Origin of the sequence: Mesorhizobium sp. M7A.F.Ce.TU.012.03.2.1 (assembly GCF_004006095.1) — a bacterium.
GTDB lineage: Bacteria > Pseudomonadota > Alphaproteobacteria > Rhizobiales > Rhizobiaceae > Mesorhizobium.
Genome location: NZ_CP034779.1, coordinates 4989706 through 5102683 on the forward strand (window position 1 = coordinate 4989706; position 112978 = coordinate 5102683).

Sequence of the window (112978 nt, forward strand, 5' to 3'; positions counted from 1 at the left end):
GCGCCAACCCAACCGCTTGGCGCTGCCGCGAACCCATCATAAGGGGGAAAACTGTTACCTATCTATCCGGTTCAAACTGTTACCCATCTATCGGCTGGACACCCGGCAGGGCGATGAGGGGCAGCGCCGGCTTCCACAATTGGTGGTCCCGCCACACGTTGAAACTGTCACCGGTCTGAAGCGATTGCCAAGCCGGCTTGCCCCCAGTCAGCTTGCCATGACGCGCCGCAGCCGCTATCGCCTGCCCATTGCACACCTGCCCAGGACAGATCATGACCCGACCGATCATCGTGTTCGACCTCGACGGTACGCTGATCGACACAGCGCCGGACCTGCTCGACAGCCTGAACCACAGCCTTGCCGCCAGCGAGATCGCCGCGGTCGACGAAGCCGGCTTCAGGCGTTTTGTCGGTCACGGCGGCCGGGTGATGATCGAGCGGGCGCACGCCGCCCATCAGCGATCGCTTGCCGTCGAGGAGCACGACCGCCTGCTGAAACTTTTCCTCGACCACTACACGCTCAACATCCCCGGCAAGTCGCGCCCCTACCCCGGTGTCGTCGAGGCGATCGCGCGCTTTGAGGAGGCCGGCTATATCCTCGCCATCTGCACCAACAAATACGAAGCCAACTCGCTGGCGCTGATCGAGGCACTCGGCCTGACCAAACATTTCGCGGCGATCGCCGGACAGGACACGTTCGCCTTCCGCAAGCCCGACCCGCGCCATCTGATCGAGACCATCAAGCTGGCCGGCGGCGACCCGCACCGCGCGCTGATGGTCGGCGATTCGCAAACCGACATCGACACGGCAAAAGCCGCCGGCATCCCCGTGGTGGCGGTCGATTTCGGCTACACCGACCGCCATGTGCGCGAATTCGAACCCTCGGCGGTGATTTCGCATTTCGACGCCCTGACGCTCGATCTGGCGCAAAGGCTGATCGCCGCGGCTGGAAACTGATTGGAAAGCGGCCGGCCAGGGCAATCACATACGGGCAATGACTGCGCCCTACGGATACCCCTACCCCTAACCCTCCCCACAAGGGGGAGGGAGATTCCGTCGGCGCCATCTCAGCAAATTTCCAACGTTCTCGACGCAAAAGGCGAGAGCGCGGCAGCTTCCCTCCCCCTTGTGGGGAGGGCTAGGGTGGGGGTCCTTCTTCGCAAGAATCCATATGCGATTCCCTTGGCGAAGCGGCCGGCGTCTTGTCGAAGACAGGGTGGGCGGGCGACAATCCGATCCTTATCGGAACGCCCGACACCGCCTTGACTTCCCGCACCTGCCTCCCTTATATCGCGGCTCGCTTGGCCTTCGGGCAACGAGCGGGCGATTAGCTCAGCGGGAGAGCACACCCTTCACACGGGTGGGGTCGCAGGTTCAATCCCTGCATCGCCCACCAATTTTTTTATAAAATCAGTAACTTACTAACTAACTGCTTAAATGCGCCGGTGGTGCCCTTCACGTACCGCCACTATGTCGCCACCTGTTTTCAGCATTGGTATCGCGCCCGCCGAAAAACTCTATCGTCGCTCCTGCCTCTGATCGCGCTTTTTGAGTGAAGGAAAAACATGGCACGTCGGCCGGAACCAACTCCACGTTCAGCTGCGATGTCGGATGCCCAAGTCCGCGCGGCTCTTCCAAAGCTGAAGCGACGCCTTAACGAACTATCTGCTCTCGACGTTTTCAGCTTGCCGGAAAAGGACGGAGGGAACATCCTCGATGGGCACTCAACCAAGATAAATTCAACTCTTCGAGACGTGTTTGGGGCTGATACACTCGAATATTCTGAATATCACGTTCAGACCTTCCGGCCGGAGTTTTCTGTTTGGTTTGAGGGGTTGGATGACTCCCTACGGGGCAACATCGACGAAGTCGACGATAAGGTGAAGAAGTCTATCACCACGCTGAAGTCGATCATCGAAATCTTTGAAGAGCGGGCCGGCGATGAAGGCGAAAATGGCATCCAGAGCACCATACGCGCGTATGGTGGGCTCGATCTTCATCGGGAAATCGCGCGCGCAGCAAACAAACTCTACCAGGACGGCCACTATGCCAATGCTGTCGAGGCGGCCGTAAAGGCCCTCAACGGCTTGGTGCGCCTCCGAAGCGGACTTGAGTTCGATGGGACGACGCTAATGGAACGGGCGTTCAACCCGTCGAATCCCGTATTGAAGTTCAACGCACTCCAAGACCAGAGCGACAAGGACGAACAGAAGGGCTTCATGCAGCTCTTCAGTGGCGCGGTCTCGGGCCTACGAAATCCGCGGGCACACGGTTTCATCAACGATGACGCTGAACGCGCCTTGGAGTTTATCGCCTTCGTGAGCCTGCTTGCTAAGCTTCTAGACGAGGCTACCAGCCTAACATGACCTCTGCGGTCGCCATCCTTCGAAGCTGGTCAACGATCGAGCTCAAACGGGATCTACAGACACCAAAGGATTCACGCACGAGGCTGGTATGAAGCAGGGCAGGACGAAACCTCAAGGAGCCAGTGGGCCGATCAAAACGGGCCAGGATGGAGCGGAATGGGCGGTAATCCCTTTCCCTGAAGACAAGGCTGAACGTGAAGAAATGATTGCGAGGCTCTTCGTCAAGGGTTTCGAGATCTACGTTCAGATGCAAAGCGAACCGTCTTGGGCGCCGTTCGGCAAGCCTAAGCAAAACCTTGAAAATGACATCGATTTCACGGTCATGACATCTCAGGGCGAGAAGCTAATGGAACTCGCCGAATTTGCGCCGCTGAAATCACACGGTGGCACGTTTGCCAATGCACCGAAAAAGATCGACCCGAAGGAAAAAACCGAACTGGCGCTCAGCCTCATTCAGGAAAAATCTGCTCACCAAGGTGGGAAAGACCGCTTTCTCGTGATCTATGCCACTGAGCAGGGATTTAGGATCGACCCGATGACGGTCGAGCGTCTCCGCCGAATTTTGGCGATCTATCCGCCAAATTTCGAGCGAATCTATAGTGCCAGCCCGATAGATCTTGAATACGCTGCAGTCTCCGAAATCTATCCGGGCAAGCCCCATCATTTCTGGGGAAGTGAACCGATCGATGTCCTCGATCAGTGGAACACGTATCAACCCCACCCAACCGAGTTTACCGTTGGTTTTTCTAGGACGTGGTCTTGGCCGGTGACAATTGTCTACGGGCAACACCGCATCGTAGTTGAGGCGACCGTGTCCATCTCAGGATCAGGCCTATTCGGAGTAACCCGCACTGTCTTCGGCGGATCCTGAGCACTATCGGCCATTGACCGACCTCAAAGCGTCGCAGGTTCAGTCCTCATCCATCGATCTTCCTGAACGCCCCACTCCAAGCCAGACATTTAACAACTACACCCCGCCCCTCCCCGCCAAAATTCTTCTGGGCGAAATTCAGGGCACAGCTGTAGCTCGTATAGCTCTGGAACTGACAGACGTCGGAGTCGCGCCACACCTTCATCTGCTCGAGATCCCAGAACGAAACCTCGATGCGGTCGTTGGCGCAATAGACCGTGTACTTTTCCGGTTCCAGCGCTCGGGCTTTCTGTACGAGACGGGGCTTCATCGAGCTTCACCTGCCATTTGCCCGACAGGTCGCTGACCGCTTCGTTCGTCAGCCGCTGATGCGTAGTCGCAGCAATGGAAGGTGGCGAGACAGTCGCCACGCATGAACTCCTGTTGATGCGTCTAAACTATGCACTGCTCCGGAGCCGCGATCAGCGCTTCATCGAGTGCAGGATGGCCTGCATGTGCTCTTCCAGGTCGAGTTCACCCCGAGCCTCAGCGGTCAACAGGTAATCGGCCTTGGCCCGGCGGTCGCCTCGGCTGATCGCCGGGTAGGAGCAGATGGCCAGCAAGGCTTCCTGTTCAATCCGGTCTGCCCTCTTGCGTTCGTGGCTGCTGCTGCCCACTCGATGAACAGCCCTGTGAAGCCCGACATAGCTGGCTTCATGGGCTCCGATCAGCGCCCGCAATTCGGGTGAGGCCCCTTCCGCTTCGGCAAATTTCGGTTCAATGACCGAGGCCACGGCGGTGAACGCAAGAAGTGTACGGCGGGTGACTTCGGGCATGGCTCATATCCCTGCTGTCTGATCATGCAGGCACACCATAGCACCGGCGCAACGGTTCGAAGAGATGCTCCGGGACGCGACCACACTGTCTGCTGACAAAATGTATTCGCTTCCGTAGCCCGCCCGCCCAGCAGCCGGTGTGGCCTTAAGTCGCAATGATTGGCTTGCGAAAGCAGGGTTTCGGGGCTTCATTGGCACTGCAACCAACACCATATGGTGATCCACAGCCCTCCAAAACGAGAGAAGCTCGCTTTGACGCGGTCGCCTTGCGGCCGTCAGCCGGCAATGGCTATGAACCAGGAACTTGAAAAACCATGCCTGAAAATGTCAGACCAATTTCGAAAGACGTCCCCCTCATTCAGCTAGGCGTCTATCAGTGCCGCTTCCCGGTAAGCGAAGACCGGTCGGTACCCGGCGGTTATCGTTTCTGTGCCGGGCCAACTTCGGCGGATCGCGTTTATTGCGATCACCACCACAGCATCGTGACCGCCGTCGACCCTCGTCGAGCCCGTTCAGGTCTCCACCCCGCTCAACGACGCGCTGCGTAAGTCAAGCGGGCGGCGGCCCCTCATTCGGGCAGCTGCAAATCGGTGGACTGAATCGGCACGCATTCCGGCCGCGGAACAAACCGGCACGCCAGCGAGTTTCTCTCCGGCGGAAACTTGAGGGAAAGCCATGTCCAGATTTCTGCTGGCGACAAGCGTCGCCGTTCTTCTCGCCGGCGCGCCGGCCCTGGCCGCGGACGACAAGCCGCTGCCGCCGCCCAATGCCAAGAAGCTGTCGGAGATCATCGCCAAGGTCGAGCAGCGCGACGGCTTTCGCTATGTGGACGAGGTCGACTGGGACAGCGGCGCCTACACCGTCACCTATTACACGGCGGACAAGGCAAAGGTTGAAATCACCTACGATCCTGTGACGGCGGAGCCGAAATAGGGTTCGCCGCATCAAATTAGCCAGCCTTTCCCGGCGCCGGCGCCGCCCCTCACCTGCCTGCCGGCATCCTCTCCCCGTATAGTGACGGGGAGAGGGACGCTGTCATCGCCCATTTCGCCAATCACCGGCGTTGCAAGGATGGCGCCGGCGTTGCGGCCAGCCCCTTTCTCCCCGTCACTATACGGGGAGAAATGTCCGGCAGGACAATGAGGGGCAGCACTGACTTTGGCGATTGGCGTTCTCCGCTGCAAGTCGGACTTGTCGTTGGCCTAAAGCGATTGCCCTTGCCAACCGTCGCCTCCCCTTGCGTCTGTCTCGCTTTGATGGCTGACTGTCGCGACGCGGGCCGCATTGGGGGATGGGGATGGCGACGGCAAAGCACGTGATGAAGCGCATATTGATGATGTTGGCCGGCTACTTCGTGTCGGTGCTGGTCGGCCTGATCGCCATCGCGGTGATCTATGGCGTGCTCAGTTCCTTGCCCAACGCGCCCAGCTATTTCGACGCCATGGGCGTTTCGCCGATCGCGGTGCTGCTGGTGCCGCCGCTCGGCATGTTCGTCTATTTCCTGACCATCGTGGTGACCGCGCTGCAGACGCTGATCTTCGCGCTGATCGCCGAGTTCTTCTCGCTGCGCAATGTCCTGCTGCACATGGTTTTCGGCGCCGGCGCCGCGGTCGGCGGCTTCGCCTTGATCTGGCCGAGCGCGCCGGAGGATATGGACCCGGAGCGTTGGGTCGACATCGGCATCATTGCCGCTGCCGGCCTTGTCGCCGGCTTGCTCTACTGGCTGATCGCCGGGCGCGACGCCGGCTTCCGGCGGCCACTGTTCGAGCGCTACTAGCTTGCAGACTCATAATCGCGGAGCCACGCCGATCGGCTCATGCGGAGCCTTGAAACAGATTCCGCCGCAATATGAAAGCAGTAGAAACGACCTCAAAATCGGTCGCTTCTTGCTGCGCCCGAGAGCAGGCATGGCTCGTCATCGTCATGGCGCTGCTGTTCCGAGCGCAGCGGCCAGTACGTCGGCCAAGCCGCGTCCGGCGCTGCCGTCCTCATCAAGGCGCGGATTGTAGATGGTGATCTCGAGGCCGACTGCCTTGCCGCTCGCCAAGGCAAGCCGGAGCGCGGCCGTTAACTCGTCCCACGACAACCCGCCTGGCACGCGAAAATCGACAGCCGGCATGATGACGTCGTCGAGACAGTCGGCGTCGAGATGGATGAAGAAGCCGTCCAATTCCGCTCTCGTCAGGTGATCGACCGCTTCGCGTGCGGCGGCCTCGATGCCCGTGGCGCGCACAGCGGGAAGGTCAAGCACCTTGAGCTCTTCGGGGAGCGGCTGGCTTCCGTACTCCTCCTGATCCTTGTGATCGCGATACGCGAAGGCGACAACGTCTTCAGGGCGGACCAGAGGACCGCGACCTTCGATGTCGGTCAGGAGCGACGGACCGTAGCCGGTGACGAAGGCGAGGTCCATCGAGGCACCCTCACCATTGGGTTCCGCCTCTGGCTGGAAGAAATCGGCGTTGCCGTCAATGAAGAGCAAGCCGTAGCGGCCGCGCCGTCGAAACGCGAGCGCCGAGCCCAGCACGATCGTGCAATCGCCGCCCAGCACCACTGGAAACCCGCCTGCGTCAAGCACCGCTTCCACGGCGTCGGCGAGCTTGGGCGACCACTGCGCAATAGCCCTGCGTTCAGGGTGCCGGTCGCGGGATCGGGCGTCGGGTCCTTCGGAGGCACAGCCAGCCGCCCGGCGCGGCGCGCCTGGATGCGCTCCGCAAGGCCAAGGTCCAGGAGCCGGCCAGGCAAGCGCTCCACACCATCGGTCGCCAGGCCCAGCGTGGAGGGGGCTTCGAGAATCGCATAGTGGCTCGACACAGGCGCCTCCGCTTCGAGCGCTAAACATCGTTCGTCCCTGCCGAAACAGGATCACAGTTGCGTTTTGAGCTTGTTCGATAACGGTAGCCGCCGCTCCTCGTTCCCTCTCGGCCGCCTTTCCGCTTTCGGTCATGCCGTATTTATGAGTTAACGGCCTACCGAAAGCCCTGGATCAACTCGAAGGCGAGCGAACCGCCTCCGTGGCGTCCAGAGCCTGCTTCAGGCGCGAGTCGCGGTCGTAGACGTCGCCGAAATATTCGACCTTGCCGGACAGATCAGGCCAGGCGGTGAAATAGGCGACATAAACCGGGATCGTGCGTGTCACATTCTCGGTCGAGTGGCCGTGCTTCAGCTTCTCGGCGATATAGTCCACGGAGGTGCCAAGCACCGCCGCCGCCATGCCGCGCGGGTCCTGCAGCCGCACGCAGCCATGGCTGAGCGCGCGCATATCACGCTGGAAGAATGATTTCTGCGGCGTGTCGTGCATGTAGATCGCGTGCTTGTTGGGGAACAGGATCTTCAACTCGCCCAGCGCGTTGGCCTCGCTCGGCTGCTGGCGCACGCTGTAGGGGATGTTCGCGCCATAGGCGCCCCAGTTGACCGCCGACGAAGGAATGCGCTTGCCGCGCGAATCCGTCACCTCATAGCCGGACCGGTCGAGATAGCCCGGATCGTTGCGCAATCTCGGCAGCATCTCGTTGACGATGATCGATTGCGGCACGCCCCAATAGGGATGGAAATCGACCTGCTTGATCTGGTCGTAGAAGAAGGAGGTCTGGTTGGTGGTCCGGCCAACGACGACACGCGTCTTGAGCTTTTCCTCGCCATTGTCGATGTAGCTTGCGGTGAAGGCCGGCTGGTTGATGAAGACGCGCGGGCTGCCAAGATCGGAGGGCAGCCAGCGCAGTTCCTCGAGCGCCACTTCCACCTTCAGCAGCTTGTCGGCCTTGGATGTTCCCGCCAGCGTCGCGACGGTGCGCGGGCCGATGACGCCGTCGCCCTTCATGCCTGCCTTTTGCTGCACGGCCTTGATGACCGGGACCAGTTCCGGATCATAGACTTCGCTGGTGGCCAGCCTGGACATGATCTCGCCATAGGCGCCGCCCATCTCGTCATCGAGATTGCGCGCGATCAAGGTCAGCAGCTTCGGCAGTTCGGGGCTGGTTTCGCCCGGCTTCAGCAACAGTTTGGGGTCGACGACGATTTCGTTTTCCGCACTGGCCTGCAGAGATTCGAGTTCGACGCGCAGCGCCTGGTATTCCGCATTCTGCGGATGCCGCGATTCGAGATAGGTGCGCACTTGCTGGGTATGCGCCAGCGTCCTCAGCACGCCTTGCAAGTCGAGCGGCTTGGCCGGGAAATCATAGTAGCCGGTCATGCGGTTGGGATCGACGCGGCCGTTCTGGGCGTCATGGGCATAGCGCAGCACACGCGCGGAAAGCGCCATCTCGAAACGGACGAGTTCTTTCAGTTGCGCATTGGCGTCAGTCGTCGATGCGCCGGCAGCGGGCACTTCGACCGTATAGTCGGCGGGCGTGAGACCATAGCTTGAAGCCTCGCCAAGCACCCGAACCGCATCCTGCGCACGGCTGTTGAGGCTGGTTCCGCTTATCCAGATGAAATCCGGATTGGCCGAGTAATACGCGATCAGCGCCTTGGCGATGTCGGGCTCGGCTAAGAGTTCGTAGTCAGCCAAGCTGGCAACCGCTTCACGAAACGCAGCGCCCGTTGCCGACGGCACGAAAGCCGCATCCTGTGGCGTCGCCGGCTCTGGCGTCGGGGCCAGCGCCGAGAAGTCGACGCGAACCAGCCGGTCCGCCTTGTAGGTGTAATAGGATGGGCTGCTGATTCTCGCGCCGCCACCGCCACCGCTGGCCGGAGCCTTCGGCTTTGGTTTGTGCTTCGGTGGCGGGGGCGGAAACTCGCCTTTCGGCGCATGCTTTACGCCGCCGCCGAAAAGCATGTCGAACAGCCCCTGCGCGCCTGCCTGGGGTACACCGAAAGCCAGCGTTGCCGCGATCGCCACCAGCGGCATCACGGTTGCTTTGTTTCCGAGGAATTTCATGAATCACCCGCTCCGGCCGCAACCGGTTCCCGTTCCGCACGCTAGATCGTCCCGCTCACCGCATGGCGGATGTAAGGCGCGACTATACTGATTCATACCGATTTCGTTAAGCTTTCATAAATTTTGGAAAGCCTGTTGCAGAACGGTTTCACAAGATCGTGACGGCTGGAGCGGAGGGTTGTTCCGCCCCAGCCGGAAATCTCTCGGGATCAGGCGTTGGCGCCGCCATCGATGGTCAGGGCAGCGCCGGTGACGAAGCGGCCTTCAGGGCCTGCAAGCCAGGCGACCATACCGGCAATGTCATCGGCCTTGCCGAAACGCGGTGTTGCCATTTTCCGGCGCTGATGCTCGGCATGCGGGCCGTCGGCCGGGTTCATGTCGGTGTCGGTCGAACCGGGATGGACGACGTTGGCGGTGATGCCGCGCGGGCCGAGGTCACGCGCCAGCGCCTTGGTCAGGCCGACCAGCGCCGCCTTGCTGGCCGAATAGGCCGTGAGGCTGCCGTCGGTCGCCCTCTCGGCAAGGTTGCTGCCGATCGAGATGATGCTGCCGCCCTCACCCATATGCACGGCCGCCGCCTTCGAGGCGATGAATGGAGCCCGGAGATTGACCTCCATGGTCTCGTCGAAATCTGCGAGCGACAGCGTGTCGATGGGGGCGGCCCGCCAGATGCCGGCGCTGTTGACCAGGATGTCGAGCCGGCCGAAGGCGGTCACTGCGTCATCGACGGCCTTGTCTATGGCCACCGCATCGCGGTTGTCGGCCTTGATCGCGATGGCGCGGCCGCCCTTGGCCTCGATTTCGGCGACAACCGAGCGGGCCTGCTCCTCGCCATGCACATAAGTCAGCGCGACACTGGCGCCGTCGGCCGCGAGCCGTCGCGCAATCGCCGCACCGATGCCGCGACTGCCGCCGGTGACGAGCGCGGCCTTGCCGCCCAGTTGGTTGGATGACATCGATTTCTCCTTTTGTAACGATCGATACATAAATACCTGTCAGCCTTGCCCGTCGGCGTCAACTTAATTATGTATCGATCAACACAGAAAAGAGCATCATGTCGGAACGAGGCCGCCCCCGCACTTTCGATCGAACCGCAGCCCTGCGCCGCGCGATGGAGGTGTTCTGGGCCCGTGGTTACGAAGGCGCATCGATGAGCGAGCTGACCGCCGCCATGGGCATCAACTCGCCCAGCCTCTACGCTGCCTTCGGCAGCAAGGAGGCGCTGTTCCTGGAGGCGACGGATTTTTACTCGCACACCGAGGGTGCCGACATCTGGCTGGCGCTGGAGGAAGCTCCGACCGCGCGGCAGGCGATCGAACAATTCCTGAGCCTGACGGCGAGGGCCTATGCGCAGAGCGATCGTCCGCAAGGCTGCCTGATCACGCTGGGCGCACTGCAACAGGATTCGAGCCGCGGCGCCATCTGCGACGACCTGCGCCGTCGTCGCGCCGAAAACCACACCGCACTGCAGAAGCGTCTGGAGCGCGGCGTTGCCGAAGGCGAATTGCCGACGGATTTCGATGCGAGCGCCGCCGCGACCTTCTTCGCCACGGTCCAGCACGGCATGTCGATCCAGGCGCGCGACGGCGCCTCGCATAATGCCCTGCTGGCGACGGTAGCCGGGGCCATGGCGGCCTGGAGGACGCTGGCCGGCGGCAGCGCGGCGTGACAAACGCCGGCTGGTGTGCTCGAAATCCGCCAGCAAGGCGGGAGGGATGAGAGCGTGAAAAAGGGTTATCGCGAGCTGCTGGACGAGGCGAACGCCGTGATCGAGGTGGTTTCGCCGGAGGAGGCGGCCGGGCTGATCGACGATGAAGACACCATCTTCGTCGATCTGCGCGATCCACGCGAAGTGGAACGCGACGGCAAGATTCCCGGCGCCAAGCATGTCACGCGCGGCATGCTGGAGTTCTGGATCGACCCCGAAAGCCCTTACCACAAGCCCTTCTTCGCCTCGGGCAAGAACTTCGTGTTCTTCTGCGCCGGCGGCTGGCGCTCGGCGCTGGCCACAAAGACGGCGCAGGACATGGGGCTTTCGCCGGTCAAGCACATCCTTGGCGGCTACACCGCCTGGAAGGCCGCCGGACTGCCGGTCGAACCCGGCGAGAAGAAGAAATAATCTCGACCGCCGCTCAGTGCAGCAGCAATGGCTCGCGATTCGCCACGAAGCCAACCGCGCGTTCGACCACGCCCTTGTCGGCGAGAATGCGGCGGTGGCCGAGCCCGTCGGCCCAGTAGAGCCGCACATGGCCGCCGGCGCCGGCATAGCGCCTTGCATGATCGGCCGAGACTTCGCGGTCGTCCTGCGCATGGATGACCAGGGTCGGCACCGGCGCCTGGGCGAGCTGACGGTCGCCGGTGAATTCGTGCAGGGGGCGGCCGGAAAGATGCTCGACCCGGTCCGCCATGGCGGCTTGCGAGCGCGGGCCGACATTGAGCATGCGGCTGAAGTCGGCAAAGATCGCCGGCAGGGAACTTGGCGCCGCGATCAGCACCAGGCGTCCGGCCGCCAGTGGCGGGATGTTCTTGACCGAACCGGCGATGGCGTTGGCGGCGACGGCGCCGCCGAAGGAATGGCCGACCGCCGCCACGAAGGGGCCGAACCATTCGCCGGCAACCCGCACCGCATCCACCGCATTGACCATGTTCAGGCGCCGGCCCTGCGACTGGCCGTGGCCGGGCAGGTCAAGCGAAACGACCCGGTGGCCGGCGGCGCGATAACCTTCTATCAAGGCGCGCATATATTCGGTGCGCGAGCGCCAGCCATGGACGACGAGCACCGTGCCGGCGGCCGCCCTGCCCGGCTCCGGGCGGAACTCGTGCACCATGACGCAGCCGGTCGCGGTCTTCAGCCGGTGATGACGCGCCTCGGTCATGAACCCGGCCGCACGGTCGACAGCACGGCGCTCGCCATCGCTGAGCGCCTTGACATTCGGGGTGCGGCAGAACAATTCGAACGCCGCGCGTCCGCTAAGCCGCGGCGCGACACGCTCTGCCGCACCGAACACGCCCCGGATGACCTTCAGCCCGAATGATGCCATAGTGAAAATCCATCCATACGTTCAAGCATGAACATAATAGTTCAAAGATGAACAATAAACAAGAGCTGCCTTGGGATAACCCGCGTTTCCGCAACTGGGTCGCGGTGGCGCGCGCCTGCCATGTGCTGGAGCGCACGCTGGCGGTAAAGCTTGCGCCGCTCGATTTGAAACCGGCGCAGCTCGACGTGCTGATGAACCTCTATCGCCACCCCGGCATGTCGCAGCACGATCTTGCCCGCAAGCTGCTCGTCGGCCGTTCCAACATCACCATGCTTTTGCCGCAGCTGGAAGCGCGTGGCCTGCTGCGCCGCGAAGGCGACGAGAAGGACAAGCGCATCCTGCGGCTTGCCCTCACCGAGGCTGGCGAGGCGCTGTTGATGCAGGCGCTGAAAGTGCATATGGCGCTGATCGAGAAGGCGATGAGCCAGTCGACGCCGGAGCAATGCGACATGATCGGCGAGCAGATGCGCAAGATCTATGATGTGCTGAAAGAGGCGTGACGGCCTTTCAGCCCGGACCTACCACATCGTCTTCTTCGCCCGTTCCGGCCATTCCTTGTCGTAGGTCTCGCCGTCGATGTTCCTGCGGCTGGTGATTTCCAGGATCTGTCCGGGCGTCGGCAGCGACTTCGGGTCGACGTGCCTTGCCGCGTTCCAGAGCTCGGAGCGGACGATGGCCCGGGCGCATTGGAAATAGACCGAGTCGATGTCGATGACGGTCACCGATCGCGCCGCCTTGCCATCCACCGTGAATGATGCGCACAGCGCTGTATCCGTGGTGATATGAGCGCGGCCATTGACACGCAGCGTCGTGCCGGAGCCCGGCACCAGGAACAGCAGGCCGACGCGTGGGTCGCGGATGATGTTTTTCAGCGAATCGGCGCGGTTGTTGCCGCGACGATCCGGCATCATCAGGGTTTTCGGATCATGGATGCGCACAAAGCCGGCGAGATCGCCGCGCGGCGAACAGTCCAGTCCCTCCGGGCCACTGGTGGCCAGCGCGACAAAGGGTGAGGCTTCGATAAAGGCGGCATATTCGGGAATGATTTGGTCGAGTTCCTTGACCAGCGAGGCCTCGCCTGGAACCCCATAGAGCGCCTCGAGCTGCTCGACCGTGGTGATGACGGACATGTTTTCGCCTCCGAACCTTTGACGGCGCTACGCCATCTCGATGACGTTTTGACGACAGCGAGGGGAATCAATTTTAGCGGTCCCGGCTCAGGCCCTTTTCCGCAAGCTCCGCGAGATAGGCTTCCCAGCGCGCATCCTTCTCGTGGCCGAGCGCATGCAGGTAATTCCAGGTGAAGATGCCGGTGTCGTGGAAATCGTCGAAGGTGATGCGCACGGCGTAGTTGCCGACTGGCTCGATCTTGAGGATTGCCACATTGCGCTTGCCGGGGACCGTCACCCGCTGATCCGGCGAATGGCCTTGCACTTCGGCCGATGGCGAGGCGACGCGCAGCAGTTCCGCCGGTAATTCGAATGGATGGTGGTCGGGAAAGGTGACGGACAGAAGTTTGCGGTCCTTGGAGACCCTGAGCTCTTTCGGTGCGGTCATGCTGTTCGATCCCGTCTCATCCGCCCTTCCCTACGCCGCTTCGCCAAACGGGAAAAGGCCTGATGAGACCGACCGACATGCGATGTCGGCTGAGAGATGTTACCAAAGATCGAGAGGCGCTATCTTGAATGGCAGGCCGGATCGTATCACATAGCGGTATATAACGAAGCCGTTCACGGCCACAGGAAGCGCTTGAAGCATGGACATGATTGATCCTTTCGGCCGCACGATCAGCTATCTCCGCGTGTCGGTCACCGACCGCTGCGATTTCCGCTGCACCTATTGCATGGCCGAGGACATGGCCTTCCTGCCGAAGAAGGACCTGCTGTCGCTGGAAGAGCTCGACCGGCTGTGCACGGTTTTCATCGAAAAGGGCGTCAGGCGATTGCGCCTGACCGGCGGTGAGCCGCTGGTGCGCAAGAACATCATGCATCTGGTGCGCCAGCTCTCGCGGCATCTCGCCAGCGGCGCGCTGGAAGAGCTGACGCTGACCACCAACGGCTCGCAGCTGTCGCGCTTTGCCGCCGAACTCGCCGATTGCGGCGTCAAGCGCATCAACGTGTCGCTCGATACGCTCGATGCCGACAAGTTCCACAAGATCACCCGCTGGGGCCATCTCGACAAGGTCATGCAAGGCATCGATGCCGCGCAGGCCGCGGGGCTGAAGGTCAAGCTCAACGCGGTGGCATTGAAGGATTTCAACGACGCCGAGCTGCCCGAGATGATGCGCTGGGCGCATGGCCGCGGCATGGACCTGACGGTCATCGAAACCATGCCGATGGGCGAGATCGATGCCGACCGCACCGACCAGTATCTGCCGCTGTCGCTGCTGCGCGCGTCGCTGGAACGCCAGTTCACGCTGACCGACATTCCCTTCAAGACCGGCGGCCCGGCCCGCTATGTCCAGGTCGCAGAGACTGGCGGACGGCTCGGCTTCATCACGCCGATGACGCATAATTTCTGCGAAAGCTGCAACCGCGTCCGGCTGACCTGCACCGGCACCCTCTATATGTGCCTGGGCCAGGAAGATGCCGCCGACCTGCGCGCGCCCTTGCGCGCCTCCGAAGGCAACGAGCTGGTCGCCGATGCAATAGACGAAGCCATCGGCCGCAAGCCCAAGGGCCACGACTTCATCATCGACCGCCGCACCAGCCGCCCATCGGTGTCACGCCATATGAGCGTCACCGGCGGCTGATCTTTTCGTGAAATTCATGCAAGATCGCTTCGGATCATGACTCGAGGCGAGCATGCGGCTGCACTCTTCATTCCTGGCGATTGCGACAATGGCAGCAAGCAGTGCGGTCGCCGCGCCGTTCACTTATGTGAACGAGCGCTTCGGCACCGTCTGCACCTTTCCCGACGAGATCTTCACCGATCGCCAGCCGGAGCCCGATAATGGCGACGGACAGCAATGGCTGAGCGCCGATGGCGCCAGCCTGATCTGCTCCGGCATCCTCAACATAGACAACGATACGCCGAAGGGCTTTGTGGCGGCCGAGAAGGCCAGCGATGAAGCCGGCTACAAGGTGACCTATGGCAAGGCCGGCAGCGATTGGGCGGTGCTGTCGGGCGTTAAGGATGGAAAGATGTTTTACGAGCGACGTCTGTTTGGGAGAGACGGTATCATCCGCACGGTCTGGGTCGACTACCCTCCGGCCCTGAAGTCGAAATACGACCCGCTGGTCGGCGCCATTGCCGGCAGTCTCAAGGGGCCATGAAAGTTTCGGACCCCAGAAAAAGTCTTGTTCGCGAACCGCAGCCGGATTTACGGCTAGCTTGTTCCAGCCTAGCCTTCCCTGGAAGCGGATCTTTGCTCACAGGGGGAATACACCATGCGCAGACTCGTTCTTTCTCTCGCCTTGCTTGGTCTCGCGGCCGTGCCCGCTGCGGCGCAGTCGATCGGCGGCACTTATACGGTCGCCGGCACCAACTTCGACGGCTCTGCCTATGGCGGCGAGGCAACCATCACGCTGACCAGCGGGACGACCTGCGCGATCCATTGGGAAACCGGTGGCTCATCTTCCGACGGCATCTGCATGCGCAACGATGATGCCTTCTCGGCCGGCTATGTCATGGGCAAGGATATCGGCCTCGTCGTCTACAAGATGACGGACGACGGCTCGTTGCATGGTCTGTGGACCATCGCCGGCAAGGAAGGCAATGGCACCGAGGTGCTGACGCCGAAGAAGTAAGTTCTGCCGCCATTGCAGGTGATCTTCTGAGCCACAAACAAGGCTGTGGCCCAGCCCTTTGCTGTTGCTGTTTCACGCCCGGCTGTTACAGGCTTGCTGCCTAAAGCGCGTCGCGTTTGAACGGATTCAGGCGACGCGCTTTAGGTCTTTGTTTCTTATGCGTGTCGTTTCCCCAAAACCGAGGTCACTTTTGGGCGACATGCATTAGCAGAACCGGTAGCCGTCTTGCCCCTGTCACCAAATATTCGCGGCGCGTTGTTCATGATGGTGGCGATGGCCGGCTTCTGCCTCAACGATGCCATCACCAAATACTCGTCACAATCGATGAACATGGCGCAGGTCATGTTGATCCGTGGGGCTTTCGCTTCGCTTTTCGTCGGCTTGCTCGCCTGGCAGCGCGGCGCACTCGCCCGCCCGGGCTCGATGCTGCAGCCTCTGGTGGCCCTGCGCGTGATCAGCGAGGCCGGTGCCACGGTGAGTTTCCTCGTCGCCCTCGCCCATTTGCCGATCGCCGATGTTTCGGCGGTGCTGCAGGCGCTGCCACTGGCGGTGACGATGGGGGCCGCACTCGTCTTTGGCGAAGCTGTCGGCTGGCGGCGCTGGCTGGCCATCGCCATCGGATTTGCCGGCGTGCTGATTATCGTGCGGCCTGGCTTCGAAGGGTTCAGCATCTACTCGCTGGCGGCGCTGGCCAGCGTCGCCTGTTGTGCGGTGCGTGATCTCGCCACCAAGCGGATCCCCAAGGCCATTCCGACATTGCTGGTGTCGACGGCAACCGCGCTTGCCATGACCATCGTCGGTGCGGCGCTGTTGCCGGCAATGGGCGGCTGGACGACGATGACGAGGGACAGCACAGCCCTGCTGGCCTTGGCCGCGGTGCTGGTGGTGATCGGCTACCAGTTCATCATCATGGCGATGCGGGCGGGCGACATCTCCTTCATCGCGCCGTTCCGCTATACGGCCCTGATCTGGTCGATCCTGCTTGGCCTGTTCATCTTTGCCGATATCCCCGATCCGCCGATGATCGTCGGCGCCACCATCATCATCGGCTCCGGCCTCTATGCGCTCTACCGCGAGCGTGTGGTCGGCCGGCGAAAGATCGTCGCCGAAAGCACGGGGCCGACAATGGTGCCTGACGGAATCTAGCCAGATCATTGAAGGTTCTTGTGATTTCCGACGGCTGGCGTACAGGCTTCGTGGCATGAAGCGAGACATTGCGGGGATCATCCTGGCCGGTGGCCAGTCGAGACGGATGGGCGGTGGCGACAAGAGCCTGTTGCCGCTTGGCGATGGCTGCCTGCTTGACCAGGTCGTGTCGCGCTTCACCCCGCAAATAGAATCGCTGGCGCTCAGCGCCAATGGCGCCCCTGCGCGATTCCTGCGCTTTGGACTGCCGGTGCTTGCCGACAGCGTGCCCGGCTTTGCCGGGCCGCTCGCTGGAATCCTGACCGGCCTCGAATGGGCCGCGGCCAATACGTCTTGCAAGGCGATCGTCAGCGCTGCCGGCGACACGCCTTTCCTGCCGTTGGACCTTGTCGAGCGTCTGGCAGCGGCCGCCGATCGAAGTCCCGATTCGATTGCCGTTGCCCGCTCGGCCGGCAAGCGGCACCCGACCTTCGCGCTCTGGCCGATCGGCTGCCGCGACGCCTTGCGGCACTTTCTGGTCGACGAGGATAACAGGCGGGTTTCGGCTTTCATCGACCGGCACGGTTTTGTCGAGGTGGAATTCCCGGTTCTGCAATCGGCGGGGGTCGACCCTTTCTTCAACATCAACGAACCGGACGATCTTGTGTCTGCCGAGCGTCTGTTGCAGAGCATCAAGCCATGAACAGACGCGTCTTCGGCATCACCGGCTGGAAGAATTCCGGCAAGACGACTTTGACCGAAAGGCTGGTCACCGAACTTGTCCGGCGCGGCTGGAAGGTGTCGACGGTGAAACACGCCCATCATGATTTCGACATCGACAAACCGGGTGCCGACAGTTTTCGCCACCGGCAGGCCGGCGCCACCGAAGTCGCGATCGTCTCCGGCGTTCGCTGGGCACTGATGCACGAGCTGCGCGGCGAGGATGAGCCGACATTGGAGACTGTCCTGTCGCGGCTTGCCCCTTGCGACCTGGTGCTGGTCGAGGGCTACAAGCGCGAAGCCCACGACAAGATCGAAACCCGCCGGCTGGATGCGAAGGACCGCACGCCGCTTTCAGCGGAGGATCCCAACATCGTCGCTGTCGCCGCCGATTTTGCGATTGAAGGCGCGCAGCTGCCGGTATTCGATCTCGACGATGCAAAATCGATAGCCGACTTCATCGAGCGTACCACCGGGCTCGTTGCTTGAGCGCTGACGCAACGGCAGAATAGCCTTGCCCATTTTTACGGTTTTGCAGTTGCTTTTTTCTTGGAAAGAGTGGGAGTATCGCGCCAGCGGGCGGTCAAAAGCACCGCCCCACAGAGCCGTTCGGAACGACGGCCGGGACCATAAAGAGAGGACCATCATGCGTATTTCACTGCGTATCGCGCTTGCCGCATCGGCCGCGCTGCTGACGCTCGGCGTCGCCCAGGCCCAGGAAAAGACCCTGAGGATCGGCACCGAAGGCGCCTACCCACCCTTCAACAACCTTACCGCCGATGGCCAGCTCGTAGGCTTCGACATCGACATCGCCAAGGCGCTTTGTGATGAGATGAAGGTCAAGTGCACCTTCGTCGCCCAGGATTGGGACGGCATCATTCCCGCCCTTCAGGCCGGCAAGTTCGACGCCATCGTCGCCTCGATGTCGATCACGCCGGAGCGGATGGAAAAGGTCGATTTCTCGCACAAATACTACAACACGCCGTCGGCGCTCGCCGTGCCGAAGGACAGCACGCTGAAAGGCGTGACCAAGGAAGACCTCGCCGGCAAGACCATCGGCGTCGCCACCACCACGACGCATTTCAACTATGCCTCGAAGACCTACACCGACAGCACCGTGAAGGGCTATCCGAGCAGCCCCGAGGAGCAGGCAGATCTTGCCAATGGTCGTCTCGACGCCATCGAGGACGATATCGTCGTGCTGCAGCAGTTTCTGGATTCGCCTGATGGCGCCTGCTGCAAGATCCTCGGCCAGCCGTCGCCGCAGCCGGTCGAGATCTTCGGGCCTGGCGCCGGCATTGCCGTGCGCAAGGGCGAAACCGACCTGGTCAACAAGCTCAACTCGGCCATCGACGCCATTCGCGCCAATGGAAAATACAAGGAAATCAACGACAAGTACTTCAAGTTCGACGTCTACGGCGCCGAGTCCTGATAAAGGTCAAGACGGCGGGAATTTCCCCGCCGTCTTTCTATTCATCTCAGGAATGCCGTGGAGATAAGACCGGTCGATGCCAGCCCAGAGCATATGGACACTTCTCAGTTGGGGACCCGAAGGCTGGCTTGACGATATTGCCTATGGCGCACTGATCACCATTGCGCTTGCGCTTGCCACGCTGCCCATCGGATTGACGATCGGCTTTTTCATCGCCCTCGCCAAGCAGTCCGAAGAACCCTCGCTGCGCCTTGCCGCCAACATCTACACCACGGTCTTTCGCGGCCTGCCGGAACTGGTGACGCTTTTCCTGTTCTTCTTCGGCATGCCGATCCTGCTGCAGCATCTCGTCAGGTATTTCCGGCCGGACACCACCATCGACGTCAACAGCTTCGTCGCCGGCATGATCGTGCTTGCGCTGATCTTCTCGTCCTATGCCAGCGAGGTTTTTCTTTCCGCCTTCCGCGCCATTCCCAAAGGCCAGTATGAAGGCGGCTATGCCATTGGTCTTTCGAACTGGCTGACCATGCGCAAGGTGATCGTGCCGCAGCTGCTGCGCATCGCGTTCCCCGGCCTGGAGAACTGCTGGCTCAGCCTGCTCAAGGACACATCGCTGGTGTCGGTCGTCGGCCTGGCCGAGACGCTGCGTAACGCCAGCATTGCCGCCCGCGTCACCAAGCATGCTTTCCTGTTCTTCGGTGTCGCCTCGCTGGTGTTTCTTGGCCTGGCCGTCCTGTCGTCCTTCGCCACCAGCGCTATTCTGCGCTCGCTTGGCCGGCAGGAGGCGCAGCGATGAGCGCCACGGCCACAATGGTCGAACGTCCGCCGCCACGGGCGCGCGGCTGGCCGCGCAGGCGTATCGCCGGTTACGCGCTGGTCTGCCTATGGATTTTGTTCGGCATTGGCATCGTCAGCTATCTCTTCCTTGCCTGGAATCCCGCTTTCTTCGCCAAATATGCGCCCGCCTATTTGAGCGGGCTTGGGGTTACGCTCGCGCTGGTTTCCATATCGATGGTGCTCGGCGCGATTCTGTCGGTGCCCGTCGCTTATGGGCGCATGTCCAAGAACCGGATCCTGTCCGGCCTCGCCTATTGCTACGTCTATTTCTTCCGCGGCACGCCGCTGCTGGTGCAGACTTATCTCGTCTATTACGGATTGGGCTCGTTCAGGGTCGAGCTCCAGTCGATCGGCCTCTGGGACTTTTTCAAGGACGCGTTCAATTGCGGCGTCTTTGCCTTTGCGCTCAACACCGCCGCCTATCAGGCCGAGATTCTGCGCGGCGCCATCGAGAGCGTGCCAAGAGGGCAATGGGAAGGGGCGGCATCGCTTGGCCTGCACAAACTGCAGACCTTGCGCAAGATCATCCTGCCGCAAGCCTTGATCGTCGCCTTGCGGCCCTATGGCAACGAACTGATCCTGATGGTCAAGGCTTCCGCCATCGTCGCCATCATCACGGTCTATGATCTGATGGGCAATGCCAAGCTCGCCTTCGCCAACTCGTTCGACATCCAGGCCTATATCTGGGTCGCGCTCGTCTATCTGGTGATGGTCGAGATATTGCGTCATGGAGTCGAATGGATCGAGCGCCGGATCACCGTTCACCTGAAACGCTGACTATTTTCAAATTCAGCTGCACCAGTCGATCCTGCCCTGCGCATCTTGACGAATTGCGCGCAGAGCCTAGACGTCTCGCAGCAAATTCCGTTTCTGAAGGGCAAGCTCATGGCATCTGTTGCATTTCTCGGTCTTGGCGTGATGGGCTATCCGATGGCCGGGCACTTGAAGAACAAGGGCGGCCATGACGTCACCGTCTACAACCGCACCAAGGCCAAGGCCGAGCAATGGGTTGGCCGGCATGGCGGTAGCCTTGCGGCGACGCCAGCACAGGCCGCCGAAGGCAAGGATTTTGTCTTCTCCTGTGTCGGCAATGACGACGATTTGCGTTCGGTGACGACCGGTCCGGAAGGCGCCTTCAAATCGATGACGAAGGGTTCGGTCTTCATCGACAACACCACGGCCTCGGCCGAGGTCGCTCGCGAGCTGGCGGCGGCGGCGCAAGTCGGTGGTTTTTCGTTTCTCGACGCGCCGGTCTCGGGCGGCCAGGCCGGCGCCGAGAACGGCGTGCTGACCGTCATGGTCGGCGGCGAGCAGGACGCTTTCGACAGAGCGAAGCCTGTCATCGACGCTTTTGCCCGCATGGTCGGCTTGATGGGGTCGGCCGGTGCCGGCCAGCTCACCAAGATGATCAACCAGATCACCATCGCCGGTCTCGTCCAGGGCCTGGCCGAAGGCATCCATTTTGGCAAGAAGGCCGGGCTCGACATCGAGAAGGTGATCGAGGTGATTTCCAAGGGCGCCGCGGGCTCCTGGCAGATGGAGAACCGCCACAAGACGATGAACGCCGGCAAATATGATTTCGGCTTCGCCGTCGACTGGATGCGCAAGGATCTCGGCATCTGCCTGGCCGAGGCCGATCGCAATGGCGCCAGACTGCCGGTCACCGCACTCGTCGACCAGTTCTACAAGGATGTGCAGGCGATGGGTGGCAAGCGCTGGGACACGTCCTCGCTGCTCGCCCGTCTCGAGAAATAGGTTTCTGCGGTGGCAGAGCTTTCGCCTCAGTCAAGTGTCGCGGAAATCGTCGCCCATCTGCGCGCTATCGGATCGGAGGAGAACCGCCTCGGCATGTTGCGCTACGGCATCAAGATCGACCGTGCACTTGGTATCACGCACGGCATGCAGCGGCAGATCGCCAGGAAGATCAAACGCAACCACGAGCGCGCCTTCGAGCTATGGGACACCGGCATCATGGAGGCGCAGTTCATCGCTTCCGTCACGGCTGACCCGAAACGGTTTTCTGCTGAAGATGCAAGACGATGGGCGGCTAGTTTCGACTCCTGGGATATCGTCGACGGCGTCTCCGACCTCTTTGTCGACACGGACGCCTGGAAAGAACTGATCCCCGAGTTCGCGGCCGACAAGCGGGAGTTCGTTCGGCGCACGGCCTTCGCCATGATGGCCTGGTCCGTCGTCCACCGGAAGAAGGAGCCAGGGGCGACCTTCCTCTCCTTCCTGCCGATCATCGAAACGCATGCGAACGACAGCCGCAATTTCGTGAAGAAGGCCGTGAACTGGGCGCTTCGGTCGATCGGCAAACGATCGATGGACATGCACGGCGCTGCCCTTGCTGCCGCCGAACGGCTGGCGCAGTCGGCTGACAAGACGGCGCGCTGGATCGGCAAGGACGCCCTAAGGGAGTTGACCAATGCAAAGACGCTCGCGCGGATCGCCGCCAGGAAAGGCTGACGGCGCGGGATTCCGCTTTCCGGCATGTCTGGATCTCGTCGCCTTATGGTGCGGCTGCCGACATGTGATGCGGCGGGAGCGTTGACGTCATTGGCAGCGGCGTCTTTACTCCAGATTCAAAGGAAGCGGCCAATGAGCAATCCTCTAAAGTCAACCCTGGCGCTCGCTGCCTCTTTGTTTGTGTCCGCGGCCACCGATGCCTCGGCCGAGACCGCGCACATATTCTGGAAGGATCTGCGTCCGGCTACGCAATCCGCCGCCGAAAACGTCGGGCTGCCGATGATCGCGGAAAAATTGCCCGACCATGGCGAGACGCTGTCCCTCAACCTGCAGGACAAAAGCATTCAGCTAGCCGGCTACGCATTGCCGGTCGATCGCGATGGCGATCTCGTCTATCAGTTCCTGCTGGTGCCCTGGACGGGTGCGTGCAGCCACATGCCGACGCCCCCGCCCAACCAGATTGTCTTGGTCACGCCGGCCCGTCCCTACAAAATGTCCGAGGCGTATCAGCCTGTCGCGGTCACCGGCGCGCTGAAGCCGGACATGGAGAAGAGCCAGCTGTTCATCCTCGACGGCGTCAGCGTCATCCAGTCTGGCTACAGCGTCCGCAAGGCAGATGTGGTCGCTGTCGGCAGCGTGCCGGACACCGTCACCCTGCCGGTCAATTCTCCCTGGAGTTTCCTCAACAAAAAGAAGAACTAAGCAGGACAACCTGCTGCAGTTCAGGCGGCGTTGGCACCCGATTCCTTGTCCAGCACCATGTAGTCGAGCGGGATTTCGGTCGTGTACTTGATCTGCTCCATGGCGAAGGATGATGAAACGTCACGGATTTCGATCTTGGCGATCAGCCGCTTGTAGAAGGCGTCATAGGCCGCGATGTCGGGCACCACGACGCGCAGGAGATAGTCGACGTCGCCGCTCATGCGGTAGAACTCGACCACCTCGGGAAACTCCTGGATGACTTCCGAGAAACGCCGCAGCCATTCATGGCTATGCGAATTGGTGCGGATCGACACGAAGACGGTGACGCGCACATTGACCTTTTCATGGTCGAGAATGGCAACGCGCCGCTTGATGACGCCCTCCTCCTCGAGCTTCTGGATGCGCCTCCAGCAAGGCGTCGTCGACAGCCCGACTTTCTTGGCGACGTCGGCGACCGCGAGTGTCGCGTCCTCCTGCAAGAGGCGGAGGATTTTTCTATCGAGGCGATCCATATTTTGCTCCCCAGGGGAATAGATTGGCTATACTCCCCCTTATTTCGACCTTTCACAAGAAAGAAATTCTGCCAATTGACGGAAAAGCGAGTGATTTCTTGCTGAAAGATCATCTGAGGCGATAGCGGATTTCCGAACGCAGAAAAGGCAGCAAATCCATTTCAAACCATGGATTCTTCTTCAGCCAGCCGGTGTTGCGCCACGAGGGATGCGGCAGCGGCAGCACTTTGGGACCGACGGAATTCTCCCAGATGGAGCGCCAGTCCATGACCGTTTCCGTCAGTGAGGGCCGGCGCGCCGCACCCATGTGCCAGGACTGCGCATAGATGCCGATCGTCAGCACGAGATCGATCCGTGGCATCGAGGCCATCAATGGCGCGCGCCAGGCCGGCGCGCATTCGCGCCTCGGCGGCAGGTCTCCCCCCTTGGCATCCTGGCCGGGAAAGCAGAAACCCATCGGCACGATGGCGAATTTTTCGATGTCGTAGAATTCGTCGCTCGTCACGCCAAGCCAACTGCGCAAGCGATCGCCGGAGGCGTCGGTGAACGGCATGCCCGACAGATGCACCTTGGTCCCCGGCGCCTGGCTGGCGATCAGGATACGGGCGCTGGACGATGGGCGCAGCACAGGTCGCGGCTCATGCGGCAACGGCTTACCGGCCGGATTTTCCACGCAGATGCGACAGGCGCGGACCTTGGCGACGAGGTTTTCGAGTTCGGCAGTCATTCTCAGGCTGATGCGCTCGGCCGGCTGGAGACGGCCTGATGCCAGCGCAACACATTCGCGCAATCATCCGGCACCTTGATGCGTGCCGGCTTCATGAAGTCCACAGCGATCAGGCCGGTGATGTCGGCGATCGAATAGCTGTCACCGGCGATGAACTCCCGGCTGCCCAGTTCTCCATCCAGCAGCCTAAGGAACGCCACGGCCTTCGGCTTGTTGGCCTCGCCCCATTCCGAGACCTGCGGGATTTCCCATTCCTTCATGGCCGGATGGGTGTGCCGGAAGGCCTGCGTGACGCAGCTGAGCAAATTGAATTCCATCCGCCTCTGCCACATCTCGACCTGCGCCCTGCCGAGTGCGCCACGCCCGAACAGGGCCGGTTCGGGATGCAGTTCCTCGAAATAACGGCAGATGGCGACGGATTCCGTGATGACGGTGCCGTCGTCGAGTTCCAGCACCGGCAGGCGCTGCAAGGGATTGCGCGAGCTGACCGCCTGTTGCCTGTGTTCCAGCGCCCCCATGTCGATGGGCACCTGTGGAACTTCGATGCCTTTCTCGGCCAGGAAAACGCGGACCCGCCTTGGGTTGGGCGCCCGGCCACCGTCGAAGAGTTTCATTCCATCCTCCTGTTCGTTCTCGGTTCGGCTTTCAGGACGCGCATCACCAGAAGCGAAAAATCTCGCGCACGGCATCGCCGATCGACGCCAGTGTGCCGTGCTTCTTCTCGACGACTTCGCCGTGATGGCTGTCTCGCCAATCCTGCGGCTGATCGAACGTTCCCGCCCAGATGCCGGCCTTTCCCGCCCGGGCGACGGCCTCCTCGCTCTCGAAGTCGCCATAGGCAACCGCCCAGCCCGCCTCGACCTGCGCGCGGTTGAGATCCTTGCCGCCGGCGGTGCAGTCGCCGAGCAGCCGGCCATAACGATCACGCTGCCAGCCGGTACAGGAGACGGGCTTGCCGGCGATCAGGCGAACCAGCGACTGGCGCGCAAGCGTGCCGCAGGAATAGTCAGTACCGTTCTTGCGGCAGGTCTGCGTATATTCCGGAGCATCGATGCCGCGCATGCGGATACGCTCAGTGCCTAGCGTGATCGAATCGCCGTCGTTGATGATTGCCAGGCCCTGTGTCTTGCGTGTCTCCACCCGGTCGAGGCGGGCCGCCAGCAGGATCAGCAGTCCGAGGATGATGACGGCAAGCCCGTAATCCACCAGCCGGCGCCACAGGCTTCTGGGGCGCGCAACGTATCTCCGGCGCGGTCTTGGCGACCATGAGCGGCTCATATGGCAAACGGTTGGTTAATCATTCGAACGTAGCTTAACACTTGGAAACCGCTGCTCGCATAAATTGAAGTTTTGATGCCCTTGCAACGCTCGAACACAGCGGACAAGTTCATTGTGGACCGCAGGAAACCTCATCGCAACAGCGATGTGGCGCGCGCGGTGCGCAAGACGCGTGACCGTCTTGCGCAGCAGGCCGGCAATCCCGATTTCGATCGTGAACTGCTGAAGCTCCATGCCCGCGCGATAACCAGCGGCGCCATCGCCATCCCGCTTCTTGTTCTGGCGATCGCGGCGGCCGGCCGGCTGGCCGGAATCGGCAACGAGATCGGGCTCTGGGCGCTGTTCACCCTGACCTGCTACACTATCGTTGCCTTCATGGCGCGGCGCATCGAGCGCACCGAAGCTTCGGAGCTCAACCCTTCGCAAGCAGGACGGGAATTCCTGATCGGCCATTTCCTGTGCGGTCTCGGCTGGGCATGGTTCGTGTGGCTTGGCTGCAGCGTCTGCGAGGTCGATCCGTTCCACATCGTCAAGGCCGTGGTGCTGTTGTTCGCCATGGCGGCGACCGCGGTGATGACCTCGTCTCTGCGCGGGGCGCTGTTGGCGACCTTTGCCGTTCCCGTGGCGCTCTACGCTTATGCCGGCGCCAAGCTATGGATGCCGGTCGAGGCGATCATGGCCGCGCTGCTGGTCGTTTCGCTGCCGTTCTTCGCCTATGTGGCCCGTCATCTCAACCACTCGTCCCTGATGATGTTGTCGTTCCGCTCCGAAAAGGATGCGCTGATCGCTGAGCTGGAGACGGCGAAATCGATGTCGGACGAGGCGCGGCGGCGGGCCGAGGACGCCAATCTGGCAAAATCGAGGTTCCTCGCTTCGATGAGCCACGAATTGCGCACGCCGCTCAACGCCATTCTCGGTTTTTCCGAGGTGATGTCGAACGAGGTGCTGGGACCGATGAGCAATCCCACCTATCGCGACTACGCCCATGACGTGCACGAATCCGGTCAGCATCTGCTCGATCTGATCAACGAGATCCTCGACCTGTCGCGCATCGAGGCCGGCCGGTACCAGCTCAACGAAGAACCGGTGATGCTGCTTGGTATCGTTGAGGACTGCTGTCACATGATGGAGTTGAGGGCGCGCAACAAGGATATCCGGGTCGTCCAGGATTTCGAGCACGAACTGCCGCGCCTTTTCGCTGATGAGCGTGCGGTGCGACAGATCACGCTCAACCTTCTGTCGAATGCGATAAAATTCACCGCTACCGGCGGTGAAATCCGTGTCCGCGTTGGTTGGACGGCGGGCGGCGGACAATACATTTCAATCAAGGACAACGGACCGGGCATACCGGAAGACGAGATCCCGATCGTGCTTTCCGCCTTCGGCCAGGGCTCCATTGCCATCAAGAGCGCCGAGCAAGGCACCGGGCTTGGCCTGCCGATCGTGCAAGGGCTGCTCGCCATGCATGGCGGCGAGTTCGAACTTCATTCCAAGCTGCGCGAAGGGACCGAGGCGATCGCGATCTTCCCGCTCAGCCGGGTGATGGAGGAACTGCCGGCACTGCCGACTGCGGCGGTGGCGGCTCGACGACGGTAATCCGGCAAGACTCTAGCCACGTACCGCAGCTGCCATGCCCGAACTGGTCAGCGCGGCGGCCTTGACCAGCCCCGCAGCAAGGGCGGCCCCTGCCCCTTCGCCATGGCTGATACCCAAATCAAGCAACGGGCGCAGCCCTAGCCGTTGGGCGGCGCGTGCATGCGCGGGTTCCGGCGACAGGCTGGCCAGAAGGCAATGCTCGAGCGCTGTGGGATTGACGCCATGCAGTACCGCTGCGGCTGCCGTCGCCGCCAATCCGTCGAGCAGCACCGGGATCTTCTGCATCCGCGCGGCAAGGATGGCGCCGGCGATCGCCGCGAATTCACGGCCACCGACCCGGCGCAGCGCCTCGAGCGGGTCGCCGAGATGGCCGCCATGAAAAGCCAGCGCCGCATCGACCACGTCGGCTTTGCGTGCCTGCATCGCCGCATCGGCGCCCGACCCCGGGCCGACCCAATCGGCGCCCCTGCCCCCGAACAGTGCCGCAAACAGGGCGGCGGCGACGGTCGAGTTGCCGACGCCGAGATCGCCGAGACACAAAAGGTCAGTGCCGCCGGCGATCGCTTCCATGCCGAAGGCCATGGTGGCGGCACAGCCACGCTCGTCCAGCGCGGCCTCTTCGGTGATGTCGGCGGTCGGGATGTGCAGGGCAAGATCGAAAACCTTCAGCCCGAGATCGTAGGCAATGCAGATCTGGTTGATCGCGGCACCTCCCGCGGCGCAAAGTTCGACCGCGTTGGCGGTCGCCGCGACCGGCCGTGGCGAAATGCCATGGCGCGTGACGCCGTGATTGCCGGCAAAGACCGCCATCAGCGGTCTTGTCACCGCGGGCGGAGCCCGTCCGCTCCAGCCGGCCAACCAGGCGGCGATGTCCTCGATGCGGCCAAGCGAATTGCCTGGTTTATCGGCCTTGGCAAACAGCGTGCGCACGCGGGTCTCGGCTGCCGTGTCGGCCGCCGGCAGGTTGGCCAACAGGTTGCGAAAATCGTCGAAAGGCAGTGCGCTGGTCATCTTGTTATCGATCATTCCCTGGAGTTGGTGAGCGGCATAGCCGCCTTGCGGGGTTGGCACAACCTCCGGGATGATGGGCCTGCATTTGCCGCAAAGCCGGCCCCGAAGGGCGCAATCGCGAGGGCTTGCATTGGCTTTGCCATTGCACCATGTGGAGGTGGAACAAGGGATTCCGGATGGAAGCCCAAGAGAAAGTCATGACGGCCATCGAATCCCCGTGCATCCTGGTCTGTTCGATCGACATGAAAACCGGCTTCTGTTTCGGTTGCGGTCGCACGCGCGAGGAAATCGGCGCCTGGATCGGGATGACGACGGAAACGCGCCGCAGCGTCATGGCGCAATTGCCGGCCCGGCTGGAGACGGTCGAACGCCGGCCGCGCCGGGAAACTCGCCGCACCCGTATGGCGCGCGAACGCGACGCGCTATCGTGAGGTGCGGATGAGCCGGTTGTTCTGGATTTTGATGGCCGCGATCGGGGTGGGAGCAGTCCTGCTCATGCTCAATGATTCCGCCGGCAGCACGCTCGGCGTCGAGAACAACGATTTCAGCCGGCTGATCTGGCTCGGTGCCTTTGGCGCCCTTATCGGCGCCGGCCTGCTTCGCTCGGGCCGACCCCTGGGCGCCATGGCCCGCAATCTCGGCGCCTGGGCGGCGATCGCACTCGCGCTGATCGCCGGCTACCAGTATCGCTATGAGTTGCAGGATGTCGCCAGCCGGGTGACCGCGGGCCTTGTTCCCGGCAGCCCGCTTGCGCTTGGCGTCGAGGACGGCCACGCCACGGTGACGCTCGACAAGGCGGACAACGGCCATTTCGAAGCGCGCATCCTGATCAATGGGAACCCGGTCCGGGCCGTGGTGGATACCGGCGCAACCAGCACCGTGCTGACGTCGCAGGATGCGCAGGCCGCCGGATTCAATCCAGCGGCGCTCAACTACACCATACCGGTTTCGACCGCCAACGGCATGGCACGCGCCGCGGCCGTGAAAACCGATCAGATTGCGATCGGCGGCATCATGCGCAGGGATATGTCGGTGATGATCGCCGCACCCGGCATGCTCAGCCAGAGCCTGCTCGGCATGAACTTCATCGGTTCATTGTCGGGTTTTGACGTGCGCGGCGACCGCATGATCCTCAGGGATTGATCCCCGAAGCTCAAGCCGCTTCGGCTGCTGCGCCACCGAACTCGACGGCCGCGTAAGCCGTCTTCAGCACGTCCGGGCCGGCCCCGGGTTTTGTCGCGTCCGTGGACAGGATCTGCCGGTAGCGGCGCGCACCGGGCAGGCCATGGAACAGTCCGACCATATGGCGGGTGACATGGCCAAGCCGCCCACCCTGCTCGATATGGCGTGCCGCATAGTCCGCCATCGCATCGATCAGCGCGGCGAAATCGAACGGCTCGGACTGGACGCCGTAGAAAGCGGCATCGACGCCGGCCAGAATGCCGGGCGTGTGGTAGGCGGCGCGGCCAAGCATCGCGCCATCGACATGACCGAGATGCTTCTGCGCCTCTTCAATCGACTGAATTCCACCATTTAGACCTATGAATTTGTTATTCTTTTTTGCCTTCAGTCGATAGACTCTGCTGTAATCGAGCGGCGGGATGTCTCGGTTTTCCTTGGGACTCAGCCCTTCCAGCCACGCCTTGCGTGCATGCACCCACAACGCGTCGGCGCCGGCATCGAAAACCCCATCCGCCAGCGCATCCAGGGCCGGCTCCGGATCCTGCTCGTCGACGCCGATACGGCATTTAACGGTCACGGGGATCTTCACCGCCGCTTTCATCGCCGCGATGCAGCCGGCGACGAGGTCCGGCACTTTCATCAGGCAGGCACCGAACGTGCCCGACTGGACGCGGTCTGACGGACAGCCGACATTGAGGTTGATCTCGTCATAGCCAAAGGCCTCGCCAATGCGGGCAGCCTCGGCGAGCTTTTCACGATCCGAGCCGCCGAGCTGCAGCGCGACCGGATGTTCCACCGCATCGAAGCCGATCAGCCGCTCGCGCGCGCCATGGATGACCGCGTCGGCCACCACCATCTCGGTGTAAAGCAGCGCATGGCTTGTCAGCTGGCGGTGGAAGAACCGGCAATGCCGGTCCGTCCAGTCCATCATCGGGGCCACGGCCACTTTATGATCTTGATTTTTCAGCATTTTTTCTTTAACATCAAATCGTTCGAACCTGCCGAGTGCACACGATTTTACGCCAGCATACGACCCTTTTTCGCCACGCTCTCAGTGCACACGGAGCGCACACGAAAAAAAGGCCACCTACACAAAGCTCTCGTCCGGGTCCTGGCGTGTCCAGGTCCGTCGCAAAGGTCGCTACGTCAGCGAGACTTTTCTGCGCCGAGACGACGCCAGGCGCTGGGCAACCGAAACCTAGCGCCAAGTCGATCGCGGTGAGACACCGGCAAAGTCTCGAACAGCGCGCCTGAAAACCTTCGGCGAACTCATCGACCTTCATATCGACGACATGTGCGATGTAGGCAAGTCCCCTCGCCGCTCCAAGGCCGCGGCCCTCGCTTTGCTCCAAAGACATCTCGGCAAGTGCAACATCGCGGCTCTCGATCGCGAGCGGCTCATTCGTTTCGGCCGTGACCGGGCTGCCCAAGGTGCTGGACCGATGACGCTAGGCATCGATATCGGTTTTGTAAAACTCATTCTGGCTCATGCCGCTGCGGTGCACGGCCTGCCCGTCAAGGTCGAACCGGTTGATCTCGCGCGGATGGCCTGAAGAGGCTTGGCCTCGTTGGCAAAGGCAACCAGCGGGATAGGCGGCCGACAAATTGCAGAGCGCTGAAGGCGAGCATGCACGAGATCTATGGGCCGCGAAGGCTCGGCAGGCGTTCGATGCTGAACGGCGTGAAGAGTGGATGGGACGGCGAACTTAGCCACGGTTGGCGCGAGCAACGGCCAGCACGAAGCCCGAACAGCAGACTTCCGCCGGTGCGCCAGCGCCGCAGTCAAGCTTGCGCAATAAGTTTTCGCGCTCTTCGTCACTACCGGCGACAATCTTCTCTCGGAAGGCCGCAAGACTTGCGTTGGCGAAGCTCGTCAAAGCAGGCGCTGCCCTAGGAGCAAACTTCAAATGCCAGATCGTGTTCTCCTCGAAACCTCCCGCGCCCCACAGATGCGATCATGCACACTGCGCGTTGATAGAAGCTCTATAGCCAAGGTGCGAGCCAGCGGCACTGCTCTGCACAGCAGGAACGGGCGTAAAAGCGAGGGAAGCTCCTCGCCTTGGATGAGGTCGGCGAGCTGACAGTCGCCAGTGTCTCGCGCTGAAGCCAATCGACCAGCACTGCCACGTCCCATTCGTCAGGCTGGATCCTGCGGTTCAATCGACATCTGGTCGCCCGGCGAGGCCATGATCCTGCCGGCGTCCGAATTGATGTAGGCATCGGGGGCGACGTAGTCGACGGCAGGCATTTAGCACACGCTCGGATCGCAGCCGCGCAGCAAACGTCCAGGCCGCCCGCCTCGCTCGGTTTTCTTCCTAAAAACGGGAGGCACAGGCGGAGCGGCCATTCATACCAGCGGCTTACTCGATGACGCGGGCGTCACCGACATCTGCGGCTGACGGATCCAGCCCGTAAGCCTTGAGCGCTTCCGCGATCGCGCCATCCTTGCGGTAAGCTTCTAGGGACGTGTCAACGGCCTTCGCAAGATCCTCGTTGCTCTTGTCCAGCAGGAAGGCGGTCTGCGACGGGTTCTTGGTCGCATCGATGCGCGGATCTTGTTTCAGCACATTTACCTTATAATTCTGTCCTTCGTTCTGAATGACAGCGGAGCCGAAGCCGTCGAGCGCCGCCTCAATACGACCGGCATGAAGGTCCTGCGCGAGGTTCAGCGACGACGGGTAGGTCTTGGAGCCTTCGTATAGCTTCTCCATGTCCTGGACCCACAAGTATCCTTCAACGGTGCCGACCTTCTTGCCCAGCAGACCATCGACAGTATCAATGCCGTTGGTCGAGGTGACGGACAGTTGGTCGAGATAGACCGGCGTAGACAGAGCGACGACCTTGGCGCGGGCGGCGGTACGATAGAAGCCGCCAAGCGCGATGTCCGCGCGCCGCGACTGAACTGCGGAAACCGCGCCTGGATATGTGAAGATCTCATAAGCGATCTCCAGGCAGTTCTCCTTGGCAAAACGCTTCACGAGATCGCCGTCGATACCCGCGATGCCGCTGTCTTTTTCGAGCGAATACGGAGCGGTGTTGGTAAGCGCGACTGTGAGTTTGCCCGCTGACACGGTTTCGAAAACGTGCTGCGGCTTGCAATCCTGTGCGGACGCGACGCTGGCACCCAAGGCCGTAGCAATGGCCGCGGCCGAGATAATCTTACTCCAATTTTTCACTGTGCTCTCCTCTGACATTGATGGTTTTTGATTGCAGGTCAGCCGAGATGGCTGCCCAGCCTACGTTCGGTGTACGAGACCAGCCACCCGAATGGGACGGTGATGGCGAGATAGAACAGGCCCGCCAAGATCAGGACATCGAGGTAGAGGTAGGTGGCCGCACCCACGCGATAGGCGCGCGCCAGAAGTTCGGGGATGGCGATCGTGTATGTAAGGGCCGTCGCCTGGAAGATGAGAATGGCAAAGCCCATCAGTGCGGGTATTGCGAACAGGATTCCTTGGGGGATCACTACGAAGCGCAGGATGTCCCGGCGGGTCATGCCGAGCGCCCAGCCCGCCTCGATCTCACAATGCGGAACCGCGTTCAGACCGGCGCGAAGGATCTCGCTGGTGTAGGCGCCTGTCGTTAGCGCCAACGCAATCACGCCAGAGGTGAAGGCACTTACGGTCATCCCGGAAGCAGGCAATCCATAGTAGACCATCTGCAGGACGACGAGTGCAGGCGCACCACGCCCGATCTCGACCAATACCACCGCGAAATAGCGGACGAGCCTGTTTCCAGAGGAAGAGGCAAGCGCAAGAACGAGGCCGGTAGGCAATCCGAACAGCAGCGCCAGGCCCGCCAACTGAAGACTGACAATAGCTCCTTGGAAAAGCTGGGGCGACCAGTCCAGCCAGTTAGCCAGCATCTCGCTCATTTCGCTTGCCCTCTTGAGCGCAGCCGCCCGTCCACGGCGCGTGCCAACACGACAACGGGTATGGACAGCACGATGTAGAGAAGCGCCGCGAAAATGAACGGCGCGAAGCTGCCGCCGCCGCCTTGAGCCTGCTGCGATGCATACATCATCACGTCGCGGACACCGATCGTGGAGGCCACGGTCGTGTCTTTGAGCAGGCTAACAAGGAAGGTCGCCATGGGTGGAACCGAGACGCGCAGGACCTGCGGCGCCAGGATATAGCGCAGCGTATCCAGGCGCGACATACCGAGCGCCGTGGACGCCTCCCGCTGGCCCTTCGAGAGGGCCAGGAAGCCACCCCTATAGATTTCGGCGAGATAGGCCGTTGATACCAACCCCATGCCCAGGATGGCAGCCTGATATGAACTGAGAACGATCACTCCGCTGCCCAATCCGAAGAAAATAATGAACAGCCAGACGATCGGCGGGATTCCTCGGACAACGTCGATGTATAGGCGCGCCGGCGCGCTTAGCAGAAGCAACCGGGAACGTCGCATCAGCACCAGCGGCATGGCTGCGATGGCCCCGACTCCGAAAGCGCCGAAGGTCACCAGCAGCGTGGCCGGAACGCCTCTGAGCAGTGAAACCAGCAGGTCGATCATCTGCGATCGACCACGGCACGGAAGAACTGCCGCGTGCGGGGCGAGGACGGATTGCGGATCACGGCATCAGGCGGACCCTGCTCGATGATCTCTCCATTAGCCATGACGATTACGCGGTCGGCGACGTCTGCGGCAAAGGCGATCTCGTGCGTGACGATGATCATTGTCATGCCTTCCTGGGCGAGCTCGCGCATCACGGCCAACACCTCAAGCCCGAGTTCGGGATCCAGGGCGCTCGTGGCTTCGTCGAAGAGCATCACCTTGGGGTCAAGAGCCAGGGCGCGTGCGATCGCGATACGCTGCTGCTGGCCACCCGACAGGCGCGCCGGATAGGCTTGCGCCTTGTCCGTAAGGTGTACGCGTTCGAGCAATTGGGCGGTGCGCGCGTCCGCCTGCTCCTTGGTGCGCCCCAGAACCCGCATCTGCGGCAGCGAAATGTTGCGCTGCACGGTCATGTGCGGAAACAGGTTGAAGGACTGGAAAACCATCCCGGTGGAACGTCGGAGACTCAGCAGCTCTCCGGCGGACAGATTGCGGTCGACCGAAAACCGGATGGCACCCACTTCAAGGGTGCCGGATGACGGCTGTTCGAGCATGTTGATCGCACGCAGCAGCGTGCTCTTTCCCGCGCCGCTGGGTCCGACGATCGCCACGACCTCGCCGCGCGTGATGTCGAGCGAGACGTTCTTCACGGCGTGATGGCCGCCATAGATCACGTTGATGTTCTTGATGCGTACGATATTTTCTGCCTCGGGCATGGCTTCTTTGTCCTTGCGCTAACGCCGGTGTCCCACTGGTCAAGCCGCCGCAGTATGTGTGCCCGGAACGTTTCTTTCCGGAGTTGGAGCGAGACTTTCGGTGCCTGGGATCGATGCGGGAGAGCCCTTGAGCACCCAGTCTGCGACGATCAGCCCAATCACCGGCGCAAGCTGAATCCCGTAGCCGCCCGCACCGGCCGCGGTGATCAGACCGGGCTCCGACTGATCGACTGGTCCGACATAGGGACGGTGGTCGGCGGTGACAGGGTAGAGGCCTGCCCAACCCCGGCCGAGCCGGGCGCCCGGCAGATCAGGCAGGCGTTCGATCAGCATCTCGGCCAGCATGACCTTGGACCCTTCCTCGCACTGCTCGTTGTAGTTGTCCGGATCTTCGGGCGACGGCGAACTTACCTTGTGTATCTCGGCGATGAGCTCGCTCGCTTTCTCGTGCCGAAAGTTGAGTCCGGTGCCCTGCCCGTTCACCAGATCCATGACCATCGGCATTGTGTACGGGAGCGGCGCGTCCAAGTGGATTGTCAGCGCCTCGTGGCGCTCGGGGTGGATGTGTAGCGTCTGTCCGAGCATCTCGGCAACGCGTGGCGCCCAGGCGCCTGCCGCATTCACGACGAAGTCGCAGCCGATCGGCCCTTTGCTGGTGTCCAACCGATAGCCACCGGATGTCCGCGCGGCACCAAGCAGCTTGCGGAACTGGAAAACCTCGGAGCCGAGCTTCTTCACCTGTTGCGCCAGCAGCGTGCACATTTCGTGGGGATCGAGGAAGCCGTCGTCCGGCCCGAAGATGCCGCCTTCGAGCCCATCTGAACTCAAGTGCGGCACGAGTTGCTGAAGCTCGTTCGCCTGGTAGACCCTGGATCTGAAGCCGGCATCGCGCTGGATCTCCACCGAGCGCGCGAACAGTTCCATCTGCTCGGAGGTGCGCGCCAGACGCAGGTAGCCGATAGGGCTGAAGCCGAGACCGAGGCGCTCTTGCCACCGGCGGACGCGCTGCACCGATTGCATGCGCAGCTGTATCTCGAACGGATCCGTGAGCTGTGTCCCAACGACCCCGACCGAGCGGCCGCTGGATCCTGACGCAATGGATCGTGCGTCGATGACGGTGACGCGAGCGCCCTGTTCCGCGAGCGCGTGCGCAGAACACATACCGAGGGTACCCGCACCGATGACGACGACGTGAGGAGAAGCTGTCATGTGACTTCCATCTGTTGCTGCTCGTCCCGTGCCGGATGGATCCGGCGCTGGACGCGCTACGTCATTGCTTCGGAGCGATTGCTGCGAGGGCGCCGTCGATTGCGGAAAGGATCTCGCGTGCGTCTTCCTCGGTCATGGAGGTGGAAAGCGCGAAGAGTCCGTAACTCGCCGAAAGCACGCCGCGGTCGAGCAGACCCTTGTGGAACAGGTCGAGCTTCATGCGTTCGGACGCACCCGGATAGACTGACCGGTAATCCGTGATCGGCAACGCCGTGAAATGAACTTTGAAGAGCGAGCCGAGACCGACGCACTGCCCGTTGAGACCATGGCGAGCAAGCGAGGCCGTGATGCCCTCGCGAAGCAGGCTGCCGATAGCGTCCAGATGCGCGAAGCTAGCCGGGGTCAACGCGCGCATCGCCGCCAGACCGGCTCGCATCGTCACCGGGTTCGCGGTGAAGGTGCCGCCATGCGGCAATGCAGGCTTGCCTCGTGTTGGATCGAACACCGCCATCACGTCGGCGCGGCCGCCGACGGCGCCGACCGGGAATCCTCCGCCGATGATCTTGCCGAGAGCCGTCAGATCGGGCGTGATGCTCCACAGGCCCTGCGCCCCCGAATAGCCAAGGCGGAGCGAGATCACCTCGTCGAGGATCACCAGCGAGCCGGCGGCATGAGCGATCTCGACCATCGCGTCGAGATAATCCTTTCGCGCGGGAATAAGTCCGGCGCGGTTCGGCATCGGGTCGATCAGAACACCCGCTATCGTGTCGCCATGCGCGTCGAAGACGGCACGCAGCGCCTCCGTATCGTTGAACGGCACCGCGATGACATCATCGAGAACTCCCTTCGGCGTGCCTTTCGCGTATGCAGTTGAGGCAGGCATGTCGCCCCAGTTGGCGGGCGAACTGTCCAGGCTGACTTCCGCGAAGTCGTAGGAGCCATGGTAGGCACCTTCGATCTTGACGATCTTCGACCGCTCGGTGAACGCCCGAGCCGCCTTGATCGCCATCATGACGCCTTCCGTGCCGGAGTTGGCGAAGCGAACCTGCTCGACTGACGGAAGGCGCTCCACCAACAGTTCAGCAAGATCAAGTTCGCTCTCGGTGGGCGCTCCGAAAGCCGATCCGCGGGGCATCTGGTCCACCACCGCGGCCGTGACGGCGGGATGGCCGTAGCCATGGATCATGGCCGTGAAATTGTTGATGCAGTCGTAGTAGACGTTTCCATCGACGTCCCAGACGCGGCAGCCCTCGCCGCGCTGGGCATAGATCGGAAACGGGTCGATGAAGACCGTTGTCCGGGTGTTTCCTCCCGGCATGACCTTGCGGGCCCGTTCGAACATCTCGCGGGACTTCGGCATTGAATCTGGATAGTGGCGCATAATCTTGTAAACCGATGAAGGAGACAGCCTTGGATGGCCGCGACGAAGGGCGCGACCTCTTTCGATCACTTGGTCATGATCGTGTGGCTCTGCTCGCGCAGGTACTGTGGCAGGAACCAGGAGCCGAGACCGCCCTTGCCGCTGACCCCGGTGCCCTTCCAGCCGCAGAATGGCTGCGCGCCTGGCCATGCACCCGTCGTTGCGCCGCTCGCACGGTTGGCATAGAGAACCCCCGCTTCGGCGGTGTCGAGGAAGTGACGCAACTCTTTTTGGTCGTTGGTAAAGATGCCGGCCGACAATCCGTAGGCGATGTCGTTGCCCTCTTCGATCGCGGCATCGAGACTATCAAAACCGCGGACGACCACGAAAGGCATGAAGAGTTCGTCGCGGGTCAGCCGGCCCGGACCATCAAGTTCGACGACCGTCGGCAGGACGTAGTTGTTCGCAAATCCCTGGCCCAGGGCGGCGCCCCCAAAATGCACCTTGCCTTTGCCCTCGACTTCCGACAGCGCTGCCTGGAAACCGCCGACTGTGGCGTCGCCATAGACAGGGCCCATAAAGGTCTCGGCCTTACGAGGATCTCCGACCACCAGCTTTCCAGCGAACGCTACCAGTTTCTCGATGAATTCCGCCTTGACCTTCTCGTCGACATACACGACCGAGCATGCGGAGCACTTCTGGCCTTGCAGGCCAAAAGCGGAGCGCGCCACCCCCTGCGCCGCGCGGTCGAGGTCGGCCTTGCTCGTCACGTAGGCGGGGTTCTTGCCACCCATTTCGGCGATGACGGGCTTCATGTGGGGCAGCGTTGCCATATGACGGAAGATGCTCATGCCGGTCTTATGGGAGCCGGTGAATGCAACGCCGTCGATGCCGTTGTCGGTGGCAAGAAGGCGCCCCACCTCTCCATCGCCAAGCACGATGTTGAAAACACCTTCGGGCAAGCCCGCTTTGCGAAGCGTTTCGGCAATCAGCAGTCCGGTCAGCGCGCAACCCGGCGACGGCTTGTAGACCACCGCATTGCCTGTCAACAGCGCACCCGTGACCATGCCGATCGACAAGGCGAGCGGAAAGTTGAAAGGAGCGATGACCGCGAAGACGCCATAGGGCTTCATGACGCTCGTAGCAGTCTCGTTTTCGACCAACACGTTCATGGGCCGGACGAACCCGTTGTTCGCCTTCATCTCCGATGCGTAGTACTCGACCATGTCGAGGCATTCCTCGGCTTCGCCGACTGCCTCGATGCGGGACTTTCCGATCTCGTAGAGCGCCGCCAAACCGAGGTCATATTTCCGCTCCGCCAGTGCCTCTCGCCAGCGGGCGCCGAATGCAAGGCGATCGTCCAGAGTCGAACGGTTCCAGGTCTTCGCGCCGGCCCGGGCTGCCTGGATCGCGGACTTGACGTCTGACGGGGTTGAAACCGGGAACTTGCCGAGAGAGATCTTCTTGTCGATAGGGCTCAGGATCTCTTTCCGAGCGCCAGTCGCAAACGGCGTCGACCACTCGCGACCCAGTGTGTTCTTCTCGAAATCCGGGATCATTGCATCGAGGTGAGCGTGAACAGGGGAAAAATCCACCCCGATGTTCGAGTAGGTCACACGCGGGAGTTCAGCCATTTCAAGTTCCTCCGAAAATCGGTATTTATCCCGATAATCAGGATTTGGCTTGCGAGTCAATCGAGGGGACCATAAAATGGAAATAATACCGAATTTCGGTATTATTCGTGAGGAGATTTCGGGTTCGGGTTACCTGGCGGAGCCCGACAGTCGAGGGCGTGCGGCCTTCGGCTATTCTACGGAGCCCCTCGGACTCGACGCGCGGCGGGATAACGAGAGACCGACCTTGCCCCTCATGTCTGTTTTGAACGATAACCTTCTTGCAGTCGCAATTGTCAGATCGGCGTAGGTGCCCTTGAATACGAAATCGAAGAAGCCGAGCGCCAAGGACAGTCCCCTCGAGCGCTACATCTCGATCATGGAAACGGTCGCGCCGTTCGAGCATGGCTTGACGGCGATCGAGCTCGAAACGACGCTTGGACTGCCCAAAACCACGATCAACAGGCTGCTGCATGCCTTGATCGAAAGCGGGATGATCACCGCCGAGAGCGTTCGCAATCGGACATACCGCCTCGGCGATCGCTTGCTGCAGCTGCTACAGATGTCTCCGGATAGCGGCTGGCTGACGACGCTCGCGCAGCGACCGCTTCAGGATTTGGCCGACCGCACCGGCCAGTCGGCGTTCCTGTCGAAGTTCGACGGTACCGAGGTGCGCTCGGTCACCTGCGTCGCGCCCGACACTCCGGTCCGGACCTATGTCATGCCGGGTATGGCCATGCCTGTAAATGCGACCGCTTCGGCCAAGGCGATCCTTGCGTTTCATCCGCAGGAGACCGTGAACAGGATCCTGGCGACCGAGCTGCGCAGCTATACCGATCGGACTAAAACGAAGATCGCGGAGTTGACCAGGGAATTGGCGGAGGTTCGGCAGCAGGGCTATGCCATGGACCTGGCCGAGCATGTTCCGGGCTTAGGCTCGATCGCATTTCCGATAAGGCCGACGAGCGGTGAGGTGATGTACGCGGTGGGACTTACGGGACCCTACGGTCAGATCATAGAGCAAAACTTCAAGCAGCATTGCTCGGCGCTCGCGGAAGCCGCCCAGCGCATGGCGAAGCTGGCGCAGATGCACGCCTACAACGGATCGGCTATGGCCGCAAAGAGTGCTGCAGCGGATCAGCGATAGGTCGGTGCTTGAGAGGCCGGTCACTCGCGCGAAGAGATGTTGCGTGTTGAACCGAGAATGTAGTTCGCGAATGGTCTCGACGGAGGTGCGAGTGCTTATGGGACAAATTGTCACTTAGATTCGGTATTGGGGAAAATTTGAGGAGGCATCGACTTCCTGACGGGGCTGAGGCGCGACGCAAAGTTCGAAAAGCTTCCAGGAAGCCCAGTCCGTCCCTGATTGTAGAACTGTACAAGGACCTCTTCGGGCCGAAAGCGATCAATCAGCCAATGCGGATCGACATGCAGAACCTGATGGGAACGATCGCCGACACTCTCCATTCGGTGTGAAGGCGATCGGGGCATTGGTACTGACGTTCACAACAAGGGCGGCACGCGCGCCAAAAATTCGATGCCTCGTCAAATTTTTCTAAGCCGAGCGGGCAGCCAAGGCAGCAATATATAGCTCGTGTCGCATTTTCCGAGACGCCAGCCCCGAAGATCGGGACGGCACTGATTTCAGGCAAACTTGCTGCGGGGTTGTCGTGGTTTTATGGCTCGGCGAAAAACTTACCCTCGGCAAGCATGGTTTCGATGCCGGCCAGCAATTCGCGATTTATGCCGGTGGAAATCCCTTTCGACGCAAGGTGCGCCACCAGCGCGCCGCTGCGAAGATTGCCGGCCGCACCGGGCGCGTAGGGACAGCCGCCTAGCCCGCCGGCAGCGGCATCGAACACCCTGAGCCCGAGGTCCCAGGCGGTATCGACGTTGGCGAGCGCCAGGCCGCCGGTGTCGTGGAAATGCCCGGCCAGCCGCGCAGCCTCTGCTTCTTCGAGGGTTGCCAGCACCATGGCATGCACGCGCTCGGGTGTCGCCCTGCCGATCGTGTCGGCAACGGCGATTTCGGCGCAGCCGAGATCGCGCAGGCGCGCGACAACTCTCGCGGCCGCGCCGGGTTCGATCGGGCCTTCATAGGGACAATCGACGGCACAGGAGACATAGCCCCGCACCGGCAAGGAATGCTCGGCGGCCAGCGCGATCACTGGCACAAAACGAGCCAGCCCTTCCTCGATGGTGCAATTGGTGTTTCGTTTCGAAAACGTCTCGGAGGCGCTGGTGAAGACCGCGAGTTCCTGCGCGCCGGCCGAGATCGCGGCCCGCGCACCTTGCTCGTTGGGCACCAGCGCGGACAGCATAAGCCCCGGACGCCGCACAGCGCGCCGCATGACCTCATCATGATCGGCCATCTGCGGCACCCATTTCGGCGAGACGAAAGCCGTCGCCTCGATGCGGGCGAAGCCGCAATCGGCCAGCATGCCGATCAGGCGCAGCTTCTGCCCGGTCGAGACCAGCCGCTTTTCGTTCTGCAGGCCGTCGCGCGGACCGACTTCGACGATCGTGGCCTGCCGATCCCCACCGGGCGATTCAATGGACGGCGGCATACATGATCTTTTCTTCGGAGGCCTCGTCGATGGTCATCTCCTCGACGATACGGCCCTGGCGCGCCACCAGGATGCGGTCCGACAGATTGAGGATTTCAGGCAGATAGGACGAAATAACGACGACGGCCGCGCCCGCATCGGCAAGCCGCTCGATAATCTGATGGATCTCGGCGATGGCGCCGACATCGACGCCGCGCGTCGGCTCGTCGAAGATGATCAGCGACGGCGCCTGGATTAGCGATTTGGCGATGACCACTTTCTGCTGATTGCCGCCGGAAAGCTCGACCACCCGAGCATTGGCGCCGATCGTGCGGACCTTCATCGTCTCGATCCATTCGGCCGATTGCCGGCGCGCTTCGCCAAGGCCGATTACCGAGACCGGGTTGGAGCCTTTGGCCAGCTTGCCGAGGAATACGTTCTGGGCGATGTCCATCGTGTCGAATAGGCCGTCGAGCTTGCGGTCCTCGGTGATATAGGCGACGCCGCGCCGCACGGCCTGCCGTGGCACGCGGAAGTGCACCACCTCGCCGCGCAGCGTGATGCGGCCACCATGGAAGAAGTCACGCTTCAAAACGCCCGCCGCGATCTTCATCATTTCGGTGCGGCCGGCACCGACCAGGCCGAACAGCCCGGTCACCTGGCCGGCAAAGACCGACAGCGTGGCGCTGCGCACCGCCTTACCCATCGAGACGTTCTCGAGCGCCAGCACCTTTTCGCCCGGGCGGCGCGCGACGCGTTTGGCGGCATCGTCGCCATAGAGCGCATCGGTCAGTTGCCGGCCAACCATCGCCTGGACGATTTTCTCGCGGGTGAGATCGCGCGCATCGTCGGTGACGATCAGCGCGCCGTCGCGCAGCACGCTGATGCGGTCGGCGATCGACAGCGCCTCTTCCAGCGCGTGTGAAATGAAGATGATGGAAGCGCCCTCGCCTTTCAGCCGCTCGACCAGGGCGAAGAAGTGCTGCTTTTCCTCCGGCGTCAGCGTCGCCGTCGGCTCGTCGAAGATGAAGATGCGGGCCTTGTGGTGAACCGCGCGGGCGATCTCGACCATCTGCTTCTTGGCGGCGCCGAGCGTCGACACCAGCGCGGTCGGCTCGACATGGAAGTTCAGCCGCTGCAGATGCTGCTGCGCCTTGATGTTGATGCCGCGCAACCGGTTGAAGAAGCTCTCCTCGCCGAGGAAGATGTTCTGGGCGACATTCATCGACGGGATGAGATTGGTTTCCTGGAACACCATGGCGATGCCGTGCTTCATGGCATCGGCGGGCGAGGAAAAGCCAACCGGTTTGCCGTCAATCAGCATCTCGCCCGACGTCAGCGGGTAGAGGCCGGCCAGCACCTTGGTCAACGTCGACTTCCCCGCACCGTTCTCGCCGAGCAGCGCATGGACCTCGCCTTGCCGCAGCGTGAAATCGACGTCGCGCACCGCCGCGTTGCCGGCGAACGCCTTGGTGGCCTTGCGGAACCGGACGATCTCGGCCGCGTGGGGATCAGCCATGCCGGGCTCCACCGGATGTCGCGCCGGGCAGGCGCAGCAGCGTGCCGGAGCCGCGCGAGGCGGCGTAGACGCTGCCGCCATGCTCACAGACGGAGGTGACGCCATGCATGCTGCCGTCGGCGCGGCTGTGCCAGCTTTCGCTGGGCCGGCCGCTGTCGTCGCAGCGCGCGACGAGGCCGTAGGAGCGCGATGGCGCCCACGGCTTCAGCACGCCCATCTGCCGGACCGAGCCCTGGCTCAGCGGCTGGTCCGGCCGCGCCGATCCGGCGAGTTCCGGCCCGATCCATTCGCCGGGATCGATCGTCGCCATCATCTCGCGGCGATAATCGTCCTCGCGCAGCACCAGTTCGAGAAGCTGGCGGCGCGGCGCGAACAGCGCCATCCAGAAGCCGCCATCGGAAGCGGGTGACAGGCGCGACGGATAGGCCGGCAGATTTTCCAGGATCGCCACCGGATGGGGGGATTTCGGATCAAGGGCGACGATACGATGGCGCCAGCTTTCGCTGATCGCCAGACGGCCGTTGCCGAGCATGACCGCGCCGTTGGGAAATGCCAATCCGGCTGCAAGCTCACGCTGGGAGCCGCTGTCCGGATCGATGGCGAGCACGACGCCGCTGCTGCCGCCCTCCATCAGATCGCGCTTCCAGTCGCGCGCCGGATGCTTGCGCGAGCCGACACACAGGTAGAGCGAGCCATCCACGGTAAAGAGCCCGGCGGTGAGGCAGGACGCCACGCCGCCTGGCAAGCCGATGCGCCTCCAGGTGCCCGGCTGCCCGATTTGCAGGCCCTCACCCTCGATGCCGACGGCAAGGCGGCCATCGGGCGCGGATGCGACAAAGCTGATCGGCGCCGCGAACTCCGCTATTGCTACCGCCGAAGCGCCCGCTCTCCCAAGGTCGATCCGGAAGAGCGTGTTGCCGCTGCTGCACAGCAGTCTCGCTGGCGACGCAACGAGATTGTCGATGGCGGGAAGCGACAGCAGCCGCTCCGCCTCTTCCAGACGGTTGTCCGGTTTGAAGACGCCGTCCATGGCCGGCACGCTGATGCCGGCATCATCAGCCGAAAACAGCCGGCGGACGAACGTGCCTAACCCCGCCATCAGCGCTTCCCCCAGTAATCGTCATGCGCCGTCCATTGCGGATCGGCGCCTTCGATGCGAACGCGGCCGATGCGGTTGTTGGAGACGCCGCCCAGATAGAGCCAGCCCTTGTGCTCGCAGGTCGAGGTGATCGAGGGATGGTTTTCGCCGGCCTCGTCCCACAACGCGTCGATGATCTCGCCGGTTTCCGACACGCGCAGCACGCAGCCGCGATTGATGTTGGGGAACAGCCATTCGTCGGCGGCGATCCGCTTGGCCATGCGGCGGCGAAAACCCGGCTTGCGCATGGCGAGATCGAAGGTTCTGGTGCGTATGCCGAGCAGCGCGATCCAGTAGGTTCCGTCGGAGCCGCGGTTGAGATTGTCGGGATAGCCTGGCAAATTGTCGAGGAAGATTTCACGCTTGCCCTTGTCCGGTCCGTCGAACCAGTAGCGGCTGATGCGGCACGCCCATGTCTCGGCAAAGAGCAGCGACTGGCCGTCGCGGCAAATGGTGACGCCGTTGGGAAAGATCAGGCCGCGCAATATGGTGCGGGTCGAGCCGGTCCTCGGATCGTGGCAGATCAGCCGGCCGTTGCCCCTGCCCTCCAGCGCATCGACCGCCCATTCAGACATTTCGTAGCGGATCGTCGCTTCGCTGAAGAAGATGCGCCCGTCCGGCGCGATGTCGAGATCGTCGGGAAGCCTCAGCCGCGAATCGTCGATCACCGACAGCAGGCTGCGATTGGTTTCGTCGGTGACCTTCGCCACCGTCCCGTCCGGCGAGACGCGGTAGACGCCCATGCCGCCGACGCAGGTGAGCAGGTCGCCATTCGGCGCGAAGGCCAGCCCCAGCGGATGACCGCCGATACGGGCGAAGACCTCGCTGCGCGCATAGTCGGGCGCGAGGAAACGGACGATCGTACCGTGCCGCGTACCGGTATAGAGATTGTCGTCGCGGTCGAGGACGACGTCCTCGGGACCTTCGACCGCGCCAAGCCCTATGAGCTCCGCCGCGCCAAGCCTGTCATTGACGGCAAGCACGTCGGTTCCGGTCGGCGGCGTCAAATTCGGCAGCTTCAGATAGGTCGGCGAGACATAGACTTTGCTCAACAGCTTGCCGCGGTTCTTCACCCATTTGGCGTCGAACAGCACGGCGGCGATCAGCACCAGACCGAGGATCAGCTGGTTGACCGAGCCGGGCATCGACAGGCGGATGAGGCCGCTGGTCAGGATCAGCACCAGGATGGAGCCGATCACCGCATTGCCGACCGAACCGCGGCCGCCACCCAGCGAAACGCCGCCAAGCACCACGGCGGTCAATACGGAAATCTCCAGCCCTATGCCGGTGTCGGCGCCGGTGCTGCCGAGCCGGGCGGAAAACAGAAAGGCAGCGATCGCGGTCAGCAGGCCCGATGCGACATAGGCGAGGCAAACCGTCAGCTTGACGTTGATGCCGGCATTGTAGGCGGAGCGGCGCGCACCGCCGACGGCGCGCAACCGCCATCCTGGCCTTAGCCTTGACAGGACGATATGCGCGCCAAGGGCGATGACGGCGAAAATGGCGAAGGAGACGGGCAGGCCGTAGAAGGTGCCGAAGCCGATCAGGTCCCAGGTCGGGGAGACCGGCATCGAGCCGACGATCGCGCTGGCAAGCCGGGGAAAGATGATGTCGTAGAGCGCCCGGTAGATGACCAGTGTCACCAGAGTGGTTATGAAGGCGCGCAGCCTGAGATAGCCGATCAGCACCCCGTTGAGCAGCCCGCAGACGAGGCCCGTGGCTAGCGTCGCGATCAATGCCACGCCGACCGGCAGGCCGGCAACGTTCATCGATACCAGGGCGGCAAGCACGCATAGCGCGAACATCGAGCCGACCGAGAGGTCGATGCCGCCCGAGAGGATGACGATGGTGAGCGCCAGTGCGATCAGGCCGAATTCCGACACCTGGCGGGCGAGATCGGTAAGGTTGCCGACCGAGAAATAGCCAGGGATGATCCACGTCATGACGAGGATCGTGACCACCAGCGCCAATGCCGGAATGACGTTGTCGATCCAGCTCTTGGTCAGCAATTCGCCGAACAGGCGGTCCGGCAAAAGCCGGTACCGCAGCCGTGAAAGCGCATCGCTGGTGGCCATAAGTCAGGATTCCCTACTTCAGATCGTCCAGCGTCCAGCAATTGCGCTGGTTGACGTTGGCCTTGGTGATCTGCGTCAGAGGATTGAAATAGAGCGTCTTGGTCTCGCCGGCGGTACCGTCGGAGAGCAGCAGCCTTGCGATCTCCGCATTCAGGATTTCGCCCTGCAGCGGCACGTTGTAGCTGATGTAGAGATTGAACAGGCCCTTCTCGACATTCTCGCAGCCGACCCTGTTGCCGCCGCCGCTTGTGACGAGGAAGACCTGGTCGCCCTTGCCGGCCTGCCGGATCGCAGACGCCGTGCCGGTGTCCTGATTGTCCCAGATGCCGATGGCGCCGCAAAGATCCGGATGCTGTTGCAGCACGGTCTCCATGATCGAGCGCGCCTTTTCCGGATTGTATTCGGTGGCCTGCTGCGAAACGACCTGGATGTCGGGATGCTGGTTCAAGACACGGTAGATGCCGTCGAGTTGGAACACGTCGGATGCCGCCGTCGGCACGCCGGTGTCGATAGCGACCTTGGTCGAAGCACCCTTGCCGGGGCTGCATTTGTCGACCACGGCCTGCGCCGCCTGTTCGCCGATCTCGGTCCAGTCGGCGCCGACATACGAATCGGTCTGGGTGTTCGATTCCAGGTTGATCTGCACAACTTTGATGCCGGCGGCCTGCGCCTGAGCCAGCAACCGGGCGTAGGACTGGATGTCGGGATTGTGCGCGACGATCAGGTCCGGCTTCTCGCTGATCAGCGACTGCAGCGCGCGGGTTCCCGCGTCGGTGCTCCAGGCGGGGTCGCGGATCTCGAAATCATACTTGAGGCGCTTGGCCTGCTGGCGCATCACCGCCGCCCAGCCTTCGGTCAGGTCGAAACCCATCGACAGCGGCAGGAAGACGACCTTCTTGCCTTCCAGCGTCTTGTGGAACGTCGTCGAGCGCGGATTTTCCAGGCCCTTGTCCTGGGCGCTGGCGGTGACGATACCGGCAAGCGCGATGCAGGCCGCGGCCAGCCACTTTGTCGTTTTCAGAAGTCGCATGGTTTCCTCCCATTGCATTTTGGCGTTGAAATTGGTGTCAGAGATCCCCTTGCTGGGACGTCTGCTCGTCGCGTGGGTTGACGAGCGAGTCGATGACGATGGCCAGAAGCAGGACCACGCCCTTGACCAGGTTCTGGATCGTGTAGGCGATGTTCATGATCGTCATGCCGTTGAGCAGGATGCCGACGAAGATCGTGCCCAGAATGACGTTGCGAACCTTGCCGTGGCCGCCATTCAGGCCGATGCCGCCCAACACGACGACCAGAAGGATGTCGTAGATCATCGTCGAATTGAAAAGCCGGGCGTTGATCGCCGACGCCGACGAGGCAAGCACCAGCCCGGCGCCGTAGGCGATCAGCGCGCTGATCGCATATTGCGCGACGATCATCGGCCGGTTGGAAATGCCGGTGATCCTGGCGGCGCCCGGATTGTTGCCCATGGCATAGGTCTGCCAGCCGAACCGCGTGCGGCTGAGCACCAGATGCAGCGCCAGGCAAAGCATGGCAAAGACCACCACCGTCACCGGGACGCCGAGGATGCGGCCCTGCCCGATCAGCGAGAACCATTCGGCGCCTGGCGGCACATTCTGCATCTCCAGCGTGAAGAAGAAGGTTCGGCCAAGGCCGTAGATGACGGAGCCGGCGGCAAGCGTCGCGAAGATCGGCGCGACCTCGCCGAAAGCGATCAGCATCCCGATCAGCACGCCGGCGACCACCGCGAACAGCGCGCCGATCAGCAGCGCGAATTCCAGCGAATAGCCCGAGCGGGCGATCACGAAGGCCCAGGACACCGACACCACCATCGTTGCGATCATCGAGACATCGATGCCCCTGGCGATGACGACCAGCGCCATTCCCAGCGCCAGGATGCCGAGAATCGAGACGCTTCTGATCAGGGCTAGGATGTTGCCGGGGCTGAAGAAGGACGGCAGCAGCAACGAGAACAGCACGAAGGCCAGCACCGCCAGCACCAGCACGATGCCTTCCTGGCTTTTGAGCAGGCTGGAAAGCCGAGCCTGATTTCCGCGTGCGGCTGCCTCGCTCACCGCTCAGGCCTCCTCTTTGCCCAGTCTGAGCAGGATTTCCCTGGCGCGATCGACGCGCACATCGTGATCCGCCGCAAGTTCCTTTGCCACCGCATCGATATTCGCGCCGCTCGCGCCCGCCACGATGGCTATGTTGCGGGCATGCAGCGCCATGTGTCCACGCTGGATGCCTTCGGTTGCCAGCGCCCTGAGCGCCGCCATGTTCTGCGCCAGCCCGACCGCGACGGTGACCTCGGCAAGCTCTTGCGCCGTGGTCACGCCGAGGAGTTTCAGCGCTGCGCGCGCGGCCGGGTGCGTCTTGGTGGCGCCGCCGACCATGCCCAGCGCCATCGGCATTTCCAGCGTCCCCACGAGGTTTCCGGCGGCGTCGATCTCCCAGCGGCTCAACGACGTATAACGGCCGCCGCGCGCCGCCCAGGCGTGGGCGCCGGCCTCGATCGCCCGCCAGTCGTTGCCGGTCGCGACGACGATTGGATCGATGCCGTTCATGATGCCCTTATTGTGCGTGGCCGCGCGGTAAGGATCGACGATCGCCAGCGAACAGGCCTCGACGATGCCGGCAACGATACGCTCGCCGGTGAACTCCTTCGTCGCCAGTGCCTTCGGCGTCAGCCGCACCCGCGCCCGCGCCAGCCTGAGGTCGGCCAGGTTGGAGAGGATGCGCAGCCGGACGGTGCCACCCGAAATGCGCTCGATCATCGGTGCGACTGCCTCGGCCATGGTATTGACCGTGTTGGCGCCCATCGCGTCGCGCACGTCGACGAGCAGATGCAGCACCACCATCGGTCCGACTTGCGTCTCCTCGAACACCTGCACTTCAATCTCGCGGCAGCCGCCGCCGAGGCCGATCAGCACCCGGTCCTTCTCGTTGGCGGCGGCGATGATCTGGTCGCGGGCGGACAGCAGCCTGGCGCGTGCGCCGTGCGGATCGGACAGACCGAGTATCTGCACCTGTGCCCGCATGATCGGTGCGGTGCTCGATGTCTCGAAGCCGCCGCAACCGCGGGCGATGCGCGCCATGTAGGAGGCGGCGGCGACCACCGACGGCTCTTCCACCGCCATCGGGATGAGGTAATCGCGACCGTTAATTGTGAAATTGGTGGCGACGCCGAGCGGAATCTCGAAAGTGCCGACCACATTCTCGATCATGCCGTTGGCGAGATCGAGCGGCAGGACGCCGCCGCGCAAGGCATCGCGATCCGCCTGCCCAAGACGAGCGGCGTCGCCGACCGTCGCCAGGCGATCGGCCGGCGACAGGTCGCGGAATTTCTCGATGCGGGAATTCAGCCGCGGCTCGACACCGCTGTCCTGGACAGCCACCATCACGATCGCCTCCCTGCGAATGCTTGTCGTTGAGGCAGCTATCGTTTAACTGATACCATCTATCAAGGTACAGCTACAGGAAACAGCGACAAACTGTACCAGTCCATATCAGGGCACGCAGCCCATCGGAGGATGTTCTGGGATGACGCGCGCCGAGGCCGTGGCGGCAGAGATCAGAAGGCGCATCGAGACCGGCTCGATTGCCGTCGGCGCCAAGCTTCCGTCGATACGCAAGGCCGCCGAGCAATTCGACGTTTCCAAGAACACCATCGTCGATGCCTATGACCGGCTGGTATCCGCGGGCATCGCGTTTTCGCGGCCCGGCGCCGGCTTCATGGTTGCCGAGCGTCGCCGGCAGACGCCGAGCGAGCGTCCCCGCCATGTCGCGGAAGCGGTCGACATCGCCTCGCTGCTCAATGCGCAGTTGGAGGAGAGCTTTTCGATCCGCGTCGGCGACGGGCGGCCGCCCGCCTCATGGATGGAGGAATCGGAAGTGCGGCGCCATCTCGGGCTGCTCGGCCGGCACCAGAGGTCCAGCAGCGACGGCTATGGTTCGGCGATGGGCCTGCCGGCGCTGCGCGAGCGCCTCGCCTTCGACCTCATGGAGCGCGAGGTGCAGGCGAGCCCGGACCAAATCCTGCTGACATTCGGCGCCAACCACGCACTGGACCTGATCATACGCCGCTTCCTCGTCGCCGGCGATACCGTGCTGGTCGACGACCCCGGCTATTACCCGCTTTTCGCCAAGCTGAAGCTGGCGCAGATCCGCATGATCGGCGTGAAGCGGACGCCGACCGGTCCGGACCTCGACGATCTCGCCGGCAAGGCCGAGCGCGAGCGTCCGAAGCTGTTCTTCACACAATCGCTTGCGCACAATCCAACCGGCAGCTCGACCAACCTGCCGACGGCTCACTCGATCCTGACGATCGCCGCGCGCTGCGACATGCTGGTGGTCGAGGACGACCCGTTCGTCGACCTGCCGACGGTCCGTGGCGTTGGCCTTGCGCCTCTCGACCAGTTGCGGAACGTCATCTGCGTGCGCACCTTTGCCAAGACGTTGTCGGCCAGCCTGCGCTGCGGCTATATCGCCGCGCGCCCCGACCTTATCGCTTCCCTTGCCGAGTTGAAGATGCTGACGACAGTCAACAGCTCAGGACACATTGAGCGGTTGATCCATGGATTGATCAGTGAAGGTCACTATCGGCGCCACCTCAAGCGTTTGGCGCAGCGTGTGCAGCAGGCCACCGAGACGGTCGTTCCCCGCCTTCAGAAGATGGGTCTTAAGCTCTTTGCCGAGCCGACAGGTGGATACTACGTCTATCTGGAACTTCCCGACTATGTCGATGACATCGCCCTCGCCCGGGAAGGCGCTCGCCAGGGGATTTTTATCGCACCTGGTACCGTGTTTTCGCCGGAGCGCCAACCTGCCAAGGCAGGCATCCGCGTCAACATCGCCTGGGCCTCGGATCCTCATTTTTTTGACTTCATGCTGGCAGAGCTTAGGCATCGGCGGACTTGAACATGACAAAGCCCCGCCTTGGCGGGGCTTAGTGCTTGACGGACCACTCCGCGGCGCGTCGTGACCAGATGAGCGAGAAGTCGCCCCCGGTGTCGGTCTCGGCCAAGCTCGCGTAGAGCGGAGCGGGGAAGTTGGGATCGTCGAGCTTGGGCAGCTCCGAAGGCCAATTGATTGCTGAGGGCAGCGGCTTCCAAGCCGCCAAATGCCGTGACGATTCCCGTCACACCCGATCCTCCACCGCATGGCCGAATGTGCAATTACGCCTCACACCGGCGAGGCATTGCTGGGAAAGGGTCGTCTACACGCCGGGCGTCTGATGCCGAGGTCATGCGCTGCGGGACTTTCGAGACAGAGTGGTGGAAATTCCCGGTTCGAGCGTTGGTTTGCACCGGATTCAGTTCCATGACCCGATGACAGTGTGGAATTTCCTGTGCCATAAGGCCAATCGGTTGAACCAATTCAGAAGGGATGGAAACGATGGCTGTAAACACGATCGATATTGCCGAACGCCTTGCAGACGCGCACGGCCTGTCGAAAACCCAAGCGAAATCCGTGGTCGAGGATGTGTTGAAGGGCATTGCGGAAGCCGCTGCCAAGGGCGAGGAAATCAGCCTCAATGGCTTCGGCAAGTTCAAGGTACAGAACAAACCAGCACGTGATGGCCGCAACCCGTCGACTGGAGCCACGATCAAGATCGCCGCATCGAAGAAGATCGTCTTCCAGCCGGCAAAGGCTCTCAAGGACTCGGTGAACGGCTGACCATTTTATGACGATACATCTCGTCTGATAGTAACGCGCCGTTCTGTTGGGCGATGGTGTCTCATGCCAAGATCATCAGTTTCTCATTGCTGCCGTTCTTAGGTCGGGGTCCCAAGCCGCGCCATTGGCGCGGCCGGAAAATTCTCCAACACCTATTTTATCACAATCTAATGTGAGCCTCGCAATCTGCAAACTCAATGACGTCGACCCACTCGGCTATCTCGCCGACGTGCTCACTAGGGTCTTCAACCGCCATCCGAACAGCCAGATAGACGGCCTGCTACCTTGGACCTATATCTGGGCGCTTGAGCTAAGGACGTGGCCTGAGAACACCGCTTACGATCCACACGTCCCGACCTCCTTCAGAAGCGCGCGCATCTCGACGGGAGTTGCACGACAGAAAGTTCGAAAACCTTCCAGGCACCCCAGGCAAACTGGACTGTGGCTAGGAACTGGGGAGGCCAGCCCTCGACAGCATCTCAAGGAACCGGGAATGGTGATGATCCTTCACATAGCGCGGCACAAAGCCAGGGCAGACATTGCTCAGATTGAGATGCGGAAGTTGTGACAGGCAATGGTGGATGGCCCGGGACGCTTCTTCGTTGTTTCCGGTGGCCGACGCGGTCGCGGCCCAGTAAAGGGCGCCGCGAACGAAGCCCGGCTTTGTCCTGACCACTTTGCGGGCAGCTTCGAGCGCCCGCTGGTTGTCTCCGCCAGCGAAGAGCGCCACAACCAGGCCGTGGTGGCGCCAGAAGTCGATCACATCGTGCGTTCCGAGCCGGATTGCTTCGTTGGCCTCGCGCACCGCTTCGTCGACCTGTCCGCGCAACGCAAAGAGCATCGAAATATCGCCGTGGCCAGTCGGGTAGCTTGGGTTGAGGCTGATCGCGTGGCGGCATTCGGCGATCGCCTCGTCGATACGACCGCAACTTTCGAGAGCGAACGACAAGATACATCGGGCAATTTCATCGTCCGGTACCGCCCGCACCGCGGCTTCCGCAAGCTCGACCGCACGCTCGATCACCCCTCGCTCCCGAGGCAGCGCACCAAACGCCACGCCCATGGATATTACGATCGAGAGCGTCCGCTTTGCACGGGCGTTGTCGGGACCAAGCGAGAAGGCCTTCTCGGCAAGCTCTATCCCGACCAGAAGTGAGTCCCGAGTCATCTCAAAATATTTCATGAGAGCTTCGTTGACCAGCCTGCGCACTTCAGGGGCACCCGGCGGGCTTTTGTCTCGAACCTTCCAGTTGGTCAGTTGAAGTTCGAGGATCACGGCAAGTACAACAGACTGTGCGATCCTGTCCTGGAATTCGAGCGCGTTCTCGGAGTGGCCGTCGAACTTCTGGGCCCAGACGTGGTGGCCGCCGGCGGCATCGACGAGCTGGACATTCACCCTCAACCCATTGCCGGATCTCTGGACGCTGCCGCTGAGCATATATCGCGCCCGGAGTATCCCTGGCGTCTTGGCTTCTTCGCCCGGACCGCTCTTTTCGGGCGGAAGCGCGGCGAGCACGACATAGTCGGCCACTTCGGAGAGGGCTGTCGTGATGTCCTGGACAAGTCCCTTGGCGAAAAAGTCGTCGCCTTGCTTTCCGGTCAGATTGACGAAGTCGGCAACGCTGATGGAGGGACGCCCAAGGCGCTGGCTGGCCGGAACACCACTTGTCGACTGCACATTTGAGGTGTCGTCGGCGGCAAGCAACAGAGATTGCCAAAGCGCCCGCGTTTCAGGGCCGGCTTCGACGCCGAACTCCTTCTTCAGCATGCTTCTGCAAGCTTCGTATGTCCTGATTGCCCTGTCGCGTTGGCCACATGCGAGCAGCAATTCCATCTTGAGCCGATAGGATTCTTCCCGTGTCGGTTCCATGGTCACAATACGATCGGCCAGGATCAGCCCGGCATCAGGGTCGACGAGACGGGCCAGTTTTTCGAAGGACTCAAGCGCGCGGCCGAGCAGCCTGTCGCGTTCCGATGTGATCCAGTCATCGAACGCATTGCTTCCCAGGTAAAGCCCGTCGAGGAAGGGCCCGGTGTAGTTCGCCAAGGCCTTCGCGAGGTCCTGGGCGGAACGTGCCGAGAGACCCGTTTCGAACTTCTCCACGTCGACTTGAACGGCCTCTGGCCTCAGGGCGATCAGCTCACCGCTGGAATGAATGAGATCCACCCCCTCTCGCGCCAGATCCTGGCGCAGGACACTGAGGGCTTGCCGAAGGCTGTTGCGCGAATGTTCGCCGTCGCTGTCGCCCCATAGGAGGTCAGCCAGCCTCTCCCGCGTCGCCGCCATGCCAGGACATCGGGCCAGATAGGCGATGATTGCCGGCCCTCGTTTCCCGGTCAGCCGAAGCGGACCGGCCGTTTCATTTTCAATCCGGAAACCGCCGAAGAGTGAGATTCTATTTGCAGCGCCCCTGTCCTCACTTTGCATTTGCTATCCCAGCCTGACGAAATCCTAACTCAAAACTAACGCTTCGCAACAGTCGGCCTTCGCGCTCAAGCGCTGCCGTAACGGCAGGCTGTTTAGGCTTTGCTAAATTAAGGTGACCAAGTCAACGAAAGGCTTGGTTCGAGGGGGACGCGTGTCCAGGACAAGAGCCAATTTGCTGCTGCTATTCGCAGCCGCTTTGTGGGGCTTCGGCAATGTCTCGCAAAAGATGGTGCTTGTGCATCTCGACGCGCTGAGTGCGGTGGGTCTGCGCTGCCTGATCGGCGGCCTGCTTGTGTTGCCCTTTGTCTTGATGGAGAGGCGGCTTCCGCTCGGGCCGGACTATTTTTCCAGCTTGGCCAAGGTGTGCGCGCTGTTTGCCATCTCCATCACGCTCCAGCAGCTTTGCTATCTCGGCGCCTCCGTCACCAATGCGAGCTTCCTGGTCAGCACGGCAACGGTAATGACACCGCTGGCCGCCTGGTTTCTCGTAGGCGAACGTCCGACAGCGAGTCTCACGGTCGCCGCCGGGCTGACCGTTGTTGGAGCCCTGCTGTTGTCGGATGGGATTGCCGGGTTCAGCAGTGGCGATCTCACCGCTGTCCTCTCGGCTGCCTGCTATGCGCTCTGGGCAGTCGAACTGGGTCGGCACATGCAGGTGCATGCGCGGCCGTTCACCGCAGCCGCGACACAGTTCTTCGGCGCCGCCGCCTTCGCCCTGCCGCTCGGCGCAATGCAAGGCAATCTGTCGTTGGCCGCCGCATTCGCAGCCGGCCCGGAACTGGCGATCCTCGGCGTGTTCTCCACTGCGATTGCCTTCGGCATACAGACGGTTGCCCTCCGCTTTACGCCGGCCAGCCACGCCGCCGTGATCGTCAGCGCAGAAAGCGTTTTCGGGGCGCTGGGCGCGGCGATCTTTCTCGGCGAGCGGAGCTCGTCCGCGAGCGCATTGGGTGCCGCCATCATTCTGGGTGCGATCCTGTCCGTGGCACTGTCGAACCGAGCGCCGCAGGCACGCACGTCCTTGCGAACCGCTTCGGTTCAACCCTTCGACGGGGCCCCTGCCTTTGCAGCTGCCGCCGCAAATTGGGCAGGCGATCGTCACCCCAACAATTCAGGTCCAGTGGAGGAATGTGATGACCCTTGCCGGTGATGCGAAACCTATTCCGGCCCCGGTTGCCGCCCGACACGGGGGCAGTGGCGTCGATCAGTCAGGCGGCGGTGGCTTTGCCGATGGCGGCCGGACTTCTCGCGGGGGCGCAGTGATGGACGCGCGGAGAATCCTTCTTCCGATCGCACATTTGGCATCGGCGCTTCGCGCCCGCATGAGGGGACCGGGCGGCTACTACAACAGCGGCAACGCGCTCGGCCTCATTGTCGGTCTCGCGATCCAGATTGCCACCGCGCCGGTCGGCTTGCATGAGGGAAGCAGCGTCACCATGGCGGTGATCGAATACTTCGCTGGCAGCCATGGCACTGTTGCGCTGACCTTGACCACCCTGGTCTTCTTCTGGGGCGGCGAGGCCTATCACCGGGCCTGGGCAAGGCCGGATGCTCCCGATCCCGCCCTCAACCGTCTGGGCGACTTCCTGTCGGGCCTGGGTGCGATCGGGCTCGGCATTGCCCTGTTGCTGCTCGGCGATCCATTGCTTGCGGCGACCTCCGGCCTACTGCATGCGCTGGGCAAATTCGGCAGCACCTTCCACAGGCCCGGCACGCCAATTCCGATGTGGCCGGCCGCTTGGCCCGATCCGTTCCGCAGTGCGGTGCTCGCCAGCCGGTTGCCGGCAATGCTGGCGACGACAGTGGCCCTCGGCCGTGCTTTGCCTGAGGTCTGGTCGGGCGGCTCCTTCGCGGCCCTCGCCATGCCACTGACTTTGCTCGGCTGTTATCTCTTGTGGACCAAGGCCGATCTGCTGCTGTTCGGCGTGGGCACCAAGGCGATCCACCAGATTTCCACATGTTGAGCTCGCTTTTGAAACGACCGGATGTCGAGATGGAGAATGACATGTTTGGCAGTGTGTATCATCAGGACGCCGGCCCCCCATCCTTTCGCAAACGGGTGCGGGCGACAGGCTGGGGCAGTCTCCTGACGCCGGCCGGTTCAATCTCGAGAGTGACAGGAATACTTGCAGCTTCGCTGTTTTGGGGAGCCTCGGCCCATGCCGCGAACGTTGACGTCGCCATCGTGTTCGCGGTCGACTTCTCGTCATCCATCGATCCGAAGATTGCCGATATGCAACGCGAGGGACATGCCGCGGCACTCACCTCGCCAGAGATCATCGCCGCCATCAGCCGGAATTATGTTGGCTGCATCGGCGTTGCCTATTTTGAATGGTCGAGCCCCGGACACGCACGCGTCGTGCTGCCGTGGACAAGCATCTGCGGACTGGAAGATGCCAAAGCGGCGGCTGCGGTGATCAGCAGGAAAGGCGATGCCGGCTTCATCCGCAGAGGGCGAGGCGGAACATCCGTTTCCTCGGCTATCGACATCGGCAGTCTCCTGCTCGACCAGTTTCCGGGAAAGGCGGCCAAGAAAGTCATCGATATCTCCTCCAATGGCGAGAACAACGACGGGCTTCCCGTCCAGCCGAGCAGGTCGAACGCCATAGCCAAGGGATATACGATCAATGCAATCGCCATCCCGACGGAGGATGAGAATCCCGACGAACCTCTGGCATCCTATTTTGCCAGATCGGTGATTGGCGGTTCCCAGGCCTTTGTCATGACGCCGAAGGGGCCAGACGACTACACGATGGCGCTTCGCCGCAAGCTCGTGACTGAAGTAAGCATGAACGACGAGCGTCCGCTGTGAAAGTGTGCCACGCAGGACGAACTTTCGACCCGCCAGACCGAGCGCATTGCACAACAAGACCCGCCCCGCTGCAGCGCGAGTCCTTGTAGGTCCGTCAGGACAATAGCCTATCGCCGCAACGCGTGCACCCTTGCCTCGCCTTCGCCGGGCACCGGCAACGCCATGTCGTCATCGAGAAGACGCGTGATGCGGGCAAAGCCGGTGAACGCTTTCCTTGCTTCCTCGGCCGACATCTGACCCGACAAGGCGGCCGAGCAACAATTCAGCGCGCACTGATAAACCGGACCGCGCCGTCCTGTCGGCCATTTCCGCAAGAACATCATGGCTTCGGCAACATTATCGATTTCTTCCACAGGGTGTCCTTGCCCGCGCGAAATCCGCACGGGCGAAAAGAAATGCAATTGATCCATCGTTTCCTCCCGGTCGACCGCAATGCGCTCGATCGAACCCCCCCAAACGCGCCAACAGCCGGTTGGTTCCAGATAAAAATGGAATCTTTTAGAAATCTATCAGGCGAAGGCGATCACCCGTGCGGTCGTGAGTGTCGCCTACATCGTGGGGAAGTGGCAGGCGACTTTGCGACCGGGTCGGTATTCCCGCAGCTGTGGCCGCTCCGAACGGCAGCGCTCCGCCGCGATTGGGCATCGGGGATGGAAACGGCAGCCCGTTGGAGGGTTCAGAGGGCTCGGTACGTCGCCGGTGAGGATGATGCGCTTGCGCGTCCCACCGGGCGTCGTCTCCACGACGGGAACCGCCGAGATCAGTGCCTGGCTATAAGGATGGGCTGGTGCCGCAAACACCTCTTCCGCCGGACCTTCCTCGACGATCGAGCCGAGATACATGACCGCGATGCGGGTCGACACCTGGCGCACCACCGACAGGTCGTGGGCGATGAAGATGTACGTGAGATTGAGCTTCTCCTGCAGATCGGCAAGCAGGTTGACGATTTGCGCCTGCACCGACACGTCGAGCGCGGAGACGGGTTCGTCCAGGACCACGAGGTCCGGATTCAATGCAATAGCCCGCGCGATGCCGACGCGCTGGCGTTGTCCGCCGGAAAATTCGTGCGGAAACCGCATGACGTGATCCGGCAGCAAGCCGACAAGGTCGAACAGTTCCGCCACGCGTTTGGTGATCTCGCTCGACGAGAGCCTGCCATGGATGCGCAGCGGCTCGGCCACCAGGTCGCCGACGCGCCGGCGCGGATTGAGCGACGCCGACGGATCCTGGAAAACCATTTGCAGGCGGCGCCGCAGCGGCCTGAGTTCGGACAGCGACTTGGAGGTGATGTCGTTGCCTTCGAACAGAAGCTCGCCGTCCGATATGTCGTAGAGCCTCACCAGGCAACGCGCCAACGTGGACTTGCCGCATCCGGATTCGCCGACCAGACCGACCGTCTCGCCGCGCCACACGGTCAGGGAAACATTGTCGACCGCATGAACGGTTCGCTTGCCTTCGGCGGAGAAACGGCTGCCGATGGAAAAGCGCTTGCCCAGCGAACGCGTCTCGAGGATTGGGCGGTTCTTGTCGATCATCGGTCCGCTCATGCCTGTGCCACCCTGAAGCATGCCGCGGCATGGGTGCCGCTCCCGAGGTCGGGCTTGCCTGCCTCGCAGGGCTCGTAGTGAACCGGGCACCGCGGACCGAACGCACAGCCCTGCGGCAATCGCAGCAATGACGGCGGCGAACCGGGAATGGCCGGCAAGCGCCGTGGTTTTTCGCCGGTCAGCGGCGGGATCGAACCCAGCAGCGCGCGCGTATAGGGGTGTCGCGGATCGGAAAACAGCTCCGCGCGACTGCCGCGCTCCACCACGCGGCCGGCATACATGACCATGACCCGGTCGGCGAGTTCGGAGACCACGCCCATGTCATGTGTGATGAAGACGACCGCCGACTTGTGCGTCGCGCGCAGCTTGCGCACCAGATCGAGAATGCCGGCCTGCACCGTGACGTCGAGCGCGGTGGTCGGTTCGTCAGCCACCAGAAGCGCCGGATTGCAGGACAAAGCCATTGCGATCACCGCCCGTTGACGCATGCCTCCGGACAGTTGGTGCGGGTAGCGCGACATCGCCTCGTGCGGGTTCGGAAAATTCACCTCGGCCAGCAGTTCCTCCACGCGCTCCATCGCCTTGGACTTGCTGATGTTGCGATGCGCGCGGATCTGTTCGGCGATCTGCCAGCCGATCGTGTAGACAGGCGTCAGCGCCGTCATCGGATCCTGGAAGATCATCGCGATCTCGTTGCCGCGCAGCCGCCTGAGTTCGCGCGCGGGCAGTCCCACGAGTTCGCGGCCTTTGTAGCGGATCGACCCTTCGATGGTGGCGTTGGGATCGGTGATGAGACCCATGACGGCCAGCAGCGACACGGTCTTGCCGGAACCGGACTCACCGACGACGCCGAGGATTTCGCTTTCCTCGAGGTCAAAGGAAACGCCATCGATGGCCCGCACCAGGCCATCATTTGTGCGGAAGGAAACTCTGAGGTCGCGCACCGACAGTATCATGATGTCCTCAGGCGCGGATCGAGAAGGATGTAGACGAAATCGACGACCGCATTGGCGACAACCACGAACATGGAAGCATACATCACCGTTGCCATGATCATCGGAAGATCGAGATTCTGCAGCGCGTCATAAGTGAGCTTGCCGATGCCGTGCAGCCCGAACACCACCTCCGTCAGCAAGGCCGAGCCTCCGACCAGCGCGCCGAAATCCAGGCCGAACAGGGTGACGAAGGCGATGAGCGACGTGCGCAAGGCATGGCGCAGCAGGATACGGGTTTCCGACAGCCCCTTGGCCCGGGCCGTGCGGATATAGTCTTCCTGCAGGGATTCGATGATTGCCGCGCGCAGCACGCGCCCGTAAATACCGATATAGAGAATGGACAGTGTGCTCCAGGGAATGACCAGGGTCAGGAACCAGCCCTTCGGATCATCGGAGAAATTCTTGTAGCCGAGCGGTGGCACCCAGGAGAACGCCCAGCTGTCGTGATAGCGGCTCTGGGTGATCAGGTTCATCACTTCGCCCAACCAATAGACCGGCATGGAAATGCCGAGCAGCCCTAGCGCCATCAGCAGCTTGTCCAGCCAGCTGCCGCGCGTGGCGGCGGCGGCGATGCCGATGATGATGGAGACCACCACCCACAGGATCGCCGCTCCGAACACCAGCGAGAGCGTGACCGGGATCGAATCCATGACCGCCGGCACCACCTTCCAGCCACGATTGACGAAGGAGGTCAGATCGCCGGTGACGAAGATCTTCTCCATCATCGTCACATATTGCACGTAGAGCGGCCGGTCGAAGCCGAAGCTGTGGCGTACCGCCTCCAGCACTTCGGGCGATGCATTGCGGCCGGCGATGCGCGCCGCCGGGTCGGCGCCCGGCGTTGCGAAGAAAATCAGGAAGACGATGACCGAGATGCCGAACATCACGAACAGCATCTGGCCGAAACGGCGCAGGATTGCGTAGATCATCAGTCGCGCCCCAGCCGAACCTTGGAGCGCGGATCGAGCGCGTCGCGCAGGCCGTCGCCGAAGACATTGAGCGCCATGACGGAAACCGCGATCGCCAGGCCCGGCACCAGCGCCACCAATGGCCTGGTGTAAAGCAGCGCCTGTCCGTCCTGGATGATGGTGCCCCAGCTCGCGGCCGGCGGCTGCACGCCGATCGACAGGAAGGAAAGTGCCGATTCCGTAAGCATGTTTAGCGCCATCATAAGCGGCACGAAGACGATGAGCGTGGTGGTGACGTTGGGCAGGATGTCGCGCCACAGGATGCGCCACCCCGGCACGCCCAGATTGATCGCGGCCAGTACGAACTCGCTCTTGCGCAGCGCCAGAACCTGCCCGCGTATTGGGCGGGCCACGTAGGGCACGTAGACGATGCCGATGATGATGACAGGCAGCCACAGGCTGCCGGACTCGATCTGGATCGGTCCGATCGTGATGCCATGCGCGATGGTGACGATGGAGAGCGAAATCGCCAGCAGATAGATCGGGAACGCCCACAGTATGTCGAGGAAGCGCGACAGCACCGTGTCGGTGACGCCGCCGAAATAGCCGGCGATCAATCCCGCCGCCGTGCCCAGGATCAGGGTGAAGATGGTGGCTGCTCCGGAGATCAGCAACGAGCTCAGCCCGCCATAGAGCATCCTGGCCATGACATCGCGCCCCTGGCTGTCGGCGCCGAGGAAATAATTGCCCAGCCGCCAGGTCGGGCCGAGCGGTGTGTAACCAAGCCCCAGCCCTTCCGTCGATTGTTCCATCACCGGAACGTCGGCACCGTCGATCTGGATGACGGCGTCGAGCGTCGAGGCGAAGGGGTCCACGCCTGCCCATTTTGCATAAAGAGGCGCACTGAGGCAGGCAAGGACGATGAGGAGGAACACGGCCAGCGACGCCATGGCAGCCCTGTCCCTTGCCAGCTTCGCAAACGCGACGGCCCAGGGCCCTCGCGTCTTGCGCGGCATGGCGACAGCTACGTTCGACACGGGCGTGCCCCTCCGCGGTTCGTTACTGCACCCAGGCCATCACTGTACCCAGGATTGGGTGATCATCCAGTTGAACTGCCGGTTGAACTTGAAATTGCCGAGACGTTTGCTGACAAAGTCAAGCCGCTTCGGCGTGAAGAGGCCAACGGCGGGTGCCTTGTCGGTGACTTGCCTGTCGATTTCAGCCCACATTTTGTCGGCGGCTTTCTGATCGGTGACGCCGAGGTCCAATGCCTTTTGCATCTTGGCGTCGATTTCCTTGTCGCAGAAGCCGGCGATGTTGATCGAGGCATCCGAACCTTCACGGAAGGAGGCGCAGCTGAACAGGATGTTCAGGAAGTCCGAAGCCGCAGGATAGTCCTTGTACCATTGGGTAACGGACATCTGCACCTTGTTGTTGGTGTTCTGGATGTAGGTGAACTGGATGTTCGACGAGATCGGCTTGACGTCGGCGACATAGCCGATGCTGGTCAGAACGCTCTGCAGATAGACGCCGATGGACCGCGAAATGGTGGTGTCCTCGACGATGATCGTCACCTTCTGGCCCTTGGTGCCGGAGTCCTCGACGAGCTGCTTTGCCTTGTCGAGATCAGGAGCCGACCATTTGGCGCCCGGATTCTTGGTGAAGGGGCAATAGTCTTCATGGCCGGGGAAGTCCGGGGGCAGGACCTGACAGACCGGCGAGGCCAGCACCTTGCCGCCGAACAGCTTGACCAGCGTGTTGCGATCGATCGCATAGGCAACGGCCTGGCGGGCTTTTTCATTGTCGAAGGGTGCGAGACGGTTGTTCAGCGGCGCGTACCACCAAGCCGAAAGCGGTGAGATGTGCAGCTGGTCCATGGACTTGCTGCCCAGTTCGCCCAGGCGATCGCTGGGCAGAGCGTCGAACATCCAGTCCGCTTCGCCGTTCTGGATCGCGGTGACGGCTGCCTCTTCGGACAGGCCGAAATCATATTGGACGACATCCGGATAGCCGTCCGGCTGAGCTTCTTCGCTCCACTGCTTGAAATTGGGGTTGCGGGAAACCGTCATGCCCTTGTTCGGGTCGAAAGCGGAGATCATGTACGCGCCGGTGCTGGGAATGGGCTTGGAACCCATGTCTTCGGCGGGCGTGTCCGCCGGCAGGACCACGGCATGCGGCAAGGCAAGCTTGTAGAGCAGCTCGGCATCCGGCTTGGTGATGTTGATGGTGATGGTGCCGGCCGCTTCGTCGCCGACAACGCCGCCTTCCAGCGTGCAGCTCTTGGTGTCGGCCAGGCATTTGTCGGCACCGACGATACCGGCATAGAACGTGCCGGAGGTCGGTCCGGAAACCTTGAAGATGCGCTGGAAGGAAGCAACGATGTCCTTCACGCCAAGATCCTGGCCGCTGGAGAACTTGATGCCCTTGCGCAGCTTGAAGGTGAAGGTCTTACCGTCATTGCTGACCTGCGGCAGGGCCTCGGCCAGATCGGGAACGATGGTGAAGCCGTCCATGCCCTCGGCCTTGCGGAAGGCCACCAGGCCGTCATAGATCGGCTGGTACATCTGCCAGCCCTGGTCCGTGTAATTGATGTGCGGATCGAGCGTTCCGGCCGCGGAGCGGGCCAGCAGGCGGATGGTGCCGCCTCGGTGCTCCTTGAGATATTCGGCCTGTGCCGGGGCCAGCCATGTACCGGCCAGCAATGCCGCGGCTGTTGCCGCCAGAAGCAGTTTCTTCATGTCTTCATTCCCCTTTTTTCAATTGTCGTTGTGGTCCAGGAAGTCTCCCACTACCCGCATGCATGCATCTTGCTCTTCGACATGCGGCATGTGGCTGGAATGCTCGAATATCTCCCAGCGCGACCCCTTGATGCCGTCCTTGTAGGGCTGCACGGTCGCGGGCGTGGCCTCGTCGTGACGTCCGGAGATGATCAGCGTGGGAACATCGATGGCCGGCAGACGGTCGACGATGCTCCAGTTCTTCAACGTTCCGATGACGTGGAACTCGTTCGGTCCATTCATCAGATTATAGACGGTCGGATTGCGCACGACCTGGGCGAAACTTTCCGTGACTTCGGGCGGGAAAGGCACGACCCGGCAGACATGCCGCTCGTAGAACATCATCGTCGCCGCCTGGTACGCTGCGTCGTCCGTCGTGCCGGCCTGCTCGTGCCGGGTCAGGGTCTCCTGCACATCCGCAGGCAGATCCGCACGCAACCGGTTGGCCTCTTCGACCCACAGTTTCATGGAAGCCGGCGAGTTGGCGATGGTCAGCGACTTCAGGCCCTGCGGCCGCGTCACGGCATATTCGGCGCCCAGCATGCCGCCCCAGCTCTGGCCGAGGACGTGGAAGCCCGTCCGAATGCCGAGATGGTCGACCAGGTTTTCAAGCTCGTCGATGAACAGCCCAGGTGTCCAGAAATCGGCGCCTTTCTCAGGCAGCAAGGTGGAATTGCCGCAGCCCAACTGGTCGTAGTGGATGACGGCGCGATCCCTTCGCGCAAGAAGCTTGTAGGCATCGACATAGTTGTGAGCGACGCCCGGGCCGCCATGCAGGATCACCACAGGCGCCTTTTCGCCACCGAGATCACCGGTGACCCGATACCAGGTCTCGAAGGCGCCGAAAGCGGCCCGTCCTTCCATGCCTATGATCTCAGATGACATCCCAGTTCCCAGCGCGGTTGAAGGCATCTTGTATTTGTCCGTGACGGCAGGCGCCCTAACTCATGTTGCGGGTGACCTGCACCCATTCTTCCAGCATCTGCACGCCAAATGCCGTGGCGCCTTGCCTGCCGAGAGGCCGATCGGTGTCGGTCAGTTCCTTGCTGGCGATGTCGAGATGCACCCAGGGGCGGTCTTCCGTGAAGTGACGCAGGAAGGCCGCCGCATAGGGAGCGTCGCCGTCTTCCATGTCCTTGGCATGATGCCTGAGGTCCGCGAACGGCGATTGCAGACCCTCATCATAGGCCCGGTCGAGCGGCAGCCGCCAGAACCGCTCGCCGACCGTTTCTCCGGCCGCGATCATCTGTGAAGCGATGGCATCGTCGGTGCTGAATAGGCCTGCGAATATCGACCCCAGGCCACGCGTCACCGAATAGGTCAGCGTCGCCAGATCGACGATCACCGAAGGGTTGAAGCGCGTGGCTGCATAGTAGAGGCAGTCGGCCAGAAGCAGGCGTCCCTCCGCATCCGTGTCGAACACTTCCACTGTCTGTCCCGAGGCCGTGGTGATGATGTCGCGCGGTTTGAGCGCGGTGCCCGATGGCATGTTCTCGGCGATGCCGAGAACACCGACAACGTGTACCGGGCTGCCTTGCCGGGCGAGCGCGATCAGCAGGCCGACCACAGCCGCCGCTCCGCCCATGTCGGCTTTCATGTCGAACATCTGCGCTCCGCCCTTGATGCAGAGGCCTCCCGAATCGAAGCAGACGCCTTTGCCGACGAAAGCGAGTGGTTGGGCGGGAGCACCCTTGCCGCGGTAGCGCAGGACAGCGACCCGTGGCGGACGCGCCGAGCCCGACCCAACGGCGAGGAGCGCGTTCATGCCGAGCTCCTTCAGTTGCGCGGCATCGAGCATTTCGATGTCGATGCCGGCTTCACGCAGCGGCTCCAGATGATCATGGAAATTGTCGGGGTGGAGATGGTTTGGCGGCAGGTTGACCAAGGTGCGTGCATATTCGACGCCGTCGGCGATTGCATTGATCCGCGTCAGCGCCGCGGTCAGATCCGGGCCGCCGGCTCCGACCAGTTTCACCCGCAAGGTTCGATCCGCTCCCGCTCCTTGCCGCCGGTTGCGCATGTCGAAACGATAGCGGCGCAGCCGCATGCCAAGCGCGACACGCGCCAGGATTTCGGCGCCGGATAGTTCAATGCCAGCGATGGGGTCCAGGACCAGAGTGGCCGCGCATTCCCCCTTGCCTTCCAGATGTGCGGCAAGCAGACCGCCGGCGCGCGCCAACGAGAGGGTGGTTACGGCTTCGGCTTTGCCCAAGGCCAGGACAACCACGCGCTTGGTCGATACTGCCTGCGGGGCGATAAGATCGATGCAGGTGCCGAATCCGGCCAAGGCGGCCGGGTCAGAGCATGCACGAGAGAGAATCCCGCTCATCTCAGCGTCCAGAGCCGCTGCCCGGGGACCAAAGCCTGGTTGGGCAGTTTGCAAAATCACGACGACGGAGGTTTCCGCGGAAATCTCCTCCGCAGCTTCGAAGACCGGCGCTGGCGATTGAGGCATAGGCTGGCGCTCTCTCCAATTGCGGCGATACCGAGCAAAGCTTCGCTCTCCACCGGTGAGACTGGTCAAGCCGGTCTCAGCCGTCGATGGTATGGTACCGGTGTTCCCAAACAGTCGCTTGAGACGACTTAATTGCTCTTGTCCTCTGGGTATCCCCTAAGGGGGCAGGCAATCAAACGCGAATTCTGCCCATGTCGATTGACAAAAACTCAACTGACAATTCATGATCGTCCAATGGCCCTTCCCTCACTCAATGGCATGCGCGCTTTCGAGGCCGCCGCTCGCCTCGGCAGCGTCAAGGACGCGGCGGAAGAACTGCATTTGACACCCTCGGCTGTCAGCCGCCACATCCGCGCGCTTGAACGAAATCTTGGCCAGGACCTGTTCGAACGCGGTTTTCGCCAGATAACGCCAACCATCAGGGGCTCCTACTATGCGCGCAGCCTCTCGGAGGCGTTCGAAGCCATCTGGCGCGCCACCGATGACGTCAGCCTCTCGGACGGCTCGCGCCACGGCAAGATCCAACGGGTCCGGGTCTTGTGCGTGCCCACCGTTCTGAACCTTTGGCTGGCGGACCGGTTGCCGAACTTTCGCCGGTTGCATCCGTCGGTGGATTTGGAGATCTCCACTTCAGGCAAGCGCGCCAACTTCGATTTGGCCATTGTCGACGAGTTCGTCTACAAGGCCGGCCCGGCTTTGACGCTGCTGATCCCGCTGCTTTTGACCCCGGTCTGTGCGCCTTCGCTTTTGGAGGGGCCTGTGCCGCTGCGATCGCCGGCCGATCTGGTCAATCATCATCTGATCCATGAATGCGAAACCATGAGATGGAAGCGTTGGCTGGAGCAGGAAGGCGTTCTGGAAACGACGCCAAAATCCAGCACAACACTCGATGATTGTACGCTCATCATGCGCGAAGCGATCAATGGCGCCGGAATAGCGCTTGCGGACACGATCATGGCGCAAGATTTTCTACAGCAAGGCAAACTGGTCGCGCCGTTCCATGTCCGTCACACCTATCCGGCCGGCATTTACCTGCATCAGCGTCGCAGCATCGGCAACAAACCAGGCACCGGCCTGTTTCAGGATTGGCTGCTCGCTGAAGTCGCGGACCACAAGCAGGTGATGGCCATCGCTTAGATGGCGCCGACCGAAGATGTCGGCAGCCACCGTTTCAGATTGGAATCCCAGCGTCGAACTTCGAATCATCCGTGCCGGGTTCAGCGATGACCCACCATCGCCTTGCATCGATAATCGCAGTTCTCATTGAATATCTTTAAGGCCAAAGCCGGCAAATAGGTTGCTTGTCGGTTCCCCTGCGGCAGGCTTAACCTGCACGCGGTCAACGCGTGAGGGCGCGTGCTGCAAAAGGGGAACATTGCCATGACGATACAGGGTGCTTCACCTGATCTGTACAACGAGGATCTGGCTCCGGCCAAAGTTCGAAACTGGGGACCATTCTCGATCTTCAACGTCTGGACATCGGACGTCCACAGCCTTTGGGGCTACTATCTTGCCGCCAGTCTGTTCCTGTTTTGCGGCGGCTTCGTCAATTTCATCATCGCCATCGGCATCGGATCGCTGATCATCTATGTGCTGATGAACATGGTCGGCTATGCCGGCGTGAAGACGGGCGTGCCCTACCCCGTGCTTGCCCGCGCCTCTTTCGGCATCTGGGGCGCCAACATACCGGCACTGGTGCGCGCCATCGTCGCCTGTTTCTGGTACGGCGCGCAGACGGCCGCCGCCTCGGGCGCGATCGTGGCGCTGCTGATCCGCACACAATGGTTCGCCGATTTCAACGCCAGCACGCATTTCCTCGGCCATACCGGCCTGGAGGTGATCTGCTTCGTGGTCATCTGGGGGCTGCAACTGCTGATCATCCAGAACGGCATGGAAACGGTGCGCCGCTTCCAGGACTGGGCCGGCCCCGCGGTTTGGGTGATGATGCTGATCCTGGCGATCTATCTCTGCGTCAAATCCGGGAGATTTGCCTTCACCAGCGATATCCCGATGGACGTGCTGCTGGACAAGACGAAGGACGCGGGCGTGCCGGGCACGCCGGGATCGTGGACCTCGCTGTTTGCGGTGGCGGCAATCTGGGTCACCTATTTCTCGGCGCTCTATCTCAACTTCTGCGATTTCGCCCGTTACGCGCCGGACAAGGCATCGCTGCGCAAGGGCAACATCTGGGGCCTGCCGATCAACCTGATCCTGTTTTCGCTGGTCGCCGGCGTCACCACCATTGCCGCCTTTGATGTCTATGGCGAGGTGCTGCTGCATCCCGACCAGATCTCGGCGAAATTCGACAGCTGGTTCCTGGCAGCGCTCGCAGCCTTGACCTTTGCCGTGGCAACCCTCGGCATCAACGTGGTGGCAAACTTCGTCTCGCCGGCCTTCGACTTCTCCAACGTCTTTCCCAGGCAGATCGACTTCAAGAAGGGCGGCTATATCGCGGCCGTGATTGCCCTGCTGCTTTACCCCTTCGCGCCGTGGGAAGGCAGTGCCGCTTCCTTCGTCAACATCATCGGCGCGACAATGGGGCCGATCTTCGGCGTGATGATGGTCGACTACTACCTGATCCGGAAGGGCGAGGTCGACGTCGAGGCGCTTTATCGCGAGGACGGCGAGTTCCGTTTCCAGGGCGGCTGGCACGTCAACGCCTTCATCGCCGCCGGCATCGGCGCCATCTTCTCGTCGATCCTGCCCAACTTCACCAACTGGCTGCCGTCCTGGTGGGGCGTCTATGGCTGGTTCTTCGGGGTGGCGATCGCCGGCATTATCTACTACGTGCTGCGCACCGCCGCCCTTGGCGCAGGCGCCAAGACCGCGAAAGCCTGACGAGCATCATCAGGGGCGGCGCAAAGCCGCCCCAACTACCCGATCATCTCGGCCAATTTGCGCACCGTGTTCCAGTTGCGCGACGTGCCGATGCCCATGCGCTTGTGGTTCATTGCCGCGAGCAGCCGCGAACTTGGCCTCTCTCGCGAAAAGACGACCCAGATGTCGCCGCCGAGCGAAGTCACTTTCTCGTCCTCGGCGGCATAGGCCTGCAGTGCCGTCACGGCCTGCTCGGGTGCAGGCTTACGCATCACGCGCACCGCCACCTGATCCGCGGTCGCATTCGATTCCATCGGAAACGGATTGCCGGCGGCAAGCTTCAGCCAGTCCTCGGCACCGCGCACAATGATATCGACATGGCGGCCGAAGGTTTTTTCGAAGGCTGCCTCCAACCACTGTTCGAGGTCGGCGATATCAGTTGCCGGTGCCTCGAAGACCAGATTGCCCGTCGCCACCAGCGTGCGCGGGTTGTTCAGCCCGAGCTCTTCGGCCATGGCCTTGAGGTCGGCCATGACGACCCGTCGCCCCTCAGCCAGGATGATGCTGTAAAGCAGTGCGACATAGGTCTGCATTGCCGCCCGACCTGATCGCTACACCAGCCGGCTCTGCTCCACGGCCGCCTCGATGAAACTGGCGAACAGCGGATGCGGGTCGAGCGGCCGGCTTTTCAGTTCCGGGTGATACTGCACGCCGATGAACCACGGATGGTCTGGGTATTCGACCGTTTCCGGCAACACGCCGTCGGGCGACATGCCGGCAAACACCAGGCCGCAATCCTCAAGCCGCTCCTTGTAGTCGACATTGACCTCGTAGCGATGGCGATGGCGCTCGAAAATCTGTGTGTCGCCATAAATCTCGGCGATCTTGGAGCCCTTGGCGAGCTCGGCCTGATAGGCGCCGAGCCGCATCGTGCCGCCGAGATCGCCGGTTTCGCGGCGCTTCTCCAGCATGTTGCCTTTCAGCCATTCGGTCATCAGGCCGACCACCGGTTCCTCGGTCGGACCAAACTCGGTCGAAGACGCATGTTCGACGCCGGCCAGCGACCGCGCTGCCTCGATGCAGGCCATCTGCATGCCGAAGCAGATGCCGAAATACGGCACCTTGCGCTCACGCGCGAACTTCGCCGCCAGGATCTTGCCTTCCGCACCGCGCTCGCCAAAGCCGCCTGGGACCAGGATGCCATGCACCTTTTCCAGCCAGGGCGTCGGATCCTCTTTTTCGAAGATCTCCGATTCGATCCAGTCGAGCTTGACCTTGACGTGGTTGGCAAGGCCGCCATGCGAGAGCGCCTCGATCAGAGATTTGTAGGCGTCCTTGAGGCCGGTATACTTGCCGACCACAGCGATGGTGACCTCGCCTTCCGGATTGTGGATGCGGTTGGATACCGCCTGCCACGGCTCCATGCGCGGCTTCGGCGCCGGATCGATGCCGAAGGCGGCCAGCACTTCGGAATCGAGCCCTTCCCTATGGTAAGCCATCGGCACATCGTAGATATGCGGCACGTCGAGCGCCTGGATCACGGCACTTTCGCGCACATTGCAAAACAGCGACAGTTTCCTGCGCTCTTCCTTGGGAATGGCGCGGTCGGCACGGACCAGCAGGATATCGGGCGCGATGCCGATGCCGCGCAGCTCCTTGACCGAATGCTGAGTCGGCTTGGTCTTCAGCTCGCCTGCCGTCGGTATGTAGGGCATCAGCGTCAGATGGACGTAGACGGCGTTGTTGCGCGGCAGGTCGTTGCCGAGCTGGCGAATAGCTTCCAGGAATGGCATCGCCTCGATGTCGCCGACCGTGCCGCCGATCTCGCACAACACGAAATCATAGTCGTCATTGCCGTTGAGAACGAAATTCTTGATCTCATCGGTGACGTGCGGGATGACCTGCACGGTTGCGCCGAGATAGTCGCCGCGCCGCTCGCGCTCGATGATGTTCTTGTAGATGCGGCCGGTGGTGATGTTGTCCTGCTGGTTGGCGGAGCGGCCTGTGAAGCGCTCGTAATGGCCAAGATCAAGATCGGTTTCCGCGCCGTCGTCGGTGACGAAGACTTCGCCATGCTGATACGGCGACATCGTGCCCGGATCGACATTCAGGTAGGGGTCGAGTTTTTTGATGCGTGCGCGATAGCCTCGCGCCTGCAGGAGAGCCCCAAGGGCCGCTGCGGCAATGCCTTTTCCAAGTGAGGAAACCACGCCGCCTGTGATGAATACATATCGCGCCATGGGAGTCATCGCTTAACGCGGCCGGATTGATTCCGCCAGAGAAAAAACCGCCGCGAAGCTTTTTTCCCAAGAAGGCGCTTGGATCGTAAACAAGGCAAAACAAAAGGGCCGGCTGAGCCGGCCCTTTCGGCAGGATGACGAAAACGTCAGATGATGACGACCTTGGTGCCAACCCTGACGCGGCTGTAAAGGTCCATGACGTGCTCGTTGATCATGCGGAAGCAACCATTCGAAGCGCTGGTTCCGATCGACTGCGGCGCAATGGTGCCGTGGATGCGCAGATGCGTGTCCTTCTTGCCGTCATAGAGATAGATGGCGCGCGCGCCGAGCGGATTTTGGCCACCGCCGGGCATACCGTCCTTGTACTGGCCGTAATGCTTCGGCTCGCGCTTCTGCATGTCCAGCGTCGGGATCCAGCGCGGCCATTCCTGCTTGTCACCGACTGCAACCGTACCCTTGAACTGCAGGCCGTCGCGGCCGACCGCGATGGCGTAGCGGCGCGCAGTGGAGGACGATTCGACGAGGTAAAGGCGGCGCGCGCTGGTGTCGATAACGATAGTGCCGGCAGCGTAACCGCTGAATTCCACGTCCTGCGGCACGAATTCCGGCTTCACCTTGAACTGCTTCTTGGCTTCCCTCTTGGCGAGAGCCTGGTCCAGAGCCCGTGTCTCGGGAAGATATGAAATCGACGAAGAGGAAGAGCTACCGCCGAAGAGACCGGCGAACAAACCGCCGCTGCTCGGCTGCTTCTGGCCGATGACCTCGCTGCGCAACTCGCCATTGTTGCCGGTCAGGGCGATGTTCATCGCCTCTGCCGGAAGCGGCTCGGCCGACTGGATCGGCGCGATCGGTTCGATTGGTTCGATGATCTTGGCAACCAGCTTCTTGGCTGGCTTGGCATCAGCCACCTGGGTTGCCTGCGCGCTCTTGCCCTTCTTGGCCAGGAACGCCTGCCGTTCAGCGTCGGCCTTGGCCTTTGCCGCCTCGCGCATCGCCAGTTTCCTGGCTTCGAGCGCCTTGGCTTTGGCGGCTTCCTTGTCGGCAACGATCTTGGCCTCGATCTTCTTGATCTGGGCGAGGTCGTCGGGCGTCGGGTTTTTCTTCTTCTTGAGAAGCTTCAATTGCGACGCATCGCTCTTGACGGCTACGTTGATGGCAGAAGTTGTTTCAGCCGAAGGCTGAGCGGCCATATTTGCCGGCACGCCGGCGAAGGCTGGGGAACTCATGCCGAGTGCGGCGCAAAGTCCCAGGAAAATGAAGCTGCGAAGCTGCATGGCGAAGATCCGATCGTTCTATGCTTGTTGCCCACGGCGTCGCCCAGCGCCCCCCAAGGGCGCCGGAAATGCCGCGCGCAATCTATAGTCGAATAAGCGCGGCTGCCTCAAGCGCGAGGTCCCGCCTCACCCCGTCGAATCTTCGTGATCTTGCTGCATTTGCCGCGACTGTGTTCAAACGACCACAGATCGCGGTTTCAAGCGTGGAAGACTATTGGTTCGGGACCTGCGGGGTCGCCGGTGCGGCGGGAGCCGTGCCGTTGGTCGCCGGCGGCGTCGAACCGGCGGCAGGCGCCGTGGCCGGGGCAGTCGCCGGAGCCGCAGCGTCGTTGCCGGAAGGCGGCGTCGGCGTGGTGCTGCCGGCGGGCGCCGGGGTGGTCGTGCCGGGCAACTGGTTGAGCACGCCTTTGCCCGCACCGTCCGACGTCGCCGGCACGCGGTCGAGGATGTCGATCGGCTTCTCGCCGTAGCGGGCGACGATCGACAGTGTCAGTGACGTGGCGAAGAAGGCGGCCGCCAGGATCGCCGTCGCACGCGTCAGGGCATTGGCAGCACCACGCGCGGTCATGAAGCCGGATCCGCCACCGATGCCGAGGCCGCCGCCTTCGGAACGCTGCAGCAGCACCACGCCGACAAGGGCGAGCACGACCATGAGATGGATGACGATCAGTACGGTTTCCATAGTTTATCCTGGCAAGGCCTTGCCCGGCCGCGGACACGACCGGTGAATTGGAGGCGGCTCAATACAATGCTTTGACGGCATTTCCAAGCCCGTGGCCGGAATATGGGAAGCAACCCGTCCTTTGCAACGATTTCGTGCACCGGAAGCCCTGTCCGGCGGAGCGAATGTCTTCAGGCAATATTGCGATAAGCCTCGGCGATGCCGAGAAAATCCGCCGCTTTCAGGCTGGCGCCGCCGACCAGCGCGCCGTCGACATTCCTGACTCCGAGCAGTTCGACCGCATTGGAGGGCTTGACCGAGCCGCCGTAGAGAATGCGCATCTTCGCCGCGACGCCGCCGAGCTTTTCCGACAGCTTTTCGCGGATATGTGCATGTGCTGCGGCCACATCGCCGGCCGTCGGCGTCAGGCCGGTGCCGATCGCCCATACCGGCTCATAGGCAATGATGGTGTTGGACGGGGTGGCGCTTGACGGGACCGAACCATCGACCTGCCGCGACAGCACGTCCAGCGCGGCGCCCGCTTCACGCTGTTCATGCGTTTCGCCGACGCAAATGATGGCAACAAGCCCGGCACGCCATGCGGCGGATGCCTTGGCCTGGACAGTGGCGTCATCCTCGCCGCGTTGCTCGCGGCATTCGGAATGGCCGACGATGACATGGCTCGCACCGGCATCCCTGAGCATTTCCGCCGAGATGCAGCCGGTGTAGGCGCCGCTCTCCTTGGTATGGCAATCCTCACCGCCGGCATGCACCGGCGTGCGTGACAGGATCTCCGCGGCGTGAACAAGCAGGGTTGCGGGAACGCAAACCAGCGCTTCGGTCTCCGCGTCAAGTCCGCTCATGAAACCGTTGCCGATCATCCGGAGTTCGTTGAGCGAGGCGCTGGTGCCGTTCATTTTCCAGTTGCCGGCGACGAGCGGGCGAATTCCTGGCGTCATGGGTTTGCTTCTCCGGATGATATCGGGGCTCTGGCCCTCACTACCAAAATCAGGCCACAAAGCAATCGACAGTGGGCCGGAAGGGCGCTATTGCGCTTGTTTCAGACTCGGCGCGTGCGAAAATGCGCATAAATCGGAAGTAAAAATGCTTGGTATATTGAGAAGCGCGGCAGGCACCTGGGTCGCGAAGGGGCTGTTGGTGCTGCTGGTGCTCAGCTTTTTGGTCTGGGGCGTTTCCGGACAGCTGATGAGCGGTCTTGCCGGCCACGATTCGGTGATCACCGCCGGCGGCACCAAAGTATCGATCAACGAATACCGTCTCGCCTACGATCGCCAGCTCGCCGTCATGTCGCAACAGTTCGGCCAACGTCTCAGCCACGAACAGGCAAAGGCGCTCGGCGTCGACAACCAGGTGTTGGCTCAGCTCGTCTCTGGTGCCGTTCTCGACGAACAGGCCCGCAAGCTGGGCCTCGGACTTTCCAAGGACCGGCTGGCCGAGCTGACACGCGAGGACCCCGCCTTCAAGGGCCCGGGCGGCCAGTTCGACCGCAGAACGTTCGAATATATGCTGCAGCAGATCGGCATGCGGCCCGAGGACTATTTGAAGAACCGTGCCCAGGTGGCGGTGCGCCAGCAGATCGTCGAAGCGGTCTCGGATGGCCTCAAGGCTCCGGACACTTTCTTCAAGGCGGTTGCGCTCTATCGCGGCGAAGACCGCACCATCGACTATTTGACGCTGCCCAAGGCACTGGTCGAGCCGATCGCGGCGCCGTCCGATAGCGTGCTCTCGGCCTATTTCGAAGCCAACAAGAAGACATATGCGGCACCCGAATACCGCAAATTTTCCTATGTCCGCCTCGAACCCGTCGACATCATGGATACGACCGCCGTCACCGACAGCCAGGTCAGCGACGACTACAACAAGAACAAGGCGCGTTACACCACGCCGGAACTGCGCACCGTCGAGCAGCTCGTGTTCAAGACGCCGGATGCGGCCAAGGCCGCACTCGATTCGCTCAAGGCCGGCGCCACTTTCGACAAGCTTGTCACGGCGGAAGGCAAGACGCCGGCCGATACGTTGATCGGCACGCTTGCCAAGGACAAGATCGCCGACAAGGCGGTCGCCGACGCGGCCTTTTCGCTCAACGCCAATGAAGTCAGTCAGGTCGTGCAAGGCGCCTTCGGTCCGGTGCTGCTGCGCGTCACCGAGATCAAGCCCGAGGTGGTGAAACCACTGGCCGAGGTGTCCGATCAGATCCGCAAGGATCTGGCGCTGGGCGAGGCAAGCCGCATCCTTCTGGACGTGCGCGACAATTACGATGACACCCGCGCCGCCGGCAGTTCGCTGGCGGAGGCCGCGGCCAAGCTGAAGCTGAAGGTCGTCACCATCGACGCCATCGATCGTAGTGGACTGCGGCCAGATGCAAGCATCGTCAAGGACCTGCCGCAATCGCCGGAGCTGATCAAAGCCGTCTTCGACGCCGAACCCAACACGGAAAACGATGCCTTGACCACAGCCGACAACGGCTTCGTCTTCTATGAGGTGGCGTCCGTCACGCCGGCTCGCGACCGCACGCTGGATGAGGTTCGTCAGAAAGTCGTCGCCGACTGGACGGCGGCGGAAATAAGCAAGCGGCTGGCCGCCAAGGCTGACGAACTGGAAAAGCGGCTCAAGGCCGGCGCAACGCTCGATGTTATCGCCAGCGAACTGAAGCTCGAAAAGCAGACCAAGCGCGGTGTCAAGCGTGAGGCTGACGATGTCGACTTCGGTAAGGAGGGTGCGGCAGCCATGTTCGGTGTCGGCGAAGGCGGCACCGGCCTGATCCCCTCACCCACCGGAGACGGGCAGATCCTGTACAAGGTCGCCGAAGTGTTCGAGCCCGCCGGAGCCGATGCCAGTTCGGTGCCGGACGACGCGCAGAAATCCTTCACCTCCGGCATGTCGGATGACCTGCTCGACCAGTTGGTGGCGCAGTTGCAGACGCAGTACGACGTTCGCATCGACCAGGCCGCCGTCGCCCAAGCCTCGACAAGATGAGCGCGCTGAAAACCCATATCGCCAAGATCGCGACCGGTAGCGCGCTTTCCTTCGAGGAAGCGCGCGAGGCCTTCGACATCATCATGTCGGGTGACGCGACCCCCGGCCAGATCGGCGGTTTCCTGATGGCGCTGCGTGTGCGCGGCGAGACGGTGAGCGAGATTTCAGGCGCCGTCGCAACCATGCGGGGCAAGATGCTGCACGTCGACGCGCCCACCGACGCCATCGACATCGTCGGCACCGGCGGCGACAATTCTCACAGCGTCAACATTTCGACGGCATCGGCCTTCGTCGTTGCCGGCAGCGGCGTGCCGGTTGCCAAACACGGCAATCGCGGCCTTTCATCGCTGACGGGGGCAGCCGACGTGCTGGTTGCGCTCGGCGTCAAGATCGATATCTCGCCCGAATTCATCGGCCGCTGCATCCACGAGGCAGGCGTTGGCTTCATGTTCGCGCCTGCGCACCATCCGGCGATGAAGCATGTCGGCCCGACTCGCGTCGAACTCGGCACCCGCACCATATTCAACCTGCTCGGGCCGCTCTCCAATCCGGCCGGCGTCAAGCGGCAGCTGGTCGGTGTGTTCCTGCCGGAATGGATCCTGCCGGTTGCCGAGACGCTGAAGGCGCTGGGTGCCGAGCATGTCTGGGTTGCCCATGGCGACGGCTATGACGAGATTACCACCACCGGCGAGACGCAGGTCGCCGAACTGATCGGCGGCGAGATCCGCAGCTTCACCCTGACGCCTGAAGCGGTTGGGTTGCCGCGCCACAGCAAGGACGAATTGCGTGGCGGCGATGCGGACTACAACGCCAAGGCCTTGCGCGATATGCTGGGCGGCGCCGCCGGCGCCTATCGCGACACCGTGCTGATGAACGCCGGTGCCGGACTGGTTGTGGCCGGCAAGGCGACGACGCTTGGCGACGGCATCGCGGCGGCGGCGCAAGCCATCGATAGCGGCCGTGCCCTGCAAGTGCTCGACAGGCTGGTCGAGATTTCGAACGGATAACGGATAGAGCGTGTCTGACATTCTTCGCAAGATCGAGGCCTACAAGCGCGACGAGATCGCGGCAGCAAAGGCACGCGTGCCGTTGGCCGAAATCAAGGCCCGGGCAAAAGACGCCGACGCACCGCGCGGCTTTCTTGCCGCACTGGAAGCGAAGCGCAAATCCGGCGCCTTCGCGCTAATCGCCGAGATCAAGAAGGCGAGCCCTTCCAAGGGTCTGATCCGTGCCGATTTCGATCCACCGGCGCTGGCGCAGGCCTATGCCAAGGGTGGTGCTGCCTGTCTTTCGGTGCTGACCGATGCACCGTCCTTCCAGGGTGCGCCCGAATTTCTCACCCGGGCGCGAGCCGCCGTCGCGCTGCCGGCGCTGCGCAAGGATTTCCTGTTCGATCCGTATCAGGTCTACGAAGCCCGCGCCTGGGGCGCGGATGCCATCCTGATCATCATGGCCAGTGTCGACGACGTCCTGGCCAGCGAGCTCGAGGCGACGGCCTTCGAACTCGGCATGGATGCACTGGTCGAAGTGCACGACGAGACCGAGACGCAGCGCGCGCTAAAACTGTCGTCGCGGCTGATCGGCATCAACAACCGCAATCTGCGCACATTCGAGACCAGCCTCGACACTTCCATGCGGCTGGCGACGATGGTTCCGGCCGACCGCTTGCTGGTCAGCGAGAGCGGTATTTTCTCGCATGACGACTGCCTCAGGCTGCAAAAGAGCGACATCGGCACTTTTCTTGTCGGCGAGAGCCTGATGCGGCAACAGGACGTCACCGCGGCGACGCGCCTGCTTCTGACAGGCAAGGCTTTGGCCGAGGCCATCTGACGATGGTATCGGGCCTTACCCATCTCGGCGCGCAGGGCGAGGCCAACATGGTCGACGTCGGCGACAAGGACGAAACAACGCGCACGGCGATCGCCGAAGGCTTTGTCGCGATGCAGCCCGAGACGCTGAAGATGATCCTCGCCGGCAACGCCAAGAAGGGCGATGTGCTCGGCACTGCGCGCATCGCCGGTATCATGGCGGCGAAGAAGACGCATGAACTGATCCCGCTCTGCCACCCGCTGCTTTTGACCAAGGTTTCCGTCGACATCGAGCCCGACCATGCTTTGCCGGGCCTGAAGGTCACCGCACTGGCGCGCGTCACCGGCAAGACGGGTGTCGAGATGGAAGCGCTGACGGCTGCCTCGGTCGCCTGCCTGACCATCTACGACATGGCCAAAGCAGTAGACCGCGCCATGGTCATCACCGGCATCCGCCTGGTCGAAAAGACCGGTGGCAAGTCGGGTGACTACAAGGCGAGCGCCTGATGGCGCTGGTTCCTATCGCGGAGGCGCTTGAACGCCTGCTTGATGGCGCGGCGCCTCTAGCCGGCGAAAGCGTTCCCCTGTTCGAGGCTGTGGATCGTGTTCTGGCGGAACCGGTCGTAGCACTTCGCACCCAGCCGCCTTTCAATGCTTCCGCCATGGACGGCTATGCAGCGCGCGCCGCCGACGTCACGTCGGTCCCATCCAGGCTGTCGGTGATCGGCATGGCGCCGGCTGGGCGTGGCTTCGACGGCACGGTCGGCCAGACGCAGGCCGTGCGCATCTTCACCGGCGCGCCGCTGCCCGAAGGCGCCGACACCATCGTCATCCAGGAGAATGTCCGCGATCTCGGCGGCGGCGAAATCGAAGTGACCGAGCCAACGGCGCAATGGCGCAATATCCGCCGCATCGGGCTCGATTTTTCAACAGGCGACATGCTGCTGGAAAAAGGCCGCTTGCTCGACCCGGCGGCACTGTCGCTGGCAGCATCGGCCAACCATCCTCGGGTCAGCGTGGTGAAACGGCCGCTGGTCGCCATCATCGCCACCGGCGACGAATTGCTGCCGCCGGGCAGCGATCTCGGCCCGGACCAGATCATCTCATCGAATGCCTATGGCGTCGCCGCCACCGCACACTCGGTCGGCGCCCGCGCGCTCGATCTCGGCATTGCCGCCGATCGCAAGGATGCTATCGCCGAACTGGTGCAAAAAGCGGTCGCGGCCGGTGCGGATGTCATTGTGACGCTTGGTGGCGCCTCGGTCGGCGATCACGACCTGATCCACGACGTGCTGACCGGCGAAGGCATGACGCTCGGCTTCTGGAAGATCGCCATGCGTCCTGGCAAGCCGCTGATGTTCGGCCGCCTCGGCGATATCAGGTGCATCGGCCTGCCCGGCAATCCGGTGGCAAGCCTGGTCTGCTCGCAATTGTTCCTGAAGCCGCTGCTGGCGCGGCTCGGCGGCCGCAATCATCGCCAGGACATTCGTCCGGCGCGGTTGGGTGCCGCCATGCCGGCCAATGATCTGCGCCAGGACTACGTCCGAGCCGTGGTCAGGGAAGATGACGGCGTGCTGGTGGCGACGCCGTTCGGTATCCAGGATTCCTCGATGCTGAGAATGCTGGCCGACGCCAACGGGCTGATCGTGCGGGCGCCGTTTGCCCCCGCAGCAGCTGCTGGCGAGGCCTGCAGCGTACTGATGCTGCGCTGAAGCAGAACAAGACAAACCATTAATAAAAAAATGGAAAATGATCTCGGCGCTAGCCCGATATCAAGGCGCGGCTCAGTGGGTGGGCCGGATCGGCAAGGCCGTCGACAATGCTGAAATGATGCCGGTCGGGCTCGACCACGGTGCTGGTTGCAGCACCGAGGCCCGTCCAGATGTTGGCAAGCAAGGCGTTCTGACGCAGGAACTCGGCGCGCTCGCCACCACCGGCCCAACAGGTGATGCGGACACCATCCATGGGCCGCAACAGTGCCGGGCTTTCCGCCAACGCCTCGGCCTCGTCGATGGCCAGAATCGCGTTCATCTCGGTGCGCATGATCGGACGCAGATCGTGGACACCCGAAATCGAAACGACATGGCGCACGCGCCGCGCCACATCGTCCGCCAGAGGCGTGGTTGTCGTCACCATCCGGCTGGCAAGATGGCCGCCGGCCGAATGTCCGGTCAGCATCAGCGGCCCGTCGACCATTGCCGCCGCCTTGCCGATCGCCACGCCGATCTCCTGGACGATGCCGGCGATGCGTAAGTCCGGGCACAGCGTGTAGGACGGCATCGCCACGGCAAAGCCGCTGCTGACCGCACCATTGGCGAGATGCGACCAGAAACTCTTGTCGAACGCCTTCCAGTAACCGCCATGGATGAACACCACCAACCCTTTGGGCGTGGCGCTGGGGAGGAAGAGATCGAGCCGATTGCGTCGCCCATCGCCATAGGTGATGTCGAGCCGTGCCCGGCCCTGCGCCGAGAGTGCGTCACGAAACGCTTGCGCAGGCTCCACCCACGCGGCCGGCCATCGGTCGCTGCCGGCGATATTCGCACCGTTGGCATAGGCATCATCCCAATCGTCGATGTGACGTTCGAACATCTGCGCCCTTCCCCAAAAACGGCATCGCTGTTCCGCTAGCAATGGCCACCGCCACGCCATGCGTCAATGCTCTAGGGCAAAAACATTTTAGGCTTGAAACAAATTTCGACTGGTGCGATCCTGCCCGCACGAACAGCCGACAATGGGAGGTCTGCTGTGCTGCCCGAAGCCTGCAAATGGTCACCCCGTTCGGGTGGCGTCGAGCAAGGCGCGACTTGCGGCACGAAGCCTCCTCAAAAAAAGCAGGACCTTCAGATCACTGGTCAGGCGCCTCGCGCACTGGCCGTCCAGCAGACAGGAGAGCGGCGACATGCTTGGGCCTTCAGCGCATATCGACACGTTCACGCGCGATCACCTGCCGCCGCCGGAGCAATGGCCTGAAATCCTGCTCGACGGCTTCGACTATCCCGAACGCCTCAACGCCGGTGTCGAACTGACCGACAGGCTGGTCGAGAAAGGCCTGGGCGACCACACCGCGCTGATCGGCAATGGCCGCCGCCGCACCTACAAGGAACTGTCCGACTGGACGAACAGGCTGGCCCACGCGCTGGTCGAGAATTATGGGGTCGAGCCGGGCAACCGGGTGCTGATCCGTTCGGCCAACAACCCCGCAATGGTCGCCTGCTGGCTGGCCGCCACCAAGGTTGGCGCCGTGGTCGTCAACACCATGCCGATGCTGCGCGCCGGCGAACTCGCCAAGATCGTCGACAAAGCGGAAATCACCGTCGCGCTCTGCGACACCAGGCTGATGGACGAGATGACCGCCTGCGCCAAGGACAGCGCATTCCTCAAGCAGGTCATCGGTTTCGACGGCACCGCCAACCATGATGCTGAACTCGATCGTGCCGCTCTCGACAAGCCGGTGACGTTCACCGCAGTCGACACCGGCCGCGACGATGTTGCCCTGCTCGGCTTCACCTCGGGCACAACAGGCGTTCCGAAGGCGACGATGCATTTCCACCGCGACCTGCTGATCATCGCCGACGCCTACGCCCGCGAAATCCTGGAGGTGACGCCGGACGACATCTTCGTCGGCTCGCCGCCGCTGGCCTTCACCTTCGGCCTTGGCGGACTCGCCATCTTCCCGCTGCGCTTCGGTGCGGCGGCGACGCTGCTGGAGCAGGCGACGCCACCCAACATGATCCACATCATCGAGACCTACAAAGCGACGATCTCTTTCACCGCGCCGACTGCCTACCGCGCCATGCTGAAGGCCATGGATGAAGGAGCGGACCTGTCATCGCTGCGCGTCGCCGTTTCGGCCGGCGAAACCTTGCCTGCTCCCGTTTTCGAAGAGTGGACACAAAAGACCGGAAAGCCGATCCTCGACGGCATCGGAGCCACCGAGATGCTGCACATCTTCATCTCCAACCGTTTTGACGACATGAAGCCCGCGTCGACCGGAAAGCCGGTGGGCGGCTACGAGGCGCGCGTCGTCGATGACGAGATGCGCGAGGTGCCACGCGGCGCGACCGGCAGGCTTGCGGTGCGCGGACCGACCGGCTGCCGCTACATGGCCGATGACAGGCAGAAGGAATACGTGCGCGACGGCTGGAACCTCACCGGCGATACCTTCACGCAGGACGAGGAAGGCTTCTTCCATTTCGCCGCACGCTCCGACGACATGATCGTCAGCGCCGGCTACAACATCGCCGGTCCCGAGGTCGAGGCGGCGCTGCTGGCGCACCCGGACGTCGCCGAATGCGCTGTCATTGGCGCCGAGGACGCCGAGCGCGGCCAGATCGTCGAGGCGCATGTCGTGCTGGTGCAGGGCGTCGCGCCCGACGCCCTCACCACCAAGCGCCTGCAGGACCATGTCAAGGCAATGATCGCGCCCTATAAATATCCGCGATCGGTAAAATTCATCGCCGCCCTGCCCAAGACCCAGACCGGCAAGATCCAGCGCTTCCGGCTGCGCACGGAGAAAATCGATTGAGCGAGCCATACGATCCGGCGTCCGAAGGCGCCCAGATGTCGTTCAAGGAGCGCATGTCCTACAGCGACTACCTGCACCTGGAGAAAGTGCTGGAGGCCCAAACGCCGCTGTCATCGGCGCATGACGAGATGCTGTTCATCATCCAGCATCAGACCTCCGAACTCTGGATGAAGCTCGCTCTGCACGAGATCGGCGCCGCGATCCGTTCCATCCGCGCCGACCGGCTCGAGCCGAGCTTCAAGATGCTGTCGCGCGTTGCGCGGATCTTCGAGCAGCTGAACAATGCCTGGGATGTGCTGCGGACGATGACGCCGAGCGAATACACCGAGTTCCGCGACGCGCTCGGCCAGTCCTCGGGTTTCCAGTCCTGGCAGTATCGCGCCATCGAGTTCATGGCCGGCAACCGCAACCTGGCCATGCTCGGGCCGCACAAGCACCGGCCCGACCTGAGCGGAAAGCTGGAAGCGATCCTGACCGAACCATCGCTCTACGACGAAGCGCTGCTGCTGCTTGCGCGCAACGGATTCGACATCGGTGCCGATGCCAAGCGCACGGGCTGGCGTGAGACGCGAACCGAGAATGAAGAGGTGCTGGTCGCCTGGCAAACCATTTACCGCGATCCGCAGCGCTACTGGATGTTCTACGAACTGGCAGAGAAGCTGGTCGACTTCGAGGATTATTTCCGCCGCTGGCGCTTCAACCACGTCACCACGGTTGAGCGCATCATCGGTCTGAAACGCGGCACCGGCGGCACGTCGGGTGCTTCGTATCTGAAGAAGATGCTCGAGGTGGTGCTGTTCCCGGAACTGTGGACGGTCCGCACCCGGCTCTGACATCGTCGAAATGAAAACAGCGACGCGCGGCGGCGGAACACCCTTCGCGAACAACCGGGGACTGACTGACCATGAGTGGATTTCCTGATCTCGCCGCAGTCGAAGCGATGGATGCCACAGATCCGCTGCGGGCCATGCGCGACCGTTTCATTCTGCCGGAGGGGGTGATCTATCTCGACGGCAATTCACTGGGGGCAGCGTCTCATGCCGTTTTCGGCGAGCTGCAGCAGGCGGCAACCCAGGAATGGGCCCAGGACCTCATCCGAGCCTGGAATACGGCCGGATGGTTCGAGATGCCGATCGAACTCGGCGATCAACTCGGACGCCTGATTGGAGCCGCGGCCGGCCAGACCGTCGTCTGCGACACGACGTCGACCAACATCTACAAGGTGCTGCATGCGGCGCTGGAGATGCGGCCGGGCCGGTCGGTCATCGTCGCCGAGGGTGACAGTTTCCCCACCGACCTGTACATCGCCGAAGGGGTGGCCTCGACACGGGACGGCGTCCTGCTGCGCCTCGCGGGCGTCGACGCGCCCACCATCGAAGAGCTGATCGACGAAAACGTCGCGGTGGTGCTGGTCAACCACGTCAACTACAAATCGGGTGAACTGCGCGACATGGCGGCGCTGACGCGCAAGGCTCATGCGGCCGGAGCGCTGATCGTCTGGGATCTATGCCACACCGCCGGCGCCCTGCCCGTCGAGCTCGATCAGGCAAATGCCGATTTCGCCATCGGCTGCACTTACAAGTACCTCAACGGCGGTCCGGGCGCACCGGCCTTCATCTATGCCGCGCAGCGCCATCACGGCGATATCAGCCAGCCGCTCAGCGGCTGGTGGGGCCATGCGCGGCCCTTTGCCTTCGAACGGGGGTATGTTGCCGGCACCGGTATCCGCCGCTTTCTGTGCGGCACCCAGCCGGTCCTGTCGATGCGGGCGCTCAAAGGCGCGCTTGTCATCTGGAACGACGTCGACATGGCGGCATTGCGAAAAAAGAGCGTCGCGCTGACGGAACTGTTCATCCAGCTCGTCGAAGCAAAGTGCGGCGCCTATGGCCTCACGCTGGAGACCACCCGCGACGCGACCAGGCGCGGCAGCCAGGTGTCGTTCCTTCACGATCACGGCTATCAAATCATGCGGGCGCTGATCGAGCGCGGCGTCATCGGTGATTTTCGCGCGCCATCGACCATCCGTTTCGGCTTCACGCCGCTCTATGTCGGCTACAAGGATGTGTGGCTGGCGGTTGAGGTGCTGGAGGATATTCTGCGCACGGGCGCATGGAAGGACCAGCGTTTCGCCGTCAAGGAAGCCGTTACCTGACGCAACGATCTCCGCGATTTGCCGTCGCCGCCCTCACTGCCCGGCGGATGACGGAGGGCTGAATTCCAGCCACAAATGCCAACAGACGTTGGCGTTTTGGCTCCGTTTCGTTCACGGCAAACGAACGTCCCGAAGATTGATAGCGTCCCTTGTGGAGGTCGATCGGCAGATGATGCCAAGCCTTGGGTCGAGGATGAGCCACAGGTCATTAACCATAATGATTTCAATGTGAGCAGGCGCATTGCCGTGGTTGGCGCCTGTCGATCGCGACCCGCTGGCAAGCCCAAATAATTTCAGCAGCCTTAACAAATTCATTAAACTTTAAACGGTTGCAGAACACAACTGGAACAGATAGTGTTTGTTCTGGGTTTGTTTTTCGATTCTGGTTTCAGGTAATCTGGGGGCCGCCATGCTGACACGCAAGCAACATGAACTGCTGATGTTCATCCATGAACGCCTGAAGGAGAGCGGCATTCCGCCATCCTTCGACGAGATGAAGGAGGCGCTCGACCTTGCCTCCAAATCCGGGATTCATCGGCTGATCACCGCACTTGAGGAGCGCGGCTTTATTCGCCGGTTGCCCAACCGGGCACGCGCGCTGGAAGTGCTGCGATTGCCGGACTCGATCGCGCCCGGCCTCAACGCGGCAAAGAAGTTTTCGCCAAGCGTCATCCAGGGCAGTCTCGGTCAGGGTGGTGCCCTTGGCCGGCAGATCAAGCCGGCGCCTTCGCGGATGCCCTCGCCCGGCAATGATGACGATGCGGTCTCCGCCGTGTCGATCCCGGTCATGGGCCGTATCGCCGCCGGTGTGCCGATCGATGCCATCCAGCATCAGACGCATTCGATCTCGGTGCCGCCGGACATGATCATGGGCGGTGCCCACTATGCGCTGGAGGTCAAGGGCGACTCGATGATCGAGGCCGGTATCTTCGACGGCGACACCGTCATCATCCGCAATGCCGACACGGCGAACCCCGGCGAGATCATCGTGGCGCTGGTCGATGAAGAGGAAGCGACGCTGAAGCGGTTCCGCCGCAAGGGCGCTTCGATTGCTCTCGAAGCCGCCAATCCAGCCTATGAAACCCGTATTTTCGGGCCGGACAGGGTCAAGGTGCAAGGCAAGCTCGTTGGCCTGATCCGCCGCTACTGAGGCGGCTGCGTTTCAGCCACTGGCTTCTCGGGTCTCTTGAAGGGTGGCAGCCCCCTCGCCTCGCGCGAGAATTTGCGTTGCGCATGCCAGGGCCGGTATGGGCTGTCCACGGCGAAGCTGATCGTCGCCGGCGTGGTCGCCGATTGGCGATCGAAGAAGATCGCGGCACTGCCTTTGCGAGCCAGTTGCCGCTTGGTGATGACGAGAACCAGCGGGTTGTGACAGGCGTCATACGCGGTGGCGTCATTGATGACGATCAGCTCGGCGAAACCGCAGGCTTTCCAGGTGTCCTTGCGGTCCTCGACATAGGCAATGATCGCACCGGACGTGTGCCTGGCCACGCAGACGCCTGAGGTGCAATAGAACGGCGATCCCGGCGGTAGCTCAACGGCATCCGCGACGTCGAATTGCCCGTCGCCCTTGTCGAACACCTCCGGCACGACGATGGTTTCGGATATTAGTGCGCGTTTCCAGTTGTCGACGGTGAATTCGTTCGGCCGAGCGCGGCTGACGGCGAGTTCGCCACCGCCGATCGGCAAGGCAACCAGTCGGGCGTCCTCCGAGATCAGCACATCCGGCGTGCGCGTATCCGAGACGGTCAGCAAGCCTGCCAGCGCGAATGGCAGAGCAGCGAGCCGCAGCCAAGTTGTCGCCATTGTCGCGATGACCAGGGCAATTGTCACCAGCAGGACAGATTGCTGCGAAATCAGCCCAACCGCATCGACAGGCGAACGTTCGGAGATCCAACCCGATATGGCGATCATCACCGTCAGACCCTTGCCCATCAGGTAGAGGGCCGGCCAATCCAATCCGAAAGGCATCAGCAGCGCGCTTGCGACAGCCAGGAACATGACGACGGTGACGATCGGCATAACCGCCAGATTGGCGAACAGGCTGAGCGGCGACACACGCTGAAAATGCCAGATGGCAAACAGCGTCGTGGCGCTGCCGGCGATGATGGAGGTCATGGCAAGGCCGGTTGCCGCGAGCACGAACTTTCGCGTCAGGAAACCGGGCATGGATCGCTTTGGGGGCGGCGGTCTTGCTTTTCCCGCGCGGTGAACGGCCCAGCCGGCATAGGCGCCGACCAGAGCCGCGGTCGCGGCGAACGACATCTGAAAACTCGGGCCGACCACCTCATGCGGCGACACCACGATGACGGCGATCGCCGAGATCGCCAGATTGCGCATGGTGAGTGCTGCTCGATCGAACAGCACGGCAATCAGCATCACCGCCAGCATGATGAAGCTGCGCTCGGCGGCAACGACGACTCCAGAGATGATGAGATAGGCCGCGATCGAGAACAGTGCGGCGACGGCGGCATACTTCTTGACCGGGCGACGCGCGGAAAAGTCGGGAAACAACGCGAAGGCGCCGCGCAGCAAGCCCATGATGGTGCCTGCGACCAGCGCCATGTGCAGTCCCGAAATCGAGATGATGTGGTAGATGCCGGTACGTCGCATCGCCTCATTGATGTCATCGGGAATGCCGGCGCGCACGCCGACGATCAGCGCCGCGGCGATCTCGCCTTCGGCGCCGCCGACGCTCGCCCTGATATGGTCGGCGATGGCCTCGCGGGCATTTTCCACGCTAGAGGAAATTCGGGCCGGCAGCGACATGTCGCCACCATCGCTGACGACAAGCTTGGGGTTGCCGAGAAAGAACCCGCTGCCGCCGATGCCGGCAAAATAGCTGTCGAAGGAGAAATCATAGCTGTCCGGCCGCACCGGCCCGGTCGGCGGCAAAAGCTTGGCATATCCAGTGATGAGGGAGCCTGCGGTCACGTCAGCCGGGATCTTGCGTGCCGAAAGCCGCACCCGTTCCGGCGCATAGCGCAGTTTCGGTCTTGCGGTCGATGTCACGTCGATGGTCAGCCGGATACGGCCAGTTTCCATCCGGTCGAGCGAGACGACGCGGCCGGTCACCTGCGTCGAGATTTCCGAGCCCAACATTTGTGTGCCCGCACGCCACGTCTCGACCTTGGCAGCAAGCAGTCCTAGGGCGCACAAAAGCGCCGCCATGAAACACAGATGGGTCTTTGGCCATGAGCGCGAGACCAGCGCACAGATCCCCGTCAAGATGACAACCGCGACAGGTCTCGCAAAGTCGGGTTCAGCCGTCAGCGAAAAATAGCCGATCGCTCCGATCGCCAGGCAGACCGGCACCAGCAGGAAGGCCACGCCCCGGTCGAGTTCCAGGCTCGCCGCCGTGTTCACGCTGTGGCGCAGGCGAGGCAGTGATGTCAGGCTGATTTGCCGGCGCACGCGAACGATCCTGCCGGTTTCGGCAACAGGAACAGAGGCGGCGACATCCGCTTGCAAGGGCGCCTTGCCGGGATCCGGCACAAGGGGCGATGGCGGCGGTAATGGGGCTGGCCGAGGCGCAAACAGGGACCGTTCGCTGACGCCGATGGCAGCGTCCTCGCCCTGATCCGAGCCCCAGCCTCGTCCAGCCATCGGGTCTGCCCCTTGCGCCCTCGACACCCTATGCTACATGAACGCCGGGCGCGCGAAAGCCCGCGCAACCGCACCCCGCTTCAGATGGTTTCCGAGAGTTCCATGTCCGACAAGGTCGTCACCCGTTTTGCCCCTTCGCCCACCGGCTATCTGCACATAGGCGGCGCGCGCACGGCGCTGTTCAACTGGCTGTATGCGAAGCACACTGGCGGCACGATGCTGCTGCGCATCGAGGACACCGACCGCGAACGCTCCAATGAAGCCGCGACGGCTGCCATCCTCGACGGGCTTTCCTGGCTTGGCCTGAGCTGGGACGGCGAGCCGGTGTCGCAGTTCGAGCGTGCGCCGCGCCACCGCGAGGTGGCTGAGGAGCTCGTGCGCAAGGGCAAGGCGTATTATTGCTATGCCACGCCGGCCGAACTGGAGGCCATGCGCGAGGCTGCCAGAGCCAAGGGGCTGCCGCCCCGCTATGACGGCCGCTGGCGCGACCGCGACCCCTCTGAGGCGCCCGCAGGCGTCAAGGGCGCCATTCGTATCAAGGCGCCGACCGAAGGCGAGACCATCGTCCATGACCGTGTCCAGGGCGAGGTGCGCTTTCCCAACAAGGATCTCGATGACTTCATCATCCTGCGTTCTGACGGCAATCCCACTTACATGCATGCCGTCGTCGTCGATGATCATGATATGGGAGTCACCCATATCATTCGCGGCGACGATCATCTGACCAACGCCGCTCGCCAGACCGTGATCTACAACGCCATGGGCTGGAACGTGCCGTCCATGTCGCACATCCCGCTGATCCACGGCGCCGATGGCGCCAAGCTGTCGAAGCGGCACGGCGCGCTTGGCGTCGAGGCCTATCGCGCCATGGGCTACCTGCCGGAGGCGCTGCTCAACTACCTGGCGCGCCTCGGCTGGAGCCATGGCGACGACGAGATCATGTCGATCAAGGACATGATTTCCTGGTTCGATATCGGCGATGTCAACAAGGGTGCGGCGCGCTTCGACTTCGCCAAGCTGGAGGCGATCAACGGCGCGCATATGCGCCGCATGAGCGATGCCGAACTGTTCGACATCTTCATCACTACCCTGCCCTATCTCGAAGGCGGCCCGGCGATCGCCGCGCGCCTGAACGACAGCACCAAGGCGCAGTTGCTGGCAGCGCTTCCGGGCCTGAAGGAGCGCGCCAAGACGCTGGTCGAGCTCGTCGATGGCGCGGCCTTCCTGTTCGCCACGCGCCCCCTGCCGATCGACGACAAGGCGGCCCTTCTGCTTACCGACGATGCCCGCAAGATCCTGCGCAGTGCTCACGAAGCTTTGAACGGGCTTGCGAGTGACTGGACAGCCGCCTCGGCGGAGGCGGCGATACGCGAGGTGGCAGCGGCCGGCAGTCACAAGCTGGGCGCGGTGGCCCAGCCTTTGCGCGCTGCGTTGACCGGCAAAAGCACCTCGCCGGGCGTGTTCGATGTGCTCGCCGTGCTCGGCCGCGAGGAAAGCCTGGCGCGCATCTCAGATCAAATCGATTAGGAGCAAACTGGCCCAAGAAGATTGGCATTGAAAGGCGGGTTTCGCAGTGCAACATTAGGCCTTGGCCCAATCTGGCACGCACCTCCTGAAATGCGGTGGCGAATACGCGCATTGCGGTGATTTTCGACGTGTCGCTCTGCAGAATTTTGCCTTTGCCGGCATGAGGAAACAAGAAGGAGTTTGCAATGACCGAAGCTGCGAAAAAAATGGATTTGGGCGGCAAGACCCAGGAGGCCACGGCAACGATTGCATTCGCCGGCAAGACCCATGAATTCAAGGTGCGAAGTGGTTCGGTCGGGCCTGATGTCATCGACATCGCCTCGCTCTACTCAACCACCGGCGCCTTCACTTACGATCCCGGCTTCACCTCGACGGCAAGCTGCGAGTCCGAAATCACCTTCATCGACGGCGACGCCGGCATCCTCCTCCACCGCGGCTATCCGATCGACCAGTTGGCCGAACATGGCGACTTCCTCGAGGTCTGCTATCTCCTGCTCTACGGTGAATTGCCGACCAAGGCGCAGAAGGACGACTTCGACTACCGCGTGACGCGCCACACCATGGTGCATGAGCAGATGTCGCGCTTTTTCACCGGCTTCCGCCGCGACGCGCACCCGATGGCGGTGATGTGCGGCGTGGTCGGCGCGCTGTCGGCCTTCTACCACGACTCCACCGACATCTCCGACCCCTACCAGCGCATGGTTGCCTCCATGCGGCTGATCGCCAAGATGCCAACGATCGCGGCGATGGCCTACAAATACCACATCGGCCAGCCCTTCATTTACCCGAAGAACGAACTGAACTTCGCCGCCAACTTCCTGCACATGTGCTTTGCCGTGCCGTGCGAGGAATACAAGATCAACCCGGTGCTGGCGCGCGCCATGGAACGCATCTTCATTCTGCACGCCGATCACGAGCAGAACGCCTCGACCTCGACCGTTCGTCTCGCCGGCTCGTCGGGCGCCAACCCGTTCGCGTGCATCGCCGCCGGCATCGCTTGCCTGTGGGGCCCAGCGCATGGCGGCGCCAATGAAGCGGCGCTCAACATGCTTGGCGAGATCGGCCATGTCGATCACATCCCCGAGTTCATCGCTCGCGCCAAGGACAAGAACGACCCGTTCCGCTTGATGGGCTTTGGCCACCGCGTCTACAAGAACTACGATCCGCGCGCCAAGATCATGCAGAAGACGGCGCATGAGGTTCTGGGCGAGCTCGGCATCAAGGACGATCCGCTGCTCGACATCGCCATGGAACTGGAAAAGATCGCGCTGACCGATCCCTATTTCATCGAGAAGAAGCTCTACCCGAATGTCGACTTCTATTCCGGCATTACGCTGAAGGCGCTGGGTTTCCCCACCACCATGTTCACCGTGCTGTTCGCGGTCGCCCGCACCGTCGGCTGGATCGCACAGTGGAAAGAGATGATCGAGGATCCGCGCCAGAAGATCGGCCGCCCGCGCCAGCTCTACACCGGCGCGCCGGAGCGCGACTACGTGCCGATCGCCAAGCGGTGAATTGGGAGTAGGGATCGGGCAGTAGGCAGTAGGGTATGGTCAATTTCCCTACTCCCTACTGACTATTCCCTCTCTTGATATACCGTATCACCACCTGCGCGGCGATCTCGCCGGACGGTCTATCCGTCGCCATGCGCCGCGTGATCTCTGCAAATCCATTCTTCTGCCAGGCGCGCATGCCGCTGTCGGCGAACAGGGCTTCCAATTGCCGGGCCAGATTGTTCGGCTTGATGTAGCCGTCGTAGAATTCCGGAATAAGCGCTCGATCCGATATCAGATTGGGCAGCAGGGCCGACCAGACTGAAACGAGGTACGGCGCCAAGACGCGAGCAACCGGGTCGAGCCTGTAGCAGGAAATCATCGGCACTCCGGCCAGCGCCAGCTCCAGCGATACCGTCCCGGACGCGATCAGCGCCGCATCGGCTTTGCCGAAAGCCTGCCATTTGCGCTGGGGATCGACGATGATCTCAGGCTTTTCATCCCAGCGGTTGACGGAGAATTTGACGAGCTCGGCGACATGCGGAACGGTCGGCAGCAGCAGCCGCAGGCGGTGGCCACGCGCACGCAGAATCGACACCGTCTCGCCGAACGGGTCGAGCAGCCGCCGTACCTCGCCACGCCGCGAACCGGGCAGGACGAGCAGGGTCTTGACGCGATCAGGAGAAAGGTCGCGCGGTAGTTCCTGCGCCTTGGCTGCGGCCAGCAAACCCGCATCGTGGGTCAGGCGATGCCCGACATAGGTGCCCGGTGGCCCGCCGAGCCGCTCGAGCTCCTTGACCTCGAACGGCAGGATGCAGAGGATGTGGTCGACATAGGGCTTCATCGCCACCGCCCTGCCCGGCCGCCACGCCCACACGCTCGGGCAGACATAGTGGATGATCGGAATCGACGGGTTGGCCGCACGCACCTTTTTGGCGACGCGCAACGAAAAGTCCGGACTGTCGATGGTGACCATGCAGTCCGGCTTTTCGTCGGCAACGGTCTTGGCCAGTTGGCTGATCCGCCGCATCAGGCGCGGCAGGTCGCGCAGAACGGCGCTGAACCCCATGAGGGCGATCTCGCCGGCATCGAATGGCGAGACCAGTCCCAGCGCCTGCAAATGACGGCCGCCGAGGCCGACGAGTTGCACCTCGCGCCCCACAGCCTGGCTGAGCGAGCGCACTATGTCGGCACCGAGCAGGTCGCCGGACTCCTCTCCGGCAACGATTGCGATCTTCAATGCCCTGTCAGCCATTGCGCGGCTCCGTGGCGGCACGCAGGCCAAGGACGAACAGGCCGAGTGCATTGGCGCGCGCGATGGTTTCAGGACCTTCGAGGATCAGCGAGCGTCCCGCCTCGACGGCAATGCCGGCGAGTCCGGCCGCATGCGCTGCCTCGATCGTCTGCGGACCGATGGATGGAAGATCGGCGCGCAGTTCCTGACCGGGCTTGGCGCACTTGACGAGGACGCCGCGGGTCTTGCCCGCAATACGGCCGTGGCCGCGCAGCAGCTTCGCACGATCAAGCAGGCCGGCTGTTCCTTCGATGCCTTCCAGCGCGATTGCCCGGCCGCCAACCGCGATCGCCGCCTGGCCGACATCCAGCGCCCCGATGGCCTTTGCTGCCGCAAGGCCTGCCTCAATATCGCGCCAGTCCAATTTTCGCGGCTCGGCCTTGGTCAGCACGCCTTCGGCGGCGACAAGATTCGGCACTACTTCGTGGGCGCCAACGACCTTTACTCCACGCGCTTCGAGGCCCCGTGCCAAGACCTTTAGAAGACCATCATCGCCACGCGCGAGCGCCATGACGACCAAAGGAATCACCGCGATCAGGCTGAGACTGGGGCGCAGCGCAAGCAATCGCGGCCGGCGCTTGATCTCGCCTGCAAGCACCAGATGGGTGATCCGGTGCCGCCGCAGCAAAGGGACGAGCGAGCCTATACCTTCCAGAGCGAGGTTTTCGTGATCGTATCGGGAGAGTTCCGCGATGCGGTCGACCTCGCCTTCCATCAGGATGACGAAGGGCGGATAACCTTGTTCAGCCGAACCGGCCGCGACTTCGACCGGCAGACTGCCGCCGCCGGCAATGATGCCGACCCTGGAGCCCGGCGGAAGATCAAGACGCGCAGCCGCTGTCTCAGTCTTCGTCATCGACATCGTCGCCATCGCCGCCCTTGAGCGACGGCACAGCATAGTGCCGCTTGCCGCGACTGGTGATGAAATCGATGATCTTCATGGCGGTCGGCGACGACGCGAACTCCGCCTTGGCGAACTCGATGTTCTCGCCAACGGTGCGGGAACGATCGAAGATCATCCTGTAAGCCTTGCGCAACACAAGGATTTCGGACCTCGGCAGGCCGGAGCGCTTGAGGCCGATGATGTTGAGACCGCGCAGGCTGGCGCGGTTACCGACCGCGATGGCAAAGGGAATGACATCGCCGACGATCGCGGAGCAGCCGCCGAGAAAGGCGTTGTCGCCGATGCGGACAAACTGATGCACTGCGGTCAGGCCGCCGATATAGACATTGTTGCCGACCTCGCAGTGGCCGCCCAGCGTTGCGCCATTGGCGAACGTCGCATTGTTGCCGACGACGCAATCATGGGCGATATGTGCGTAGGCAAGGAAATTGCCATTGTCGCCGACCGTCGTCTCGCCGCGGCTGGAATCGGTGCCGAGATGCATGGTCACGCCTTCGCGGATCGTGCAGTTCCTGCCGATGACCAAGGTGGTGCGACCGCCCTTGTGCTTGGTGTTCTGCGGCGGTGCGCCCAATGTCGCCATCGGATAGACCTTGGTCGAGGCACCGATCGACGTCGCGCCCATCACCGAGACATGACTGACCAGTTCGACGTCGTCGCCGATCACCACATCGGCACCGACATGGCAGAACGGCCCGATGCGTGCACCTTGGCCGATTTGGGCGCCTTCCTCGACAATGGAGGAAGCATGAATGGATGTCTTGATTTTCATAAGCACTCGATCGTCAGTCGCTGGTGACCATCATGGCTGAAATCTCGGCCTCGGCCGCCTTGGCGCCGTCGACCATGGCTTCACAAGCGAATTTGAGCAGGTTGCCGCGTTTCTTGATTTTCTTGACATGGATCTTCAACTGGTCGCCGGGAACGACCGGTTTGCGGAATTTGGCGTTGTCGATGGTCAGGAAATAGACCAGCGACGGCTTTTCGGTACCCAGGCTGCGGATACAGATGGCGCCGGCCGTCTGCGCCATCGCCTCGACGATAAGCACACCCGGCATGACCGGCTGCTCAGGGAAATGGCCCTGAAAATGCGGCTCGTTTATGGTCACGTTCTTGATGCCGACGGCGGATTCGTCGCCATCGATGTCGACGATACGATCGATCATCAGGAACGGATAGCGGTGCGGCAGGAGCTTCATCAGCCCCATAATGTCGACCGCCTCCAGCGTCGTCGACGCGATCATGTCAGCCATTGCCTCCCTCGCCCTGTTTGCGGGTCCTGGCGAGCTTGCGCAGCATGGCTATCTCCCGCATGGCTTCCGCCATCGGCTGTGCCGGATAGCCGCCCCAGATCTCGCCTGCAGGGACATTGCTCATAAATCCACTTCTGGCGGCAAGCTTGGCCCCTGTCCCAATGGTCAGGTGATCCGCAAGCCCGACGCCGCCGCCCATGGTGACATTGTCACCCACCACCACAGAACCCGAAATACCCGAAAGCCCGGCTATTATGCAATTGCGGCCGATGCGGACGTTATGGGCGATCTGCACGAGATTGTCGATCTTGGTGCCCTGGCCGATGATCGTATCGGACATGGCGCCGCGATCGACGGTGGTGTTGGAGCCGATCTCGACGTCGTCCTGGATAACGACACGGCCGATCTGCGGCACGCGCTCAGGCCCCTTGGCCCCGCCGACGAACCCAAAACCATCCTGGCCTATCCTCGCGCCGCCATGAATGATGACGCGATTGCCGATCAAGGCATACTGGATGCTGGCGCCTGGACCGACATAGCCGTCGCGGCCGATCTGGCAGGATTGTCCAATCACTGCATTTGGGGCGATGACGGTGCCGCTGCCGATCGAAGCACCTGGCCCGACAACCGCGCCGGCCTCGATGACGGCACCGGCTTCGACATGCGCGGTCGCATCGACATGAGCGTGCGGCGAGACGCCGGTCTCACTGGTCATCGGCCCTGGCGTCGCCGCCCTCGGAAACAGCAGGCGCCCGACAAATGCGAAGGCCTGTTGCGGACGCGGATGAACCAGAACGGCAACGCCGGCTGGCGCCTTGCCGGCAAATTCCGCTGGACACAGGACCGCGGCCGCCCGCAGCGACGGCATCAGCGCGGAATTACGCTTGCCGTCGACAAAGACGAGCGCATTCTCGCCGCCCTCGCTGGCCGGCGCGAGCGCTTCGATCGAAATATCGGAGTGGCCGGAATCGACGAGCACCGAGCCGGTCAGATTCGCGACTTCGCCCGCCGTATACCGGCGTGATGGCGCGAAGAACACCGGATCGGTCATTCCAGAAGCTATATCCAGCTAGGTCGGAACATTTCTCCCGGACCCTGAGGACCCGGGAGCATCGTTGGCCGCCGATCAGAAGCGGGTCGATATGCCGAAGTTGAATTCCTGCACGTCGTCGCGCGCTTCCTTCTTGACCGGGATCGCATAGTCGATACGGATCGGACCGAATGGCGATGCCCACATCAGGCCGAGGCCGACCGAGGCACGCAACTTCATGCCGACCGAGTCCTGAGTGACGCCAGCGGTGTCGACCTTGCTTCCATAGAGCGTTGCCGCGTCCGCGAAGACCGCGCCACGCAAGCCAAAGCTCTCCGGAATGACCGGGAGCGGGAACTGGGCCTCTGCCGACGCATTGAAATAGGTCGTGCCGCCGAGATGGTCGCCCGTAGCAGTATCGACAGGACCGATGCCGCCATAGGCGAAGCCACGGATCATGCGATCGGTGCTCTGGAACTGATCGAAAATCCGCAGACCATCGCTGCCGTATCCTTCAACATGGCCAGCGCCACCTGAAATGAGCCCGACCAGGTCGTACTGCTCCGACAGCGTCTGGTAGATGCTGCCGCGGCCCGTGACTTTCACGAACTTGGCATCACCACCGAGGCCTGCGACTTCCACGGTCGTGGTGGCATAGATACCCTCGTGCGGGCTCTTCATATCGTCGATGGTGTTGTAGACCAGCCCGAGGCTGACCGACGACTTGATCCAAGGGCTTTGTTCGATGCCGTCCAGGATAGCCGTGGAAACACTGCAACCGGGATCAGGAACCCCGTCGCCATTTGCATCGCAGCTGTCATCCAGCTCATATTTCTCTTGCGAGATGTTGTACGCCAACTGGGTCGAGATGCTGTCGGTGATCGGCAGACCGAAGCGCACCGTCGCACCCGTGGTATCGCTGTCGTAGTTGTCGTATTCCCTGGTCGACTTGAAGATGTCGAAGCCGGCGGCGATGCGCCGTCCGAGGAAATAAGGCTCGGTGAAGGACAGGCTGTAGTCGCGTGAATTCTTGCCGCCGCCCGCCGACAGCTTGATGAACTGGCCACGACCGAGGAAGTTGCGCTCGGTCACCGATCCTTCGACCGACGGACCGGCCGTGTCGCCACCGGTCGAATAACCAGCGCCCACCGAGAACTCGCCGGTCGATTTCTCGACCACATCGACCACCAGAACGACCTGGTCAGGCTGCGAGCCCGGCACGGTCGAGATGTCGACTTTCTCAAAATAATTCAAGTTTTCCAGGCGCTTTTTCGCGCGCTGGATGAGCACCTGGTTGAAGGCGTCGCCTTCGCTGACGTCGAACTCGCGGCGAATGACATAGTCACGCGTGCGATCATTGCCGCGGATCTCGATGCGCTCGATATAGGCCTTGGTGCCCTGGTCGATCGTGTAGACGACCGAAATGGTGTGGTTCTCGAAATTCCGGTCGCCGCGCGGCGTTACCTGCGCGAAGGCATAGCCGGAACCGGCCACCTTCTCGGTCAGCGCGATGATGGAATCCTCGACGTTCTTGGCGTTGTAGACGTCACCCTTATGGGTCTCGATCACCGATTCCAGCGACTTGCCGTCGACTTCAGGGATTGAGCTCTCGACGCTGACGTCACCGAACGTGTAGCGGTCGCCTTCCTGGACGGTGATGGTGACCGTGTACTTGTTCGTCGCGCTGTCGAGCTCGCCGACAGCAGACACGACCTGGAAGTCGGCATAGCCGTGATTGTAGTAGAAGCGGCGCAGCAGCTCCTCGTCCGCGCGCAGCTTGTCATCGTCATAGACGTCGTCGCGCAGGACGAAGGAAAGCCAGGACGAGCGCTTGGTATTGATGATATCCGCCAGGCGGCGGCTGGAATAGGCACTGTTGCCGACGAAATTGACCGCCGCGATCTGCGTGCGATCGCCTTCAACGATGTTGAAGACAACGTTTACGCGATTGTCGCCAAGCTGCATGACCTGCGTGGTCACGGTCACATCGTCACGACCAATGCGCCTGTATGCAGCCTTGACCGATTCCACGTCGGCATCGAGCGTCGCCTGTGAGAACGTTCCGCGCGGCTTCAGCTGCACCGCCGCCGCAAGTGCATTGTCCTTGAGCTTCTTGTTGTTCTGGAACAGCACCTGGTTGACCACCTGGTACTCGGCGACCTTGACCACCAGCGTCGAGCCGACCTGGTTGATCTGCACGTCCGAAAACAGGCCAGTGCCGAACAGTGCCTTGACCGCACCGTCGATATCGGAACTGGAGAAAGCCTTGCCCGGCTTGATGGTGATGTAATTGCGGATGGTCTCAGCGTCGATACGCTGGTTGCCGCTCACTTCCACTCTGCTGACGACAGCGGCTTCAGCCGCCGATGTGGCAACGAACTGCACTGCGAGCGCGCCTGGCACGACCATGGCCGCGGACAGGGTCACCGCGGACGCGGCGCTTAGAAACTTGGATGCTGCCTTCATCGGGCTTAATAACCTTTTCTCGTAGTCCCCACGGCGAGAAAACCGGACGTGCGGTAATTTCCCCTACCGTATTAACCGGATTTTCCCTACACGCAAGGCTTCTGGTTAATTTGTATTTACTTAACCCTGCGGCGTGGCTTTCGCGTCACTCATATCCCCTTGCATGGTAAACGGCGTCTCAACATCGTCCATGCAGAAGCCAAATTTCTTCATGATTTCAGCACCCAAACAGATCGTTCCAAAAAACGAACCCCATGAAGCACAGCACCAGAAGCAACCCGGCCCGATAGGCCATTTCCATCATCCGTTCCGACACCGGACGGCGAATGACAGCCTCCACCCCGTAGAACAAGAGGTGACCGCCGTCGAGGGGGGGAATCGGCAAAAGGTTCAGAATTCCAATGCCAACGGATAGCAGTGCAACCAGCTGCACGAGCCATTCGAATCCCAGCTTCGCAGCCCTGCCCGCCATGTCGGCGATCTTCACCGGACCGCCCAGCTGACATTTGTCTTCGCGCCCTACAACAAAGCGCTGCAGGAACTGGCCCGTGCGCTGGATGACGTGACCGGTTTCCTCGACCGCCGCCGCGACCGCTCCGACCGGCGTGTAGGTGATGAGCCTCGGCTGACCGAGTTCCTTGTTGTTGACGACACCGATCACGGCGACCTTGACCTTGTTGCCGAGCGCGTCTTCCTGTTCCATCAGCCGCGGCGCCGCGGTCACAGTGACCTCCTGGCCGTCGCGCAACATGACGAAGGTGATTGCGTCGTCGGCACGGCCCGAGACCAGGCGCTGGACGTCGCCAAAGGTTTCGACCTTGTTGCCGTCGACGCTGACGAATCGGTCGCCGGGAAGGATGCCGGCCTTCGCCGCCGGGCTGTCGGCGGTCACCTCGGCCACCATGGGCTCGGCGACATAGCGGCCATAGGCGGTGAACAGCACGGAAAAGACGACGATCGTCAGCAGGAAATTGAACAATGGTCCGGCCACCACCGTTGCCGCGCGCTTCCAGATCGGCTGCGTGTGAAAGGCGACCCTGCGCTCGTCCTCGGTCAGCGTTTCAATTTCTTCCGACGTGGGCTGGCTCGATGTGGCGTTCATGTCGCCGACGAATTTTACATAGCCGCCAAGCGGTATCGCACACAGTTTCCAGCGCGTGCCGTGGCTGTCGTTGAAGCCGAAGAGTTCCGGGCCGAAGCCGATCGAGAAGGCCCTGACGCCGATGCCGCACCAGCGCCCGACAAGGTAATGGCCCATTTCGTGGACGAACACGACTACGGTCAGCACGAAGAGGAATGGCACCAGCGTGCCGAGGACAAAGCCTTCTGTGCTGAAAAGCGCGTGAAGAATCTCGTTCAAGACAACCCTCAAATTCTTCCACGGCGCAGACTGCGCCGTGACTGTGACACCAATCCGGGCGAATCCAAGGCGCACCGCGCAAAGGACCCTGAAATGACATCGCTCAAACGGGAAACAGACCCTGTGCCGGATGATCGGCGTTCGCCGAAATCCAGCCGATGACGTATAGGGCGAATGCCGCTGCGACAAGCCCGTCGACACGATCCATGACGCCGCCATGGCCCGGGATGAGCGCCCCCGAATCCTTGCGGCCATGGCGGCGCTTGATCCAGGATTCGAACAGGTCGCCTGCCTGCGAGACAATCGACAGCATGAGCGCGACCAGGCCGAGCAATACCAGATTGCCGACACCGGCAGCTGCGGCGAGGACCAGCCCGGCGACGACGCCGCCGACAGCGCCGCCGAGTGCGCCGCTGCGCGTCTTGCCGGGCGAGATAGAGGGCGCCAGTTTCGGCCCCCCAATGGCTCGGCCAACGAAATAGGCAAGGATATCGGTGGCCCAGACGACAGCGAACAGGAACAGGATGGCAATGAGGCCTGAACGATCGCCATCGCGCAGCAAGGCGAGCGACAGGCCTGAAACCGCGGCATAGGCAAGGCCGCTCGCATCCCATTGTCCGGTCTTGCGAACCGAGGCGGCTATCGCCGTTGCGGCAACAATGGCCGCCACAAGCGGCAGCAGCCAGGAGGCGGCCAGACCGCCAATCAAGGCGCCAATGAAGACAACCAGCAGTGCTTCCGGCAGGAAACCAAGGCCCGTTGCCCCGGTTGGCCGCGACATGCGGGTCCATTCATAGAAGATCGCCGCTACGATCACGGCACACAGCAGCCGGAACGGCAAACCGCCGATCCAGGTCAAGCCGAGAGTGATGATGGCGAGCACGATCGCCGAAACGATACGCAGTTGAAGATTGCTCATCCCGCGGCCGGTCGCGAAGCGACGTCATGGCCCCCAAGTCCGCCGAAACGGCGTTCGCGGCCAGCAAACTCACGCAAAGCTTCCGCAAGGTGCTCGCGGCTGAAGTCGGGCCAGTAGCAAGGCAGGAAGACGAGTTCGCTATAGGCGGCTTGCCACAGAAGGAAGTTCGACAGCCGGAGCTCGCCGCTGGTGCGGATGACCAGTTCCGGGTCGGGAATGCCTTGCGTATCGAGCGCGCCGGCAAAGCTTTCGGCTGATATCGCCTCGGCGTCGAGTTCGCCACGCGCCACGGCCGCCGCAAGCTTTTGTGCCGTACGAACGATTTCGTCTCGTCCGCCATAGTTGAAGGCGATCACCAGCGTCAGCGATTCGTTTGCGGCCGTCAGCGTTTCGGCCTCGTCGAGCAGTCCCCTGATATCAGACTGCAACCCTGCCCGGTCACCGATGATTCTAACCCGCACACCGCTCTGGTGCAGTTCAGCAAGGTCACGGCGAATGAACATTTTCAAGAGGCCCATCAGGTCGCTGACCTCGGACTTCGGCCGCGACCAGTTCTCCGACGAGAAAGCATAGACGGTCAGGTAGGAAATGCCGAGCCCAGGTGCCGCGCGCACCGTCTTGCGCAGCGCCTCGACACCGGCACGGTGGCCCGCAAGACGGGGCATGCCGCGCGCCTTGGCCCAGCGTCCGTTTCCGTCCATGATGATCGCGACATGCGCGGGCGTTGCCATGTTCTCGCTTTCGGGTCAGCCGGCGGCCATGACCCTAAACCTGCATGATTTCAGCTTCCTTATCGGAAAGCAGGTGGTCGATGGTGCTGATCGTCTCGTCGGTAAGTTTCTGGACCTGGTCCGAGCGCTTGCGCTGATCGTCTTCGCTGATGTCGCCGTCTTTCTCCGCCTTCTTCAGGAAGTCCATGCCGTCGCGGCGCACATGGCGCGCGGCGACACGGGCGTTCTCGGCGTAGGTGTGCGAGATCTTGACCAGTTCCTTGCGGCGCTGTTCGTTAAGTTCGGGAAGTGGAATCCTGAGGTTGGTGCCGTCTACGATCGGGTTGAACCCCAAATTGGATTCGCGGATCGCGCGGTCGACCGCGCCAACCATCGACTTGTCCCATACCGATACCGAGATCATGCGCGGCTCCGGCACCGAGACGTTGGCGACCTGATTGATCGGCATGGTGGTGCCGTAGGCCTGCACCTGGATCGCATCGAGCAGATTGCTGGAGGCGCGACCGGTCCGCAGCGAGGCCAGATCATGCTTGAACGCGGCAATAGCCCCATCCATGCGCCGCTTGAGATCGTCGTACTCACCACTCATCTTTATCTCCTCGACCCGTCTAATGCGGGCTCACTGCTTCGGGCCGTCTTCGAATCGGACTTTCGAAAACCGGCTTCCCTTTTCGGGTCAGGCCGCCGATCAATCGTCCGCGACGACGGTGCAGCGGCCGCCGCCCCTCAGAATATCGCCGAAACCACCTTTTTCGTGGATCGAATAGACGATTATCGGAATGTTGTTTTCGCGCGCAAGTGCAATCGCAGCAGTATCCATGATGGAAAGGCCGCGATTTATGACTTCGCCATGGCTGATGCGCTCGAAACGCATCGCATTCGGATCCTTCTTCGGGTCCGCCGAGTAGACGCCGTCGACCTGAGTGCCCTTGAACAGCGCGTCGGCGCCGATTTCAGCGGCGCGAAGGGCCGCGGCCGAATCAGTGGTGAAGAATGGATTGCCGGTGCCGCCGGCAAAGATCACCACCTTGCCCTGGTTCATGTAGGCGGTCGCCTGGCGCTGCGAAAAGCTCTCGCAAAGTTCGGGCATGGCGATCGCCGAAAGCACCACGGCGTCGACGCCGATCTTGTTCAACGACGTGCGCAGCGCCAGCGAGTTGATCACCGTGGCAAGCATGCCCATGTGGTCGCCGGTGACACGGTCGCCGCCCTTGGAGGCAACGGCCACGCCGCGAAAGATGTTGCCGCCGCCGATGACGACGCCGACCTCGATGCCCAATGCACGCGCCTCGGCGATGTCGCCGGCGATGCGATCCACCACTGACACGTCTATGCCGAAATGCTGCTCGCCCATCAACGCTTCGCCCGACGCTTTCAGCAAGACACGTCGGTAGAGGGGCTTCACCGTCATCTGGGCCTCTTCATTTGCATGTGGCGCGTTCCGGGTGGCTGCTCTCGCGCAGGCGCGCCATCCGAAACAATGGCGTTCCGATACACGAAGGGCGCCGCGATGTCACGCGGCGCCCAAACGGCAAATTCGCCGGTTTCCTGTCCTATCAATCAATTGGTGGACACGCTGGCCGACTCTCCTTCGATGAGCACCGGTGACGCGTAGTTGGAGGGCTTGTCGCCGGTTGTCGCGCCGCCGGTAACGCGCGCCTGTATCTGCGAGCCGAAATAGGAATAGGGAAACGGCGCTGTAGTTCTGCTGGCTCTCTCCAGCCGGTCGCGATGCGCTTTCGGAATCTCGAAATCCAGCGCGCCAAGATTGTCATGCATTTGGCTGAGCGTCGTCGCACCGAGGATGACGGTTGCGATCCCCGGCTGCGTCGCCACCCAGTTGAGCGCGACCTGAGGCATGCTGCGGCCGATCTCGGATGCGACCTTCTCGAGTTCGGCCACGATAGCCCAGTTGCGTTGCGTGAACTTTTGGAACCCCGGATGCGTCGAGTTGCGAAATCCGTCGAGGCGGCCCGCGGTTCCGGCCTGAGCCGGCCGATACTTGCCGCTCAGCAGTCCGCTAGCCAGCGGGCTCCACACCATGATGCCGGCGCCATGGCGCGTGCCGAATGGCACGAACTCATTCTCGATCGCGCGTTCGGCCAATGAATATTCGAGCTGCAACGCCGAAACCGGCTCATATCCGCGCAATTCGGCGATCGCCTGTGCGCGGCCCGCATACCAGGCGGGCACGTCGGAAAGGCCGACATGGCGCACCTTGCCCATCCGAACCAGGTCGTCCAGCGTGCGCATGACCTCCTCGGCCGGGGTGAGCCTGTCCCAGACATGCATGAGATAGAGATCGATATAGTCGGTCCCCAACCGTTTCAGCGAAGCATCGACGGCCCGCATGATGTTCTTGCGGCCATTGCCGCCGGCATTCGGATTGCCGGGCTGCATGTTCATGGTGAACTTGCTGGCGATCACCGCCATGTCGCGCAAGCCGCGCTCGGCGATGAATTCGCCAAGCCAGGCTTCGGCCGTGCCGTCTGTGTAGAGATCCGCCGTGTCGAAGAAATTGCCGCCCGCCTCGACATAGGCGTCGAACATCGCCCGCGCCGTATCCCTGTCGGCTCCCCAGCCCCATTCCTTGCCGAAAGTCATCGTGCCCAGCGCCAGCCGGCCGACCCTGAGGCCACTGTTGCCAAGGGTGTAGTAGGTCATGGTCATAATCGTCTTCCAATGCTTGGTGACAGATACCCCGCGCGTCACTGGCCCGGAGTGGTCTTGACCCAGGGATTGCCGCGCTCGTGTGTCATGCGGAACGCAAAGCCATCGACCTTCCAGCCATCTGCGAAACGCGTCAGGTGATGCTCATAGGTGCCCCAGACCTCCCAAAGCGGGTCGCCATTGCCTTCCATCCGGTTCCAGGCATAGCCGTTCGACAGGACAGTCGCCGTGTCCGCCTTGAGAACGACCTGGTGATTGGTGCGCAGATGCAGGCTTGTCTTGCTGCCCTTGAGGTTGGCCGCCCAAGCGCCAATCAGGTCGTCGGAAGCGATGTTAGCCGCTGGCTGTCCGGAGAGACTGCTGAAATCGGCGGTGACCCGATCCGCAAAATAGCCGCGTGCAAGCTTCCAGTCCTGGGCGTCGACGGCCCGGTCGATGGTATCGGCAATGCGAATGACCGCGCGTTCGTCTGCGAGGGCCCGCCAGTCTGATGGCTCCGCCCCGCCGGCGTCCATCGGCGCCAACGCCATGCCTGCCGCGAAAGTTACCTGTCTTAACGCATTCATGTCTCGTCTCCTCGATGCCATCGGCCGATCGCCGATGTGTTGACGAAAATGTGGACCGCGACCTTGGCATCGATAAGATTGCATTGTTCGCAAAGACCATGCGATATCATTCATGAATGGATCGCGATCTGCTCAGCCATCTCCCTGTTGTGGTCGCCGTTGCCCGGCGCGGCGGCTTCGCGCTTGCCGCCGCCGAACTCGGCATGAGCCCTTCGGCAGTCAGCCATGCGGTGCGCATTGTCGAAGAGCGGATTGGCCAGCCTTTGTTCGCACGGACGACGCGCAGCGTTTCGCTCACCGAGGCCGGCAAGGCGCTGGTAGAAACGGCGGCTCCGGCCCTCCAGGATATTGCCGAGCGGATGGACCGCATCCGCAGCGTCAAAGGCAGGCCGTCTGGCCTGCTCAGGATCAACGCCTCCAACATCGCGATGCCATTGGCGGTGACGCCGGTGGTCGCCGCGATGGCCGAGCGCTATCCGGAGGTTACGGTCGAGGTCTTCGCTGACCAAGGCCTGGTCGATATCGTCGGCGAAGGCTTCGATGCCGGCATCCGGCTTGGCGAGATGATCGCCCAGGACATGGTCGCGGTCCGGCTGACGCCGCCATTCTCCGTCGTCGTCGTCGCCTCGCCCGCTTACATCGGAAGGCACGGCCGTCCCGGCAGCGTTGCCGATTTGGCGAACCACAATTGTATTGGCTACCGGCTCGTCCGCTCCGGTGCGCTCTATCGCTGGGATCTGATCGAGGATGGCAAGGACATCGCCATGGAGACGCGGGGCAGCGTTGTCGTGACGGATTCGCTCGCGGCAATCGATCTTGCGCTTGCAGGCGTCGGGCTCGCCTATATGTTCGAGCCGCTGGCGCGCGCCGATCTTGCCGCGGGCCGCCTCGTCCAGGTGCTGCCGCAGACGTCGATCGAGGAACCGGGGCTATTCCTCTATTTCCCGCGCCGGGCGTCGATGGCGCCGAAGCTCAGGGCCTTTATCGACACCGCACAAGAAATCGGCCGGGCATCCTTGCGGACACCCGGCCGAGTTGCCTGAGCTGAGAAGCCCCTTCAGGGGCTATTTGTAAGGATTATTTCTTCACAGCTGCAGCGACTTCCGCGGCGAAATCGGTCTCTTCCTTCTCGATGCCCTCGCCCAGCGCAAAGCGCAGGTAGGCGGTGATCTTGGCCGGGGCGCCGATGTCCTTCTCGGCATCCTTCAGCGCCTTCTCGACAGTGATGTCGGGATTGAGCACGAAGGCCTGCTTCAGGAGCACGACTTCCTCGTAGAACTTGCGCAGACGGCCCTCGACCATCTTCTCGATGATCGCTTCCGGCTTGCCGGACTGGCGCGCCTGGTCGGAGAAGATCGCCTTCTCGCGTTCGACCGCGGCCGGATCGATCTGCTCTGCGGTCAGCGCCAGAGGGTTGGTGGCGGCAACATGCATGGCCACCTGGCGGCCAAAGGCGTTGGCTGCATGCTCATTGCCCGTGGTCTCGATCGCGACCAGCACGCCGAGCTTGCCAAGGCCGTCGGCAACCGCGTTGTGGACGTAGGTAGCGACAGCGCCGTGGGGGACGGTGAGCTTGGCCGAGCGGCGGAAGCCCATGTTTTCGCCGATGGTGCCGACAGCGTCTTTGATGGTGTCGGCAACCGACTTGTCGGAACCTGGATACTTTGCGGCGGCCACAGCCTCCGTCGTGCCATAGGCCAGCGCAACCTTGGCAACGTTGCCGACGATTTCCTGAAACGCGGCGTTGCGGGCCACGAAGTCGGTCTCGGAATTGACTTCCACGACGGCGGCTTCGCGCACGCCATTGTCGACGCCGATCAGACCTTCAGCGGCGGTGCGGCCAGCCTTCTTGTCGGCCTTGGAGATACCCTTCTTGCGCAGCCAGTCGACGGCCTCTTCCATGTTGCCGTTGGTCTCGGTCAACGCGGCCTTGCAATCCATCATGCCCGCGCCGGTCAAGTCGCGGAGTTCTTTGACCTGTGCAGCCGAAATGCTCATTGTCGCCTCTTTGTTTTAAATGCACCGACGCACCATCGGTATTCGATGGTGCGTCTGTTTAGCGTGCCAGAATATGAGAAAGATGAAGGCCGCAACCGGCCTTCGATTATCAAGCTTCGGGAGCTTCCGACGCCGGAGCCGGAGCCGGGTCGAGCGCGGGTTCGACCGGAGCTTCGACCGAAGCGCCGATGTCGACGCCGAGCGCGCCCTGCTGGCGGGCGATGCCGTCGATCGCAGCCTTGGCGATCAGATCGCAATAGAGCTGGATGGCGCGGGCCGCGTCGTCATTGCCGGGGATCGGGAAGTCGATCTTGTCCGGATCGCAGTTCGAATCGATGATGGCGACGACCGGGATGCCGAGGCGCTTGGCCTCGAGGATGGCGATCGCTTCCTTGTTGGTGTCGATCACGAACATCAGGTCGGGCGTCGAGCCCATGTCCTTGATGCCGCCCAGCGCCTTGTCGAGCTTCTCGCGCTCGCGGTCGAGGTTCAGGCGTTCCTTCTTGGTCAACCCTTGCGCCTCGCCGGCCAGCATCTCGTCGAGCTTGCGCAGGCGCTGGATCGAATTCGAGATCGTCTTCCAGTTGGTCAGCATGCCACCGAGCCAACGCGAGTTGACATAATACTGAGCCGAACGCTGCGCAGCATCGGCGACAATGTCGGACGCCTGGCGCTTGGTGCCGACGAACAGCACGCGGCCACCCTTGGCGACGGTGTCGGAAACCTGCTTAAGCGCCTGGTGCAGCAAAGGCACCGTCTGCGACAGGTCGATGATATGGATGTTGTTGCGGGCGCCATAGATGTAGGGCGCCATCTTCGGGTTCCAGCGGTGGGTCTGGTGGCCGAAGTGAATGCCAGCTTCCAAAAGCTGGCGCATGCTGAAATCAGGCAGTGCCATTCAAAGTTCCTTTCCGGTTAGCCTCCACGGACACAGGCATTTTTGGACTTTGTCCTCGAACGCCACCGGAGGTTTCAGCCGGATTTCTCCCGGGCAGACACCAAAGTCCGTGTGTGGAATGAGCGCGCATATAGAGGGGATGCGCGATAAACGCAAGCGCCGCGGGATTTGTGATGCGGCGTGCGACGATCCGCGCCCTGCCGTCAGCGCTTTATCTTCCCGTTCGGCACTCGCACTCGCCGGAAGACCGCGACGATCTCTTCGCGGCTGCATTCGATGGCGCCGAGCCGCACCGCTCGATCGCGCTCGAAGCCGGTTATGTCATAATGCGGCGCCGATGTCTTGGGCGGCCCCTGGTAGGATGAGCGCTTGAGGCCGAGCCGGGCGGCAAAGCGATGCAACTCGTCGGTGTCGTCGGCCAACAGATGGCACCAGCGATGGCCGGCCCAGTTCCAGATCGCTGCGTCGACATAGACCGCCATGAAGCTTGCTGTTTGCCTTCCATCCTCCACCACAGCGGGCCACGTGGCCCGTCAGGATGTCAGGGACGATAGAATGGATTCGGATAGAAAATGAAGCTGCCCTTGGCTGCAAGCTCGGCCACAATGTTGGTGACTGTATCCTGCATGCGACGGTGCAGCTCGGCAACCGCATCGTCGATAGAGTCCGTATGCTCATGCAACCCCAGTGCCTCCGGCACCCGGATGTGGGCGCAACGCGGCCCGACCGGCTGCGGAACGAACCGATTCATCGTGTCGCGCAGCCCACCTCGACAATAGTCGTTGCGGATCCGCTTCAGATGTTCGGCGATATCCTCCTGCGTGATGCGCGGATTGGCGCAGGCCCAGGGTCCGACGCGTTGCAGCCTCTGAACCCTATCGGCGAGCGCGCGGACCTGCCTTTGCCGTTCCGCATCGTCGGTGTTTTCGCGCTGCCAGCGACGCGCACGCCGCAGAAGCTCTGCGGTGTCGATGATGGCAGCGTCGAATGAGATGCTTTCGCCGAGTCGGCGGCCGAGTTCAGCAACCAACGCCTGCTGGCGCTCCGCATAGGTTGCGCCTTCGTCGGATGGCATGCCCGATGCTGCTTCATCGCGGGCCAGCAGCGCCGAATAGACATTGTGGATGCGCTGCGGGAGCGTGTCGGTCGCACGCCGTTCTATTTTCAGGCTTTTCTCGACATAAGCGCATTCCTTCGCCAGCGCCGCTTCGACATTCCCGGTGAAGGCGAGCTTCCAGACGACTGGCGCGATCCAGACCTTGAAATCGGGATCCGTGGCCCGGCCGCGCTTGAGGGCCTCGAGCCCCATCTCGACGGCACCCGGCAGCAAAGGCGCAACGACATTGGCATGCCAGCCGACGCCGCCTTCGGGATGCAGCAGCACGCCATGGCCCTTCAAGGCCCAAGCGACGGAGTGTTCCTTGGCTGCCCCGCTATTGCCGGGAATCTGAGCGATCAGGTTGTTGGCCAGCCAGAACTTCTGCATCAGCCGGCCAAGGCCGTTGACGACACCATTGGTTGCCCATGAGGCCGTGAGCGGGCTGACCTGCGATACGATTTCCTTGTCGATCATCCAGTCGGTGAAGAACTCGGGATGATTGGGCGTGATGAAGGTCGCCTTCCCTGCCCCGCAACTGGCCTTCAGCCGCTCAAGATCGGCGGGGGGAAAGTCGATATGGCGGACATTTGAGACGCCGCGCAGACCGGCCAGGCGATTGAACGGCAAGATATCCCGAAATCCGGGAATGCCGCGCAGCATGACGATCCGGTTGACGGATGTCATGGCCCTGATCAGTGCCGGGTTGGGCCGCGGCGCCACGAATGTATCGATCCTGCTCAAGCTGATCCCCCTCGCGCCTGGACGCCGGGGAGAGGTTGAGAGACGATTGCGGCACGTTCAAGTCGATCGTTACGACCACGCTGCGTCGTGGTAAATCAACTGCCTAGCCCGGCACTATTTGGCGGGACAGGGTTTCGTCTGGTCGAACAGCGACAGGTTGACCAGCTTGCCGGTCATCGAGAAGTCGCCATAGTCCATGACGAGATCGCGGGTGATGCCGTTCTCATGCAGCTTGAAGCTGATACGGTATTCCGGCACCTCTTCGCCCGTCTTGTTGGTGTCGTCGAAATAGGCGATATCGACCGGCCAGTATTTGTCGGTGGCGAGCTTTGCCAGTGCCGAAGCTTCCGGGTCGGCCTTGTCGGCATCGGTTTTCTTGCCGACCACGACGGTGGTGGTCATCACCTTGTTGGCGTCTTCGGAACCGTCGAACAGGTTGGTTTCGTAAAAATTCTCGCCCTTTTCGGCCTTGCCGATCAGCTCGACCAGATGCTGGGTCGGGAATTGGGTTGTCGCCAGCTCGACGCTGTTCTTTTCAGGCTTGTCGATGTCGACCTTCAGGCCCTTGGTCTCTTTGGTGGCGATGCCCTTGACCTCTTTGTCGAGATTCTGGTCGACGAAGGATTTTGTCACGAACGAAAATGTCTTGCCTTCGGCGTCCTCGAAAGTGGTCGTCTGCTGGTCGGTCAGCCTGGTGTTGTCGGCGGTGACGATCTGGGTGACGAAGCGGAATTTCACCGTATAGCCTTCGCAGGCCGAGCCATTGAACTCATAGACCATGCGGCCGGATATGCCTGTGATGCCGGACTGATCGGACGCTTTTTTCAAGGTAAGATCGTAGACGGCGCGGTGGGCTTGCAACGCCGGCGCTGCGAAGGCAGGGCCTATCGAGAAGACCCCCGACAACAGGACGGCATGGAATGCGAGGCGCGTTGCGCGCATGAGGTACTCCGATCGTCGCGACTGATGGCAGGCCGCAGGGAAAGATGGTCCAGCTTAAAAAAAGTCGTGGCGGAAGCGAGGCAAAAATAGCAATTTCGGCCCGGCCGGCGCGGCGTCACCAAGCAATAGGGAAATACCATGAGTGAAACAATCGAAAAGCGGCTAAGCGATCTGGGTGTGACGCTTCCCGTCGCCGCCGCGCCCGCCGCCAACTACGTGCCCTATTGCCGGACCGGGAATCTGCTGTTCACCGCCGGGCAATTGCCGCTCAAGGACGGCAAGCTGCAGGCGAGCGGGCTGTTAGGTCGCGATCTCGATACCGCAGGTGGCAAGGATGCGGCAAAATACTGCGCGATCAACATCCTGGCGCAGGCCAAGGCAGCACTCGGCGACCTCGAGAAGATTAGCCGTCTGGTGAAGATCACCGTTTTCGTCGCCTCGACACCTGAGTTCGTCGAGCAGCATCTGGTTGCCAACGGCGCCTCCGATTTCCTGGTGGCGGCCCTTGGCGAGCGTGGCAAGCATGCACGCTCCGCCGTCGGCACCGCCTGCCTGCCGCTTAATGCCGCAGTGGAAATCGAAGCCGTCTTCGAAATCGAATGAGCCAGGGGACTGATATGACCGACCTATCCTGGCTGACCGCCCGGCCCGTCGCCCATCGCGGGTTCCACGACATGAACAAGACGCGCTGGGAAAACACGCTGTCGGCCTTCGCCGCGGCCGCCGAACGCGGCTATGCCATCGAATGCGACGTCCACCTGTCGTCCGACCGCGTTCCTGTCATCATCCATGACGGAGATCTCAAGCGCCTGACTGGCCAGGATGGTTTCGTCTGGCAGCGCACCGCAGCAGAACTCGCGGCGCTCAGGGTCGGTGGCACGGCGGACCATGTGCCGACGCTGCAGGAAGCGCTTCACCTGGTCGACGGCCGCGTGCCATTGGTGGTCGAGTTGAAAGGCACGCCCGGCTATGACGAAGGCCTGGTGGCAAGCGTCGGCAAGATGCTCAAGCGCTACAAGGGCAAAGCGGCGATCATGTCGTTCGACCACTGGCTGGTCCGCGATTTTCCGAAAGACGCGCCGGGTATCCCCGGGGGTCTCACCGCCTACGGCAAGGACGTCGGGCTGATCGAGGCGCATTTCGCCATGCTGGCGCACGACATCGCCTTCACCTCCTACGCCGCCGGCGACCTGCCGAACCCATTCGTCAGCTTCGTGCGCGAAAGGCTGAAAATGCCTGTTATCACCTGGACGGTGCATGACCAGCCGGCGGTCGACCTGACCTTCAGATATGCCGACCAGATGACGTTCGAGGGGTTCGAGCCCGATCTGGTCAAAGTCGCCTGAGTGTCTGAAACGTGACTTGTACCAGGCCGGACGGAGCTTAAATAAGCCTCATGGATCAGGGCGACGAGGGTGACGGACAAACGGCCAATGCGGACTATTCGATCCGCGTCGCCGCTGGCATTGGCGCCTTCACCTGTGATGAATGGAACGGCTTTGCCGGAACCGCGCGCGGAGATTCAGAAACCAGTTACAATCCTTTGGTTTCCTTCTCTTTTCTAAGTGCGCTCGAAGATTCTGGATGCGCCGTGCGGCGCACCGGCTGGCAGGGCCATCACCTCAGGCTGGAGGACGGGCAAGGCAGATTGCTGGGCGTGGTGCCCTGTTATCTCAAATCGCACAGCCAGGGCGAATATGTGTTCGATCATGGCTGGTCGGATGCCTTCGAGCGCGCCGGCGGCCGTTACTATCCCAAACTGCAAAGTGCCGTGCCGTTCTCCCCGGTCACCGGCCCTCGCCTGCTGGTCAGCAAAGGCGAGGACAGCGCCAAAGTGAAGGCCGGTCTCGCGGCGGGCCTGAAGGCGGTGACGCAAAAACTCGGCGTCTCTTCCGCGCATGTCACCTTCGCGCAAGAGAGCGATGTGGAAGTGCTGGAAGCGGCAGGCTTCCTGCACCGCACCGACCAGCAATTCCATTTCTTCAACGAAGGTTTTTCGACCTATGACGACTTCCTCGCCACCCTTGCCTCGCGCAAGCGAAAGGCGATGAAGAAGGAAAGGCGTGAAGCGCTTGCCCCAGGCATTTGGATCGATCGGCTGACCGGCAAGGACCTCACGGAGAAGGCCTGGGACGATTTCTTCGCCTTCTACATGGACACCGGCAGCCGCAAATGGGGTCGGCCCTATCTCAACCGTCAATTCTTCTCGCTGATCGGCGAACGCATGGCCGACGACATCCTGCTGGTGATGGCCAGGCGCAATGGGCGCTATATTGCCGGCGCCATCAATTTCATCGGCTCGGACGCACTCTATGGCCGCAACTGGGGCTGCATCGAGGACCATCCCTTCCTGCATTTCGAGGTCTGCTACCATCAGGCGATCGACTTCGCCATAGAGCGCAAGCTGAAGGTGGTCGAGGCGGGCGCGCAGGGCGAGCACAAGCTGGCGCGCGGCTACCGGCCGGTGACCATGCATTCCGCGCACTACATTGCGCACCCCGGCCTGCGCAACGCCGTGGCCGACTACCTCAGGCGCGAACGCCACGAGGTGGAGCGGATGAGCGAATATCTGGAAGAGCACACCCCGTTCCGCAAGGATCTCGAGGAGTAGCGGCCGCGTCGCCCGATGATCGATTATCCAATCGTCTTGCCGATTTTCGGCGGCTTCGCTACACGAAAGGCACAATCTGGAGCGTTCGCCATGATCGAGGCCGCCTACGACACCGACAACATTTTCGCCAAGATCCTGCGCGGCGAAATTCCTTCGCACCGTGTCTATGAGGATGAAGCGGTCATCGCCTTCATGGATGTGATGCCGCAGGGGCCGGGCCATACGCTGGTGGTGCCGAAAGCGCCGTCGCGCAATCTGCTCGACGCCGACCCGTCAATTTTCGGCCATCTCTTAAGCGTCGTTCAGAAAGTGGCGCTGGCGGTGAAAAAGGCCTTTGGCGCCGACGGCGTCACCATCATGCAGTTCAATGAGCCGGCATCGGGGCAGACCGTCTATCATCTGCACGTACATGTCATTCCGCGCTTCGACGGCATCCCGCTGAAGCCGCACACGGGAGGAATGGAGAAGCCGGAGGTGCTGACCGAAAATGCCGAAAAGATCCGGACTGCGCTCGAAAATTGAGAAACGCGAGGTCAGCCGATGTGGCGGACCGGGTCGAGAATATCGAACTGACAAGCGCCGTTCAGCCGAGAAGACGATTCTAGTGCCCGGGCGTGCCGGCGCCGGGACTCAACCGTTTGCAACTCTAATCGTCTGATTAGGAAATATTGAACCGTCTGACGGTAAAATGGTAACGGCGTGGCGAGCTGGGCTTCAAAACCATGGAACATTCGGTTGCGGCATCGGCCCCACT

General features: G+C 62.2%; 108 protein-coding genes, 1 tRNA gene and 3 pseudogenes. 49 read left to right on the top strand and 63 right to left on the bottom strand.

Annotated elements, in window-relative coordinates; translation table 11 throughout:
- Positions 1-272 precede the first annotated feature (272 nt).
- The 4 genes from EJ079_RS24690 to EJ079_RS24705 all read left to right on the top strand — a co-directional run bounded on the left by EJ079_RS24690 (position 273) and on the right by EJ079_RS24705 (position 3236).
- On the top strand, positions 273-956 hold the full coding sequence (locus EJ079_RS24690; protein ID WP_127369243.1) for a phosphoglycolate phosphatase: 684 nt from the start codon (positions 273-275) through the stop codon (positions 954-956).
- Positions 957-1320: 364 nt separating this feature from the next.
- Positions 1321-1395, top strand: a tRNA-Val gene (locus EJ079_RS24695).
- Between the two features lie 169 nt (positions 1396-1564).
- A complete protein-coding gene (locus EJ079_RS24700) occupies positions 1565-2365 on the top strand; it encodes a TIGR02391 family protein (RefSeq protein ID WP_127810409.1) in 801 nt (266 codons plus the stop codon).
- A gap of 88 nt (positions 2366-2453) precedes the next feature.
- Complete coding sequence (locus tag EJ079_RS24705; RefSeq protein WP_127810410.1) at positions 2454-3236, top strand: hypothetical protein; 783 nt, start codon at positions 2454-2456, stop codon at positions 3234-3236.
- A gap of 46 nt (positions 3237-3282) precedes the next feature.
- Here EJ079_RS24705 and EJ079_RS24710 read toward each other — a convergent pair whose 3' ends face one another.
- A complete protein-coding gene (locus EJ079_RS24710) occupies positions 3283-3546 on the bottom strand; it encodes a hypothetical protein (protein WP_127810411.1) in 264 nt (87 codons plus the stop codon).
- A 151-nt stretch (positions 3547-3697) separates the two neighbouring features.
- Positions 3698-4051: a hypothetical protein gene (locus EJ079_RS24715; protein ID WP_127810412.1), complete on the bottom strand. Its 354-nt coding sequence runs from the start codon at positions 4049-4051 to the stop codon at positions 3698-3700.
- Positions 4052-4726: 675 nt separating this feature from the next.
- Here EJ079_RS24715 and EJ079_RS24725 point away from each other — a divergent pair.
- Positions 4727-4984, top strand: coding sequence for a PepSY domain-containing protein (locus EJ079_RS24725; RefSeq protein ID WP_024503292.1), 258 nt, complete (start codon positions 4727-4729; stop codon positions 4982-4984).
- A gap of 358 nt (positions 4985-5342) precedes the next feature.
- Entirely contained in the window at positions 5343-5828 is a 486-nt protein-coding gene (locus EJ079_RS24730; protein ID WP_164873849.1) for a hypothetical protein, read from the top strand.
- A 144-nt stretch (positions 5829-5972) separates the two neighbouring features.
- On the opposite strand, the pseudogene EJ079_RS24735 reads toward EJ079_RS24730, so the two are convergent.
- The 3 genes and pseudogenes from EJ079_RS24735 to EJ079_RS24745 all read right to left on the bottom strand — a co-directional run bounded on the left by EJ079_RS24735 (position 5973) and on the right by EJ079_RS24745 (position 9883).
- Positions 5973-6862 (bottom strand): annotated as a pseudogene (locus EJ079_RS24735) (arginase family protein).
- 172 nt (positions 6863-7034) lie between these two features.
- Entirely contained in the window at positions 7035-8927 is a 1893-nt protein-coding gene (locus EJ079_RS24740; protein ID WP_127810414.1) for a murein L,D-transpeptidase, read from the bottom strand.
- 209 nt (positions 8928-9136) lie between these two features.
- Positions 9137-9883: a 3-oxoacyl-ACP reductase family protein gene (locus EJ079_RS24745; RefSeq protein WP_127380162.1), complete on the bottom strand. Its 747-nt coding sequence runs from the start codon at positions 9881-9883 to the stop codon at positions 9137-9139.
- A gap of 98 nt (positions 9884-9981) precedes the next feature.
- Between EJ079_RS24745 and EJ079_RS24750 the strand changes: the two genes are divergently transcribed.
- A complete protein-coding gene (locus EJ079_RS24750) occupies positions 9982-10596 on the top strand; it encodes a TetR/AcrR family transcriptional regulator (RefSeq protein ID WP_127810415.1) in 615 nt (204 codons plus the stop codon).
- Positions 10597-10650: 54 nt separating this feature from the next.
- A complete protein-coding gene (locus EJ079_RS24755; protein WP_127270856.1) occupies positions 10651-11046 on the top strand; it encodes a rhodanese-like domain-containing protein in 396 nt (131 codons plus the stop codon).
- A 13-nt stretch (positions 11047-11059) separates the two neighbouring features.
- On the opposite strand, the gene EJ079_RS24760 is transcribed toward EJ079_RS24755, so the two are convergent.
- The gene (locus EJ079_RS24760) at positions 11060-11968 is read right to left on the bottom strand and encodes an alpha/beta hydrolase (RefSeq protein WP_127270854.1); all 909 of its coding nucleotides are present in this window, start codon (positions 11966-11968) and stop codon (positions 11060-11062) included.
- A 47-nt stretch (positions 11969-12015) separates the two neighbouring features.
- On the opposite strand from EJ079_RS24760, the gene EJ079_RS24765 reads away from it, so the two are divergent.
- On the top strand, positions 12016-12468 hold the full coding sequence (locus EJ079_RS24765; RefSeq protein ID WP_023813960.1) for a MarR family transcriptional regulator: 453 nt from the start codon (positions 12016-12018) through the stop codon (positions 12466-12468).
- Between the two features lie 18 nt (positions 12469-12486).
- Here EJ079_RS24765 and EJ079_RS24770 read toward each other — a convergent pair whose 3' ends face one another.
- A complete protein-coding gene (locus EJ079_RS24770; protein ID WP_127398717.1) occupies positions 12487-13098 on the bottom strand; it encodes a pyridoxamine 5'-phosphate oxidase family protein in 612 nt (203 codons plus the stop codon).
- Between the two features lie 73 nt (positions 13099-13171).
- Positions 13172-13525 carry a DUF971 domain-containing protein gene (locus tag EJ079_RS24775; RefSeq protein WP_127810416.1) on the bottom strand — a complete coding sequence of 118 codons (354 nt, stop codon included), beginning with the start codon at positions 13523-13525 and terminating at the stop codon, positions 13172-13174.
- A gap of 199 nt (positions 13526-13724) precedes the next feature.
- On the opposite strand from EJ079_RS24775, the gene moaA reads away from it, so the two are divergent.
- The 12 genes from moaA to EJ079_RS24835 all read left to right on the top strand — a co-directional run bounded on the left by moaA (position 13725) and on the right by EJ079_RS24835 (position 23002).
- Positions 13725-14720, top strand: coding sequence for a GTP 3',8-cyclase MoaA (gene moaA / locus EJ079_RS24780; protein WP_127270849.1), 996 nt, complete (start codon positions 13725-13727; stop codon positions 14718-14720).
- 88 nt (positions 14721-14808) lie between these two features.
- Complete coding sequence (locus tag EJ079_RS24785) at positions 14809-15243, top strand: hypothetical protein (protein ID WP_245481727.1); 435 nt, start codon at positions 14809-14811, stop codon at positions 15241-15243.
- A 114-nt stretch (positions 15244-15357) separates the two neighbouring features.
- On the top strand, positions 15358-15717 hold the full coding sequence (locus tag EJ079_RS24790) for a hypothetical protein (RefSeq protein WP_127810418.1): 360 nt from the start codon (positions 15358-15360) through the stop codon (positions 15715-15717).
- Between the two features lie 225 nt (positions 15718-15942).
- Positions 15943-16863 (top strand): DMT family transporter, encoded by a 921-nt coding sequence (locus tag EJ079_RS24795; RefSeq protein ID WP_127810419.1) that lies wholly within the window; start codon positions 15943-15945, stop codon positions 16861-16863.
- Positions 16864-16918: 55 nt separating this feature from the next.
- Positions 16919-17545: a molybdenum cofactor guanylyltransferase MobA gene (mobA, locus tag EJ079_RS24800; protein WP_127810420.1), complete on the top strand. Its 627-nt coding sequence runs from the start codon at positions 16919-16921 to the stop codon at positions 17543-17545.
- Positions 17542-18051 carry a molybdopterin-guanine dinucleotide biosynthesis protein B gene (mobB, locus tag EJ079_RS24805; RefSeq protein ID WP_127810421.1) on the top strand — a complete coding sequence of 170 codons (510 nt, stop codon included), beginning with the start codon at positions 17542-17544 and terminating at the stop codon, positions 18049-18051. Before mobA ends, mobB begins: the two co-directional genes overlap by 4 nt.
- 157 nt (positions 18052-18208) lie before the next feature.
- The gene (locus EJ079_RS24810; RefSeq protein ID WP_027036615.1) at positions 18209-18994 is read left to right on the top strand and encodes an ABC transporter substrate-binding protein; all 786 of its coding nucleotides are present in this window, start codon (positions 18209-18211) and stop codon (positions 18992-18994) included.
- A gap of 76 nt (positions 18995-19070) precedes the next feature.
- The gene (locus tag EJ079_RS24815) at positions 19071-19790 is read left to right on the top strand and encodes an ABC transporter permease (protein ID WP_127270845.1); all 720 of its coding nucleotides are present in this window, start codon (positions 19071-19073) and stop codon (positions 19788-19790) included.
- Entirely contained in the window at positions 19787-20608 is an 822-nt protein-coding gene (locus tag EJ079_RS24820; protein WP_127810422.1) for an ABC transporter permease, read from the top strand. The genes EJ079_RS24815 and EJ079_RS24820 overlap by 4 nt, the downstream gene beginning before the upstream one ends.
- Positions 20609-20716: 108 nt before the next feature.
- The gene (locus EJ079_RS24825; protein ID WP_127810423.1) at positions 20717-21586 is read left to right on the top strand and encodes an NAD(P)-dependent oxidoreductase; all 870 of its coding nucleotides are present in this window, start codon (positions 20717-20719) and stop codon (positions 21584-21586) included.
- A gap of 9 nt (positions 21587-21595) precedes the next feature.
- Positions 21596-22300 carry a DNA alkylation repair protein gene (locus EJ079_RS24830; RefSeq protein ID WP_127810424.1) on the top strand — a complete coding sequence of 235 codons (705 nt, stop codon included), beginning with the start codon at positions 21596-21598 and terminating at the stop codon, positions 22298-22300.
- Positions 22301-22345: 45 nt separating this feature from the next.
- The gene (locus EJ079_RS24835; RefSeq protein WP_245481728.1) at positions 22346-23002 is read left to right on the top strand and encodes a DUF3299 domain-containing protein; all 657 of its coding nucleotides are present in this window, start codon (positions 22346-22348) and stop codon (positions 23000-23002) included.
- A gap of 20 nt (positions 23003-23022) precedes the next feature.
- Here the strand turns inward: EJ079_RS24835 and EJ079_RS24840 are convergent, their stop codons facing one another.
- From EJ079_RS24840 to EJ079_RS24855, 4 genes are all read right to left on the bottom strand, one after another.
- Positions 23023-23514, bottom strand: coding sequence for an Lrp/AsnC family transcriptional regulator (locus EJ079_RS24840; RefSeq protein WP_006205209.1), 492 nt, complete (start codon positions 23512-23514; stop codon positions 23023-23025).
- Between the two features lie 109 nt (positions 23515-23623).
- Positions 23624-24304 carry a uracil-DNA glycosylase family protein gene (locus EJ079_RS24845; protein WP_127810425.1) on the bottom strand — a complete coding sequence of 227 codons (681 nt, stop codon included), beginning with the start codon at positions 24302-24304 and terminating at the stop codon, positions 23624-23626.
- Entirely contained in the window at positions 24244-24855 is a 612-nt protein-coding gene (locus EJ079_RS24850; RefSeq protein ID WP_127810426.1) for a glutathione S-transferase, read from the bottom strand. The genes EJ079_RS24845 and EJ079_RS24850 overlap by 61 nt, the downstream gene beginning before the upstream one ends.
- A 43-nt stretch (positions 24856-24898) precedes the next feature.
- The gene (locus EJ079_RS24855; RefSeq protein WP_127810427.1) at positions 24899-25519 is read right to left on the bottom strand and encodes a thermonuclease family protein; all 621 of its coding nucleotides are present in this window, start codon (positions 25517-25519) and stop codon (positions 24899-24901) included.
- Positions 25520-25594: 75 nt separating this feature from the next.
- Here EJ079_RS24855 and EJ079_RS24860 point away from each other — a divergent pair, with 75 nt between their 5' ends.
- A complete protein-coding gene (locus tag EJ079_RS24860) occupies positions 25595-27115 on the top strand; it encodes a HAMP domain-containing sensor histidine kinase (protein WP_127810428.1) in 1521 nt (506 codons plus the stop codon).
- Positions 27116-27127: 12 nt separating this feature from the next.
- On the opposite strand, the gene EJ079_RS24865 is transcribed toward EJ079_RS24860, so the two are convergent.
- Complete coding sequence (locus tag EJ079_RS24865; protein WP_127397489.1) at positions 27128-28126, bottom strand: nicotinate-nucleotide--dimethylbenzimidazole phosphoribosyltransferase; 999 nt, start codon at positions 28124-28126, stop codon at positions 27128-27130.
- A 197-nt stretch (positions 28127-28323) separates the two neighbouring features.
- Here EJ079_RS24865 and EJ079_RS24870 point away from each other — a divergent pair, with 197 nt between their 5' ends.
- On the top strand, positions 28324-28557 hold the full coding sequence (locus EJ079_RS24870) for a DUF1289 domain-containing protein (RefSeq protein ID WP_027036625.1): 234 nt from the start codon (positions 28324-28326) through the stop codon (positions 28555-28557).
- Positions 28558-28564: 7 nt separating this feature from the next.
- Positions 28565-29269 (top strand): TIGR02281 family clan AA aspartic protease, encoded by a 705-nt coding sequence (locus EJ079_RS24875; protein WP_127270820.1) that lies wholly within the window; start codon positions 28565-28567, stop codon positions 29267-29269.
- Positions 29270-29279: 10 nt separating this feature from the next.
- Here EJ079_RS24875 and dusA read toward each other — a convergent pair whose 3' ends face one another.
- From dusA to EJ079_RS24925, 8 genes are all read right to left on the bottom strand, one after another.
- Positions 29280-30278, bottom strand: a complete 999-nt coding sequence (dusA, locus tag EJ079_RS24880; RefSeq protein WP_127810429.1) for a tRNA dihydrouridine(20/20a) synthase DusA — start codon at positions 30276-30278, stop codon at positions 29280-29282.
- A gap of 1390 nt (positions 30279-31668) precedes the next feature.
- Complete coding sequence (locus tag EJ079_RS24895; RefSeq protein WP_164873850.1) at positions 31669-32484, bottom strand: transporter substrate-binding domain-containing protein; 816 nt, start codon at positions 32482-32484, stop codon at positions 31669-31671.
- A gap of 38 nt (positions 32485-32522) precedes the next feature.
- Complete coding sequence (locus tag EJ079_RS24900) at positions 32523-33182, bottom strand: amino acid ABC transporter permease (protein ID WP_127327393.1); 660 nt, start codon at positions 33180-33182, stop codon at positions 32523-32525.
- Positions 33179-33823, bottom strand: a complete 645-nt coding sequence (locus EJ079_RS24905; RefSeq protein WP_127270812.1) for an amino acid ABC transporter permease — start codon at positions 33821-33823, stop codon at positions 33179-33181. Before EJ079_RS24905 ends, EJ079_RS24900 begins: the two co-directional genes overlap by 4 nt.
- On the bottom strand, positions 33820-34539 hold the full coding sequence (locus EJ079_RS24910; protein WP_281040138.1) for an amino acid ABC transporter ATP-binding protein: 720 nt from the start codon (positions 34537-34539) through the stop codon (positions 33820-33822). Before EJ079_RS24910 ends, EJ079_RS24905 begins: the two co-directional genes overlap by 4 nt.
- Before the next feature lie 81 nt (positions 34540-34620).
- Positions 34621-35790, bottom strand: coding sequence for an FAD-binding oxidoreductase (locus tag EJ079_RS24915; protein ID WP_127810432.1), 1170 nt, complete (start codon positions 35788-35790; stop codon positions 34621-34623).
- A gap of 61 nt (positions 35791-35851) precedes the next feature.
- The gene (locus EJ079_RS24920) at positions 35852-37132 is read right to left on the bottom strand and encodes an aspartate aminotransferase family protein (protein WP_245481729.1); all 1281 of its coding nucleotides are present in this window, start codon (positions 37130-37132) and stop codon (positions 35852-35854) included.
- A gap of 104 nt (positions 37133-37236) precedes the next feature.
- On the bottom strand, positions 37237-38784 hold the full coding sequence (locus tag EJ079_RS24925) for an aldehyde dehydrogenase family protein (protein ID WP_127810433.1): 1548 nt from the start codon (positions 38782-38784) through the stop codon (positions 37237-37239).
- Between the two features lie 289 nt (positions 38785-39073).
- On the opposite strand from EJ079_RS24925, the gene EJ079_RS24930 reads away from it, so the two are divergent.
- Positions 39074-39910, top strand: coding sequence for an IclR family transcriptional regulator (locus EJ079_RS24930; protein ID WP_256746366.1), 837 nt, complete (start codon positions 39074-39076; stop codon positions 39908-39910).
- A gap of 529 nt (positions 39911-40439) precedes the next feature.
- Here EJ079_RS24930 and EJ079_RS24935 read toward each other — a convergent pair.
- From EJ079_RS24935 to EJ079_RS24965, 7 genes are read right to left on the bottom strand one after another with little or no spacing between them, the layout of a single operon-like run.
- Entirely contained in the window at positions 40440-41330 is an 891-nt protein-coding gene (locus EJ079_RS24935) for a hydroxymethylglutaryl-CoA lyase (protein WP_127810434.1), read from the bottom strand.
- Positions 41314-42828 carry a sugar ABC transporter ATP-binding protein gene (locus EJ079_RS24940; RefSeq protein WP_127810435.1) on the bottom strand — a complete coding sequence of 505 codons (1515 nt, stop codon included), beginning with the start codon at positions 42826-42828 and terminating at the stop codon, positions 41314-41316. The genes EJ079_RS24935 and EJ079_RS24940 overlap by 17 nt, the downstream gene beginning before the upstream one ends.
- A complete protein-coding gene (locus EJ079_RS24945; RefSeq protein WP_127810436.1) occupies positions 42821-43927 on the bottom strand; it encodes a strictosidine synthase in 1107 nt (368 codons plus the stop codon). The genes EJ079_RS24940 and EJ079_RS24945 overlap by 8 nt, the downstream gene beginning before the upstream one ends.
- Positions 43927-46041, bottom strand: coding sequence for an SMP-30/gluconolactonase/LRE family protein (locus EJ079_RS24950; protein WP_127810437.1), 2115 nt, complete (start codon positions 46039-46041; stop codon positions 43927-43929). The genes EJ079_RS24945 and EJ079_RS24950 overlap by 1 nt, the downstream gene beginning before the upstream one ends.
- Positions 46042-46054: 13 nt before the next feature.
- A complete protein-coding gene (locus EJ079_RS24955) occupies positions 46055-47071 on the bottom strand; it encodes a sugar ABC transporter substrate-binding protein (protein ID WP_164873851.1) in 1017 nt (338 codons plus the stop codon).
- 37 nt (positions 47072-47108) lie between these two features.
- The gene (locus EJ079_RS24960; RefSeq protein WP_127270346.1) at positions 47109-48116 is read right to left on the bottom strand and encodes an ABC transporter permease; all 1008 of its coding nucleotides are present in this window, start codon (positions 48114-48116) and stop codon (positions 47109-47111) included.
- Between the two features lie 3 nt (positions 48117-48119).
- Complete coding sequence (locus tag EJ079_RS24965; protein ID WP_127811398.1) at positions 48120-49439, bottom strand: hydroxymethylglutaryl-CoA reductase, degradative; 1320 nt, start codon at positions 49437-49439, stop codon at positions 48120-48122.
- Between the two features lie 142 nt (positions 49440-49581).
- Between EJ079_RS24965 and EJ079_RS24970 the strand changes: the two genes are divergently transcribed.
- Positions 49582-50958 carry a PLP-dependent aminotransferase family protein gene (locus EJ079_RS24970; protein ID WP_127380140.1) on the top strand — a complete coding sequence of 459 codons (1377 nt, stop codon included), beginning with the start codon at positions 49582-49584 and terminating at the stop codon, positions 50956-50958.
- Positions 50959-50986: 28 nt separating this feature from the next.
- On the opposite strand, the pseudogene EJ079_RS24975 reads toward EJ079_RS24970, so the two are convergent.
- Positions 50987-51106, bottom strand: a pseudogene (locus EJ079_RS24975) (DUF736 family protein); the annotation flags it as partial.
- A gap of 329 nt (positions 51107-51435) precedes the next feature.
- Here EJ079_RS24975 and EJ079_RS24980 point away from each other — a divergent pair.
- Together EJ079_RS24980 and EJ079_RS24985 are read left to right on the top strand one after the other, a co-directional pair.
- Positions 51436-51717, top strand: a complete 282-nt coding sequence (locus tag EJ079_RS24980) for an HU family DNA-binding protein (RefSeq protein WP_095089546.1) — start codon at positions 51436-51438, stop codon at positions 51715-51717.
- Between the two features lie 172 nt (positions 51718-51889).
- Positions 51890-51994: pseudogene (locus EJ079_RS24985) on the top strand (transposase domain-containing protein); the annotation flags it as partial.
- A gap of 168 nt (positions 51995-52162) precedes the next feature.
- On the opposite strand, the gene EJ079_RS24990 reads toward EJ079_RS24985, so the two are convergent.
- A complete protein-coding gene (locus EJ079_RS24990; protein ID WP_127810439.1) occupies positions 52163-54145 on the bottom strand; it encodes a BTAD domain-containing putative transcriptional regulator in 1983 nt (660 codons plus the stop codon).
- 151 nt (positions 54146-54296) lie between these two features.
- Here EJ079_RS24990 and EJ079_RS24995 point away from each other — a divergent pair, with 151 nt between their 5' ends.
- The 3 genes from EJ079_RS24995 to EJ079_RS25005 all read left to right on the top strand — a co-directional run bounded on the left by EJ079_RS24995 (position 54297) and on the right by EJ079_RS25005 (position 56957).
- Positions 54297-55295, top strand: a complete 999-nt coding sequence (locus EJ079_RS24995) for a DMT family transporter (RefSeq protein ID WP_127323081.1) — start codon at positions 54297-54299, stop codon at positions 55293-55295.
- Between the two features lie 148 nt (positions 55296-55443).
- Entirely contained in the window at positions 55444-56109 is a 666-nt protein-coding gene (locus tag EJ079_RS25000; RefSeq protein ID WP_245481730.1) for a hypothetical protein, read from the top strand.
- A gap of 41 nt (positions 56110-56150) precedes the next feature.
- Positions 56151-56957: a DUF1194 domain-containing protein gene (locus EJ079_RS25005; protein WP_127810441.1), complete on the top strand. Its 807-nt coding sequence runs from the start codon at positions 56151-56153 to the stop codon at positions 56955-56957.
- 107 nt (positions 56958-57064) lie between these two features.
- Here the strand turns inward: EJ079_RS25005 and EJ079_RS25010 are convergent, their stop codons facing one another.
- The 8 genes from EJ079_RS25010 to EJ079_RS25045 all read right to left on the bottom strand — a co-directional run bounded on the left by EJ079_RS25010 (position 57065) and on the right by EJ079_RS25045 (position 65639).
- Positions 57065-57367 carry a DUF982 domain-containing protein gene (locus EJ079_RS25010; RefSeq protein WP_127397494.1) on the bottom strand — a complete coding sequence of 101 codons (303 nt, stop codon included), beginning with the start codon at positions 57365-57367 and terminating at the stop codon, positions 57065-57067.
- A gap of 138 nt (positions 57368-57505) precedes the next feature.
- Positions 57506-58504 (bottom strand): dipeptide ABC transporter ATP-binding protein, encoded by a 999-nt coding sequence (locus EJ079_RS25015; RefSeq protein ID WP_245481732.1) that lies wholly within the window; start codon positions 58502-58504, stop codon positions 57506-57508.
- The gene (locus tag EJ079_RS25020) at positions 58501-59460 is read right to left on the bottom strand and encodes an ABC transporter ATP-binding protein (RefSeq protein WP_013531724.1); all 960 of its coding nucleotides are present in this window, start codon (positions 59458-59460) and stop codon (positions 58501-58503) included. The genes EJ079_RS25015 and EJ079_RS25020 overlap by 4 nt, the downstream gene beginning before the upstream one ends.
- The gene (locus tag EJ079_RS25025; protein WP_127810442.1) at positions 59457-60428 is read right to left on the bottom strand and encodes an ABC transporter permease; all 972 of its coding nucleotides are present in this window, start codon (positions 60426-60428) and stop codon (positions 59457-59459) included. The genes EJ079_RS25020 and EJ079_RS25025 overlap by 4 nt, the downstream gene beginning before the upstream one ends.
- Positions 60428-61444 (bottom strand): ABC transporter permease, encoded by a 1017-nt coding sequence (locus EJ079_RS25030; RefSeq protein ID WP_127810443.1) that lies wholly within the window; start codon positions 61442-61444, stop codon positions 60428-60430. The genes EJ079_RS25025 and EJ079_RS25030 overlap by 1 nt, the downstream gene beginning before the upstream one ends.
- 39 nt (positions 61445-61483) lie before the next feature.
- Positions 61484-63145, bottom strand: a complete 1662-nt coding sequence (locus EJ079_RS25035; RefSeq protein ID WP_127810444.1) for an ABC transporter substrate-binding protein — start codon at positions 63143-63145, stop codon at positions 61484-61486.
- A gap of 18 nt (positions 63146-63163) precedes the next feature.
- Positions 63164-64069 carry a proline iminopeptidase-family hydrolase gene (locus tag EJ079_RS25040; RefSeq protein ID WP_127810445.1) on the bottom strand — a complete coding sequence of 302 codons (906 nt, stop codon included), beginning with the start codon at positions 64067-64069 and terminating at the stop codon, positions 63164-63166.
- A 55-nt stretch (positions 64070-64124) separates the two neighbouring features.
- The gene (locus tag EJ079_RS25045; RefSeq protein WP_127810446.1) at positions 64125-65639 is read right to left on the bottom strand and encodes a leucyl aminopeptidase; all 1515 of its coding nucleotides are present in this window, start codon (positions 65637-65639) and stop codon (positions 64125-64127) included.
- A 234-nt stretch (positions 65640-65873) separates the two neighbouring features.
- Here EJ079_RS25045 and EJ079_RS25050 point away from each other — a divergent pair, with 234 nt between their 5' ends.
- Complete coding sequence (locus EJ079_RS25050) at positions 65874-66776, top strand: LysR family transcriptional regulator (RefSeq protein WP_127397238.1); 903 nt, start codon at positions 65874-65876, stop codon at positions 66774-66776.
- A gap of 243 nt (positions 66777-67019) precedes the next feature.
- Positions 67020-68477: an NCS1 family nucleobase:cation symporter-1 gene (locus tag EJ079_RS25055; protein WP_127268714.1), complete on the top strand. Its 1458-nt coding sequence runs from the start codon at positions 67020-67022 to the stop codon at positions 68475-68477.
- Between the two features lie 35 nt (positions 68478-68512).
- Here EJ079_RS25055 and EJ079_RS25060 read toward each other — a convergent pair whose 3' ends face one another.
- The 5 genes from EJ079_RS25060 to tpiA form a co-directional block, all read right to left on the bottom strand.
- Entirely contained in the window at positions 68513-69049 is a 537-nt protein-coding gene (locus EJ079_RS25060; protein WP_127268715.1) for a DUF1697 domain-containing protein, read from the bottom strand.
- An 18-nt stretch (positions 69050-69067) separates the two neighbouring features.
- The gene (locus EJ079_RS25065; RefSeq protein ID WP_127810447.1) at positions 69068-70705 is read right to left on the bottom strand and encodes a CTP synthase; all 1638 of its coding nucleotides are present in this window, start codon (positions 70703-70705) and stop codon (positions 69068-69070) included.
- 137 nt (positions 70706-70842) lie between these two features.
- Positions 70843-71970, bottom strand: a complete 1128-nt coding sequence (locus tag EJ079_RS25070) for a L,D-transpeptidase (RefSeq protein ID WP_127810448.1) — start codon at positions 71968-71970, stop codon at positions 70843-70845.
- 211 nt (positions 71971-72181) lie between these two features.
- Complete coding sequence (gene secG, locus EJ079_RS25075) at positions 72182-72652, bottom strand: preprotein translocase subunit SecG (RefSeq protein WP_127268768.1); 471 nt, start codon at positions 72650-72652, stop codon at positions 72182-72184.
- A gap of 170 nt (positions 72653-72822) precedes the next feature.
- On the bottom strand, positions 72823-73590 hold the full coding sequence (gene tpiA / locus EJ079_RS25080; RefSeq protein ID WP_127810449.1) for a triose-phosphate isomerase: 768 nt from the start codon (positions 73588-73590) through the stop codon (positions 72823-72825).
- Between the two features lie 145 nt (positions 73591-73735).
- Here tpiA and EJ079_RS25085 point away from each other — a divergent pair, with 145 nt between their 5' ends.
- Genes EJ079_RS25085 through glp form a run of 5 tightly spaced genes read left to right on the top strand, consistent with a single transcriptional unit; the run spans position 73736 to position 79148 of the window.
- Positions 73736-75628: a SurA N-terminal domain-containing protein gene (locus tag EJ079_RS25085; RefSeq protein WP_127810450.1), complete on the top strand. Its 1893-nt coding sequence runs from the start codon at positions 73736-73738 to the stop codon at positions 75626-75628.
- On the top strand, positions 75625-76635 hold the full coding sequence (gene trpD / locus EJ079_RS25090; protein ID WP_127397779.1) for an anthranilate phosphoribosyltransferase: 1011 nt from the start codon (positions 75625-75627) through the stop codon (positions 76633-76635). The genes EJ079_RS25085 and trpD overlap by 4 nt, the downstream gene beginning before the upstream one ends.
- Before the next feature lie 10 nt (positions 76636-76645).
- The gene (gene trpC / locus EJ079_RS25095; protein WP_127380125.1) at positions 76646-77458 is read left to right on the top strand and encodes an indole-3-glycerol phosphate synthase TrpC; all 813 of its coding nucleotides are present in this window, start codon (positions 76646-76648) and stop codon (positions 77456-77458) included.
- Positions 77459-77460: 2 nt separating this feature from the next.
- Positions 77461-77943 (top strand): cyclic pyranopterin monophosphate synthase MoaC, encoded by a 483-nt coding sequence (gene moaC, locus EJ079_RS25100; protein ID WP_127271357.1) that lies wholly within the window; start codon positions 77461-77463, stop codon positions 77941-77943.
- Entirely contained in the window at positions 77943-79148 is a 1206-nt protein-coding gene (glp, locus tag EJ079_RS25105) for a gephyrin-like molybdotransferase Glp (RefSeq protein WP_127810451.1), read from the top strand. Before moaC ends, glp begins: the two co-directional genes overlap by 1 nt.
- A gap of 49 nt (positions 79149-79197) precedes the next feature.
- Here the strand turns inward: glp and EJ079_RS25110 are convergent, their stop codons facing one another.
- Complete coding sequence (locus EJ079_RS25110) at positions 79198-80028, bottom strand: alpha/beta hydrolase (protein ID WP_127810452.1); 831 nt, start codon at positions 80026-80028, stop codon at positions 79198-79200.
- Between the two features lie 310 nt (positions 80029-80338).
- Here EJ079_RS25110 and EJ079_RS25115 point away from each other — a divergent pair, with 310 nt between their 5' ends.
- From EJ079_RS25115 to lexA, 4 genes are all read left to right on the top strand, one after another.
- Entirely contained in the window at positions 80339-81964 is a 1626-nt protein-coding gene (locus EJ079_RS25115; protein ID WP_127810453.1) for an AMP-binding protein, read from the top strand.
- Positions 81961-82797 carry a tryptophan 2,3-dioxygenase gene (gene kynA / locus EJ079_RS25120; RefSeq protein WP_127397045.1) on the top strand — a complete coding sequence of 279 codons (837 nt, stop codon included), beginning with the start codon at positions 81961-81963 and terminating at the stop codon, positions 82795-82797. The genes EJ079_RS25115 and kynA overlap by 4 nt, the downstream gene beginning before the upstream one ends.
- A 71-nt stretch (positions 82798-82868) precedes the next feature.
- A complete protein-coding gene (gene kynU / locus EJ079_RS25125) occupies positions 82869-84116 on the top strand; it encodes a kynureninase (RefSeq protein ID WP_127810454.1) in 1248 nt (415 codons plus the stop codon).
- Positions 84117-84525: 409 nt separating this feature from the next.
- A complete protein-coding gene (gene lexA, locus EJ079_RS25130) occupies positions 84526-85266 on the top strand; it encodes a transcriptional repressor LexA (protein ID WP_127272195.1) in 741 nt (246 codons plus the stop codon).
- On the opposite strand, the gene EJ079_RS25135 is transcribed toward lexA, so the two are convergent.
- Positions 85260-87722: a ComEC/Rec2 family competence protein gene (locus EJ079_RS25135; protein ID WP_127810455.1), complete on the bottom strand. Its 2463-nt coding sequence runs from the start codon at positions 87720-87722 to the stop codon at positions 85260-85262. The two genes, lexA and EJ079_RS25135, sit on opposite strands and share 7 nt — an antisense overlap.
- Positions 87723-87824: 102 nt before the next feature.
- On the opposite strand from EJ079_RS25135, the gene gltX reads away from it, so the two are divergent.
- Positions 87825-89249, top strand: a complete 1425-nt coding sequence (gene gltX, locus EJ079_RS25140; RefSeq protein ID WP_127810456.1) for a glutamate--tRNA ligase — start codon at positions 87825-87827, stop codon at positions 89247-89249.
- 185 nt (positions 89250-89434) lie between these two features.
- Positions 89435-90763 (top strand): citrate synthase, encoded by a 1329-nt coding sequence (gltA, locus tag EJ079_RS25145; protein ID WP_127810457.1) that lies wholly within the window; start codon positions 89435-89437, stop codon positions 90761-90763.
- A 55-nt stretch (positions 90764-90818) separates the two neighbouring features.
- Here gltA and lpxB read toward each other — a convergent pair whose 3' ends face one another.
- The 13 genes from lpxB to EJ079_RS25210 all read right to left on the bottom strand — a co-directional run bounded on the left by lpxB (position 90819) and on the right by EJ079_RS25210 (position 103935).
- The gene (lpxB, locus tag EJ079_RS25150) at positions 90819-91997 is read right to left on the bottom strand and encodes a lipid-A-disaccharide synthase (RefSeq protein WP_127810458.1); all 1179 of its coding nucleotides are present in this window, start codon (positions 91995-91997) and stop codon (positions 90819-90821) included.
- Positions 91990-92892 carry an LpxI family protein gene (locus tag EJ079_RS25155; RefSeq protein WP_245481733.1) on the bottom strand — a complete coding sequence of 301 codons (903 nt, stop codon included), beginning with the start codon at positions 92890-92892 and terminating at the stop codon, positions 91990-91992. Before EJ079_RS25155 ends, lpxB begins: the two co-directional genes overlap by 8 nt.
- A complete protein-coding gene (gene lpxA / locus EJ079_RS25160) occupies positions 92879-93712 on the bottom strand; it encodes an acyl-ACP--UDP-N-acetylglucosamine O-acyltransferase (RefSeq protein WP_127810460.1) in 834 nt (277 codons plus the stop codon). Before lpxA ends, EJ079_RS25155 begins: the two co-directional genes overlap by 14 nt.
- A gap of 13 nt (positions 93713-93725) precedes the next feature.
- A complete protein-coding gene (gene fabZ / locus EJ079_RS25165; protein WP_127268627.1) occupies positions 93726-94193 on the bottom strand; it encodes a 3-hydroxyacyl-ACP dehydratase FabZ in 468 nt (155 codons plus the stop codon).
- Positions 94186-95244, bottom strand: coding sequence for a UDP-3-O-(3-hydroxymyristoyl)glucosamine N-acyltransferase (gene lpxD, locus EJ079_RS25170; RefSeq protein WP_127810461.1), 1059 nt, complete (start codon positions 95242-95244; stop codon positions 94186-94188). Before lpxD ends, fabZ begins: the two co-directional genes overlap by 8 nt.
- Positions 95245-95319: 75 nt before the next feature.
- Complete coding sequence (bamA, locus tag EJ079_RS25175; protein ID WP_127268628.1) at positions 95320-97689, bottom strand: outer membrane protein assembly factor BamA; 2370 nt, start codon at positions 97687-97689, stop codon at positions 95320-95322.
- 217 nt (positions 97690-97906) lie between these two features.
- Positions 97907-99049, bottom strand: a complete 1143-nt coding sequence (gene rseP / locus EJ079_RS25180) for an RIP metalloprotease RseP (protein ID WP_127810462.1) — start codon at positions 99047-99049, stop codon at positions 97907-97909.
- A gap of 103 nt (positions 99050-99152) precedes the next feature.
- Positions 99153-99968, bottom strand: coding sequence for a phosphatidate cytidylyltransferase (locus tag EJ079_RS25185; protein WP_127810463.1), 816 nt, complete (start codon positions 99966-99968; stop codon positions 99153-99155).
- A complete protein-coding gene (locus EJ079_RS25190) occupies positions 99965-100699 on the bottom strand; it encodes an isoprenyl transferase (RefSeq protein WP_127327351.1) in 735 nt (244 codons plus the stop codon). The genes EJ079_RS25185 and EJ079_RS25190 overlap by 4 nt, the downstream gene beginning before the upstream one ends.
- Before the next feature lie 34 nt (positions 100700-100733).
- A complete protein-coding gene (gene frr / locus EJ079_RS25195) occupies positions 100734-101288 on the bottom strand; it encodes a ribosome recycling factor (protein WP_013531759.1) in 555 nt (184 codons plus the stop codon).
- A gap of 99 nt (positions 101289-101387) precedes the next feature.
- Positions 101388-102110, bottom strand: a complete 723-nt coding sequence (gene pyrH, locus EJ079_RS25200; protein WP_127810464.1) for a UMP kinase — start codon at positions 102108-102110, stop codon at positions 101388-101390.
- 149 nt (positions 102111-102259) lie between these two features.
- On the bottom strand, positions 102260-103369 hold the full coding sequence (locus tag EJ079_RS25205; protein ID WP_127810465.1) for an aldo/keto reductase: 1110 nt from the start codon (positions 103367-103369) through the stop codon (positions 102260-102262).
- A gap of 38 nt (positions 103370-103407) precedes the next feature.
- Positions 103408-103935 carry a nuclear transport factor 2 family protein gene (locus EJ079_RS25210; RefSeq protein WP_127810466.1) on the bottom strand — a complete coding sequence of 176 codons (528 nt, stop codon included), beginning with the start codon at positions 103933-103935 and terminating at the stop codon, positions 103408-103410.
- A 116-nt stretch (positions 103936-104051) separates the two neighbouring features.
- On the opposite strand from EJ079_RS25210, the gene EJ079_RS25215 reads away from it, so the two are divergent.
- On the top strand, positions 104052-104978 hold the full coding sequence (locus EJ079_RS25215; protein ID WP_127810467.1) for a LysR family transcriptional regulator: 927 nt from the start codon (positions 104052-104054) through the stop codon (positions 104976-104978).
- Positions 104979-105012: 34 nt separating this feature from the next.
- Here the strand turns inward: EJ079_RS25215 and tsf are convergent, their stop codons facing one another.
- From tsf to EJ079_RS25240, 5 genes are all read right to left on the bottom strand, one after another.
- Positions 105013-105933: a translation elongation factor Ts gene (tsf, locus tag EJ079_RS25220; protein WP_127321483.1), complete on the bottom strand. Its 921-nt coding sequence runs from the start codon at positions 105931-105933 to the stop codon at positions 105013-105015.
- Positions 105934-106042: 109 nt separating this feature from the next.
- Positions 106043-106831 carry a 30S ribosomal protein S2 gene (gene rpsB, locus EJ079_RS25225; protein WP_023812937.1) on the bottom strand — a complete coding sequence of 263 codons (789 nt, stop codon included), beginning with the start codon at positions 106829-106831 and terminating at the stop codon, positions 106043-106045.
- A gap of 203 nt (positions 106832-107034) precedes the next feature.
- A complete protein-coding gene (locus tag EJ079_RS25230; RefSeq protein WP_127395824.1) occupies positions 107035-107313 on the bottom strand; it encodes a DUF4031 domain-containing protein in 279 nt (92 codons plus the stop codon).
- Positions 107314-107372: 59 nt separating this feature from the next.
- Complete coding sequence (locus EJ079_RS25235; protein ID WP_127810468.1) at positions 107373-108671, bottom strand: hypothetical protein; 1299 nt, start codon at positions 108669-108671, stop codon at positions 107373-107375.
- Between the two features lie 114 nt (positions 108672-108785).
- Positions 108786-109613 (bottom strand): cell envelope integrity EipB family protein, encoded by an 828-nt coding sequence (locus tag EJ079_RS25240; RefSeq protein WP_127269019.1) that lies wholly within the window; start codon positions 109611-109613, stop codon positions 108786-108788.
- A gap of 138 nt (positions 109614-109751) precedes the next feature.
- Here EJ079_RS25240 and EJ079_RS25245 point away from each other — a divergent pair, with 138 nt between their 5' ends.
- The 4 genes from EJ079_RS25245 to EJ079_RS25260 all read left to right on the top strand — a co-directional run bounded on the left by EJ079_RS25245 (position 109752) and on the right by EJ079_RS25260 (position 112746).
- Positions 109752-110216 (top strand): RidA family protein, encoded by a 465-nt coding sequence (locus tag EJ079_RS25245; RefSeq protein WP_027036670.1) that lies wholly within the window; start codon positions 109752-109754, stop codon positions 110214-110216.
- A 14-nt stretch (positions 110217-110230) separates the two neighbouring features.
- Positions 110231-110959 (top strand): glycerophosphodiester phosphodiesterase, encoded by a 729-nt coding sequence (locus EJ079_RS25250; protein WP_127395821.1) that lies wholly within the window; start codon positions 110231-110233, stop codon positions 110957-110959.
- Positions 110960-111009: 50 nt separating this feature from the next.
- Complete coding sequence (locus EJ079_RS25255; RefSeq protein WP_127810469.1) at positions 111010-112224, top strand: GNAT family N-acetyltransferase; 1215 nt, start codon at positions 111010-111012, stop codon at positions 112222-112224.
- A gap of 93 nt (positions 112225-112317) precedes the next feature.
- Complete coding sequence (locus EJ079_RS25260; RefSeq protein WP_189367640.1) at positions 112318-112746, top strand: HIT family protein; 429 nt, start codon at positions 112318-112320, stop codon at positions 112744-112746.
- The last annotated feature ends 232 nt before the right edge of the window (positions 112747-112978 follow it).

What these genes read in the sequence shown, in the direction of transcription:
- EJ079_RS24730 (WP_164873849.1), top strand. Translation starts at nt 5,343, where the DNA reads ATGGGGATGGCGACGGCAAAGCACGTGATGAAGCGCATATTGATGATG.
- EJ079_RS25085 (WP_127810450.1), top strand. Translation starts at nt 73,736, where the DNA reads ATGCTTGGTATATTGAGAAGCGCGGCAGGCACCTGGGTCGCGAAGGGG.
- EJ079_RS24970 (WP_127380140.1), top strand. Translation starts at nt 49,582, where the DNA reads ATGACGCGCGCCGAGGCCGTGGCGGCAGAGATCAGAAGGCGCATCGAG.
- EJ079_RS24840 (WP_006205209.1), bottom strand. Translation starts at nt 23,514, where the DNA reads ATGGATCGCCTCGATAGAAAAATCCTCCGCCTCTTGCAGGAGGACGCG.
- EJ079_RS25015 (WP_245481732.1), bottom strand. Translation starts at nt 58,504, where the DNA reads ATGAGCGGACCGATGATCGACAAGAACCGCCCAATCCTCGAGACGCGT.
- EJ079_RS24915 (WP_127810432.1), bottom strand. Translation starts at nt 35,790, where the DNA reads ATGACAGCTTCTCCTCACGTCGTCGTCATCGGTGCGGGTACCCTCGGT.
- tsf (WP_127321483.1), bottom strand. Translation starts at nt 105,933, where the DNA reads ATGAGCATTTCGGCTGCACAGGTCAAAGAACTCCGCGACTTGACCGGC.
- EJ079_RS24820 (WP_127810422.1), top strand. Translation starts at nt 19,787, where the DNA reads ATGAGCGCCACGGCCACAATGGTCGAACGTCCGCCGCCACGGGCGCGC.
- EJ079_RS25210 (WP_127810466.1), bottom strand. Translation starts at nt 103,935, where the DNA reads ATGAATGCGTTAAGACAGGTAACTTTCGCGGCAGGCATGGCGTTGGCG.
- EJ079_RS24710 (WP_127810411.1), bottom strand. Translation starts at nt 3,546, where the DNA reads ATGAAGCCCCGTCTCGTACAGAAAGCCCGAGCGCTGGAACCGGAAAAG.
- EJ079_RS25020 (WP_013531724.1), bottom strand. Translation starts at nt 59,460, where the DNA reads ATGATACTGTCGGTGCGCGACCTCAGAGTTTCCTTCCGCACAAATGAT.
- moaA (WP_127270849.1), top strand. Translation starts at nt 13,725, where the DNA reads ATGGACATGATTGATCCTTTCGGCCGCACGATCAGCTATCTCCGCGTG.
- glp (WP_127810451.1), top strand. Translation starts at nt 77,943, where the DNA reads ATGGCGCTGGTTCCTATCGCGGAGGCGCTTGAACGCCTGCTTGATGGC.
- EJ079_RS25205 (WP_127810465.1), bottom strand. Translation starts at nt 103,369, where the DNA reads ATGACCATGACCTACTACACCCTTGGCAACAGTGGCCTCAGGGTCGGC.
- EJ079_RS25155 (WP_245481733.1), bottom strand. Translation starts at nt 92,892, where the DNA reads ATGACGAAGACTGAGACAGCGGCTGCGCGTCTTGATCTTCCGCCGGGC.
- EJ079_RS24965 (WP_127811398.1), bottom strand. Translation starts at nt 49,439, where the DNA reads ATGGTGGCTGTCCAGGACAGCGGTGTCGAGCCGCGGCTGAATTCCCGC.
- EJ079_RS24785 (WP_245481727.1), top strand. Translation starts at nt 14,809, where the DNA reads ATGGCAGCAAGCAGTGCGGTCGCCGCGCCGTTCACTTATGTGAACGAG.
- frr (WP_013531759.1), bottom strand. Translation starts at nt 101,288, where the DNA reads ATGAGTGGTGAGTACGACGATCTCAAGCGGCGCATGGATGGGGCTATT.
- EJ079_RS24740 (WP_127810414.1), bottom strand. Translation starts at nt 8,927, where the DNA reads ATGAAATTCCTCGGAAACAAAGCAACCGTGATGCCGCTGGTGGCGATC.
- EJ079_RS24875 (WP_127270820.1), top strand. Translation starts at nt 28,565, where the DNA reads ATGAGCCGGTTGTTCTGGATTTTGATGGCCGCGATCGGGGTGGGAGCA.
- lpxB (WP_127810458.1), bottom strand. Translation starts at nt 91,997, where the DNA reads ATGGCTGACAGGGCATTGAAGATCGCAATCGTTGCCGGAGAGGAGTCC.
- EJ079_RS25065 (WP_127810447.1), bottom strand. Translation starts at nt 70,705, where the DNA reads ATGACTCCCATGGCGCGATATGTATTCATCACAGGCGGCGTGGTTTCC.
- EJ079_RS24940 (WP_127810435.1), bottom strand. Translation starts at nt 42,828, where the DNA reads ATGGCTGATCCCCACGCGGCCGAGATCGTCCGGTTCCGCAAGGCCACC.
- EJ079_RS24810 (WP_027036615.1), top strand. Translation starts at nt 18,209, where the DNA reads ATGCGTATTTCACTGCGTATCGCGCTTGCCGCATCGGCCGCGCTGCTG.
- mobA (WP_127810420.1), top strand. Translation starts at nt 16,919, where the DNA reads ATGAAGCGAGACATTGCGGGGATCATCCTGGCCGGTGGCCAGTCGAGA.
- EJ079_RS25245 (WP_027036670.1), top strand. Translation starts at nt 109,752, where the DNA reads ATGAGTGAAACAATCGAAAAGCGGCTAAGCGATCTGGGTGTGACGCTT.
- EJ079_RS24725 (WP_024503292.1), top strand. Translation starts at nt 4,727, where the DNA reads ATGTCCAGATTTCTGCTGGCGACAAGCGTCGCCGTTCTTCTCGCCGGC.
- dusA (WP_127810429.1), bottom strand. Translation starts at nt 30,278, where the DNA reads ATGCTGAAAAATCAAGATCATAAAGTGGCCGTGGCCCCGATGATGGAC.
- mobB (WP_127810421.1), top strand. Translation starts at nt 17,542, where the DNA reads ATGAACAGACGCGTCTTCGGCATCACCGGCTGGAAGAATTCCGGCAAG.
- tpiA (WP_127810449.1), bottom strand. Translation starts at nt 73,590, where the DNA reads ATGACGCCAGGAATTCGCCCGCTCGTCGCCGGCAACTGGAAAATGAAC.
- EJ079_RS24770 (WP_127398717.1), bottom strand. Translation starts at nt 13,098, where the DNA reads ATGTCCGTCATCACCACGGTCGAGCAGCTCGAGGCGCTCTATGGGGTT.
- EJ079_RS25060 (WP_127268715.1), bottom strand. Translation starts at nt 69,049, where the DNA reads ATGCAGACCTATGTCGCACTGCTTTACAGCATCATCCTGGCTGAGGGG.
- EJ079_RS24860 (WP_127810428.1), top strand. Translation starts at nt 25,595, where the DNA reads ATGCCCTTGCAACGCTCGAACACAGCGGACAAGTTCATTGTGGACCGC.
- moaC (WP_127271357.1), top strand. Translation starts at nt 77,461, where the DNA reads ATGGTATCGGGCCTTACCCATCTCGGCGCGCAGGGCGAGGCCAACATG.
- EJ079_RS24835 (WP_245481728.1), top strand. Translation starts at nt 22,346, where the DNA reads ATGGTGCGGCTGCCGACATGTGATGCGGCGGGAGCGTTGACGTCATTG.
- lpxD (WP_127810461.1), bottom strand. Translation starts at nt 95,244, where the DNA reads ATGACCGATCCGGTGTTCTTCGCGCCATCACGCCGGTATACGGCGGGC.
- kynU (WP_127810454.1), top strand. Translation starts at nt 82,869, where the DNA reads ATGAGTGGATTTCCTGATCTCGCCGCAGTCGAAGCGATGGATGCCACA.
- EJ079_RS24900 (WP_127327393.1), bottom strand. Translation starts at nt 33,182, where the DNA reads ATGAGCGAGATGCTGGCTAACTGGCTGGACTGGTCGCCCCAGCTTTTC.
- EJ079_RS24955 (WP_164873851.1), bottom strand. Translation starts at nt 47,071, where the DNA reads ATGCGACTTCTGAAAACGACAAAGTGGCTGGCCGCGGCCTGCATCGCG.
- EJ079_RS24925 (WP_127810433.1), bottom strand. Translation starts at nt 38,784, where the DNA reads ATGGCTGAACTCCCGCGTGTGACCTACTCGAACATCGGGGTGGATTTT.
- EJ079_RS24815 (WP_127270845.1), top strand. Translation starts at nt 19,071, where the DNA reads ATGCCAGCCCAGAGCATATGGACACTTCTCAGTTGGGGACCCGAAGGC.
- trpD (WP_127397779.1), top strand. Translation starts at nt 75,625, where the DNA reads ATGAGCGCGCTGAAAACCCATATCGCCAAGATCGCGACCGGTAGCGCG.
- EJ079_RS24690 (WP_127369243.1), top strand. Translation starts at nt 273, where the DNA reads ATGACCCGACCGATCATCGTGTTCGACCTCGACGGTACGCTGATCGAC.
- EJ079_RS25010 (WP_127397494.1), bottom strand. Translation starts at nt 57,367, where the DNA reads ATGGATCAATTGCATTTCTTTTCGCCCGTGCGGATTTCGCGCGGGCAA.
- EJ079_RS25025 (WP_127810442.1), bottom strand. Translation starts at nt 60,428, where the DNA reads ATGATCTACGCAATCCTGCGCCGTTTCGGCCAGATGCTGTTCGTGATG.
- EJ079_RS24980 (WP_095089546.1), top strand. Translation starts at nt 51,436, where the DNA reads ATGGCTGTAAACACGATCGATATTGCCGAACGCCTTGCAGACGCGCAC.
- EJ079_RS24905 (WP_127270812.1), bottom strand. Translation starts at nt 33,823, where the DNA reads ATGATCGACCTGCTGGTTTCACTGCTCAGAGGCGTTCCGGCCACGCTG.
- pyrH (WP_127810464.1), bottom strand. Translation starts at nt 102,110, where the DNA reads ATGACGGTGAAGCCCCTCTACCGACGTGTCTTGCTGAAAGCGTCGGGC.
- secG (WP_127268768.1), bottom strand. Translation starts at nt 72,652, where the DNA reads ATGGAAACCGTACTGATCGTCATCCATCTCATGGTCGTGCTCGCCCTT.
- gltX (WP_127810456.1), top strand. Translation starts at nt 87,825, where the DNA reads ATGTCCGACAAGGTCGTCACCCGTTTTGCCCCTTCGCCCACCGGCTAT.
- EJ079_RS24920 (WP_245481729.1), bottom strand. Translation starts at nt 37,132, where the DNA reads ATGTTCGAACGGGCCCGCAAGGTCATGCCGGGAGGAAACACCCGGACA.
- EJ079_RS25040 (WP_127810445.1), bottom strand. Translation starts at nt 64,069, where the DNA reads ATGTCATCTGAGATCATAGGCATGGAAGGACGGGCCGCTTTCGGCGCC.
- EJ079_RS25135 (WP_127810455.1), bottom strand. Translation starts at nt 87,722, where the DNA reads ATGGCTGGACGAGGCTGGGGCTCGGATCAGGGCGAGGACGCTGCCATC.
- EJ079_RS24870 (WP_027036625.1), top strand. Translation starts at nt 28,324, where the DNA reads ATGACGGCCATCGAATCCCCGTGCATCCTGGTCTGTTCGATCGACATG.
- EJ079_RS25240 (WP_127269019.1), bottom strand. Translation starts at nt 109,613, where the DNA reads ATGCGCGCAACGCGCCTCGCATTCCATGCCGTCCTGTTGTCGGGGGTC.
- EJ079_RS24715 (WP_127810412.1), bottom strand. Translation starts at nt 4,051, where the DNA reads ATGCCCGAAGTCACCCGCCGTACACTTCTTGCGTTCACCGCCGTGGCC.
- lpxA (WP_127810460.1), bottom strand. Translation starts at nt 93,712, where the DNA reads ATGAAAATCAAGACATCCATTCATGCTTCCTCCATTGTCGAGGAAGGC.
- EJ079_RS25070 (WP_127810448.1), bottom strand. Translation starts at nt 71,970, where the DNA reads ATGCAGCTTCGCAGCTTCATTTTCCTGGGACTTTGCGCCGCACTCGGC.
- EJ079_RS25230 (WP_127395824.1), bottom strand. Translation starts at nt 107,313, where the DNA reads ATGGCGGTCTATGTCGACGCAGCGATCTGGAACTGGGCCGGCCATCGC.
- EJ079_RS24705 (WP_127810410.1), top strand. Translation starts at nt 2,454, where the DNA reads ATGAAGCAGGGCAGGACGAAACCTCAAGGAGCCAGTGGGCCGATCAAA.
- EJ079_RS25050 (WP_127397238.1), top strand. Translation starts at nt 65,874, where the DNA reads ATGGCCCTTCCCTCACTCAATGGCATGCGCGCTTTCGAGGCCGCCGCT.
- EJ079_RS24935 (WP_127810434.1), bottom strand. Translation starts at nt 41,330, where the DNA reads ATGCCGCCGTCCATTGAATCGCCCGGTGGGGATCGGCAGGCCACGATC.
- EJ079_RS25255 (WP_127810469.1), top strand. Translation starts at nt 111,010, where the DNA reads ATGGATCAGGGCGACGAGGGTGACGGACAAACGGCCAATGCGGACTAT.
- EJ079_RS25035 (WP_127810444.1), bottom strand. Translation starts at nt 63,145, where the DNA reads ATGAAGAAACTGCTTCTGGCGGCAACAGCCGCGGCATTGCTGGCCGGT.
- EJ079_RS25110 (WP_127810452.1), bottom strand. Translation starts at nt 80,028, where the DNA reads ATGTTCGAACGTCACATCGACGATTGGGATGATGCCTATGCCAACGGT.
- EJ079_RS24855 (WP_127810427.1), bottom strand. Translation starts at nt 25,519, where the DNA reads ATGAGCCGCTCATGGTCGCCAAGACCGCGCCGGAGATACGTTGCGCGC.
- fabZ (WP_127268627.1), bottom strand. Translation starts at nt 94,193, where the DNA reads ATGGCTGACATGATCGCGTCGACGACGCTGGAGGCGGTCGACATTATG.
- EJ079_RS25190 (WP_127327351.1), bottom strand. Translation starts at nt 100,699, where the DNA reads ATGGCAACGCCCGCGCATGTCGCGATCATCATGGACGGAAACGGACGC.
- EJ079_RS24775 (WP_127810416.1), bottom strand. Translation starts at nt 13,525, where the DNA reads ATGACCGCACCGAAAGAGCTCAGGGTCTCCAAGGACCGCAAACTTCTG.
- EJ079_RS25215 (WP_127810467.1), top strand. Translation starts at nt 104,052, where the DNA reads ATGGATCGCGATCTGCTCAGCCATCTCCCTGTTGTGGTCGCCGTTGCC.
- EJ079_RS24760 (WP_127270854.1), bottom strand. Translation starts at nt 11,968, where the DNA reads ATGGCATCATTCGGGCTGAAGGTCATCCGGGGCGTGTTCGGTGCGGCA.
- EJ079_RS25055 (WP_127268714.1), top strand. Translation starts at nt 67,020, where the DNA reads ATGACGATACAGGGTGCTTCACCTGATCTGTACAACGAGGATCTGGCT.
- EJ079_RS24950 (WP_127810437.1), bottom strand. Translation starts at nt 46,041, where the DNA reads ATGGCCACCAGCGATGCGCTTTCACGGCTGCGGTACCGGCTTTTGCCG.
- EJ079_RS25115 (WP_127810453.1), top strand. Translation starts at nt 80,339, where the DNA reads ATGCTTGGGCCTTCAGCGCATATCGACACGTTCACGCGCGATCACCTG.
- EJ079_RS24990 (WP_127810439.1), bottom strand. Translation starts at nt 54,145, where the DNA reads ATGCAAAGTGAGGACAGGGGCGCTGCAAATAGAATCTCACTCTTCGGC.
- rpsB (WP_023812937.1), bottom strand. Translation starts at nt 106,831, where the DNA reads ATGGCACTGCCTGATTTCAGCATGCGCCAGCTTTTGGAAGCTGGCATT.
- lexA (WP_127272195.1), top strand. Translation starts at nt 84,526, where the DNA reads ATGCTGACACGCAAGCAACATGAACTGCTGATGTTCATCCATGAACGC.
- EJ079_RS25005 (WP_127810441.1), top strand. Translation starts at nt 56,151, where the DNA reads ATGTTTGGCAGTGTGTATCATCAGGACGCCGGCCCCCCATCCTTTCGC.
- gltA (WP_127810457.1), top strand. Translation starts at nt 89,435, where the DNA reads ATGACCGAAGCTGCGAAAAAAATGGATTTGGGCGGCAAGACCCAGGAG.
- EJ079_RS25250 (WP_127395821.1), top strand. Translation starts at nt 110,231, where the DNA reads ATGACCGACCTATCCTGGCTGACCGCCCGGCCCGTCGCCCATCGCGGG.
- EJ079_RS24700 (WP_127810409.1), top strand. Translation starts at nt 1,565, where the DNA reads ATGGCACGTCGGCCGGAACCAACTCCACGTTCAGCTGCGATGTCGGAT.
- EJ079_RS24790 (WP_127810418.1), top strand. Translation starts at nt 15,358, where the DNA reads ATGCGCAGACTCGTTCTTTCTCTCGCCTTGCTTGGTCTCGCGGCCGTG.
- EJ079_RS24850 (WP_127810426.1), bottom strand. Translation starts at nt 24,855, where the DNA reads ATGAAACTCTTCGACGGTGGCCGGGCGCCCAACCCAAGGCGGGTCCGC.
- EJ079_RS24765 (WP_023813960.1), top strand. Translation starts at nt 12,016, where the DNA reads ATGAACAATAAACAAGAGCTGCCTTGGGATAACCCGCGTTTCCGCAAC.
- EJ079_RS25185 (WP_127810463.1), bottom strand. Translation starts at nt 99,968, where the DNA reads ATGAGCAATCTTCAACTGCGTATCGTTTCGGCGATCGTGCTCGCCATC.
- EJ079_RS25045 (WP_127810446.1), bottom strand. Translation starts at nt 65,639, where the DNA reads ATGCCTCAATCGCCAGCGCCGGTCTTCGAAGCTGCGGAGGAGATTTCC.
- EJ079_RS24945 (WP_127810436.1), bottom strand. Translation starts at nt 43,927, where the DNA reads ATGGCGGGGTTAGGCACGTTCGTCCGCCGGCTGTTTTCGGCTGATGAT.
- bamA (WP_127268628.1), bottom strand. Translation starts at nt 97,689, where the DNA reads ATGAAGGCAGCATCCAAGTTTCTAAGCGCCGCGTCCGCGGTGACCCTG.
- EJ079_RS24825 (WP_127810423.1), top strand. Translation starts at nt 20,717, where the DNA reads ATGGCATCTGTTGCATTTCTCGGTCTTGGCGTGATGGGCTATCCGATG.
- EJ079_RS24745 (WP_127380162.1), bottom strand. Translation starts at nt 9,883, where the DNA reads ATGTCATCCAACCAACTGGGCGGCAAGGCCGCGCTCGTCACCGGCGGC.
- EJ079_RS24750 (WP_127810415.1), top strand. Translation starts at nt 9,982, where the DNA reads ATGTCGGAACGAGGCCGCCCCCGCACTTTCGATCGAACCGCAGCCCTG.
- EJ079_RS24865 (WP_127397489.1), bottom strand. Translation starts at nt 28,126, where the DNA reads ATGACCAGCGCACTGCCTTTCGACGATTTTCGCAACCTGTTGGCCAAC.